Genomic DNA, 108,889 nt, shown 5'->3' with positions numbered 1-108,889 from the left:
ACGCCAGGCGAGACCGGAAATGCCGTCGGATCGTCGGCCGGCGCTTTGTCGATGACGGTCAGCCGCGTATCGATGGTCGTGCCGTGCTTGGCGTAGACCGCGCCGTCGATCGTCGCGGTGAAGACGACGCGGCCCTGTTCCTGCAGGCGAGCGAACGCGGTCCGCCATGCGGGCGCATCCGGCGCGAAGTTCGCGCCGGTGATTGTGACCAGCCGTCCGCCGTCCGCCAGTCGCGCCAGCGCCGAGACGACATGGCGATAGGCGGCGTCGGCGATCCGGCCAGTCACGTTCGCCATCACCGAGAACGGCGGATTCATCACGATGACGCTCGGCACAATGCCAGCATCGAGATGATCGTCGATCTGGGCCGCGTCGAAGCGCGTCACGGGAATGGTCGGAAAGAGGGATCCGAGAAGATCCGCGCGGGTGTCGGCCAGTTCGTTGAGAGCGAGACTGCCTCCGCTGATCTCCGCCAGGATCGCCAACAGGCCGGTGCCGGCCGAAGGTTCGAGCACATGGTCAGTCGGCGCGAGCGAAGCCGCCGTGATCGCGGCGAAGCCAAGCGGGACCGGCGTCGAGAATTGCTGGAGCGACTGGCTCTCTTCGGTGCGGCGCGTGTGGGTCGGAAGAAGGCTCGCGATCTTCTCGAGCGCGGAAAGCCGCGAAGTTGGAGATGCGGCTTTGCGGAAAAGCGCCTTTCCGTATTTGCGGAGAAAGAGGACGGTCGCGGCTTCGCCGGCCTCATAGGCCAGCTTCCAGTCCCATGCGCCGGTGGCGTCGGACGCGCCGAAGGCGTCCTCCATCGCAGCGCGCAGCGTTGCAGCGTCGATCGCACGGCCGCGTTCAAGGTGGGGAAGGATGTGCTCGGCCGCGGCGAGGATGGCAGGGGCGAGCGGAGACGTCGCGGCTGGCGCAGCCGCGCGTGGCGCAGAATGGATCATGGAGGAGACCTCGGAGAGCGGGAGACGGACGAGCCGGCCCGGCGCTCTCTCTCGACCGGACGGGCTCAAACCCGTCCCGGCCGCCCCCTCACTCTGGCGCAGGCGGCGCCCAGTTGATCGCTTCGACTTCCAGCGCCGACATCGCGGCGCTAAAGTTAGGTCCCAACAAGAACTGCGGCGCCTCGCATCCTCCCAGGCCGCCGTTGCGGGCAAGGAAGAGGCAGGCAGACATGAATGGAAGCGCAGTCGGCATCATCGCAGCGGGATGCCTGGTGGTCGGATTCGGATCGGGCTTCGTGCTTCGTCCTGTGATTTCGCCCGTCTCGGCGTCGGCGGCGGCCGTCGCGGGCGTGGCGCAGCCGACCGAGGCGGAGGCGACTGCGGCCGTGCGCCGGCATCGCCTGTTCACCGGCACGTCGCTTGCCAATGCGACGCTCAAGCTCGGCGATTGTTCGCCCGGCGGGGTTGGCCCCGGTGTCACCTGCATGACGCAGCTCGTGATGGATACGACCAAGCCGAACGCCACGCCGCAGAACCGGCCGATCGGCTTCGCGCGGGTCAACGACCAATGGGAGGTCGCGGTCTGGTAATTGCCGAGTCAGATGCCGCATCGCGAGAACTGGCCGAGGCATTCTATGCCAACGGCGAAGGGTTCCTGCGCGGCGCGATGACGGCGTTCGACCGCGACCCCGGGGCAATCTGCTATTCGCTGGCGATCGCCAGCGAGCTCGTACTCAAAGCCTTCCTGCTCGTGCAGGGTTGGACCGACGATCGTTGCCGGCGGGAGATTCGCCATGATCTGGAACGCGGCCTGGGCAGCGCCAAGGAAGCCGGGCTGAACGATGTGCCCGCCGGTTTCGGCGACGCGGTAAGGATCTTGAACGCCTACTATCCGAAGCACGCGTTCATGGACTTTGCCGTTCCCAAAGACGATCCGGAATTTGTCGCCAAGGCGCGATCCGCCGTCGCACAACTCTATGAGACTGTGGGCGGTCACGTCTGGCCGGCTGGCGGCAGATAGGCCTCGTAGGGATTATCGTCCGCCAGGTGGCCGAACGGCGTGAACACATAGTCGCCACCATCGCGCCCGACTGCGCAGATGACATAGCGCGGCTCGCCGGTCGCGGCATCGCTGCACTCCATCAGCGCCAGGTCGCCGCTTTCCGCCGCGCGAAGCATGGTCTGGAAATTGGTGCGTGCGTGATCGGGGATCATCGCACACCCCCTTCGGCAAGCCAGCGGCTGGTGCTCGCCCAGGCGAGGGTGCGGCCGGTGGCGAGATCGAGTAGATGGGCGCCGCCCGAAAACCCGTTCACGACAGGGTTCGAGGCGATGCCGGCCCATTGGAAACCCCAGGTGCCGGTGAGCGCGAAGGTCTCGGCGCAGCGCGTCACGAAGGTGATGAGCAACTGCGGATCGGCGCTGCCGCGGTCCCGCAGCCAGAGGCGTGTCGCGCCATGCTCGGGCGTAAGCGCCAGCAGAAATGGCTCGGCTGGCGGATCCTCCCGTCCGTTCTCGGCCATCAACGCCGTGTAGATGTCGAAGGCCCGCGCGACGTTGGCGGTCGAGCCCACGTCGAGCAAGCAGGAGAAGCGAGTGAGATAGTCGGTCATGTCGGGCTCCTGAAACGAAAAGAGCCCGGCGCGAGGCCGGGCTCGGGAAGGTGGAACAGTGGTTGGGGCTAGTAGCCGAACTGCCAGGACGGCCAGTCCTGGCCGTCGCCGGCGGCCGCGACGGCCGCGGCCAGATGGGCCGACTCGCCCTCGACCACGACGGGATCGCGTACCGGCGTCTCGTCGATGACGGTGACCCGGGCGACGAGGCCGTCCTCGACTTCGACATGGACGGGCACGAGGTACTGGAAGACGACGCGCCGCACGGCTGGGGGGGTGGATTGCACCATCGGAAAGCTCCTTCGATTGGAGGGAGGCGCGGAGCGGCCAAAGCCGCCCCGCGACCCGGTCACTCGGCGGCCACGAGGTGGCGTTCGTCGTCCTCGGCCTCAGCCGAAGCGGCTTCGTCATCGCCGCTCAGGAAGTCGGGCAGCTCGGCGCCGTCCTCTTCGCCCGTCTCGACGTCCGGCGCTGGAACGCCCGCGAGATCAGCAAGCCGCAGCGGCTCGGGCAGCCAGCCGGTGTCGGTCAGCAGCCGCTCGGCCTCCTTGGCCATGTCGCCCTTCTTGAGGTGATCGATGAGCTGCGCCGACGCCTCGCCCTTCGCCTCCCGCACCGCTTCGAGAATGCGGGGCTTCGTGACCCGGCCGAGATAGTTATCGACCGTCGGGCGCCAACCCGCGTCCGCCATGTCGAGACCGACGGCGCGGGCGATGCGATCGGCCTGCTTCAACCGGCGTTCGAGGCCGTGCTGCGAGATGCCGGAGCCGCCATAGCGGTCGACCTTCTCCGAGAGCGCGTTGACACCGTAGGAGACGCAATGCGCCAGCAGCGCCATGCGACTGGTCTCGTCGAGATCGACCAGCCAGTCCCACAGCGCGTCCTCGTCCTGCGGGATGTCGGCCTCCCAGCCTTCCTGCCGATCCGCCACCGACTTCGCGGACGTGCTGTCCTTCAGGTCGGCGGCCTGGACCGAGAAGAAGACGTGCCGGACGGACACCTCCATGCAACCGCCCGAGGACGAGGTGCGGTGGAAGGTGTCGAGGACCAGCTTGTGCAGCAGCGCGGTGATGGCGATGTGCGGATTGCCGGCGAGAGCGTCCCGCAGCGCGAGCGTGCGGTGTGCGGTCAGCTCGCTGACCAGCCGTTCGGGGAGCGGTTTGACCACGTCGTCCTCGTCGTCCTCCGGCTCGGGCTTGCCGCCGATGGTGATGACGGCCCGCATCGGCTGCGCGTTCGGCGCGTCCCCTTCGCGTTCGCCGTCGCCGTCGCCGCCGGTCTGAGGCTCGATCGGGGCCTCGTCCTCGGGACGGACATAACCGCGCTCGACCATCAGGCGGCCCGAACTGTCGATGCTGACGAAGGCGCCAGCCCGCGCGATCTCGGCGGGGTCGTACACGGTCGGGCGGTTTTGGAACGCGGCGATCGCGGTCTCGATCTCCTCGAGCCGCAGATCGACGGCCTCCGGCAGATCCTCCCCGTCGTCATGCTCCGCATAGAGCCGATCCAGCTCCTCGGTCAGGGCCTCGTAAGCGGCCTGCTCGTCGGCGGTGAGTTCGGGCCGTTCGCCCGCGATCCGGCGCAGGCCGGACGTGTGCCCGTAGGGGAAGTCGATGCCGGCGGCGATCCAGCGCCAGCCTTCGGCGGCGATCTCCTCGGCGGCCGCGCCGATCTTCGCGGTGGCCAGGCTGTCGAGCAGAGCCGGGTCCTGCAACCAGCCGCCGTCGTCGTCCTGGAACAGGTCGCGCAGGGTGGAGCCGCCGGCAGCCTCATAGGCGTCGATGCCGACGAACTGCGCGCGGCGATCGGAGGCGCGCACGGCGCCTTCGGTCAGCATGCGCCGGATCTCGTAGGGCTGGCGGCTGTAGGAGCGCTGGATGGTCTCCCAAACCGTCATCTGGCGTGCATGATCATGCGAGACCGTGAAGGCCATGAGCTGGTCCAGCGCGATGCCGTCCTCGGCATAGATGTCGAGCAGCGCAGGGGCGACGGCGGCCAGGCGCAGTCGCTGACGGACCACGGCCGGGGTGACGAAGAAGCGGGCGGCGATATCCTCCTCGCCCATGCCGCGTTCGATCAGAGCGTGGAACGCCTTGAACTGATCGAGCGGGTGCAGCGCCTCGCGGTGGACGTTCTCGGCGAGGCTGTCTTCCTCGGCCGGGATGGGGGAGGCCGCGTCGCGGACGTTGCACGGGATTGGCGCTGTCTTCGTCAGCCGCTTCCCCTTGACCAGCAATTCCAGCGCCCGGAACCGGCGGCCGCCGGCCGGGACCTCGAAGATGCCGGTTTCCGCGCCCTCGCCGTCGAGCACGGCGCGGACATTGAGGTTCTGGAGAAGGCCGCGCCGGCCGATGTCCTCGGCCAGCTCGGGGATCGAGACGCCGGCCTTGGTCTTGCGGACGTTGGCCTGGCTCAGGATGAGCTTGTTGAAGGGGATGTCGCGACGCTCGCCAAGGGACGCGATCTTCTGAACGGCGGTTGCCATGTCGGGATACTCCATGACGGGCGGCCGAGAGACTCTCTCTCAACCTCCAACCCGTCACGAAAACCCGACCCTCCTCTTCCTCTCTGCTTCCGGCGCCGCCACCAGAACGGACGCCGAGCGCACCGCAGGATGTCCAATCGCGAATTCCTGTGTCATAGGGATCGGACGGCTATAATAGTCGTCCTACACGGCAAGGCTGGGTCGGGTCTCAACGCCACGCTCGGCGCGCGATGTGTCGACGAACAACGCTTCGGGACGCGTTGCTCAACTGGATTCACGCAGGTTCACCGTCTCGGCTTGGCCAGCGGCGGTCGGGAACGATTGATGACGACAGCGAACGAAAATCTTTGGCCGCAGGGCGCTGGCTTGCTGGAACGGTTGGGCAAACGATGGGGCCTGTTCTCACGCCCCTATACTGCGCCAAGACCGATGGATCGCGCGTTGATCGCCGCCCACGGAAAGGCGCTGACACTTTTGGCGACGACGCTCCAGGCGCGCGGTGTGCTCGATGTCGAGGATTTTTCCGGCACGCTCGGCGTCTTCAGCGTGGTGGTGGCCGAAGACAACCCGCTCGAGGGCGATATTCTGGCGGTCTGGGCCGGGATCATGAAGGAAAGTCTTTAGCGCCAGGCGCGCTTGGATCGGACCATAAGATCGCAAAGCCGGAAATCCGGCTCTGCACGACCGTGCAAACCCGTAAAGCCGGCTACAGATCGAGATCCTCCTGCAGGAAGCGACCGGGGATGTTCTCTTCGTGACTTTGCCAGACGATCGGGTCGTTCTCCCAGATCGTGACAAAGCCGCCGCCCGGCGAACGTGGCTACGGCGGCGAGGGCGTGAAGTTACGGCAGGCAAACTCGGCGGTGGTCGCCGAGAAGGCCGGCCTATCGCTGTTGCCGAGCAGGACGCGGTCGCAACTCCCGCTCGGTCGCTTCACCCGTCGGCGCGACAGCCCAAGCCGGAAATATTCATAAGCCTGCTGTTCGCTATCCGCCGGGGCATGCCAGTGGACGCAGTGCTTGCATCGGCCGGTGCGGTGATCTGTCGGATCGTCGATCGGCGGCCCGCCATTGTGGCCGGCTGGAGGCGATCGGTCATGATCGACCTCCTGTCCTGGCCGTCCTGGCAAGGGGGACGATGCGGCGTACTACGACGGGACGGGTGTCGGCCGCCTGGGCGAGGCGTTCGATCAGCGCGAGATCCGCATCTGCGCAGTCGCCGCTCACTTCTATGTCGATCCACCGCCCGGCGCGGTCGGCATGAATGTCGCCCATGCGACGAGTCGGTGAGGCGTGGCCGCTCATGCCCGGATCGATCCGCACGACCCGCGAGGTGAGAAAGAGGATGCCGGAGCCGAGGTTGCCGCAGAACAGCAGTTCGTCGTCGGTCCCGGTCTTCGGTCCGCCGCCGACCGGCCTGCGTCCGATCTTGCGAAAGGCCTCGGCGAAGCTGGCGGGATTGGCGGTAATGCGGGCCGTGGTCTTCTGGTGAAAGATCCAGGGTGGGCGATGCGGATCGAGACGGCCGACGGCGATCTGGTGGAGCATGTCGGCGAAACTCGCCGGGTCGGCCGGATACGGGCAGGTTCGCCACAGCGCGCGCGCAGTGTGACGCAGCGCGTCGTCGAGCGCGAACAGGCGCGCCCGAGCCTCCCGCCAGCGGGCGGCGCGCTGATCGCGCCGGTCCCGCTCAAAGTCGTCCCACCACTCGGCGCGACGGGCCATTTCCTCATCGACGCCATGCTGGCGGGCGCCGATCTGGGCGGCGAAGAGCGGCAGAGCCTCACGGTCGAGGCGTTGCTTGCGGAGAAACGCCGCGCGTTTGCGCGACGTCTCCCGATAGGCGGTGGGTCTGGGCCAGCGGCGGAAGCGCATCATCCGTCCTCCCGGCGAGACCGGGCGGCTGCGTGCAGGACGCGTTCAGCGGTCGTGATGCTGCCGGTCTGACGTGCCGCCTCGGCATAGACGGAGATCGGGAACGCACCCTCGAACAGGATGTCGCGCTCGATGCCCATGCCGAACGGTAGGCGCAGGGCCGCCATTTCCGAGAGGCTGAACGATCCCAGCTCGGGCTCGCCGAGGTCGGCAAGGCCGAACAGGGTGTCGCCATCCTCGTCGAGTTCGGTCGCCAGCCAGGTGCCGATGCCGAGCGGGTTGAAAAAGCGGACGACAGGCACATGGTCGCCGTCGCGCACGCGGCCGTTGGCGAGCAGGCGCTCGCGCAGCTCTGGGGTCAGGAGGATCATGCCGCCCTCCGCTCGTCGGAGGTGTCGTCCTCGTCGGCCGCCGGCGCCGCGCCGGGCAGAAAGCCGAGGAGGAAATCAGCCGCCTTGCTGGCCTGGGATGCGGCACGGACGATCGCGCGGTTGTCCTCGCGCAGCACCTCGAGCCAGGATCCGATGTAGTCGGCGTGGCGGACCGTCGGGACGATGCCGAGCGAGGCGCAGCAAAACGCCGCGTTCATCTCGGCCACCAGTTCCTCGAAGGCGTACTTCTTGGTGCCGAAGGCGCCCGTGAGATCCCGGTTCAGCCGGCTGTGATGGCCGCTGGCGTGGCCGAGTTCGTGCAGCGCCGTCCGGTGCCAGTTGATCGGCTCGAAATAGGCCTGCGGTGGCGGGACCATCACATAGTCGAGGCCCGGCGCGTAGAAGGCGCTGCTGCCCCCGATGCGAAAGTCGATACCGGTCGCAGCAATCAGGGCCTCGACCTGCGGTTCGATCAGGCCGGGCAGCGGCGGTGGGGCGACGACGGCGATGCTTTCGGGCAGGTTCTCACACTGGGCCGCGTTGAAGACTGTGAACCGCTTCAGGAACGGGATCGCCTGGGCGTCCCCGCCGGTCTCGCGGGCGCGCTTCTTCTCATCGTCCGGCACGAAGCGGTCGGCGTAGACGACGGTCGTGCCGTGCTCGCCCTTGCGGACATTGCCGCCGAGCGCCAGCGCCTGGCGAAAGGTAAGCCAGCTCTGCCCGGCGAAGCCGTGCTGGATCACGCTCCCCCAGAGGATCAGCACATTGATCCCGGAATATTGCCGGCCCGTCGCGGCGTTTCTCGGCATGGCCAGCGGCGCCTTCGCCCCCGCCGTTCCCCAGGGCTGGACCCAGGGCACGCGGCCTGCCTCCAGCTCGGTGATGATCTTATTGGTGATGTCGTCATAGAGGCTCGTCCGGTCCGAGCCGGCACGAGCGCGAGCGGTAGTTCTGGACATCGCGGTTCTCCGCGACGGGCGCCGGAGGCCTCTCCTCCAACCCTCAACCCGTCACGGCAAAGCCGGTGCGCACTCTCACTCTAAAGGGGGCGTTGCGGGGTCTCCCCGCAGAAGGGGTCGCCTGAGACATCGGGCTCGGGCGCAGGGGAAGGCTTTCCCCCCAATAAGGACGGTTAATTCAAAGTTTATCATTTGCGCACACAGAGCTTTCACCTGCGGCGACTATTATAGTCGCTGAAGCTGACGTCCTCAGGTTGACGCGGTCAGGGATGGGGCGGCCCAGTTGTTTTGCTGCATGTCGAGAACAGAATACTTCGATTAGTCGCCAACGGCGCCTCGCTGGGTGAGGCCATGCGCGAGCTCTGTCTTGCTGTCGAAGAAGAGTTGCCGGGCGTTGTCTGCACCGTGATGAGTGTCGATCGCGCCGGCCTGCTTCACCCACTGGCAGTCGCGAGCCTTTCGCAGAAATACGCCTTAGCTCTCGACGGTGTCATGATCGGCCCCGAAGTCGGCTCATGCGGGACCGCCGGCTATATGCGCATGCCGGTTGGTGTCACCGACATCGCCGGCGACCCGAGATGGGCGAAGTACAAGCACCATCCGCTTTCGGTCGGCCTTAATGCATGCTGGTCCTATCCGATCACTGCGGGGTACGGCGATCCCATCGGCGTCCTGGCGCTCTATTTTCGGGAATGCCGCGCGCCCAATGAGAAAGAGAAGGCAGCTATCGCGATCTGCCTTGACCTGTGCGACGTGGCCTTGCGGCGCCATGAACGTGTGATCGACGAAGAGCGACGGGCGAATATCGACGCACTGACCGGCCTGCCGAACCGGGCCGCGTTCAATGCAGCGCTAGACCGTGTGCCCTGTGACAAACCGGGATCATGGGGGCTGTTCGTTCTCGACCTCGACAATCTGAAGATCGTCAACGACACCTTCGGCCACCTGGCCGGCGACGCCTTGATTCAGACCGCAGCGAGCCGGGTCGCGCGCGTCATGGCGCCCGATGTCACGTTCCGGCTTGGCGGCGATGAGTTCGGCGTGCTTATTCAGGCGCCAGCCGCTCTGTCCGATCTCGACGGGGCGGCGGAACGGATCTTCGGTGCGCTGGAGGTGGCGGCAACGTGCGAGGGACACATGGTGGTCCCGCGGGCGACAATTGGCGGAGCGGTGCTCTGTGAAACCGAGCCGACCGCAGTGGCGGTGAACGAGGCGGCCGATTTCGCGCTGTATCATGCCAAGGAGACCGGCCGCGGCGGCTTCGTGCGCTACTGGCCGGGGATAGGGACGCGGATCACGCGCCGCCGCGACGCCATTCGCGATGTCGCGTTGGCGCTTAAGGACGGCCGGATTGATGCGCATTACCAGCCGGTGGTCCGAGTCGACACCCGCGAGATCGTTGGGGTCGAAGCGCTGTGCCGAATGACGACGGTAACCGGCGAGATCATGCCGGCGGCGGCATTTGTAGAGGCGACGTCGGATGCGCATGTCGCGAGCGCCCTGACGCAGCGCATGTTTTCGATCGTCGCCGATGACGTGCGGCGATGGATCGATCTAGGCCTTCAAATGCCGTTTGTTGCCGTGAACATATCGACCGTGGATCTGCATAGCGGTAAGCTGCTGGCGCATCTGAAGCGAAGTTTCGTCGAGCGCAACGTGCCGCTCGATTGTGTCGTCCTCGAAGTGGACGAGAACGTTTATATGGGGCAGCGCGATCAGGTGGTCGCGCGCGAACTGAAGGCGTTGCGCGCACAGGGGCTGCGTGTAGCGCTCGACGATTTTGGTACGGGCTATGCTTCGCTGACCCACCTCATCACCGTGCCGGTTGACATGATCAAGATCGATCGATCTTTCATCGCGCGGCTGTGGCCGGACGATCCCAGTTTGGTGATCGTCGAGGGGATCATTGACATCGCTCGGAAGCTTGGCATCCGTGTCATAGCGGAAGGGATCGAGACCGATGTCCAAGCCAGCCAGCTCTGGGTGATGGGCTGCCAGTTTGGACAGGGCTATGGGTTTTCGCAGCCCGTCCCGAGAGACGAGATGACGCGCATGCTTCGCCGGCATGCCGAGGGCGACGGCGCTCTACCATTGCCCGAGAGTGGGGCGTTCTCGTCGCCGATCCGTGCTGGCGGCGATCGCGTCCGAGGCACTGGGACGTCGGCCCGGACGGCCTGACGAACGCGATGTCTACCCTGGTCCGATCAGATGACGCTGCCATTGGCGCGACGGACCGGTCCATTCACTCAAGGATTCATCGCCACGCCCGCGGAAGCGGGAAGGCGGCGTCCCGATTGCCGATGAGGCCTAACCGGCCAGTTGCCGCCTTGAAGTCATGCCATCCCATCCTGCCATGGCAAACTCAGCCACCGCCTCAATATCCGCGCGATCTGCTCCATCGCGCGCTCGGATTGCCATGCCGCTTTGCACTGTTTGGACAAACCGTGCGAGCTTAGAGACATCGATAGATGACGGCAGATCGCCTTCGACGACCGCTTTTTCGAAGCGAGCTTTGAGAATTTCGAAAGCTCCGGAGCGGGCCGCCTTCATGAGTTCGCTGAGTTCGACGTGGCCGTCGCTCCCTACAAACCCAAGATTCACCATGCAGCCATGCGGCAGATCGGAATCGGAACCCGTCATTGCACGCGCCGAGTCTTGAAGGAACGCCAGTACTGCCTCGCGCGCCGTCGTGCACTTGCGAAAGCGTCCGAGCACCAACTCTTCGTGGGTCGTCGAGTAAAGATGCAGCGCTTCGGAATACAGCGCGTCCTTCGAGCCGAAAGCGGCATAGAGACTCTTCGTTCCTATACCCATCGTCTCCGTCAGATCGGAGATGGACGTGGCTTCATACCCTCTGACCCAGAATAACCGCATGGCTTTGTGCAGCGCCACGTCGCGGTCGAATTCGCGCGGCCGGCCAAGAACACGTTGCCTCGAATCCGCGCCCTCGCGCACTGGGAAACTCTTTTTCTGCATCGACCGCTGTATAAAGTGGTTGACCGACCCCGGCAACCCAAATATGAGCCTTATGCAGCGATCGATGCATAAAGGAAGAACGATGACAGATTTGAGTGGGAAACGTGCGCTGGTGACTGGTGGATCACGCGGCATCGGCGCCGCCATCGCGCTGGTGCTGGCGGAGAGCGGCGCGGATGTGGCATTCACTTACCAGAACTCGGCCGAACGTGCCGAGGCAGTAGTGGCTTCGATCGAAGCAGTGGGCCGACGCGGGATTGCCATTCAGGCAGACAGCGCCGATCCAGAGGCGATCAAGCATGCGGTCAAAAACGCAGTCGATGCGCTCGGCGGTCTCGATATTCTGATCAACAGTGCAGCCCTCGGCATCGCTGGTCTGATCGCGGACATGGATCTTGCCGACTTTCAGAAGATACTGGACATAAACGTGCGCGGTCCGGTTCTGTTTACGCAAGCCGCAATCCCGCATCTTTCCACCGGTGGCCGCATCATCTCAATCGGCTCGAGTCTGGCGGAGCGCGTCCCGTTTCCCGGCAATACGGCTTACGCGATGTCCAAATCGGCGCTGGTGTCTTTCACGCGCGGTCTCTCCCGCGAACTCGGCCCGCAAGGCATCACCGTGAACTTGCTCTCGCCTGGATCGACTAACACTGAAATGAACCCGGCAGATGGACCCAGCGCAGATTACCAGCGCAGCCTCACGCCGATCGGGCGGTTCGGAGAACCACGTGAAGTCGCCGATGTCGTCGCGTTCCTCGCCAGCCCGGCAGCCGCGCTGATAACCGGCTCCGTCGTGACCGCCGATGGTGGCTTCAACGCCTGAACCGTCCCAACCGCAGGCGTTGCCGTTCGCTCACGCGAATGGCAGCGCATGCAGCAACGGCATATCAAACAAGCGGAAGAGTGTTCATGACCACAGGACAAAGCCCAGCCGGATAGATCCGGGAACGCATTCTTCCAGTCCGACAAAGTCTTCGAGACAAGTTTCGTTTTCATCACTCAGAAGAGTGAAGTCCGCATCAGCCAAGCCCAATTTTATAGCGTGCGAGCAGCGCAGCGAGACCGGCCCGATCAGTCATGATTGGCTCGGAAGCAGCCGCTCCCAACCGGGGACTCGCTCGTTCGAACAAGGCGACGCAAAGTTCGCCGTTGTCGTGATTTGAGCGATAGGCGATCCCGTCGGGCCGCGCGGGGTGGTCGTGAATAGCCTTCGACCATTGACGGGCGGGTGGATGCAGTCCGCTGCTGACCGCACCGGTGGCGCCCAGTTGCGCAAGGCCAGGCCCATGCAGACTCACGAGATGGATCGGCGTCTTGATCTCGATGTCGCAAAAGGAGCGAGCTTCCAGAAAGGACAATTGCACGAAGCGTGTCCCGACAGCGCGAAGGCAGGTCTCGGCGAAAGCTCCTTCCACGCTCGTCGAAAAATAGCAGACGCCGTAGGTCCTTGCTGGATCGTCGAAGCGGTTCCGGGCGCTCGCCCCAAAGAAGATGGGACCTAGGTCGCTCCGGTGGATCCGAACGAGCCGTGTATCGGACGCTATGGTCTCTAGGGGCAGATCGCGGCTGGCGAAGTCGGCGGGGGCAGCGGGACGGATTTAGGCCGCGCCATGTTCGCCGTAAGCCGTCGCAGCCTCGATTACCTCGTCGATCTTGCCCTCGCGGAGAAGGTCGATCGGTCGGCGCCCGCCCAGCCGGAGATCGCCTGTCAGCATGAAATTGACCCGCATCCACGGTTCATCGATCTGGAAGGCGTCCAGCACCTCACGGATGCCACGCAATAGGCCGTTCTTTCCGATCTGGAAGGCGGGATAGACATACCCGTCGCCGACATCGAGCCAGAAGACGTGGTTGCGCTCCCGCTTGCGGCCGAGGCCTTGAGGCGTGATGCCGAGGTGTTCGGCAAGTTGCTGTGCGGAAAGAGCGCCGCCTTCGGCCTTCAGCATGTCGCGCTTCATTTCCGCGCCACGCAGGAGGGCTTCGGTCAGGGGATCGGGCTGATCGGGCGTGATTTCCGCGCCAATGGCAACAGCGTCGCGCAGCGAACGGAAGAGCACATCCGTATCGGTGGAGGCCCCCACGGCTTCAAGAAGCCGTTCCCGCGGCATCCGCTCAGCTATGCGGGCGAGCGCGCGGCCGGTCCGAAGAACGAAAGCCTCGACGAGATCATCGCTCGGGCCTGGCTCACCGCGGCGGGAGCGCACTGGAACCGGTGCGGCAGGCGTCTCGGCAAAATGGCTCGCACGGCTGCGGCGGGGCTGGCTTCCAACAGGGATCGGGGCGGCCATGAGCAGGTTTTCCTTGGAAAGGTTCAGTTGTTCTGCTAAATATAGTCCATGAAAACGGAAAATTCAATTGCTGTTGTCGCGAGGAAAGGCGAACCCGCCGTTTGCGCGATTTTACGCTTCTCTACGATCCGCCACGACGCGCCGTTCCCGCCGATCGGCGCCGGACGCCGCCGATTTGGCGATCGAAGAGCGGCCAATAACTCACTGAAATCAGTGCGGTATAGCTTATTTCGTGCAATTCTTGGTGCATGTCTGTCAAGCCAAAGCCCTCTGCATCAGCAGACATCGTTGATTTCTTCGACTACGCACCGACGCTTGAGCCCCGGCGGCGCGCGAAGCGTCGTCCGGCCGACCCGTGGCAGCTCAAGATCACGGATGATTGGGCGGACCGCATTCCAGTCACCGAAGCCGAACTGGACGTGTTCGAGGTTCAATTCGGACCGCTCCTCGATGAGCTGCTCGGCTCGAAGACTTAACCGTTTGAACGGAGGTATCGCATGAACGCCAAAGCGACCCCCGCCTTGGCGTCGCCAAGGCGTGCCGCGCTCTATCTCAGGGTTTCCACAGGCCGGCAGGCCGAGAATGACCTGTCCATTCCCGACCAGCGCCGTCAGCTTCAGGCTTACTGCCAGGCGAAGGGGATCGCCATCGTTGCGGAGTTCGTCGAGCCGGGCGCATCGGCCACGGACGACCGCCGCCCCGAATTTCAGAAGATGATGGATGCCGGCGCGCAAAAGCCGACGCCGTTCGAGTTCATCATCGTCCATTCGTTCTCGCGATTCTTTCGAGATCAGTTTCAGCTCGAATTCTATGTGCGACGGCTGGCGAAGAACGGCATCCGCTTGACGTCCATCACGCAGGACCTCGGTGATGATCCGATGAGCGTGATGATGCGCCAGATCATGGCGCTATTCGATGAGTATCAGTCGAAGGAAAACGCCAAGCATACGCTTCGAGCCATGCGGGAGAACGCCCGGCAGGGGTATTGGAACGGCTCGCGACCTCCGTTCGGCTATCGGATCGTGGCGGCGGAACTGCGGGGGACCCGCACCAAGAAGAAAATCGAGCCCGACCCGGCTCAAGTCGACACCGTCCGGCTCATGTTCCGCCTCGCGCGGGTAGGAGCCGACGACGGTCCGATGGGGTCGCGCCAGATCGCCGATTACCTGAACATGCGGGGCATTCGAACCCAGACCGGCGGCCGGTGGGGCGTCGGAGCCGTCCATCAGATCCTGACACGGGAGACTTATATCGGCCGCCACCGCTTCAACGTGACGAGTTGGCGCAAAAAGGAACGGAAGCCCGAGGACGAGGTGGTTGAGGTCGAGGTCGAGCCGATCATCAGCGAGGCGGAGTTCGCCGAGGTCCAGGCGGTGATGCGTTCACGCAGTCCGCAATTAAGGGCGCCGCGATTTGTTTCTGCCGGAACGCTCCTAGGCGGTGTGTGCTTCTGCGCCGATTGCGGGGGAGCCATGACGCTCCGGACGTCCGGCAAGGGCAATCAGTACCGCTACTACACCTGCTGCACGACCGCTCGCCAAGGAAAGACCGGTTGCCGGGGGCGCACCATCCCGATGGAAGAGCTGGACACGATCATTGTGTCGCACCTTGAGGATCGGTTGCTGGCGCCCGAACGACTGGAGGAGCTGCTTGCCGGCCTGCTCAAGCGTCGTGAGGAGCATGGCGAGCGCCTCAAGGGTCGGTTGGCGGAGCTGCGAAAGCAGGCGGCGGACTCCGAGGCCAAACTGACCCGGCTCTATGAGGCGATTGAGAATGGTCTCGCCGAGATGGACGATTCCAACCTCAAGGGACGAATCGTCGAGCTGAAGAGAATTCGGGACGCCGCCCGGGCGGACGCCGACAGGGCGGAAAGCCGTAGCGAAGGGGAAGATAACCGCCTGACGCCTGAACTGCTACGCCGATTCGGAATTGAGGCCCGGAAGAAGATCAGGGCGAACGATGGCGGGTTCCGGAGGAATCACCTGCAGGCGCTTGTGCAGCGGGTAGAGGTCGGAGTCGACGAAATTCGGATTAAGGGGTCGAAACCAAGGCTCCTCCAGACGCTCGTGGCGTCTGGAGGAAACTATGGAGTGGAAACGGCGACGCACGGCGTTCGCAGTTTCAATCCGAATTGGCTCCCCGGGCCGGATTCGAACCAGCGACCAACCGGTTAACAGCCGGTTGCTCTACCACTGAGCTACCGGGGAACAGCCTGCTCGTGTGAACGTGGCTGCCTATAGCAAACCCTTTTCGGCTTTGCAAAGCTGCATTTCGCAATTTTTCCAAACTATTCGATATATCTTTTGGCTCGCAATTCGTGAGCGAAGCCATCATATCTCTGTTTCCCGGTCGGCAAAGGGCCGTACCGGGCCGTTTTTGCACTGAATCACGCCCGATATGAAGAATATGAACTTACCAGATCCGCCTGTGGATGAACCGGTTTTGCCCGCCAGAAAGATTTCGATTTTCGGACGCGAGTTCCGGATGCCGCAATCTCGCCGGCTCAGAATCACGCTTGGCGTGGCGTTGGCCTTCCTTGGGTGCCTGGGTTTTTTGCCGATACTCGGCTTCTGGATGATTCCGCTGGGCATCCTGATTCTGTCCTATGAGTTCGCAACAGTGCGGCGCTACAGACGGCGCTCGGTCGTCTGGTGGGAGCGCAGGCGGGCGCGGCGCAAAAAGAATTGAGCGGACGTATATGAAACGACCGTGCGAAAGTTTTTCAAATCCGGCTTCGCGGCTTGACGCAAAAATCCGGGCAACCTATGGAAGCCGTGTAGAACGCCTGAAGCGGCGAGGCCTCGTGGCGGAGTGGTTACGCAGAGGACTGCAAATCCTTGCACCCCGGTTCGATTCCGGGCGAGGCCTCCAAACTTCCATGGCGCGTTCTGCGCGAATGAAATGCGCGATAGTCGCGCCGAAACGGGTCGAATGGGCATGAGCGCTGATTTCGCCGAACGTCGCGTCAAAATGGTCGATGGCCAGGTTCGCACGACCGATGTCACAAATTCATCCTTGATCGCAGCGATGCTGTCGGTTCCGCGCGAGGAGTTCGTCGATACGCAGCGCGTGAGCCTTGCCTATATCGACGAAGACATCCAGATCGCGCCGGCAACAGGCGATTCCGGGCCGCGTTACCTGATGGAGCCATCGCCCTTTGCAAAGCTGGTTCAGCTTGCCGAGATCAAGGCCGACGATTTCGTTCTCGATGTCGGTTGCGGCACAGGATATTCGTCCGCCGTTCTCTCGCGTCTGGCGACCTCCGTCGTCGCGCTGGAAAGCAATCACGAACTCGCCGAGCGGGCCACCAGAACATTGTCCGAACTCGGCTTCGACAATGTCGCGGTGATCGAAGGCGCGCTTCCGCAGGGGCATGCTGCAGAGGCGCCTTATGACGTGATTTTGATCGGCGGCGCAGTGGGCGAAGTTCCTGAAAAACTGCTAGAGCAGCTCAAGGAAGGCGGTCGTCTCGTTGCGGTCGAAGGCTATGGGAATGCTGGCGTTGCGCGGGTTTATACCAAGGCGGACGGCGTCGTGACCGGTCGAAGGGCTTTCAATGCGGCAATAAAGCCACTACCTGGCTTTGAACGTGCGGCGGAGTTCCAATTTTAGTGTGTTCTCGCTTGCAGCGATTGCGCTGACATGATGCGTTAAGCTTTGGGTAATCGTCGCTGATTCCTGAGGCGCATCTTCTTGGGCGAGGCACGGCAATTAAGCTGATCGTGCATAAGCACAGCGGCGGCTTTGCCGAAACGAATGAGGGTTATGTCGTGTCGTTTTTACGCAAAGGTTTTTTTGCAACAATTTTGATTTCCGCAACCGCGCTTTCTCCAGCGACTGTTTCGGCTGAAACCATTCTTGGAGCGTTGGCCAAGGCCTATCAGAACCGCTCCACCATGAATTCGGCTCGTGCCGGTGTTCGTGTGACCGATGAGGGTGTGGCAATCGCCAAGTCCGGTTATCGTCCGAACATCACTGCCAGCGCCGACATCAATCAATCGCAGACGCGCACGAACAGCGATATTGGAAACCGTACGAGCAATCTGACCGCAGGTGGCTTTGGTATCCAGATCAACCAGATGCTATTCGATGGCTTCCAGACCAAGAACACTGTCGCGGCAGCCGAGTCCCGCGTGCTGGCTTCCAATGCAAGTTTGCAGAACCAGGAACAGAATACGCTTTTCGACGCGGCCAGCATCTACATGGACGTTATCCGTGATCGTCAGATCGCGGTTCTGCGTGAGCGGAACCTGCAGTTTTTGAGCGAACAGGTTCGCGCGGCGCGTTCGCGCTTCGAAGTGGGTGAGGGCACACGCACCGACGTTGCCCAGGCTGAAGCGACCCGCTCGCTGGCCGTTGCGCAGTTGAGTTCGGCTCGTGCGCAGGCAAAGTCGAGCGAGGCGATCTACCGCCAGTATATTGGCGATGCGCCGACGAATCTGAAGGCGGCTTCACCGATTTCGAAGCTTCTGCCACGCAGCCTCGAAGCTGCCACCGCGCAGGCTTCTCAGCAGCACCCGGCTATTATTTCGACCGAATATCTCGTCGATGTGGCGGGTTTCAATGTCAAATCCGCCGAAGGTGCTTTGCTGCCGCAGATTTCGGCGACCGCAGGCGTCAACCGCAGCTACCGTGAGGGCTCACCTGATCTGACAGGCCAGAACGGATATTCCGATACCGCAAGCATTGGCGCAACGCTGTCCGTGCCGATCTATCAGGGCGGTCGCGCTTCGGCGCAGGTTCGTCAGAACAAGGAATCGCTCGGTCAGGCACGCATCGAAGTCGATGTCATTCGCGATCAGGTGCTGGCTCAGGCAACGTCTGCCTGGTCGCTCTATGTCGCTGCGCGTGAAGGTGTGGCCGCAAACCGTGAGTCTGTCTCTGCGGCGCAGCTCGCGCTTAATGGTGTTATCGAAGAGCGTAATGTCGGACAGCGCACGACGCTGGACGTCTTGAACGCTCAGGCCGATGTCATCAACGCACAGATCAATCTGGCAAGTTCGGAGCGCGATGTCGTTGTCGCGAGCTATGCGATCCTGCAATCGACCGGCGAACTTTCGGTACGCCGTCTCGGCCTGCAGGTGACGGAATACAAGCCGGAAGAGCATTACAACGCCGTCAAGGACAAGTGGTTCGGTCTGCGTACGCCAGACGGCCGGTAAGCTTCGAGACAATTCGAATGAGCATGACGCCGCCTTCGGGCGGCGTTTTGCGTTTCAGGTGCCGGAATTTTCTATCTTGTTGAAAGGCCCCTGTTTTCAAGAATGGGGATTCTCGCAGCCGCCTATGTCGGATACGCTCTAGCGGATTGATTCGTTAAGACTTTTATCGAGCCTGTCGAATCAAACGCCGAGGCCGGTTTGGGGGACTTCCGGCGTTAAAACAGGGAAAGTGGCGTCAGCACTGGTTTCCAGCGTTGCCGCCTGTCACAAGGGCGGCAAGTGTGACGATGGCACAAGCAAACAGCATACAGCGCGAACCTTCGATGGAGGAGATTCTCGCTTCCATTCGCAGAATCATCGAAGACAGCGACACCGGGCGCAAGCCTGAGGATCTGGCAGAGATTGCGGCTGAAAAAATCGAAGGCTCGGTGATCGAGGTTGATGCTTTCCGTGCGGAATTGCGCGCCGAGCTCGACGATGTTTCCAAGCCGGAGCCTGCGGCAGTAAGCGCTTTCGATGCGCCGCTTCGCCCGGCTTTCGAACCCAGGCAGTCAAACCCGATCAGCGCTGCGGTCGAAGCGCTCCAGCAGCGCGCAGCTCCCGTAGAGCATTTCGAGGAAAAGCCGGAAGCCAATCCTGCACCTCAGGAAGAAGAGGCGCCCGTCGCTTACGAAGACAAAACCATCGAACCGGAGATGGAATTACAGAACAACGATTTTGAAGCCTCGCCGGAACAGACCGTCGAGCAGGAGCCTGCGGTTTCCGAGCCTGTTGCAGCCGAAAAGCCTGAAATTGCGACGCCGCAGCCAGTCGTGACGGAAGTAACCTCCAAGCCGTCGATCGTTTCGGAAACGACGAGCAAGCAGGTCGCGGCGGCTTTTGGCGAACTCTCGGAGGCATTTGCCGCCAGCCGCCGCAAGAGTTTTGATGAGATGGCCGAGGAAATGCTGCGCCCGATGCTGCAGGATTGGCTCGACAACAATCTGCCGACGCTTGTCGAGCGCCTGGTACGCGAAGAAATCGAACGGGTGGCTCGCGGCGCGCAGTAGAAATATCTACATTATGCCGGAACGCGCCGCCTTCGGGCGGCGTTTTCATTTGTACGGCAATTTCGCCGCTGTTGACTCCTTTTAGCCCTTCCGGTTTACAACCGGACACAAGAATTCCCCGAAAATGCGGACAAATCCCATGCTTGAGAAGACTTACGACGCGAAAGCGGTTGAACCGAAAATCGCCAAGTTGTGGGAAGAGGCCGACGCGTTCAAAGCTGGCGCGGGTGCGGCACCTGATGCAGACCCGTTCACGATCGTCATTCCGCCGCCCAATGTCACTGGTTCGCTGCATATGGGACATGCGCTGAACAACACTGTTCAGGACATTCTGGTGCGCTTCGAGCGCATGCGCGGAAAGAACGTGCTTTGGCAGCCGGGCATGGACCATGCCGGTATCGCCACGCAGATGGTTGTCGAACGCCAATTGGCCGAGCGCCAGATTCACCGCCGCGACATCGGGCGCGAGGCGTTCATCGACAAGATCTGGGAATGGAAAGACGAATCCGGCGGGATGATCTTCAACCAGCTCAAGCGGCTGGGCGCGTCCTGCGATTGGTCGCGTGAACGCTTCACCATGGATGAGGGGCTTTCGAAAGCCGTCATCGAGGTGTTCGTGACGCTTCACAAGCAGGGCCTGATCTATAAGGACAAGCGTCTGGTCAACTGGGATCCGAAATTGCTGACGGCGATTTCCGACCTCGAGGTCGAGCAGCATGAGGTGAACGGAAACCTCTGGTATTTCCGTTATCCCATCGAGGGCAAAACCTACGATCCGGAAAACCCAGAGACATTCGTTACAGTTGCAACGACCCGCCCTGAAACGATGCTTGGCGATACCGGCGTCGCGGTTCACCCGGAAGATGAGCGCTTTGCCAAGCTGGTCGGCAAGAATGTCGTGCTGCCCATCGTTGGCCGCAAGGTCCGCATTGTCGCCGATGAATATTCCGACCCGGAAAAGGGTACGGGCGCGGTGAAGATCACGCCTGCGCATGACTTCAATGATTTCGAGGTCGGGCGCCGTCACGATTTGCGCGCGATCAATATTCTCACGGCAGAAGCACACATAAACATCAATGAAAACGAGGACTTCCTCGAAGGACTTGATTCAACGCCGGAACAGCAGGCGCTTTGGAATCAGTTGCATGGCCTTGATCGGTTTGCGGCACGCAAGCTTATCGTCCAGATCATGGAAGAGGGCGGTTTCCTCGAAAAGATCGAACCGCACCGCCATACTGTCCCGCATGGCGATCGCGGCGGTGTGCCGATCGAACCGTTTCTGACCGACCAATGGTATGTGAATGCCGCCGAACTGGCGAAGCCTGCCATTGCCTCGGTCAAGGAAGGCCGCACGAATTTCGTGCCGAAGAATTGGGAAAAGACGTATTTCGACTGGATGGAAAACATCCAGCCCTGGTGCGTTTCGCGCCAGCTTTGGTGGGGCCACCAGATACCGGCATGGTACGGCCCGGATGGTTCGGTGTTCGTCGAGCGCACCGAGGAAGAGGCGCTTGGTGCCGCGATTCAGCATTACATCTCGCATGAAGGGCCGATGAAGGCCTATGTCGAAGACCTTCTGGAGAATTTCCGGCCCGGCGAAATCCTGACGCGCGACGAAGACGTGCTCGATACGTGGTTTTCGTCCGCACTCTGGCCGTTCTCGACGCTCGGCTGGCCGGATAAGACACCGGAACTGAAGACTTATTATCAGACCGACGTTTTGGTCACCGGCTTCGACATCATCTTCTTCTGGGTCGCCAGAATGATGATGATGGGCATGCATTTCATGGAAGAAGAACCCTTCCACACGGTCTACGTGCATGCGCTCGTTCGCGACAAGAACGGGCAGAAAATGTCCAAGTCCAAGGGCAATGTCATCGACCCGCTCGAACTCATCGACGAGTATGGTGCGGATGCGCTGCGCTTCACGCTGGCCAGCATGGCAGCGCAGGGCCGCGACGTTAAGCTCGATCCGGCTCGTATCGCGGGCTATCGCAACTTCGGCACCAAGCTGTGGAACGCCACGCGCTTTGCCGAAATGAACGGTGTCGCGCGCAATGACGAATTCTGGCTTCAGGATGCCAAGCTCACCGTCAACCGCTGGATTTTGACGGAACTGACGCGCGCCACGCGTGCGGTCACGGAAGGCATCACCAGCTATCGCTTCAATGAAGCGGCAGGTGCTGCCTATCGCTTTGTCTGGAATCTGTTCTGCGACTGGTATCTGGAACTGCTGAAGCCCGTCTTTGCCGGAAACGACGAAGCTGCCAAGGCCGAGAGCCAAGCCTGCGTCGCCTTCGTTCTGGACGAGATCTACAAGCTTCTGCATCCGATGATGCCGTTCATGACGGAAGAGCTCTGGGCGCATACGGCGGGCGAAGGCAAGGAGCGTTCGACTCTACTTTGCCACGCTGCATGGCCGAACCCGGAATTCGAAGACGATGATGCCGCTGCCGAAATCAACTGGCTGGTCGATCTGGTGTCCGGCATTCGCTCGGTGCGTTCGGAAATGAACATTCCGCCTGCAGCCATCGCGCCGCTCGTCGTTGTCGGTGCGAATGAAAAGACGCGCGAGCGCCTTCAGCGTCACGAAACGGCGATCAAGCGCCTGTCGCGTGTCAGCGACATATCCTCGGCTGACGCAACGCCGAAGGGCGCTGCCCAGATCGTTGTTGGTGAGGCGACCTTCGGGCTGCCGCTCGGCGGCCTGATCGATCTGGACGCGGAAGCCGCGCGTTTGCAGAAGGAACTTGCAAAGGTGACGGAGGAAGCCGCGCGCCTTCACAAGAAGCTGTCCAACGAGAAATTCATCGCCAATGCAGCGCCGGAAGTCGTTGCTGCAGACCGCGAGAGGCTGGTCGAGTTTCAGGAACAGCAGGAGAAGCTCAATTTTGCGCTTTCGCGGGTTCGCGACGCCGGTTAAGCCTCGCTGAAACAATGATTCTGAAACGTAAAGACCGGATGTTTCGGTCTTTACGTAACGTTCCGCTACGTAAGCTTTAAGGCGTAGCGGACGTTTTTGGCCGTATTGTTGCCGTAATGTTACAAACGGCCCTTTTTGGGCGATTTTAGCCCTATTTTCCATAAAATCACGCAGTTTTGCGCATGTTTTTCGCTTCGAACTCTCTCAAAGCAGGCAATTTCGTGATGAAAATCCGGCCGCGCAAGCAGCGGGCGCGGGCATAACAACAATTGCGAAAGCTTTGCTCGCATAATCCTTGTTGCAAGCGTTCGGCGAAGCAGTTCTAGCTGTCGTTGAGGATTTTTTGGGAGAGGGAACTAATGAAAAACACGATTGTAAAATCGGTTCTGGGGATCGGAGTTCTATCGCTGGCGCTCAGCGGTGCAGCCTATGCTGGCGGCTTAGAGCGCAGTTCGCAGGATTTCGACATTCTTTTTGAAGAAGGACATGCTTTCGAAGCTGGCGTTACCTTCGTCGCGCCGCAGCGCAAGTACAAAAATATCCGTGGTTCGTTTATCGGCGGTGCGACGGGTGGCATCAACCCGAACAATGGCCAGCCCTATTCGACGAGCGTCGAAGAGAGCAAGGACTACTTTGTCCCGAAAGTTTCGGCAAAATTCGCGTTCCATGAAGATGCCGCGTGCGCCGGTCAGTTCCGTACGCCTTTCGGTGCACACACGGATGTTGGCATGGACACGGTCGCCATGTACGGCAGCATCGAGCAGGAAATCAAATCCCGCGATTACGGCCTGAACTGCTCCTATCGTTTCAATATGGGCAAAGGTTACCTGCGTCTTCTTGGTGGCGTGAGCTATCAGGAAGTCGAAGGCCAGCAGACCAAGTTCCTGCTCGCAGGAACCCCAGGGTCGTTCCCGGTTCCGTTGAATCGCATTGGTAAGCTGGACGTTGACGACAGCGGCATCGGCTGGCGTGCGGGTGTCGCATATGAGATTCCCGAAATCGCACTGCGCACATCGCTGACCTACCAGTCGAAAATCGATTATCGCCTCGAAGGCACCATCGAAAATCTCGCGCCATTCACCATACCTGTTTATGGCGATGCGACTGTGCCTCAGTCGGTTGAATGGAAAGTTCAGTCCGGTATCGCGCCTGGCTGGCTCGCATTCGGTTCGATCAAATGGACTGATTGGTCGGTTATTCAGAGCATCGGCTTCCGCAACAAGGATCAACTCGGTCCGGTTACGCCGGGCGGCGTCGAGATCACCAGCCTCGATCTTTATTATCGTGACGGCTGGACGATTTCGGGCGGTGTCGGCCACAAGATCAACGATCAGTTCTCGGTTGCCGGTTCGGTGGCGTGGGATCGCGGTACGACAACCGGCCTGAACTCGCAGACGGATACGTGGACCTTCGGCCTTGGCGGTTCCTATACCCCGACCAAGAATTTCGAAATCCGTGCCGGTGGCGCACTCGGAATTCTGACATCCGGTACGAAGGACGATCGCGTCATTGATGGTGACCCGAACCTTACCGGCTTCGTTGCCGATTTCGGAAACGACCTTGTTTCGGCGTTGTCGATCTCGGCCAAGCTGAAGTTCTGATCTTCAACTCGACAAATCCAGAAAAGCCCGGCCTCAACGCCGGGCTTTTTTATTGCCGGCAAAGAGTTCGTCTTGAGAAATGGTTGAATTGTCCGCGCGTATTTGTGCTGAATCGGCAACACTATTTCAATAAGCCATAGGCTATAGATCGGGCGGGGTCCTTTTGCCTACTTCCCGCCATAAACCCAACGCACCCGTAGTCAGGTCAAGGGCGGGCAAGGCTTAATGACAAAGCCGCGATCAACGCGGCAGGGATAAGAATGGGCACGTATCTAGTATCCGAACTCGGATGTTCAAGGTCCGGGAAAACAAAGAAACCAGGCGGCATCGCTGCTTTGGCGTCTCATTTGAATCCACTCCGATTTTTACCGTCCGACAGGCGCTTTCCCGTCGCTGTGGCGCACCGCCCCACTTCGGTCGAAAACCCCTCGCATAATTCTCTTCATCAAGCCGGTGGCGATGCAATCGCTGCCGGTTTCAATGTCAGAGCGGCTGCCGCAACCGCGGTTAGCCCTTCAAGGGAAGCGTTCAGCGCACCGTTCACCATGGCCGGCATGATTGTGCAGAAAGAGACTGGAAAGCGCGGCGCGAAAGCGTTTCCGCGCCAGCTCAACTCTGCGAGAATCGCGCTGTTTTCCCTTGTCGCGGTGACCTGCGCCGCCGTCAGCAGCGCACATGCGTTCGACGACAAGATATTCGACGACAATACAGGCGGCGTTCGTGCCGAATCCAGCCCTTGGGCGGTCTTCCAGTTCGGCTTCTCGGCCTACAAGAGCGGCCACAAGGATCAGGCAGTCGAAGCCTATCGCTATGCTGCCGAAAACGGTCAGATCGGTGCTACGTGGAAGCTGGCGCGCATGTATGCCGAAGGCGACGGCGTGGATCGCAATGACTACGAAGCCTACAAGTTCTTCCGTGAGATAGCCGATCAGGATGTCGAGCCCGGCAGCCCCGAGGAAAGCTATGTGTCGGATGCGCTGGTCGCGCTCGGCGCATATTCCAAAAAAGGCATACCCGGTTCTCCGATTACTGCCGATCCGGCCGCCGCGCAGGAATATTATATGCGCGCCGCCGCAAACTATCGTAACCCGGCCGCCCAGTACGAAATGGGCAAGATGTTCCTGCGAGGCGATGGCGGCGTAAAGACCAGCGTTCGTCAGGCCGGACGCTGGCTGCAGCTCGCGGCGGAAAAAGGCCATACAGGCGCGCAGGCGACGCTCGGCAATCTGCTGTTCCAGAGCGGCAAGGTCGTTCGCGGACTGGCCATGATGACAGCAGCCCTCGAGCGCGCATCGCCCACCGACCGCGTCTGGATCCGCGGCATGCAGGAAGAGGCGTTTTCCTTGGCGGCAGAAGCCGACCGCCGCACGGCGATCTCGCTCGCCGAGGACATTCTTACCAAGGGTCAGTGATTGGTTGACGTTTATTCAAAACGTTAGATCGCCTTGTTTCAATATGACGGGGTGATCTAATGAGTTGTGGTAACGCTTTGTCGCGCCCCCCTCTGGCCTGCCGGCCATCTCCCCCACGGGTGGGGAGATTGGCAGTTTCGAGGCCCTGCCAAACGTTCACCGTTCAACATTAGCGAAATCATAAATGAAGGCCAATCTCCCCACTCGTGGGGGAGATGTCCGGCAGGACAGAGGGGGGCGCGGTCCCGCTAGCGTTTGAGACTAACCTCAATAACTCAGGCCGCTTCCAACTTCAGATCCACCGCCACCGGCACATGATCCGAAGGTTTTTCCCACGCTCTCACATGCTTCTCGATGCTCGCCGAGCCAAGACGATTGGCCGCTTCCGGCGACAGCATCAGATGGTCGATGCGGATGCCATTGTCCTTCTGCCACGCGCCCGCCTGATAATCCCAGAACGTGTAGACACCGGCGGCATCGGTCGTGGCACGCACGGCTTCGGTAAAGCCCAGATTTCCGAGCCGCCGGAACAACTGTCGTGTTTCCGGCTGGAAAAGCGCGTCGTTCACCCAAACTTCGGGGTGCTTTGCGTCTTTAGGTTCAGCAATCACATTGTAATCGCCAGCCAATACGAGCGGTTCTTCAAGTGAAAGCCGATCCTCCGCCCAGCGCTCAAGGCGCTCCATCCAGCCAAGCTTGTAGGGAAACTTGGGCGTATCGATCGGATTTCCGTTCGGCAGATAAAGCGAAACGACCCGCAAAACGCCGCTGGTGGTCGAAAATACGCCTTCGATGAAACGTGCCTGTTCATCCGTGTCGTCGCCGGGAAGACCGCGATTGACCTCATCGAATGGCAGCTTGGAAAGGATCGCGACGCCGTTGAAACCTTTCTGGCCATGCGTTTCGACATTGTAGCCAAGCGCCTCGATTTCGGCGCGCGGAAACTGCTCGTCTACGGATTTGATTTCCTGCAGGCAAACGATGTCGGGATTGCTCTCGCCCAGCCAGTGAAGGAGGTTTCCGATCCTGGCCTTGATGCCATTGACGTTCCAGGTAACAATTTTCATGAAATCACGCGACTGTTTCGGTGCTCACTTGATGGCAGAATTCCATCTGCAAGTCGACGTCGCATAAAAAAAGGCCGCTCGAAGCGGCCTTTTATTTTGAATTCGTGCCGTTCAGATCGAAAAACTTGTCCCGCAGCCGCAGGAAGCAACCGCGTTCGGATTTCTGATCTGGAAGGACTGGCCCATCAGATCGTCGACGAAGTCGATGACCGAACCGCCCATATAAATCAGCGACATTTCATCGATCAGAACGGTCGCGCCATCCTTTTCGATTGCGATGTCATCGTCGTTTTTCGAATCGACCAGATCGAATTTGTAGGAAAAACCGGAGCATCCGCCGCCTTCGACGGACACGCGCAAACCTATCTTGCCGGGTTCTCCGGCAACGATCTTTGCGACGCGCTTTGCGGCCGCATCGGAAACTTCTACATTTTTCATCGAAATCTTGGCGTCAGCGCCCATGGGCGTCACCTTGCAATTGCGTTCTTACCATAGGTATGAAGCGCGTGGGGGCAAGTCAACCGGCGGCGGTCAATGAAAGATTCAAGCAAGCTCGATGGTATCGGCTTCGGCTATCGTCCGAGGGCCGCCTATGCATGCGATCCGGCAACATCGCGGGGCAGGCTGTTCGATGAAGTCGAGAGCCCGACGCGAACGCCTTTCCAGCGCGACCGCGACCGCATCATCCATTCTACCGCCTTTCGCCGCCTGAAGCACAAGACTCAAGTGTTCATCGCTCATGAAGGCGACCATTACCGCACGCGGCTGACCCATACGATCGAGGTCGCGCAGATTGCGCGGGCGTTGGCGCGCGCTCTTCGTTGCGACGAGGATCTCGCCGAGGCCATCGCGCTCGTCCATGATTTCGGCCACACGCCGTTCGGCCATACTGGCGAAGAAGCGCTGGATGAGAAGATGAAGCGCTGGGGCGGCTTCGACCACAATGCGCAATCCTTGCGTATTGTGACGCGGCTGGAACGCCGCTACGCCGAGTTCGACGGCCTGAACCTGACTTGGGAAACGCTGGAAGGTCTGGTCAAGCACAATGGCCCGCTGACCGATGCGTCAGGGCAGGGCCTCAAAGGTCCGGTTCCGAAGACCATAGTGGACTACAATACGCTCCAGGATCTCGAACTGGACCGTTTCGCGGGGCTTGAGGCGCAATGCGCGGCCATTGCCGATGACATTGCCTACAACACGCACGACATCGACGATGGCTTGCGGGCAGGGCTGCTCGATCTGGAAATGCTGGATTCGGTGGCGCTTCCGGCTGGTATCCTGCGCAACGTGCGCGAAAAATACCCCGCGCTGGATGCGGTGCGCACCGGCCACGAACTCATGCGGCGCCAGATCACCATGATGGTCGAGGATGTGATCTCGACTGCGAGTGCTAATCTCGTGCGCTTGAAACCGCAAAGCGCCGAGGATGTACGCCTTGCCGGTGAAACGATCGTGAGTTTTTCGGCAGAAATGGCCGAGGACGAACGCACGCTGAAAGCGTTTCTCTACAAGAATCTCTACCGCCACCACGATGTCATGACGGTGAGGGCGGATGCCGAGCGCATGGTCCATCAATTGTTCGACGTCTATTTCGCCAATCCGCGGGAGATGCCGGAAGGCTGGCGCGAAGGACTGGACCGCGCGGAAGACCGCATAAAGGCGCGTGATGTGGCCGATTTTCTGGCGGGCATGACCGACACCTATGCGATCAAGGAACACAGGCGCTTGTTTGACCAAACGCCCGATTTAAGCTAGGCGAGAGCCAGTTTTCCGGTGTTTTCCGGTCAGAATTCTCGATTTCCCAGAGTTTGCACATGAATATCTTCGCCGATTTTAGCGAGCGGATCACAAAGATCGTTCAAGCCCTTGATTTGAAAGACAAGGATGGCGCTGCACTCGATCTGTCGCGCATCACTGTCGAGCCGCCGCGCGACGCGACCCATGGCGATCTGGCAACGAATGCCGCGATGGTGCTGGCAAAGCCGGTCGGGCAGAACCCGCGTGCGCTTGCCGAGCGCATCGTTGCAGCGCTTGGTGAAGATTCCGATGTTGCAAAGGCGGAAATCGCCGGGCCGGGCTTCGTCAATCTGAAGCTGCATGACAGCTACTGGCAGACACATCTCGCAACGATTCTGGACAAGGGCGCCGATTATGGCCGCTCAAAGGTCGGCAAAGGCCGCAAGGTCAATGTCGAATATGTTTCGGCAAACCCGACCGGTCCGATGCATGTCGGCCATTGCCGTGGCGCGGTCGTCGGCGACACGCTGGCAAACCTGCTGGGCTTTGCCGGATACGACGTCACCAAGGAATATTACATCAACGATGCCGGTGCGCAGATCGACGTTCTGGGGCGTTCGGCCTTTTTGCGCTACCGCGAGGCGCTGGGCGACGACATCGGCGAAATCCCGGCTGGCCTCTATCCGGGCGATTATCTCGTGCCGGTGGGTGAGGCGCTGGCGAAGGAATTCGGGCGCAATCTTCTGCAGATGCCGGAAGAGGAATCCCTGGCGCTGGTCAAGGATCGCACCATCGACGCCATGATGGATATGATCCGCGACGATCTCGCTCTCTTGAATGTGCGCCACGAATTGTTCTTCTCGGAGCGCAAGCTGCATGCAGATGGCGGCAGCGCCATTCGCTCGGCGATCACCGATCTGAAGCTCAAGGGCCATGTCTACAAGGGCACGCTTCCGCCGCCCAAGGGGCAACTGCCAGACGATTGGGAAGACCGCGAGCAGACGCTGTTTCGCTCGACCGAGATCGGCGACGACATGGATCGTCCGCTGGTGAAGTCCGACGGCGCCTATACCTATTTCGCTGCCGACGTTGCCTACATGAAGGACAAGATCGCGCGCGGATTCGAAGAGCTGATCTTCGTTCTGGGTGCCGACCATGGCGGTTACGTCAAGCGTATGCAGGCGCTGGCGAACGCGCTTTCGGACGGCAAGGTCAAGCTCGACATCCTGCTTTGCAACCTCGTAAAACTCTATCGCGATGGCGAACCGGTGCGCATGTCGAAGCGGTCGGGCGACTTCGTGACGCTGCGCGAAGCGGTCGAAGAAGTCGGTCGCGACCCGATTCGCTTCATGATGCTCTACAGAAAGAGCGATGCGCCGCTCGATTTCGACTTTGCGAAGGTGACGGAGCAGTCGAAGGACAATCCGGTCTTTTACGTGCAGTATGCGTCTGCCCGCAGTCACTCCGTTTTCCGGCAGGCTGCGGAGCAGTTGCAGGCTACCGATTTCAGCCGCGAAGGCTTGAAGAGCGGGGTTTCCAAGCTGTCCGACGAGGCTGAGCTGGGTATGATCCGCAAGCTTGCCGAGTATCCGCGACTGGTTGAATCGGCTGCCCAATCCATGGAGCCGCACAAGCTCGCATTCTACCTGTTTGATGTCGCCAGCAGCTTCCATGCTTTGTGGAATCGCGGCTCAGATAACCCGGACTTACGGTTTGTTAAGGTTAACGATCCAGTATTGACCCATGCCAGACTCGGGCTGGTGCAGGCTGTTTCGGACGTTTTGTCGTCAGGCCTGGCGCTTATTGGGGCGGAAGCACCCAAGGAAATGCGCTAGGTTACCGGAAGAACCTGTCACCTTTTGCCCACAATGCGCTGGTATGGCCCAACCCTGCGCGACGTCCGTGGCGTCCGATTGAGTGCGAGTTCGGAAAAAGAACATGGCAGAGAGAAACAATCTGAGGATTGCTGATCGCGGCGAGGTTTCCAACGAAGACCCGTTTGCAGAACTCACCAGAATAATGGGATTTGACCCGCGTCAGCCGGTCGGTTCTGAAAATGAGGTGGCCGCACAGTCGGCCTCCGCAGATCATCTGGGCGAGGACGATTTCAGCATCGATCTCGAAAAGGAGCTTCTCGGCGAGTTCTCCCTTGAGGATGATGCGAGCGAGCAGCCTTATGAGGCGGCGGCCTACGAGCCGGTCGCTCCTGAACCGGCCAGCACGGTGACGGACCAGCCTTTCGAGCAGGATTACGCGCCCGTCGCTCACGAATATTCCGAAGATGAGCTTGCCGCTTCCTTCGAGCAGGAATTCGCGGTCGATACGTCCTGGCAGCCGCAGCCTGCGGATGCGCAGCCTTACGCGGAAAGCGCTGAGGTCGAGGCCGTCTCCTACGGTCAGGAAGGCGAGGATTTCTCCTCCGATTTCGATTCTGCGCTCGCGGAAGTCGATATGGATTTCGGTTCGTCGCTGCCTCCGTTCGAGAGCAGTGCAGAGCTTGAGCCTGCAGAAATCGAAACTGAAGATCATTATCAGGTAGAGGCTCCAGCACCTGTCGCTGCCGCGCCTGCAGCCGAACTGAGCCTTGAAGACGAGCTGAATGCGCTTTTGGGCAATATGGACCCGGCCAGCAGCCCGCAGCCTGCGTCCGTTGAATATAACGCACCGGAAGCAGTCGCGCCGGAGCCAGTTCAGGCCTTCGATCCGGCAGAGATGAATTTCTCGGAAGACGATCTGGCCTTTGACGAGCCTTCGCTCGAGGTCAGCCATTTCGAGGCTCCGCAGGAACAGCCGGTTTACGCGTCATCGCATTATGAAGACGATGCTGTTGCCGAGCAGGAGCAGGATTTCGCATATGAAGCCGAAGACCAGCCGGTTGTAGAAGAAGCGGCGAATTTCGAGCATGCGAACTACGTGGATTATTCGGCTTCCACTCAGCCGGAGCCTGCCTTCGACGCTCAGGAGGCCGTAGAGGCTTCCGAGGTCGATCCGCTCGAAGAACTCGCGGCGCTGACCAATTACACGCCGCAGGACACGCATGTCTGGAGCAGGCAGACGCCGACCCAGTATTACAATGAGCCGCAGGCTGAAGAACCCGTTGCTGAAGCGGCTGTTGCGGAAACCGCGCACTATGTCGATGAGCAGGATGATGTTGCGCCGGTCGCAGCGACGTCCGACGCAGGCATTCCCGACATCGAAACCATCGATGTGCCGGAACAGGCAATCGCGCTTGCGGACGATCTCGATCTTCCGGAATTGGCTCATGAGGAAGATGTTCCGTCTGCCGCAGCCTATGACGATCTCGACGCAGAGTTCGCCAATCTGCTGAACGACATGAATCCGAGCGAGCCGGAAGCACCGGCAGCGACTGCTGCTGCGGAAACCGATGCGCTGGACGATTTCGGGTCCGATTTCGATCTGACGCTGGATGACGATGCGCAGGCGGCCCCTGCTTCCCAATATGGTTACGCTGCAGCCGGTGTTGCCGCTGGCGTCGGAGCCTATGCTGCAGGCAATGCCTACGCCCGTGCCAATCAGACTGCACCGGCCGCCGGCACTCCTGCCGATCCTTATGCGAATTTCGCGACCGATGACTTTTTCGGTGGCAATTCGAGCAATGGCTACCAGCAGGGTGCAGCCGACGATCTCGGCTATGATCCGTCTCTCGACGAGGAAATGGCGCTTCCCGAATATCAGGAGGTCCGCCAGGAACCCAAGCGCCGTGGTCTGATGATCGCTGCCCTAGTTGGTGGTGTGGCCATTCTCGGTGGCGTCGGTGCGCTGGCATTCTCCTTCGGTGGCGGCAGCGGCTCCGATGCGCCTGCAATCGTCCGCGCGGACGATTCGCCAATCAAGGTCCGGCCGGAAAATCCGGGCGGAACGACGATCCCGAATCAGGACAGCAAGGTTTACGAAAGCGTGGCCCGTTCCGGCCCGCCGTCTGAAACGCCTGCAAACACCGGCCCTGCACAGGAACAGCTTGTCACAACGGCTGAAGAGCCTGTCGACATCACCGCCCGTGCAAACGAAGAAGCCAATGACGCTATGCCTCTTGGCGACGACGAAAATCTGCCGGGTGTCGCCATGAAGTCGGAAGATCGTCTGCAGCCTACGCAAGCGGGTGCCGACAATACGGCGGCAAATGAAGTCGCAGCCGTTGCACCGCGCAAGGTTCGTACCATGGTCGTGCGTCCGGACGGTTCGCTTGTTCCTCGTGAGGAACCGGCGGCAGCACCAGCACAGACCGCCGATACCGCTTCGGAAGGCGTTCTGGCACCTGTTGCCTCGACCGGTGAGACGACCGCATCGACTGGCCCGGCACTTGCGCCGCAGCCTTCCAACAATGCGCCATCCGCTATGCCATCGACCATGGAAGCCGCACCGTCGCGTCCGGCAAACCAGCCGGTCAATGTTGTCGGCGAAGTTCAGCCGCAGCAGGTTGCAGCAGCCGCACCTGCGGCAGGAGCAGCAGCAGGCGCCTGGGCAATGCAGATCGCATCGCAGCCAAGCGAAGCCGCCGCACAGTCGAGCTATCAGGATCTGTCGCGTCGCTACAGCAGCGTTCTCAACGGACGTCAGCCGAGCATCGTGAAGGCCGAGATCGCCGGCAAGGGAACATTCTGGCGGGTTCGCATCCCGGCCCAGACCCGCAATGAAGCGGTCACGCTTTGCGAAAGCTACAAGGCTGCTGGCGGAAACTGCTTCGTTTCCCGCTAAACGACACAGTCGCAATTCGAAAAGCCGGCGCGAAAATCTCGCGCCGGCTTTTTCCGTTCTGGATGGCCGGGCTTATTCCCGGTAGTTCCAAATGTTGCTGTCCGGTCCTAATATCGATCGCATGAGCGAATCAAAATCCATGATTCTCGGCTGTGCCGGGACCAGCCTCACCGAAGACGAAATCCGCTTTTACAGCGACGAGCGTCCGTGGGGCTTCATACTGTTTGCAAGAAACATTGTAGAGCCGGCGCAGGTACGTGATCTGGTTGCGAGCATGCGAGACAGTGTCGGCAGGCCTGAGGCTCCGGTATTCATCGATCAGGAAGGCGGACGCGTTCAGCGGCTTCGACCGCCGATTGCGCCGAACTATCCTGCCGCGGCAGCGCTTGGCGCGATCTACAAGCAGGATCGTGAAGCGGGCCTGCGTGCAACATGGCTGCTGTCTCGCCTTCACGCGCTCGATCTTTCGCGACTTGGTATTACGTCAGATTGCCTGCCGGTGCTCGATGTTCCGATTGAGGGCGCCAGCGATGTCATCGGCGCGCGTGCCTATGGCAAGGATCCGAAGATCGTCGCGGAACTGGGCAGGGCGGCATGCGACGGTTTGCTGGCAGGCGGCGTATTGCCCGTCATGAAGCATATTCCGGGGCATGGCCGCGCATTCGCGGATACGCATTTCGAACTGCCGACCGTAGATACGCCGCTCGATGAGCTGCGCCGCCATGATTTCGCGCCTTTCAAAGCGCTGAATAACATTCCGATGGCGATGACCGCACATGTCGTCTACTCGGCAATAGACCCTGAAAATCCGGCAACGACTTCGGCAAAGGTAATCCAGAGCATCATTCGCGAGGAAATCGGCTTTGACGGTCTTTTGATGAGCGACGATACCTCGATGAAGGCACTTTCTGGGGATTTCCCGTCAAAAGCGGCGGCAATCCTTGCGGCAGGTTGCGATCTGGTCCTTCACTGCAATGGAATTATGGAAGAAATGGCGGGCATCGCCTCGCGCACCGATGCGTTGACGGGTATGTCTTTGGAGCGTGCGCAGCGTGCACTTCAAATGCTGAACGAAGGCGACGGGCTCACCGAGACGGATTTGCGCGCAGAATTCGCATCCTATTTCGAGGCAGTCGCCTAGGGAGATCGAGAAAACCGTGGCCAATGCATTGGAAAGTAAGGTCGGCAAGGCCACTCCGATGGATCGGCTGTGGACGGACAATGACGAGAATCGCGGTGTCAGCGAACCCTCGCTCGTCGTTGATGTCGCTGGTTTCGAAGGCCCGCTCGACCTGCTCCTTCATCTGGCTCGCACGCAAAAGGTCGATCTGGCGCGTATCTCGATTGTGGCGCTCGTCGAGCAATATTTGAAGTTCATCGACGGCGCGCGCGCCATGCGGCTTGAACTGGCCGCAGATTATCTCGTCATGGCTGCATGGCTGGCCTATCTGAAATCCAAGCTGCTCATTCCCAAATTGCCTGGCGACGAGGGCGAAAGCGGCGAAGAACTGGCCGCAACGCTCCAGTTTCGCCTGAAGCGTCTCGAAGCGATGCGCGATGCGGCAGCCCGCCTCGTCAACCGCAACAGGCTCGGCCGCGATGTGTTCGCGCGTGGCATGCCTGAAATGGTGATCATCGAAAAGCGCAACGAATACTCGGCCACGCTCTACGATCTGCTCAAGGCCTACGCGATCCAGCGCCAGCGCCTCATCGTCAACAATGTGCATATCGCCAAGCGCGGTGTGTGGTCGCTCAAACAGGCAAGGGACATTCTCACCCGCCTCGTCGGCGGTCTGGACGATTGGACGGCGCTCGACCGGTTTCTTATCGAATACATGACCACGCCGCAGGAGCGTTCCACGGCAATTGCCAGTTCTTTCGCGGCCAGCCTCGAAATGGTGCGGGAGGGGCAAATCGAAATGCGCCAGCAGGAAGCCTTTGCACCGCTTTATCTGCGCAATCGCATCCGACCCTCCGAAACTCCGGACACGGCCTCATGAGCGGCTCGAACGTCATTCCGCTGCTTTCCGGCGAAGACGATGACGCGGTGGAACACGGCACGCGGCCGGAAATCTCCGAGATCATGCGCATGGCCGAAGCGATTGTCTTCGCAAGTGCTGAGCCGGTCAGTGAGCGCGCGCTTACTGAGCGCCTTCCCGAAGGTGCCGATATCGCGCTCGTCATGACGCAGCTTCAGCGGCTTTATGCGGGCAGGGGCGTCAATCTCGTTCGCGTCGCCAATTGCTGGGCCTTCAGGACCGCTGGCGATCTGGCTTTCCTTATGAGCCGCGATGCGGTTCAGCAGCGCAAGCTTTCGCGTGCCGCTTTGGAAGTTCTGGCGATCATCGCCTATCACCAGCCGGCTACGCGCGCCGAAATTGAGGATATTCGGGGCGTCGAAACATCCAAAGGCACACTCGACACGCTTCTGGAGACCGAATGGATGCGCATGCGCGGCAGGCGCAAGACGCCGGGCCGACCTGTGACCTATGGCACGACCGATTTGTTTCTCGATCATTTCTCGCTGGAAGAGCTTCGCGATCTGCCCGGTGTCGAGGAATTGAAGGGAGCGGGTCTGCTTTCGGCGCGCATGCCTTCGAATTTCAGCATGCCGCTGCCACCGAGCGAGCCGGACCTTTTGACCGAAGACGAAGACCCGCTTACAGACATAGACTTGGAAGAACTGGGGCTTTTGACGCCCCGGGTCACCGATGATTGAGCGCATCGGAACTATGTGTGGTGAGTAGGGTGGCATCAGGTAAAAAGGCGGAAGCTTCTTCCCGCGTCACGGCAGGCGTGACCTTTGCCGCGCGCCTTTCGTTCGAAAACATCACGCATTCCTTCGGCCCCGATGCGGAAACGCTGCGCGACGTATCGCTGGCCGCGGAACCGGGTGAGGTGCTTTGCCTTCTGGGGCCATCCGGTTCAGGCAAGACGACGCTGCTACGTATCGCCGCCGGTATCGAGAGCCAGAAAACCGGAAAAGTCATGCTCAATGAGCGTGAAATTGCCGGGCCATCGGTGTTTTTGCCGCCGGAAAAGCGCTCGATCGGGCTGGTTTTTCAGGATTTCGCGCTCTTTCCGCATATGACGATCCTGCAGAATGTCTCTTTCGGGCTGACCGCGCTCTCCAAGGAAGAGGCGCAGCGCGAGGCGCTTATCGCGCTTTCGCGGGTCGGGCTGGAACATTATGCGGGCTCTTATCCGCATGTTCTGTCAGGCGGCGAGCAGCAGCGCGTGGCATTGGCGCGGGCGCTGGCGCCGCGTCCTGCCGTGCTTTTGATGGACGAACCCTTTTCCGGTCTTGATTCGCGCCTGAAGGATTCGGTGCGGGCCGAAACGCTGGCGATTTTGCGCCAAAGCCGCGCGACCGCCATAGTCGTTACCCATGATGCCGAAGAGGCAATGAGGATGGGCGACCGGATCGCCCTTCTGAAAGACGGGAAGCTGATACAGGTCGGACGTGCGGAGGATCTTTATCTTCACCCGAAAAACCTGTTCGTCGCGGGCTTCTTTTCCGAGCTGAATGTATTCAACGGCTCGGTGAAGGGCGGTATGGCGCAAACGCCGCTTGGCCCTGTCGATGCACAAGGCGCGCGGGAAGGCTCGAATGTAAGCGTTGCGGTTCGCTTGACCGGGTTTGACGCGAGCGACATGCAAGGCGATATCGAAGCTCGAATCTTGTCGAGGCGATATCTGGGCGTCGTGGAACTGCTCGAATTTGCCATTCCCGGCACCGACGCTACCGTGCGTGCGCGCATACGCTGCGGCTCATTGTCCCCAGGCATACGCGATGTCTGGCTTTCATTGCGAAAGTCTGACGTACTTGTGTTTGAAACCGAACAAGAAAAAGAATAGATCAAATCTAGGAAACGGTTTGAAAGAGAGTTTGATATGGGTTCGTTCTCAATCTGGCATTGGCTCATCGTCTTGGTGGTCGTTCTGTTGCTCTTCGGGCGCGGCAAGATCCCGGAACTGATGGGCGACATGGCCAAGGGCATCAAGAGCTTCAAAAAAGGCATGTCTGACGAAGACGAGACGGCAGACAATGCAAAAACGGTCGAACATCGCTCGGACGAGACGGTGGACGCGGCTAAGGAAAAGGCCAGCAAGAGCTGATCTGATTCCACAAAGGGCCGGGTTGTAAAACATGTTCGAAATCGGATGGAGCGAGATGCTCGTGATCGCGATCGTAATGATCGTGGTCGTGGGGCCGAAGGACTTGCCGAAAATGCTTCGTACCATCGGCAAGATGACCACGAAGCTGCGCGGCATGGCCGGTGATTTCCAGAAGCAGTTCAACGACGCGCTCAAGGAAGCCGAACTCGACGATGTGAAGAAATCCATCGACGAGCTGCGCGGCCTTAATCCGGCGAACGAGATCAAGAAGCACATCAACCCGTTCGAAAAGGCGGCATCCGACGTGCGCTCCGGCCTCGACGCGGCGTTGAAGCCGAAGCCAGACACTGCAGCTCAGGCTGCCAACCCGGAAGTCCATGCCGCCGAACCGTTAAAGAACGGCAGCGCGGATCTGCCCGGCGCCACGGCTGCGCCGGTTATTGCAAGTGCTGCAAAGCCTAAGCCAAAGGCTGCTTCAGCCGCAAAGGCTTCGAGCGCAAAGCCGAAAGCTGCTGCCAAGCCGGCAGCCACGGCGAAAGCTCCCGCAGCCGCTAAACCTGCCAAAAAGACAGCAGCCAAGGCTCCGGCCAAGGCCAAAGAAAAGTCAGGGCCTGCGAAGTGAGTGCCGATCAGGACGAAATCGACAAGTCATCTGCTCCGCTTATGGAGCATCTTATCGAGCTTCGCAGACGCCTTATCTGGTCGATCGGCGGCTTCTTCATTGCGTTTCTGGTCTGCTTCTTCTTCGCAAAGCAGCTTTTCAACCTGCTGGTCATCCCTTTCAAATGGGCAACCGCATGGGCGGGATTGGCCAGCCACAAGGTTGAGTTGATCTACACGGCCCCGCAGGAATTCTTCTTCACGCAGATCAAGCTCGCAATGTTCGGTGGCATTGTCATCGCATTCCCGCTGATCGCCACGCAGATCTACAAATTCATCGCGCCGGGCCTCTACAAGAACGAGCGCGGAGCGTTTCTGCCGTTCCTGATTGCCTCGCCGCTGCTCTTCCTGCTCGGCGCTGCACTGGTCTATTTCTTCTTCACGCCGATGGTGATGTGGTTCTTCCTCGCCATGCAGCAATCGGGCGCGGATGGCGAAGTCCAGATTTCGCTGCTGCCGAAAGTTTCGGAATATCTCAGCCTCATCATGACGCTGATCTTCTCCTTCGGCCTGGTGTTCCAGCTTCCGGTGGTGACGACGCTGATGGCGCGTGTCGGTCTGGTGTCCGCGCAAGGTCTTGCCGACAAGCGCAAATGGGCGATCGTATCTGCCTTTGTGGTGGCTGCGGTTCTCACCCCGCCGGACCCGATCAGCCAGATCGGCCTTGCCCTTCCGACCATCCTTCTTTACGAGATTTCAATCTGGTCCGCCCGGATGATCGAACGGAAACGCGAACAGGAAAGAGTGGCGCGCGAAAAGGAAGAAGCCGAGGCAGAAAAAGCCGAAAAGACTTCCGAATCGTCTCCTCTCGAAAGCTGAGCTTTGCCTGACTGGCGCCGATAGCGTTTTGCATCCGTAGCGGACATTACGAAACAATGCCCGTCCGGATTTTTTGAAATGCTCGATATAAAATGGATTCGCGAGAACCCGAAAAACCTCGTTGATGCGCTGGTAAAGCGCGGCCAGCCGGAACATGCCGCGCAGGCTTCCGTCGATGATCTGCTGTTGAAGGACGAGGAGCGTCGCGCTCATCTGGGCGAACTCCAGATCAAGCAGGAGCGCCGCAACGCCGCGTCCAAGGAAATCGGAAACGCGATGCGTTCCGGGGATTCGGAACTAGCCAACCGGCTCAAGCTCGAAGTTGCCGACATCAAGAGCTTCATCCAGAATGGCGAGGCGCGCGAGCGTGAACTCGATGAGACGCTGGCGCTGGCGCTGGCAGTTCTTCCCAACATTCCGCTGGACGATGTTCCCGTTGGCGCCGACGAGAGCGACAATGTCGAAGTCCGCAAGGTCGGAAACGCTGCGACGCCGAATTGGGCCAAGGAGCATTTCGAGATCGGTGAAGCACTTGGCCTCATGGATTTCGAGCGTGCCGCAAAGCTTTCCGGCTCGCGCTTCACGATATTGAAAGGGCAACTCGCGCGTCTCGACCGTGCGCTCGGCCAGTTCATGCTCGATCTGCACGCGACAGAGCATGGCTATACCGAAGTTCAGCCGCCGCTGCTGGTTCGCGACGATGCATTGTTCGGCACCGGCCAGCTTCCGAAATTCGAGGAAGATCTGTTCTTCACGCCGCATTCAGGCGGACGGCTTGGCCTTATCCCGACAGCAGAAGTCCCGCTAACCAATCTTGTTCGCGAAGAAATTCTGGATCACGAAAAGCTGCCCCTGCGCTTTACCGCGCTGACGCCGTGCTTCCGCTCGGAGGCGGGGTCTGCCGGTCGCGACACGCGCGGCATGCTGCGCCAGCATCAGTTCTACAAGGTCGAACTCGTGTCGATCACCGATGCCGACTCCTCGATCGAGGAGCATGAGCGCATGACTGCATGCGCCGAAGCGGTGTTGAAGAAGCTCGAACTTCCCTTCCGCACGGTCGCCCTTTGCACGGGCGATATGGGTTTTGGCGCGCGCAAGACATATGACATCGAAGTCTGGCTGCCGGGGCAGAAGGCCTATCGCGAGATTTCGTCCTGCTCGACCTGCGGTGATTTTCAGGCGCGCCGCATGGATGCACGTTACCGCTCGAAGCTCGATCGCTCGACGCGCTTCGTACACACGCTCAACGGTTCGGGCACGGCAGTCGGCCGTGCACTGATCGCAGTTCTCGAAAATTATCAGAACGAGGACGGCAGCGTAACAATTCCTGAAGCCCTTCGCCCTTACATGGGTGGTCTGGAACGAATTGGACGTTGATGAATGCGAATTCTGCTTACCAATGATGACGGTATCCACGCTGAGGGCCTGGCCTCGCTGGAGCGTATCGCAAGAACGATTTCGGACGATGTCTGGGTCGTCGCGCCTGAAACGGATCAATCCGGCTTTGCGCATTCGCTGTCTCTTTCGGAGCCGCTGCGCCTGCGAAAGCTCGATGACCGTCACTTCGCGGTTCGCGGAACGCCCACCGATTGCGTCATCATGGGGGTTCGCAAAGTGCTGCCCGGACCGCCGGATCTCATTCTCTCCGGCGTGAATGCCGGTTCGAATGTCGCCGACGACGTGACCTATTCGGGAACCGTGGCCGGTGCGATGGAAGGCACGCTTCTCGGCATCCGCTCCATCGCGCTCAGCCAGGCTTACAATACAAGCCCGGACGGACGCCTCGTAAACTGGGGCACGGTCGAAGCGTTAGCGCCTGCGATTCTCGGCAGGCTCTTGAAGCTCGATCTGCCGGAAGGTGTTTTCCTGAACGTCAATTTCCCGAATTGCGAACCGCAGGAAGTCACCAAAACGGTCGTCACCAGCCAGGGCAAACTTGCGCATGGCCTGAACCTCGACGAGCGCGTCGATGGTCGCGGCTTTCCATATTTCTGGCTGCGCTTCACGCGCGAAAAGGCCGAATACCGTGAGGGGACCGATCTTTACGCGGTCCGCAACAATTGCGTTTCGGTGACGCCGCTCAAGCTCGATCTCACGGCGCATGAATTGCGCGATCAATTGACCAAGGCGCTTGCATGAATGGCAATGCGGAAGATCGTGAAGGCTTTGCCGCCTTCATGTTGCGGCTGCGCGGACGCGGCATCGTTCCCAAAGATCTGATCGAGGCTTTCGAGGCGACCCCGCGCCGTGCGTTCCTGCCAGCCCAATGGCAGTCGCTGGCGTGGTCGGATCGCATGCTGCCCATCGAATGCGGCGAGGCGATCGAAGGCACGGATTTGCAGGCAGCGATCATTGCAGCACTCGGCATCGAATCGGGCCACCGCGTTCTCGAAATAGGCACCGGCTCTGGCTACACTGCAGCCGTCATGGGGCGCCTCGCAGCCCGCGTTGTCACCATCGAGCGTTTCAAGACACTCACCGATCAGGCCAAACAGCGATTTGAAGCGCTCGGCATCACCAATGTTTTCGCCCGTCAGGCAGACGGTTCGAACGGACTGGCAAGCGAGGGGCCTTTCGACCGTATAGTTGTCTGGGCTTCGTTCGACAGCCTGCCGCGCGGTTTCGTCGATCAGTTATCGAGCGGCGGCGTCATGGTCGCGCCGATCGGCCCGGATGAGGGCGAGCAAGCCGTTGCAAAGCTTACGAAGACCGGCAGCCGATTCGAGCGCGAGGATATCGGCATCGTGCGTTTGCAGCCCATTGCCAAGAGCGTCGCTGCTGCAATTTAAGCGTCGGTTTTCGCGAATTTTAGGCAATTTCCTGCGAAAAGCGTCAGATCCGGCCCGTTCCTTAACCGTGCAGTAAGATTAACGCGATTTAATCATAACTAGTTTGTTATCGAGTACGCGGGTAGTTGCAATGCACTTAAATGATTTGAGGACAACAAAGCGGACTCTGGTGCGTGGTGCAGCAATTTTCCTGCTGGCCGGAACCGCAGCAGGTTGCAGCGGGCAGATGTCTCGCTTCAACAGCTCCGATGACCTTTTCACCGCTTCGACGTCGAGCCAGCCTCCCGCGTCGGTGCAGAGCCAGCCATTCCCCGGCGATGTTGCTGCCGCGCCCGCATCGGGTACGGTTTCTCGCGGAAGCCTTCCGCCGGTCGGCGGTGCGTCCCAGCAGGCGGCTCCATCTCTCGCGCCGCTTAGCAGCAGCCCGCGGTACAGCGCTCCCCAGGGCAATGAGACATTCGGCCAGCAGAACGTCGCTGCCGCACCTGTGCAGGCAGCGCCCGCTCTGGCGCCAGCCCAGAACAATTCGACCAATACCGCGCCGGGACGAGGTGCTCCTGCACAGAATCTCGGTGTGCTGCCAGCCGCGCCCAAGCCGACGGCTCCGAGCAGTCAGGCATCTGCCGGTACCGCAGGCGGTGGTTACAAGGTCCAGCCCGGCGATACGCTTTCGAAGATTTCCCGCAACACGGGTGTCAGCGTCGATACTTTGAAGTCCGCAAACAATATGCAGGACGGCAATATCCGCATCGGCCAGACGCTGGTCGTGCCGGGTGCCGGGTCGCAGGTCGTGGCAAGTGCTGCTCCGGCCGCACCAAAGCCTGCCGCTCAGCCGGTCGTCGCTGCCGCTCCGCAGCCCCAACAGCCGGCTGCACCGCAGCAGCCTGCTCAGGCAGCGCCGACGCAAGGTTACACGCCGCCGAAGCAGTCTGAAAAAGTCATCCAGCAGGCATCCCTGTCTCAGGAAGAAGCACCGGATGCCACCGGCATCGGCAAGATGCGCTGGCCAGTCCGCGGTCGTGTGATTTCGAAATTCGGCGCCGGTGGCGGAAAGACTAGCGATGGCATCGACATCGCCGTTCCTGAAGGCACCTCGGTCCGCTCGGCAGAAAACGGCGTCGTGATCTACGCTGGCGATGGCCTGAAAGAGTTCGGCAACACCGTTCTCGTGCGCCACGAAGATGGCCTCGTGACCGTCTACGGTCATGCAAGCTCGCTCAAGGTTTCGCGTGGCGATACGGTGAAGCGCGGACAGGAAATCGCACTTTCGGGCATGAGCGGTTCGACCGACTCGCCCAAGCTGCACTTCGAAGTCCGCAAGAATTCGTCCCCGGTCGATCCGACCGGTTACCTTCAGTAGTCTGCGCCTCGCCGCTCTCGCTTGGCCTGAAGGCCAACAAGGAACGATTGCGGGCCGCCTGACCTCCAGTCCTGCCCGTCTTCCGTGCCCGTCCCTGAAAAGGGGCGGGCTCTTCAACAAAAAGATCTAGTCCTTGAGCTTTTTGCCAAGGCTGCCTGCCAGTTCCTGAATGAACTGGAAGGCGACGCGGCCAGAGCGGCCGCCGCGCGTCGTTGACCATTCCAGCGCCTGCGCGCGCAGGCTTTCCGGGTCGATCTTCAGATCGTGGTAGCGCACATAACCTTCCACCATGTCGAGATATTCGTCCTGCGAGCATTTGTGGAAACCGAGCCACAGGCCGAAACGGTCGGACAGCGAAACCTTTTCTTCCACCGCTTCCGAAGGATTGATCGCGGTCGAGCGCTCATTGTCGATCATGTCGCGCGGCAGAAGATGCCTGCGGTTCGACGTTGCGTAGAAAATCACGTTGTCAGGGCGACCCTCGACGCCGCCTTCAAGTGCTGCCTTCAGCGATTTATAGGACGTGTCGTCGTGATCGAAGGAAAGATCGTCGCAGAAAAGGATGAAGCGGAATGGCGCTGCCTTCACCAATGACATGAGGCGCGGCAGCGTATCGATGTCCTCGCGGTGGATTTCTATGAGCTTGAGTTTGCTCTCGCGGTCCTTGTCGGCATTGATCGTCGCGTGAACGGCCTTCACCAGCGATGATTTCCCCATGCCGCGCGCGCCCCATAGAAGAACGTTGTTGGCTGGAAGGCCGGAAGCGAAGCGCTGTGTATTGTCCTGAAGAATATCGCGGACATGATCGACGCCGCGGATCAGGCCGATATCCACGCGGTTGACGCGAAGCACCGGATCGAGCGCGAAATTTTCAGCCGACCACACGAAGCAATCCGCCGCATTCAGATCCGTCGCGACCTTCGGTGCAGGTGCGATGCGCTCTATGGATTCGATAAGCCTGTCCAGCTTTTGAGCGAGTATTTCAATGGCGTTGTCGGTCATTCTATGAAGTTCTTTCGCATTAACTCGGCTCGTGGGGCATTAACACGCTCATTAAGGGCGGAAAAGGCGGCACAACAGGGAGAACTGTTGTTGCAATAGGCACTTTAGCGATTATATTCCGGCCAACTTTTACGGGGAGCGCGCTCCTCACGTTTTCAGGAGCTTTAAATGTCCGCAGGCGGCACCCCAGACATCTTCATCAGCATTCTGCCTTTCGTGCTGATTTTCGTCATCATGTACTTCCTCATCATCCGCCCGCAGCGCCAGCAGCTCAAGAAGCGCGGCGAAATGCTTGCTGCGGTTCGTCGCGGCGACACCGTCATCACCGGCGGCGGTTTTATCGGCAAGGTGACGAAGGTTGATGAAAACGAACTCGAAATCGATCTCGGCGGCGGCACCAAGGTTACGGCACTGCGTTCGACGATTTCGGATGTGCGCGTGAAGGGTGAACCGGTCGCGAACCAGAACGCCAAGAGCTAACGGTCTCTAAGACTTTTCCAAAGTCTGAATTTCTTTGATCCCGGAACGCCCTGCGTTTCGGGATCATTTGTTTTTACTGCCTTTTTTCGTCGTTACGCCGCCCATATCGAAGTGCAGGCGTTTCGATAGTAAGATTGCGCGTTGATTCGATGCTGAAGCGGCGCTGAAGGGCAGGGACGGCGGATTGTTCCGCGGTCGTTGATTGCCTTGCCGCTGACAGTGCGTGGAGCCTGAGGGGCACGATGCTTTATTTCTCGCGCTGGAAAACGATCCTGATCTGGCTCGTCGTTGTGGTGGGCGCACTGTTTGCCGCGCCGAACCTGCTTTCGCCATTGGCGCGCCAATCCTTGCCCGACTGGCTGCCGAAAAGCCCCATGGTGCTGGGCCTCGATCTGCTTGGCGGATCGCACATTCTGCTTTCGGTCGAACGCGAAGGCTTGATCGAGCAGCGGCTCGATGCCGAGCGCAATCAGATACGCACACTGCTGCGCGCCGCCAATATTGCCTATTCCGGTCTTTCGAATCAGGATCGAAGCGTTCAGCTCCGTATCAACGATCCGGGGCAGGTCGATGCCGCGAAGGCAGCATTGGCGCCGCTTTTGCAACCGATTGCGACGGGTTTCTTCGGCAACAGCACTGTCGAAGAGTTGCGTCTCGAAACGCCTGAACCGAACCTCTTTCGCTATACGCTGACCAATGACGGCATCGCCTATCGGCGTGAAATCGCCGTCCAGCAATCCGTCGACGTGCTTTCACGCCGTGTGCTGGAACTGGGCAGCGTCAACCCGATCATCGAGCAACGCGGCGATGGCCGGATTCTCGTGCAGGTTCCCGGTCTGCCGGATTCGCAGCGTCTCAAGGATATTCTCGGCCAGACCGGCAATCTGACCTTCCAGATGGTCGATGACAGCATGCCGGTGCAACAGGCGCTGGATACGGCACCGCCTGCCGGTTCGAGCATCGTTTCGACCGCCGACGATCCGCCCACGCTCTATCTGGTCAAGGACCGCGTCTGGGTGTCTGGTGCCAACCTTGTCGATGCACAGCCGACCTATAGCGGCCCATCGCCTGCAGTCGCCTTCCGCTTCGATGCAGAAGGAACGGCGGCATTCGGGCAGATGACGACGGAAAATGTCGGTCGCCAGTTCGTTATGATGCTGGATGGGGCGGTTATTTCCGCACCGAATATCCGCGAACCGATCGTCGCCGGAACCGGGCAGGTGGCTGGCGATCTCGACGCTGAAAGCGCCAACGATCTGGCCGTGCTGCTGCGTGCAGGCGCTTTGCCCGCCGACCTTACGATCGTCGAGGAACGTTCCGTCGCTCCAAGCCTCGGCTCCGCCGCAAAGGATTCCAGCTATCTCGCTGCCTTGATTGCCGGCGCTCTGGTCGTCGCGTTCATGATACTGAGCTACGGTTGGCTCGGCGTCATCGCCAATCTGGCGCTGGTCGCGAATGTCGTGCTTATCATCGCAGCACTTTCGTTCCTGGGCTCGCCGCTCACTCTGCCCGGCATTGCCGGCATCATCCTGACGATGGGCATGGCGGTCGATTCGAACGTCATCATCTATGAGCGTATCAAGGAGGAGCGACGGCTCGGAAAATCGCTCGTCCAATCCATCGATGCGGGCTTTTCGCGCGCTGTTTCGACGGTTTTCGACGCCAACATCACCACCTTCATTGCCGCCGCCATCCTTTTCTATCTCGGCTCAGGCGCAGTGCGCGGTTTTGCCGTCACGGTGGCGCTCGGTATCGTCACGACGCTGTTCACAGCCTTCACTCTGACGCGCTGGCTGGTTTCGGTCTGGTTGCGCAAAACGCGCCCGACGGAAATGCCGCATGGCATCATGAAGCTGGTGCCGGAAGACACCAGAATCCCATTCATGGGATTGCGCAAATATGCCTTCACACTGTCGGCCATTCTTTCCATCGGAACCGCGGTGCTATTCCTGACGAAGGATTTGAATTACGGCATCGATTTTAGCGGCGGCTCGATCATCGAAATGCAGGCCAATGCGGAAAATGCTGATGTGAACGACGTCAGCGAACGCGTGTCGGAGTTGAATCTCGGCGAGGTCGAGCTTCAACCGCTATCGCAGAAGGTTCTACAGGTTCGGATCGCCGCGCAGCAGGGCGGCGACAATGCGGAACAGTCGGCGGTCGACAAGCTGCGTCTGGAATTCGGCCAGGAATACGATTTCCAGCGTGTCGAGATCGTCGGCCCGACGGTTTCGAATGAACTGGCGCGTTCGGCCGCGAGCGGAATTCTGGCAGCACTTGCAGCCATGCTGCTTTATGTCTGGATGCGCTTCAAATGGCAGTTCGGTCTGGGCGCAGTCTTCACGACGCTGCATGACGTGATCGTCATGGTCGGTTTCTATGTGCTGACCGGGATCGAGTTCAATTTGACGAGCATAGCGGCGATCATGGTCATCGTCGGCTACTCCATCAACGATACGATTGTCGTTTATGACCGGGTGCGCGAGAATTTACGCTTGCATCCGCGTATGCCGATAAGGCAGTTGCTCAATATGTCCATGAACCAGACTCTCTCGCGAACGCTGCTTACCGGGATCACGACGCTGCTGGCGCTCGGCGCGCTTTACGTGTTCGGCGGAAGCCTGATCAGCCCGTTCGCCTTCGCCATGATCTTCGGCGTGCTGTTTGCCACCTATTCCTCGATCTTCGTCGCTGGCCCGCTCTTGATCCTGTTCAAGTTGCGGCCAGACGGGACCGATATTGGCAGGGCGGCGCCGAAATTTGCGCCCTCAGTGGGCAGTTAGTTCATGACGAAGGGAATTCTTGTTCGCGACGCCCATTTTCCGGGCCGCGCCCCCATTGAAGCCTATGGCAATGGCGGGTTCCGCTTTGCCGATATGTCGCATCGCGGCTCGATCCTTTGCCTGCCTTCGGGGATACATGGCTGGACGCCTGCCGATCCAGCGCGGCTGAGTGTCGAGGATTTCGCGCTGCTTCTGGCGGAAAGCGCATCCGTCGAGATTCTTCTGGTCGGAACCGGAAATGATCTGCGACCGCTTCCCGCAGCCCTTCGCGAAGCGTTCCGCAATGCGGGCATTTCCGCCGATCCGATGTCCACCGGAGCGGCTGTGCGCACTTACAATGTGCTGCTTGCCGAAGAGCGCGCCGCTGCCGCAGCACTAATCGTTGTGGACTGACGTGAAGAACAACGCCGACATCGTTCTGGAAAACGTACGTTCCACTGATCGCGACCGCTATCTGACGACGCTTTATGCGCCCGAAGGCAAGCGCGGCGCGCTTCTGGCGCTCTATGCCTTCAATGCGGAGATCGCCAGCGTGCGCGATCGCATCCGCGAGGCGCTGCCCGGCGAAGTACGCCTGCAATGGTGGCGCGATGTGATCGAGGCGGGCGCGGATGATGACGCTTCGGGGCATCCCGTTGCCGAGCAGCTTTTATCCGCTATTCGCGAATATGGCCTGCCGAAGCAGGCGTTTCTCGACTATCTCGAAGCGCGCATTTTCGATCTTTACGATGATCCGATGCCGTCTCGAACCGATCTCGAAGGTTATTGTGGCGAAACGGCAGGCGCGATCATCCAGCTAAGCGCGCTTGTGCTCGATCCTGCCGCTGCGGCCGGTTCCGCCGAGGCGGCAGGCCACGCCGGTTGCGCGCAGGCGATGACGGGAATCCTAACGCTTTTGCCAATCCATCGCGCACGCGGGCAATGTTTCATCCCACGCGATCTTCTGGCGGCCGCAGGCACGACGCCCGAGGAGTTTCTGGAGAGCAAGGATTCGCCGTCTGCCTTGGGTGCCGTGTCAGCGATGACGGCGCTTGCCCGCGAGCATCTCGTCGCCTTCGAAAGCCGCGCCAGCCAATTGCCGGAAAGTTTGCGCCCGGCATTTCTGCCGCTGGCGCTGACAAAATCTGTATTGGCAGAGGTGGAAAAACACCCGCGCGACCTGCTGCTAGGAAAGCTCGGGCAGGTTTCGCAATGGCGAAAACAATGGCTGCTTTTTCGCCGCGCAACGCGCGGCTGGGCCGCCTGATTATTCGGCGGCCTGTACTTCTTCAGCGGGAGCCAATCCCAGCCACTCGCGGCAATCTGCCAAGGCACGACCAGTGATAGCCTGGCGCTTTGCGATCGTTTTTTCCTTACCACGAAAGCGTTTGCCTTCGGGTTTTTGAATTTCCACAGGCGGAAACAGGCCGAAATTGACATTCATCGGCTGGAAAGAGCGTTTTCCGGGTTCATCATCCGAAACGATATGCCCGCCGGTGATGTGGTTCAGCAATGCGCCGAAGCCCGTCGTTACCGGCGGCAGTTCAAGCGCATGGCCCAACAGCTCCGCAGCGGCGAAGCGTCCGGCCAGAAGCCCGATTGCAGCGGATTCGACATAGCCTTCGCAGCCAGTGATCTGGCCCGCAAAGCGCAAGCCCGGACGGCTTTTCAGTTGCAGGGTTGGGTCAAGAAGTGTCGGTGAATTGATGTAGGTATTGCGGTGCAGACCGCCGAGACGTGCGAAATCCGCGTTTTCGAGGCCGGGAATCATGCGGAAAATGCGAACCTGCTCGCCATGTTTCAGCTTCGTCTGGAAGCCGACCATGTTGTAGAGCGTGCCGAGCGCATTGTCCTGACGTAGCTGGACGACCGCATAGGCCTTTTCATCGGGCTTGTGCGCGTTGGTCAGGCCCATCGGCTTCATCGGGCCGTGCCGCAGCGTCTCGACGCCGCGCTCGGCCATGATCTCGATCGGCAGGCAGCCATCGAAATAGGGCGTGCCTTCCCATTGCTTGAATTCGGTCTTGCCGCCGTCGATCAGCGCCTGGACGAATGCGAAATACTGCTCCTTGTCCATCGGGCAGTTGATGTAGTCCTTGCCCGTCCCGCCGGGACCGACCTTGTCGTAGCGCGACTGGAACCAGCAAGTGTCCATGTCGATCGTATCGAAATGGATGATCGGAGCAATCGCGTCGAAGAAAGCCAGTGCGTCGGCGCCGGTTTCGGCAGCGATTGCCTCTGCCAAAGCAGGTGCAGTCAAAGGGCCGGTGGCGATGATCGTCTGGTCCCAATCCTGCGGCGGCAGGCCTGCGACTTCCTCGCGGCTGATCTCGATCAACGGATGCGCTTCGATGCGGGCAGTCACGGCTTCTGCGAATCCATCGCGATCCACCGCCAGCGCACCGCCGGCAGGCACCTGATTGGCATCGCCTGCACTCATGATCAACGAGCCTGCAAGGCGCATTTCTGCATGAAGCAGGCCAACGGCGTTGTTTTGAGCATCGTCGGAGCGGAAGGAATTGGAGCAGACGAGCTCGGCAAGACTGTCGGTCTTGTGGGCATCGGTGCCGCGCACCGGGCGCATTTCATGAAGCACGACGGACACGCCTGCCTGCGCTGCCTGCCATGCGGCCTCGGACCCGGCCAAACCGCCGCCGATAATGTGCAAAGTTTTTGTCATGAGGGGGAAATAAGCCGATGTTCGGCACAATGCAATCGGGAGAAAGACGTCCGATTGGTCCTAGCTGGACCCCAGATACAACAACACCCGCCGAGGGAGGAGGTTCGGCGGGTGTCGTTTTGAGCGACCAGCAATCGGGAGGAGGTGAAAGCTGGTCGTATCCATCAAGGCCTGGGAGGAGGTAGGCCTCGACGAAATTCCTTTTTAGACCGACTTGCGAGCGACGAAAGGAATGTCGCTGCGGCTGATGCCGAGATCGGTGAGTTCGCGGTTCGAAAGGCGGCTCAGCTCCGAGACGGTTTCACGGTAGCGGCGCCAGTTGCGGTAGTTGCGGATCAGGTTCATGATTGTTCTCGTTTCTTCACTAGGATCATTTATTCTTGCTTACGAGGCGTAGATAGGCTTGTTCATTTCGCTTTTGAATAGCTATCGTTGCATGGCTGCAATGCAAATTGTGCAATGCAACATGAATGGCATTTCGGGACTCATTAGCCGGATCACCGAAACGAAAAAGCGCCGTAACCTCAGCGGCTTGAAAAACTTCGCTCTTATTTCTAGCGTTTTAGGGAAAATGCATGGCGGGCTACTCCACAAGGGTAAAGCGGGACATCGCGCGGTGGGTCGAAAACGGCTTTATCGACGCTTCGACCGGAACCATTCTGGCAACCGATGTCGAAGCAAACGAACGCCGTTTTTTGAGCTTCGGGAACATTCTGGCGATCATGGCCGCGTTGCTGTTTTCAGCAGCGATCCTGATTTTCGTCGCCGCCAACTGGGAAATGATCCCGCGCCTGGCACGCGTGCTTCTGCTGTTTGCCGTCATCGCCACCGGCTACATCGGCGGCGCGCTATTGAAACTGCGCGACCACGATGCGCTTGCTCAGGCGCTATGGCTCATAGCCGCCGCTGCGTTCGGCGGATCGATAGCGCTGATCGGCCAGATGTATCACCTGTCGGGAGACGAAGCCTCCGCGATCATCGTCTGGCTCTTAGGAACGGCGCTTGCCGCTATCCTGCTGCGCTCAGGCCCATTGACGGTCGCCAGCGCCGGTATAGCCATGGCCTGGCTGTTCGTAAGCGAAATCTCGATCTGGGACTATAACCCGCTCTCGCATCTGTATTTGCTGCTCGCCGCTGGCGTCTGGCTGATTTCCTATTGGACGCAAAGCCGTGCCGCGCGCCATGTCATCCTGCTTTCGCTCATTTTCTATATGGCGTTTCTCGCCGCCGCCCATGACCTGATCCCGATCGCGGCAGCGCTTTCGGTTATTTCGGTGCTGGTTTTCATCGCTTCCGTCTATCTGCCGGAGCAGGTTGAAAAGATCGTGCGCCTCGATGGCGGTTTGCCCATTCATGGGCTGCTCGGCTTTTTGACGGGTATGGCGATCATTCAAATCGATCAGGTGGATGAAACTGCGTCGCTTGTGGTGACGGCCTTGGTCGTCTTTGCCGGAACAGCCGCTGCGGTCGTGCTGGCAGGACGCGAAAGCCGCGCGCTGCGCTGGCTGGCATATCTCGGCTTCAGCCTGGAACTTTGCTTCGTCTATGGAGTGATGATGGGTACCATGCTTGGCACGGCAGGCCTGTTCCTCGCATCCGGGCTTGTGCTTGGACTTGCAGCTTACATCATCATCCGCATCGAAAAGCGCATGAAAACGCCTGCGGCAGCGGGGGGAGCAGCATGATGGCCCGCCACCGCCTTTTGATCTCGGCCATTGTCCTTGCCGCCCTGCAAATCGGTTTCCTGTCATGGATGATTGCCGGACGAGCAGCCATCATCCGCCAGGGGCAGGAGGTTCTGCTGAAAGTCGAGCCTGTCGATCCGCGCGATCTGCTGCGTGGAGATTATGTGCGGCTAGGTTACGATATTTCACGCGTCCCGCTTACGATCATCACGGACAAGCCTTCCGAGACGGAATTGCTCGAGGGCCGAACGATCCATGTTCGCCTCAAATCGGGTGAGGACAATTATTGGCACGCGATCTCAGCGTCGTTCGGCCCGCTGCCATCACCCGCCGAAGGCGAGGTCAACATCAAGGGCACCGTCTCCTCGCGCTGGTTTGCCGAACAGGACGCGACGCTTCTCGTCGATTACGGAATCGAACGCTTCTATCTGCCGGAAGGCGAGGGCAAGGACATCGAACGCGACATGCGCCTGCGCAGCTTCGCGATCCGGGCTGCAGTCTCAAGCGATGGCACCGCCCAGATAAAATCGCTGCTCGACGGCGATGTCGTTCTCTACGATGAGCCTCTTTATTGAGGTTCGTCGCTCAGGCAATGAAGTCTTTGAGATTGTGGTGCGGGTAGAGGGACTCGAACCCCCACGCTTTTGGCGCCAGAACCTAAATCTGGTGCGTCTACCAATTCCGCCATACCCGCGCGGAATGCCAAATCTCACGTGGCCATCATTCTGTCAATGTCCGGCGCGACATGATCTCTGCCGGATATGCGAAGATAGTTGAAAATTAAGCCCGCCTGTGACAAAAGGCGGGGCAAATGTGACGGGATATGACGATCCGCTTTTGACGGATGTAGTAAGAAGCAGGAAAAACAAACACTTACTTGCATTCTTGAAGCGTATCTCCAAGAACATTTGGTTCCACGCGGGTATCGGCCTGCCGTGGTTCCGGTTCTCTCCCTCACCGAAAGCCACCCCGGCAAGAAATTCCGGCAGGCTGAACGGTAGCGCCGTTTATGCAAACGGCATTCGTGAAAACAAAGGTTTGACAATGCAGGTAACCGAAACGCTTAACTCCGGCCTGAAACGCGAAATCAAGGTCACCGTACCCGCCGGAGATTTGGAAGCCAAACTCCTGGCGCGGCTCTCGGATGCCAAGGACAAGGTTCGCATCAACGGCTTCCGCCCCGGCAAGGTGCCGATGCAGCACCTGCGCAAGGTGTACGGCAAGTCCTTCATGGCCGAAGTGGTCAATGAAATTCTCAACAACTCCGCCCGCAACATTATCAGCGAGCGCGGCGAAAAGGCTGCAATGCAGCCTGAGGTCATCATGACCGAAGATGAGAAGGAAGCAGAAAAGATTCTGGCCGGTGGTTCGGATTTCGAATTCCAGCTCGCTTATGAAATTATCCCGGTCATCGAAATCCAGGATTTCTCCAAGATTGCCGTCACCCGTCAGGTTTATGACGTGGCTGAAGAGGAAATCGACGAGCAGGTCCGCCGCGTCGCAGAATCGTCGCGCACCTTCGAGACCAAAAAGGGCAAGGCCGAAGACGGCGACCGCGTGACGATCGACTATGTCGGCAAGATCGACGGCGTTGCATTCGACGGCGGCACCGGTGGCGATCAGCCGCTGGTTCTCGGCTCGAAAGAGTTCATCCCGGGCTTCGAAGAACAGCTCGTCGGCACCAAGGCTGACGACATAAAGCAGATTACCGTAACCTTCCCGGAAAACTACAACGCAGCCCATCTTGCAGGCAAGGAAGCGACCTTCGACGTCACCGTCAAGGAAGTCGCCAAGCCGGGCAAGCTCGAGCTCAACGACGAGACGGCCAAGAATCTCGGCCTCGAATCGCTCGACAAGCTGCGTGAAATCGTTCGCGGCCAGATCGAAAACCAGTTCGGTCAGGTCACGCGCCAGAAGATCAAGCGCCAGCTTCTCGACCAGCTCGACGAAGCCTACAAGTTCGAGGCGCCTTCGAACCTCATCGAAGCCGAGTTCAACAACATCTGGAATCAGGTGTCGCGCGATCTCGAGGCCGCCGGCCGTACCTTCGCTGACGAAGAGACGACAGAAGAAGAGGCACGCACTGAGTATCGCCGTCTGGCCGAGCGCCGCGTGCGCCTTGGCCTGGTTCTTGCCGAAATCGGCGAGAAGGCAGCGGTTCAGGTCACCGACGAAGAACTTCAGCGCGCCCTGTTCGAGACGATCCGCCGCTTCCCTGGCGATCAGCAGCAGGAAGCCTTCGAATTCTATCGCGGCAACCCCGACGCGCTGACCTCCATCCGCGCACCTCTCTTCGAGGAAAAGGTCATCGATCACCTGCTTTCGCAGATTTCCGTGACCGACCAGAAAGTCAGCAAGGACGAGTTGCTTGCTGACGACGAGGAAGGCGAGGAAAAGGCAAAGCCTGCCAAGAAGGCGTCGAAGAAGAAGACCGACGACGACAAGGCAGAAAAGAGCGAAGAGCCTAAGAAGAAGGCCGCTCCGAAGAAGAAAGCCGCCAAGGAAGGCGACGCCGAATAATCTTCGGGTTTTATGAAAAAGAAAAGCCGCCGGGTAAAACCGGCGGCTTTTTTGTTGGAGGAATGAGTTGCTAGAGCTTTTTGGTTTTCATGGAATCGCGAGGCACCCCCCTCTGTCCTGCCGGACATCTCCCCCTCAAGGGGCAGTGTTTACATTGGACTCGTAATGAGATGCCTGTTGAAGAACAGTGCGAGGGTTATGTCGAGCATTTGATGGGTTTTTGAAAAGCGCTTTGATCGCCGGTTGAAGCGGGCGAGGTTGTCGCGGATCGATGAGTTGGACGCCTCGATCAGATGTGTCTGCGCCTTGGTCTGGGTATGAGGCTCGCCGATCCCCATGCGCTCGAAGGCCAGATGATAGCAGGAGTTGGCATCGGTATAGATCGCCTCGATCGTGCCCACGGCCTGTTTGACGAGCCGGTAGATGGTCATGGCGCTCGTCACGCCTGATAGGCAACGACCCGGTTCTGACGGCGGCTGAAGGCGGTCCAGATCACCGCCCGCTGCTGTTTTTTTGAACGAAAGTATAGATCTCGTCCATCTCGATAATGTCGGCCTCAGCCACACAGGCTGGGCCAGACTTGGCCAGCCGCGCCTGAACGGCCTCATGCTCCTTGCGTATCCAGCGCAACACGCCGGCCGGCGAGGCGCCGACAAAGCGCGCGATTTTGCGGATGCCGACATTGTTGAGATACATGTCCACAGCCTGCGCTTTGGTTTGCGGGCTGAACCGGCGAGGCCTATCCGTACAGTAGCGTCCGCACGACCGGCAGCAATAGCGTTGCGCCCCGTCCTTGCGACCGGTCTTGCGCAAATCCTGGCTCTGGCAATTTGGACAGTCCATCCTTTTTCTCCCCACCAAATCACATGATAGGCAGCAGAAGAATCCAAAAACAGTCGGATGTAAACAATGCCCCCTCAAGGGGGGAGATTACTTCGTCATGAACGCGCGGTGCCAATTCGCTAAGGGGACAGAACGATGATGGAGGGTTGTGTCAGCCAATCTCCCCCCTTGAGGGGGAGATGCCCGGCAGGGCAGAGGGGGGTGATGTCCCGCCAGCGTTTCTATTTAAAAATGAAGGACTTCTAAATCAGTAGAAGACCCTTCATGCTGGCATGGCCCTTCTTTCCGATGATGATGTGGTCGTGCACGGAAATGCCGAGGGGCTTCGCGACATCGATGATGGTCTTGGTCATGTCGATATCGGCCTTGGATGGGGTCGGATCGCCAGAGGGGTGGTTGTGGACGAGAATGATGGCGCTGGCCGACAGTTCCAGCGCGCGCTTCACCACTTCGCGCGGATAGACCGGCGTGTGATCGACCGTTCCCGTCTGTTGCACCTCATCGGCGAGCAATGCGTTCTTCTTGTCGAGAAACAGGATGCGGAATTGTTCGCGCGCCTCGAAGGCCATCGCGGCGCGGCAATAATCGAGCACCTTGTCCCATGACGACAGGATCTCAGAGCCCTTGATTTCACCGCGCGCCATGCGCTTTGCCGAAGCCGCGATCACCTTCAGATCGAGCGCGACGGCAGGCCCGATGCCTTTGACTTCCTGAAGGAGATTGACCGGCGCGCCCAAAACCTCCGCGAATGTGCCAAAGCGGGTAAGCAGCGCTTTCGCGACCGGCTTGGTGTCGGAACGCGGGATGAGACGAAACAGGAGGAGTTCGAGAAGCTCATACTCGGCAAGCGCATCTGCGCCCGCAGTTGCGAAGCGCTCGCGCAGGCGGTCTCTGTGGCCAAGATAGTGAGGTTTTTGCTCTGCGGCCTGCACCGTCAAGCCGAGCAATGGCTGTTCGCCCAGAAAGCCGTGCTCGTCGGCGTCTTTTTTACGCATGATAGTTCCCCGAAAGCCCGGAGGAACTTTAGACCGGATTGAGTTGAAACCGGAACTGCTTTTGCAGCGAATTCTGTGGGATCAGGCAGGCAGGCCGGGACGATCAAGACCGCCGGGCGACAGCGTGAAGATTTCGCAGCCCGTTGCGGTCACGCCGACCGTATGCTCGTACTGTGCCGACAATGAACGATCGCGCGTTACGGCTGTCCAGCCGTCCGAGAGAACCTTCACATGCGGGCGGCCGAGATTGATCATCGGCTCGATGGTGAAGATCATGCCTTCGCGCATTTCGACGCCTTCGTTCGAATTGCCGTAATGAAGGATGTTCGGTGCATCGTGGAAAAGCTGGCCGACGCCGTGGCCGCAGAAGTCGCGAACGACCGAGCAGCGCTCAGCTTCGGCAAATGTCTGGATCGCTGCACCGATCGCGCCCGTGCGTATACCGGGTTTGACGGCGGCAATGCCGCGCATCAGGCATTCATGTGTCACTTCCAGCAGGCGTTCTGCCGCGCGCTTGATGGTGCCGACGGGGTACATGCGGCTGGAATCGCCGTGCCAGCCATCCAGAATATATGTCACGTCGATATTGACGATGTCGCCGTCGCGCAGCGGCTTGGCGTCCGGAATGCCGTGGCAGACGACGTGATTGATCGAGGTACAGGTCGATTTCGTATAACCGCGATAATTCAGCGTGGCGGGCAGGGCACCATGATCCATGCCGAAATCGAATACGAAACGGTCGATCCTGTCGGTTGGAATACCCGGCGCAACCATCGGCGCAAGCTCATCGAGGCAGCGCGCCGTCAGATTGCACGCCTTGCGCATGCCTTCGAACGCTTCCGCATCATAAAGACGGATTTGTCCCGTGTTGCGAAGCGGAGCAGTTGCAGCGTCTAGATAGGTGACCATCGGCGAGCCTGGAATTCTTCTATTTTTCGGACTTGTCCGTGATTTGGCATCTGAATGCCGCCTCTTCAAGTCAAAACGACGTCAGAGATAGCGCACGATCGATGCGATGACGAAAAGAACCGCGACGACGATCAATGCACGGTAGAGGCCGGGCTTGTAGAAAAGAACAGCCGGTGCGCAGAGCCATGCCGACACGGCGGCGAGCAGCGCGAAGATGAACCCCATCTTGTTGCCGACCGAAATATTGGCGGCCATAAGACCGCCGATGATAAGCGCACTGAATACAACCGTTATCGCGCCGGCGTATCTCTCATAGTTTTCCATTGGACAACCTCATTGGGCCGAGATTCCCGGCGGCTGGATCACACTCTGTTTTCAACCACATATCGCACGCCATAGGCAAGGACAGTCGTTCAAAAGACACGAAGGGTGATCGGGCTGTTCATTCTTTGACAGCAGGTCAGCGGTTGTTGCGCGGGGTGAACGTACCGATATCGACGGTGACACTGCCCGAGATACGCACCTGCGTATTGCCGATCATGAAATTTTTCGGATCGACTGGCGGTTCGTTCGGCTCAGGCTCTGGTGCGGATACGATCGGCGCGGGTTGCTCGACGCCGGGAAGGGCGGTGTCCTTGTCGTTAGCCATGGCGCTGGTCGCCAGGATCGCGATACATCCACCGATGAAAAGGCTTTGCGTGTTCATTTTCATAACCCGGAAATAGGCCAATTCGTCGTTTTTGACAAATCACGAAGCGTGTTAGATTTGCAGAATGCGCTTGCGGCTTGGCAGGCGTGACTAAGTGAAAAATTTTGCTTGGCGAAAATATTTATGTAAATAAGCTATTCAAGATATATTAGAGTGGGCGCAAGATAATCTGAATAGGTAAAGTAGATTGTCATATTTATTAGAAAGTTCAATGTAACGATAAATATTTAATAAAATACAAGTGTGGATATTTAGACTTGGGTAAGGGAATTGTAACACCAATACGCCATGGCTGAAGATGATCGCTACGATTGTGTCATGGACCCTATGGACACATGGACCGTATGGGACCTGATGAAGGATGAACCCGCCTTTTTTGGTGATCGGGTTCTTGCCGGCCTGTCCAAGCTGGAGGCCGAGGCCGCTTGCGAGGTCATGAACGACGCTTGGCGGAAACTCAAGAAAAAGTCCGATGTCGCATAAGGGCTCACGCCTCTTGCGAACCACTGACGAGCAACGCGACGAGTTGGTCCGTTCGATAGCGCGTATCATATGCGAGCGCGCCTTCGGCTACACCGAGCCGATGGAATCCGATCTGGCGCTGGCGGAAGACGCCGCTGCCAGGATTCTCGATCTGTTGAAGTCTCCGACGGAAGAGATGATGCAGGCCGGTCTTCAAAGCATTTTGGAAGATCACGGAAAGCCGAAACTCAACAATCTGTTTTCGGCCATGGTGTCAGCGAGCCCGCTCGCGCGATCCCGTCCTAGGCCGGAATAAAGCATGTCGCGCAAAACATGAAAAAAAGCTGATTACGATCGGAGCGCGCTGTTGAACTCGGAATCGAGCGTTTCGGGGCGCAGGATAACCGCAAATTCGATCGCAAGGCCATCTTCAAAGTGACGAACGACCTGTCCGCGCATCGTGCCCAGCGTCACCTGCACGCCGAGTGCGGGTTTGACATTGATCTCGATCGCGGCGCCGGACAGCGAAAGATCGATGATGCGGCAAGGATATTGCCGTCCATCCGTCAGATGCAGCACGCTTTTCGGATTGCGCGGCGCGACGCGCTCATGGCGGCGATCCTCCGGCAGGTCGAGCTCGTGCTTGTTCGCGAGCCAGGTGAGCTGGGCTGCCAGCTTGTCCTTCTTGCGGTCGGATGCAACGAGCGTGATGACGAAGCCGTCGTCGAGGATGCGGGTGATGACGCCTTCGACACGTCCGATGTGGTCGATATAGGCGATAACCTTTTCGCCCGGCTGGCCGGCGCGCGTGGCGCTGAGAGACATATCGCCGGGCGACATGTCGATGACCTGGCAGGGATGTTCCGAGCGATCTTCAAGCATGTAGCGGCCATAGATATTGACGCGGACGCGCTGGAAACCGCGCCTTTCGGCTGCGGCCGCCGCATTCTGGATCGCCGCTGCTCTCATCAATTCCAGGCCCCGTTTCATCCCGTCGCTATACGCGATAAATTCAGCCGTTAATCTAACGCCTAAAAGGTTAATAACGGGTGGAATTGGTCCTGGCATCGGCCCGAAAATCTTAACCGATTTTCGGAAAGCACGATGCGCAAAAAACAGAGCGTCCTTTGTGTGTCCGACAGGACGCACGGCGCTCTGGAAAGCCGTCTATTCGTTGCGTCCGCCATCAAGAACGAGCAAGTGCCGAACGCGGCGCGCAGACGGCTTCGATCGGGTCTCCTTGACGAATGCGTCTTCGCCGGGAACGAGGGGCGGAACGGTCACGGCAGGCCGGTTCGTCAACGGTTCGCGGTCCGGATCGATAACGCGCACGGATTCGACCATCGTCTCGATGATCGGGTCGGCTCCGAGCCAATAGGGCTTTTCGCAAGCCGACACGATGCCGAGCAGGCGAGGGCTCTCCAGGCCACCATCCAGAGGCAGGAGAACAAGCTCGAGCGGGACAGTGCGACCGGCCTGGCTGCGCGCATTATAGGCGATCACCACGACCGCTTTTTCCTCGAATACGGATTCGGTGAGCCGCGCGACGAGCTTGCGGTCTTTTTCGTGCCAAAGGGACGGGAAGACGAACCCTTTCAGCTCCCGGCCATAAGTTGCGCAGACACGCGTGCCTGCCAGGCGAAAAACGGCGTCGCCACGCAAATCCTTTTCGAGAATGAACGTGTCGGCGAGCAGCGTCTTGATGTCGATGGGCTCGATCTCCGTCCGGCCGGGCGCAGCGCGTCCTGCCCTCAGACGGTTCCAGTACTGGAACAGATCGATTGAACCTTGTTGTCTCATACTGCTCCGCTTTGCCCGATTTGAGAGCCCCCGATTGGGCACCAATGTCCCATCGATGGACAGAAAGGCAGTCAACGCTCACCTACATGCGGGGCGAAGCACGTTCTATGCCAGCAGCTTCATGCTTTGTTAACGGATCGGGGTCATTAAGGTTAATGAAGGGTTTACGTTGCGCCTGCGAATCACTTGTGCGAGAGTGGTGAAACTCCAAGTCGAGCGCTTTCTTGCGCTCAGGGCACACAGTCAAAAGCTTTTTAGGGCCGTTCAAGGGAAACCTGAGCGGCTTTTTTCTTTTGAATGATTCGTTTCGGCAACCGCGCGCAATGCAGTTCTATTCGCATGACGGATGGGTTAAGCCTTCGGCGACTTGTTAAGGAAAAGGCCCTCCGATGACCGTACCTGTGCGGGAAGACAGACCCGCTGATTTGCCGCCTGTTCGCCGCGAGCCGGTTTTCAATCTTCCGATGATCGTCATTGTGCTCATCGTAATCTGCGTCGGCGTGCACCTGGTGCGGACTTTTATCCTCACCGTGCCGCAGGATTTGATCGTGCTGGTGACAGGCGCGTTCATCCCGTTGCGCTATTCGGGCGCCTTCTCGCTGGACGTCTTCGCCTTTACCACCCCGTTCACCTACGCGTTCCTGCATGGAAGCTTTACGCATCTGGCGGTCAACATGGTCTGGCTGGCGGCATTCGGTTCGCCTCTGGCCAACCGTCTGGGCGTCGTGCGCTTCGCGTTGTTCTGGGCTGTAACTGGCGTGGCGGCTGCAGCGCTTCATTATGTGTTGCATCCGCTTGATCAATCGCCGCTGATTGGCGCTTCCGGCGCGATTTCGGGCATGATGGGTGCGGCAGCCCGTTTCGGCTTTCGCATAGACAGATCCACCGGCAAGGCTGGTTTTGCAGGCGATCCGTGGCCGATCTCGGCGGTTTTCCGCTCGCGCGGCGTCATGGTCTTTCTGGCCATCTGGATGATCGTCAATCTGCTGACTGGTCTTTTCGGGCTCGTGCCGGGCATGGAAGACCGCATTGCATGGGAAGCGCATATCGGCGGCTTCGTCATCGGTTTCCTTGGCGTTCACGCGTTTGACCGTCCACGCGCCAACCGCCGGGCCTGACCTGCCTTAATTGCCGCTTGAAATACGGTCTTTCCCAGCGCACCATGCTGTCGCGTGCGGGGACGTAGTATTTGCTTGAATATGCATGGAGGACGGCATGACGGTGAAGGCAATTCTCGAAAGCAAGGGACATGACGTAACCACGCTTGGTCCGAACGAGAAATTGGCGGAGGCGATCCGGCTTTTGGCGGAGCATCGCATCGGCGCGCTAGTCATCACCAATGGCGACAATAAAATCGTCGGCATCCTTTCCGAGCGCGACATTGTGCGCTGTCTGGCCAAAGAAGGGCCTGCCGCGCTGGACAACACGGTGCGGGCTGCGATGACGCCGAAAGTCAACATTTGCAATGAAAACCACACGGTCAACGAAGTCATGGAAATCATGACGCGTGGCCGCTTCAGGCATTTGCCGGTCGAAAAGAACGGATTGCTCGATGGCATCGTCTCGATCGGCGACGTGGTCAAGCGGCGCATCGAGGATGTCGAGCGCGAGGCCGAGGAAATTAAAGCCTATATCGCGACCGCCTGACGCGTTTGGGCCGTCTAAAACGGGTCTAAGCTTGCAACGCATCTGTGTTTGATCTAGCGAAACGGTTCATATCGTTACGCTGCAACCACATCTGTCCGGAATGCCATGACCCTTATCGATACGCGCACGCCAGATCCGAAACGCCTGATTTCCGGTGCGACCGGCGATTGGGAAATCGTCGTTGGCATTGAGGTTCACGCTCAGGTCACCTCCGAAGCGAAACTTTTCTCCGGTGCATCGACCACGTTTGGTGCTGCACCCAATGCGAATGTCAGTCTTGTCGATGCGGCGATGCCCGGCATGCTTCCCGTCATCAACGAGGAATGCGTCAAGCAGGCGATCCGCACCGGGCTTGGCCTCAAGGCGCAGATCAACAACAAATCGGTTTTCGACCGGAAGAACTATTTTTATCCCGATCTGCCGCAGGGCTACCAGATTTCGCAGTTCAAGCAGCCGATCGTCGGTGAAGGCCAGGTCACTGTCTCGGTCGGCCCGGACCGTCAGGGGAATTTCGAAGACATCGAAATCGGCATCGAGCGCCTGCATCTCGAGCAGGACGCCGGCAAGTCGATCCACGACCAGCATCCGACCCTGTCCTATGTCGATCTCAATCGTTCGGGCGTGGCGCTGATGGAGATCGTCTCCAAGCCGGACATTCGTTCGTCTGACGAGGCAAAGGCCTATCTGACGAAGCTGCGCACGATCCTGCGCTATCTTGGCACTTGCGATGGCAATATGGACGAAGGCTCGATGCGCGCCGACGTCAACGTGTCCGTGCGCCGTCCGGGCGACGAATTCGGCACGCGCTGCGAGATCAAGAACGTCAACTCGATCCGCTTCGTCGGCCAGTCCATCGAATATGAAGCGCGCCGCCAGATCGCCATTCTGGAGGATGGCGGCAAGATCGATCAGGAAACCCGCCTGTTCGACGCGGCCAAGGGTGAGACGCGCTCCATGCGCTCGAAGGAAGAGGCGCATGACTATCGCTACTTCCCCGATCCCGATCTTTTGCCGCTCGAATTCGATCAGGCCTATGTCGATGCACTGGCGAAGGATTTGCCGGAACTGCCGGACGACAAGAAGGCGCGTCTGGTCGATAGTCTCGGCCTGTCGGCTTATGACGCGTCCATTCTGGTCTCGGAAAAGGCGATTGCGGATTATTTCGAGAAGGTAGCTGCCGGTCGTGATGGCAAGGCAGCAGCCAACTGGGTCATCAACGATCTGCTCGGCGCGCTGAACAAAGCCGGAAAAGACATTGAAAACGCTCCGGTTTCACCCGATCAGCTCGGTTCGGTGATCGACCTTATCAAGGAAGGCACGATTTCCGGCAAGATCGCCAAGGATTTGTTCGAAATCGTCTGGAACGAGGGCGGTGACCCGCGCGAACTGGTCGAGACTCGCGGCCTCAAGCAGGTCACGGATACCGGCGCGATCGAAAAGGCAGTCGATGACGTGATTGCTGCGAACCCTGAGAAAGCCGAGCAGGCTCGTGAGAAGCCGAGCATGGCTGGCTGGTTCGTCGGACAGGTCATGAAGGCAACCGGCGGCAAGGCCAACCCGCAGGCGGTCAACGATCTGGTGAAGTCGAAACTCGGCATCGTCGAGTAAAGCGATGTTCATCCGCACCGCAAGCAGGCGGGATTTGCCGGCCATTCGCGACCTACTGGTCGAGACTTGGCATGCGACCTATGACGCGATCTATGGACCGGAGCGGGTGAGCGAAATCACCGATGAATGGCATTCGGTAAAAGCGCTTGGTGAGCGTCTTGAGCTTCCGAATGGCGAGTTTCTCGTCGCTGACGATGGCAAGGCCATTCACGGTGTTGCTTTTGCCGCTGCCGAGCGTGAGGGCAAAGTCGTTCTGCTCCGCCAGCTTTATGTGCGGCCGGCGTCGCAGGGCAAAGGCATCGGCGGAATGCTGCTGCAAGAGATCGAAGGCAGCTTTTTCGATGCCGATACGATTCGCGTCGAAGTCGCAGCGGCAAATGCGCAAGCCATCGGCTTCTACAGGGCAGAGGGCTTTGTCGAGGCAGGGCAGGCCAGCTCGCCCGATCCCCTGATTTCCATACTCTCGTTTGAGAAGCCGCTGCTTTGAAGATGGTTAGTTCGATTTGCCGCGCCCCTGAAACACTTGCCTTCGTGCCCATTGGGGGCCATAAGGCAAGCAATCCTGCAATTGTTTTTGCCGAAGGAAGTCGATGAAAACTTTCCTCACCCAGTTCTTCACATGGTGGAGCGGCCAGACCCTTGGCACGCGCTTTTTTACGTGGCGCAAGGGCACCGAAGTCGGCCGCGATGAGGTCGGAAACATCTATTACGAAGGCGGGATCAACTCGGATGGCCGCAAGCGCCGCTGGGTGATCTACAATGGTTATTCCGAAGCCTCGGCCATTCCGTCGGGCTGGCACGGCTGGATGCATTATCGCGTCGATACACCGCCCACCAAGGAAAGCTACAAGCCGCGCGATTGGCAGAAGCCGCATCAGGAAAACCTGACCGGAAGCGCTGCCGCATACCGCCCGAAGGGCTCGCTGCTCGGCACCACGCACAGGCCGCAGGTTACGGGCGATTACGACGCCTGGACGCCCGGCAACTGATCGAGCGCCTCTTGCTTTGCTTTCTCGCCACATTTTCAAGTTACCGCGGGAACATCGCAACAACGAGCCTCGGGCAGTCGGCAGACTTCTCTCATGGGCTGCAAGGACCGACGTATCGATGATTTATTCTTGGCGCGGCTTGGCAGGACAGATGGCGAAGAGCTCGATGGCAGCCGCACTTGCGGTCGTCGCTCTGGCAGTGCCGGCAAAGGCCGCGGAAGATCAGCGCGTGACCAATCCGATCGCCGAGTTCACCGGCGTCGACAAGATCACCGGACGAATCACATCCTTCGACGTCTATATCGATGAGACGGTGCAGTTCGGCGCATTGCAGGTCACGCCGCGCGTCTGCTATTCGCGCCCGGAAGCGGAAGCTCCGAAGACCGATTCCTTTGTCGAGGTCGATGAAATCACGCTCGACCGCAAAATTCGCCGCATCTTCACAGGTTGGATGTTTGCTGAAAGCCCCGGCCTGAATGCCGTCGAACACGCCGTCTATGACGTGTGGCTCAAGGCCTGCAAGCAGAAGTCGGACGTCCCGGCACCGGAAACCCCGAAAACCAACTGATTAGGTGAAACTGGCAGGCGTTCCGTTAAGCGCTTCTTCCAGCATGCGCTCGTAGCGCGCGCGGGGCACATCGACCGCGCCGAAGCGTTTCAGATGTTCCGTCGTGAATTGTGTGTCGAGCAGAGCGAAATCCCTACTGCGCAGGCGCTCCACCAGATGCACGAGGCACACTTTCGAGCTGTCGCGCTCGCGCGAGAACATGCTTTCCCCGAAAAAGACCCGTCCGAGCGTCACGCCGTAGAGGCCACCGACCAGTTTGTTGTCCTGCCACGCTTCGACGGAATGGCAGTGGTCCATCGTGTGAAGCTGGATATAGGCTTCTCGGATGGGGCCGTTTATCCATGTGGTCTCGCGCTCGTCGCGTTCTTCCGCGCAGGCGTCGATGACATCTTCGAAAGCGCTGTCATAGCGGATTTCGAACTTGCCCTGGCGAATCGTCTTCGCAAGGCTCTTGGGCAGGTGGAAGCCGTCGAGAGGGATGATGCCGCGCGTTTCGGGTCGAACCCAGAAAACCTCAGGGTCGTCGGCGCTTTCCGCCATGGGAAAGACGCCGGAGGCATACGCCTTGAGCAGAAGGTCTGCTGGAATTCGATAGCCGGGCGCGTAAGGACGTGTCATGCGCCCGGCTTATCAATCCGTCTTCTTGGCCAGATATTTTTCAAGCCAATGAATGTCATAGTCGCCATTGGCGATATCGGGGTTCGTCACGAGGTCGCGAAAAAGCGGAAGCGTGGTATTGACGCCATCGACCACGAATTCGTCCAGCGCACGCTTGAGACGCATCATGCATTCGACGCGGTTGCGGCCATGCACGATCAGCTTTCCGATCAGGCTGTCGTAATAGGGCGGGATGCGGTAGCCGGAATAGACACCGGAATCGACGCGAATGCCGAGACCGCCGGGCGTGTGGAAATGCGTGATCGTGCCGGGCGAAGGCACGAATGTCCGCGGGTGCTCGGCGTTGATACGGCATTCGATGGCATGGCCATGAAAGCGGATGTCTTCCTGGCGAACCGACAGCCCGCCGCCGGATGCGACGCGAATCTGCTCGTGAACGAGATCGATGCCGGTAATCGCTTCCGTCACGGGATGCTCGACCTGAAGACGCGTGTTCATTTCGATGAAATAGAACTCACCGTTTTCGTAGAGGAACTCGATCGTGCCTGCGCCCGAATAGCCCATATTCGCGATCGCGTTGGCGCAGATTTCGCCGATACGCGCGCGTTCCTTCTCGTTAAGAGCGGGCGAGAATGCTTCTTCCCAGACTTTCTGGTGACGGCGCTGCAACGAGCAATCGCGCTCGCCGAGGTGAACGCCGTTTCCGGCGCCATCGCCAAACACCTGCACTTCGATATGGCGGGGCTTTTCGAGATATTTTTCGATGTAGACGGCGTCATCGCCGAATGCGGCGCCGGCTTCGCTGCGTGCCGTGTTCAGCGCTTCAATCAGATCGCTTTCGGTGTGTGCGACCTTCATGCCGCGTCCGCCACCGCCTGCCGATGCCTTGATGATGACCGGATAGCCGATTTCAGCGGCAATGCGCTTTGCGTCGCCTTCTTCGGAAACCGCGCCGTCAGAACCCGGAACGACCGGAATGCCGAGACGCTTTGCGGTGCGCTTGGCCTCGATCTTGTCGCCCATCGTGCGGATATGGTCGCCCGAGGGGCCGATGAAGGTGATGTTGTGCGCTGCCAGAATGTCGGCGAACTTCGCGTTCTCCGACAGGAAGCCGTAACCCGGATGCACCGCATCCGCGCCGGTTATCTCGCAGGCAGCCACGATCTGGTGCACGTTGAGATAGCTGTCGCGCGATGGCGGCGGCCCGATGCACACACTTTCGTCGGCAAGGCGCACATGCATTGCGTCGGCATCCGCAGTCGAATGAACCACGACCGTCTGTATGCCGAGTTCCTTGGCCGCGCGAAGCACCCGCAATGCGATCTCGCCGCGATTGGCTATGAGTATTTTCTGGAACATCGGCTGCTGCTTTCCCAACTCTATTCGATCACGACCAGCGGCATGCCGTATTCGACAGGCTGCGCGTTTTCGAAAAGAATCGCCGTCACCGTGCCGGAGCGCGGTGCGGGAATGTTGTTCATCGTCTTCATCGCTTCGATGATGAGAAGGGTCTGGCCTTCCTTCACCGTCTGGCCGACCTCGACGAAAGGCTTGGCATCGGGCGAGGCCGCCGAATAGGCGGTGCCGACCATGGGCGAGGGCACGGCGTTCTTCGACACATCGGCAACTGCCGGTGCGGCGGCTGCAGCCTGTGCCGCGGGCGCTGCTGCAGCGACAGGCGCCGGTGCAACCGCATGAACGGTCTGGACGTGGCGCGATACACGAAGCTTCAGATCGCCAAGCTCAACTTCGATTTCGGTGAGGTTGGTATCGTTCAGAATACCCGCCAGATCGCGGATGAGTTGCTGATCGACGCCAGTCTTTTTTATCGACATGTTCGAACCTTTTTCCTTGTTCTTATCAGTCAGAGGCGCGCGGCGAGTGCCTGCAGCGCCAGGCTGTAACCTTGTCCGCCGAAACCGCAAATCATGCCTACCGTCGCCGGTGCTATCATCGATTTGTGGCGAAACGCTTCCCGCGCGTGAATGTTCGAAAGATGAACTTCCACGGCAGGCAATGGTGATACGGCGCGAAGTGCGTCGTGCAATGCAATTGAGGTGTGCGTGTAGGCTGCGGCGTTGATGACGATGCCGTGACCCTTTTCGCTCGCCTCGTGAATCCAGTCCACCAGCTCGCCCTCGCGGTTCGACTGGCGAAACTCTATTTTCAGTCCAAGCTTCGTTGCCGTCTCTCTACATGATGTTTCGACGGAAGCCAAAGTCTCCGAACCATAAATCCCCGGTTCACGCTTTCCGAGCGCGTTCAGGTTTGGTCCGTTCAATATGTAAATCGTCTTCACTATTATTACCTTTCAACGCACCAGAGCTTTTGGCGCGCCGCAATCTCTATAATGGGCTTAATCAGCCGCGAAAAGAGCGCAAGAGGCTTCTTGTTCTGTCCACAAGCACGGGCGTTGGTAAACCTGTATTGTTAACAGCCGGTATCGAGGCAGGCGCGCGCCGCTGCCACCTTCTCGCTCAGCACCTCCTGGCCAAGCGCACCGAACACCACTTCATTGCCCACGACATAGGACGGCGTGCCGGTGATCTGAAGCTGGTTGGCAAGCTCGTAGGTTTTCGCGAAGGTCTCCATGATCGATGGATCTTTCATCGCTTCGCGCATCGCGTTTTCATCCGCACCAAGCGAAACCGCAATCGCCATCGCGCTATCTTCGCCGGCGCGACCCTGGCCGCCCAGAAGCTGATCGTGGAATTCGGCGAATTTTTCGGGCATCAATTTGTGAAATGCCATCGATACGAGATGCGCCTTCTGTGAATCGGGGCCGAGAATCGGGAATTCCTTGAGCACGAAGCGTAGATTCGGATCGGCTGCCACCATGGCGCGCTTGTCTTCCAGCGCGCGCTTGCAGTAGCCGCAATTGTAATCGAAGAACTCGACGATGGTGACGTCGCCATCCGGATTGCCGACCACGCCATCGGTCGCAGCGTTGAAAATCGCGTCCTTGTTCTGCGTAATAGCCTCGAGGCCCGCAACCCGCTGTTCTTCCTTCTGGCGGGCTTCAAGCGCGCCCTGCATTTCGAGAAGCATTTCGGGATTGTCGAGCAGATATTCACGCACGATCGTCTCTACCTGCGCCCGGTCGAGCTTGGCATCGGAAGCTTGCGCAACGACAACGGGTGCATCGTTTGCCTGTGCGGTGCGCGTTTCGCCTGCCACATAGCCGAATGCGAGCATGCCGATCGCAACGATCAGGCCTGTGCCACCGAACAGAATTGTCTTTTTCATATGTCTTGTCCTGTCGCTCGAACCGATGAAAAATCTGGGCCTTGGCCTCAGATCATTTTCTCCGGCTGGGCTGCTTGAAGTTGATGATGTCCTGCGCGCGAACCCAGCCCGGCGCACCGGTCTTGAATTTCTGCTGCGCGCGTGCGGCGAAAATCTTCGCGTCCTGATAGGAGCCTGCGTGGAAATGGCCTTCCGCCGTTGCGAGTTCCGCTTCGGGAATGCGGCCCAATTGTCCGTAGGCTTGTGCAAGATAACGATAGCCGATGGAGTTTTCAGGGTCGCGATCGAGCCCCCCGCGAATTTCGGCCACAGCGCTGTTCAGCGCTTCCGGCGTTCCGACCGCCACCAGCGCCTGGCCGCGCCCGATCTTCAGAATGCCGGAGTCCGCCTTATCGAGGCGGATGGCGCGTGAATAGGCTTCGGCGGCTTCGGCAGGCCGGTTGGCCTTGATCAGAATTTCAGCGCGCAATTCCTGGAAATAAGGGTTTCTCGGATTGGCCTTGATCAGCGCATCCGCTTTCGTCAAAGCCGCGCGCGGATTGCCGTAGAGATAGGTGGACATCGCGTCGCCATACTGGACGGCCAGCGGGCTGGCGCCTTTGCGCAACAGGCGCGAGGCAGCAGCTTGGCCCTGCGTATAAACAGCGATCTTGACGCGCATCATGTCGTGACGCGTCTGAAGTTCTGCCGGATCGGTACGGTCGAAATAAGGGCTGGCGCGGGCCAGCGTCTCGAGATTGGCGATGCGTTCGCGCGGCATCGGGTGGCTGACCTGATAGGGATCGACACGAGCGCCCGACAGCGAAAGCGCGCTCTGGAAGCGCTTGAATGTCGTCAGCATGCCCTTGGCGGACTGGCCGGTCGCCTGAAGATAGGTGATCGCCGAGCGGTCGGCGGTTACTTCTTCCGTGCGCTGATAGCCGAGAAGGCCGCGCCTTGCCATTTCGCCACCGCCCATCGCAAGGCCGCTGCCGGCACCTGCAAGCTCTCCCGAGCCTGCCGCCGCACCCGCGACTGCCGCACCAATGCCAAGCAGGCCCGCAACGATTGCCATGGTCTGCGCACGCGCAAGCTGCTCGCGAAGCCGCTCCTGATGGCCGCCTGCGATATGGCCAGCTTCGTGCGCCAGAACGCCGATGATTTCATTCGGCGTCTCTGCCTGCAGCAATGCGCCGGTGTTGATGAACATGCGCCGCCCGGCGACGAATGCGTTGAAACTCGAATCATTGATCAGGATGATGTTGATGCCGGAGCGGGACAGCCCGGCAGCTTTCAGAATCGGTCGTGCATAATCGCGGACCAGCGCTTCGATCTCGGCATCGCGCACCACTGGAAGGCGCGATTGCGCATGGGAATTGATGGATGCTGAAAGCGAGACGACAAGCGCCAGAAACAGCGTCGCAAAGATACGTGCGCTCAATTTCAAATAACCGAATGTCTGTTGCGTTGGCTTCATCACGGAACCACTGGTAAACGAGCGCGACAGGTATGAAAAGCCGCTGATTGGAATCTCATAAGCTTGTGATCCCCATATCATTCGGGCAATTGTGCGGCGCGCAGCCTTATTCGGCTGTGGCGAATACAGGTAGGAATTTATGGTCGTATCGGTTTCGAACCGTGGAAATGTCGAACCCTTCCACGCAATGGATATTCTGGCAGAAGCCAACAGGCTGCGTACAACAGGCGCATCCGTCATTTCGATGGCAGTCGGGCAGCCTTCCGACCCCGCGCCGCAGGCTGTAAGGGATGCGGCGGCAGAGGCGCTACGCGCTGGACGCATCGGCTATACGGACGCGCTCGGAACCATGTCGCTGAGAATAGCCATAGCTGCGCATTATTCCGATCATTACGGCCTCGATGTTTCGCCGTCGCGCATCGTCGTCACGACAGGCTCGTCCGCAGGTTTCAATCTCGCCTTTCTGGCCATGTTCGATCCGGGCGACCGGGTGGCGATCGCCAGGCCCGGCTATCCCGCCTACCGCAACATCATGAAGGCGCTTGGGCTCGAAGTCGTCGAGATCGACCATCAGGGAAAACCCTATCTCGACGCCGCGCATTTGCGCGAAGCCCATGCAATTGCGCCATTGAAGGGCGTGCTGTTTGCCAGTCCTGCCAATCCGACCGGCGCCGTTATTCCCGCTGACGAGCTGAAAGCGCTGGTCGATGCCGCAAACGAGTTGGGTATAGCGGTCATTTCCGACGAGATTTACCACCGCCTTGCTTATGACGCGTCGGATGTCTCGGCTTTGGCCTATGGAGACGACGTCACCGTCATAAACTCGTTCTCCAAATATTATTGCATGACCGGTTGGCGCATCGGCTGGATGGTCGTGCCGGAGCGGCTTGTGCGACCGATCGAGCGGGTGCAGCAAAGCCTCTACATTTCCGCACCCGAACTTTCGCAGGTCGCGGCGGCAGCGGCCTTCGAGGCGACTGAAACGCTGGAGAAGACCAAGGCGCGCTACGCACATAACCGCGATCTTCTAGCCCAGCGCTTGCCCGAACTCGGCTTTCATCTCGCCGCACCTATGGACGGCGCGTTCTACGCATTCTGCGATGTGTCGAAACTGACCAATGACAGCATGGAATTCGCGCAGCGTATGCTTGCCGAAACCCATGTCGCGGCAACGCCCGGTCGCGATTTCGATCCGCAGGACGGCCATCACTTCCTTCGCTTTTCCTATGCAGGAAAGTACGAAGACATGGAAACCGCACTGGATCGCATCGAAAAATGGCTCGCGCGGTAACGCCTGAAAGACTTTTATTTCAAATACTTGCCTAGGACGTTTCCTATTTTGATGGAATCACGAGGCGCCCCCCTCTGTCCTGCCGGACATCTCCCCCACGGGTGGGGAGATTGGCTGACATAATTTTTGGCCTTCATTCTGTAAGGTCGGCGATTGGTGCCGCGCGCTGATGACGGGGTAATCTCCCCACCTGTGGGGGAGATGTCCGGCAGGACAGAGGGGGCGCTGTCCCGCAAGCGTTTCTATCTAAAAATGAAAAGGCTCAAGCTAACCTGACTTAGTTTGAGCTTTGAACTGAAACGAAAAAAGCGGCAGAGCTTTCGCACTGCCGCTTTTTGTTTGGATGTCAAAAGCTATCAGAAGAAGCTTTTGCGCTGCCACCAGCCGCCACGCTTGGGCTTGTCTTCCGCCGGCTCAGTCGCCGGAGCAGGCTCTGCCGGTTCTGCAGCGGGCTTGCTCTTGGCAGGAGCGGGTGTCTCTACAGCTTCCGGCGCTTTTGGTTCGGCTGCTGCTTCTGCAACCGTTTCCTCGGCATTGCCGGATGCCGCCGCCTTTTTGCGAGGCGCGCGTGGCTTGGCAGGCTTCTTCTCTTTCGGAGCCTTCGCAGGCTTTGCCTCGGCCTTTTCAACAGCAACGGTTTCATCCGTAACTGTTTCGTCTGCGACTTTCTTCGCTCGCGAACGGCGCGGTGCCTTTTTCGGCTTTTCTTCCGTTTCCGGCGCTTCCTCGATCACCGGCTCAGGCGCAACGACAGGCTCTTCGACCGCCGGTGCTTCTTCAGCCGGTGCATCGCCGCCATCCTGTTCAGAAGCCGAAGCCTCCGAACCTTCGTCGTCCTTGCGGCTGCGCTTTCCGCCGCGCTTGCCGCGACGGCGCTTCTTGCGCTCGCCGTCTTCGCCCGGAGCAGAGGCTTCGGTCGCGCTGACTGCCTCGTCGCCATTCTCGTCGTCGGCGCTGTCGTCGCCATTTTCAGAGTCGGCAGCAACGCTTTCGCCATTGGTCGTTTCGGAAGCGCCATCGCGGTCACGTCCACCGCGACGGCGACGACGCCTGCGGCGCTTGCGGTCACGCTGGTTGTCGCCATCTTCGGAGCGCTCCGTCGCTGGCTGCTGTTGCGGCTGGGCGGCAACGGTTTCTTCTTCCTCGTCTTCGATGATCTCGACGATGTCGTCTTCCGGCTCCTCAGGCTCGATGTAGAGCGGGACGGAGGTGATCTCGACGAAGCCTGCCGGCTTTTCAGCCACTGCGCCGCGCGTGATCGTATAATGCTGGGAGTCTACGGAATCGTCGGCTTCCAGCGTGATAGTCAGGCCGAAGCGGGTTTCCAGATCGACCAGCGTCGCGCGCTTGTGGTTGAGAATATAGAGCGCGTTGGCGACCGGCGTACGCACGGTGATGTGGTTGCGCGAATCCTTGAGCAGGAATTCCTCGATCGCGCGAACGACCATCAGGGCAACCGACGAATCCGAGCGGACGTGGCCGGTGCCGCCGCAATGCGGGCAGGGCTTCATCGTGCTTTCGAGAACGCTTGCGCGGATGCGCTGGCGCGACATTTCCATCAGGCCGAAATGCGAGATCCGGCCAAGCTGGATGCGCGCGCGGTCGTTCTTCAGATGGTCCTTGAGGCGCTTTTCCACCGCACGATTGTTGCGGTTCTCTTCCATATCGATGAAATCGATGACGATGAGACCGGCAAGATCGCGCAGGCGAAGCTGCCTGGCCACTTCCTCGGCTGCTTCCAGATTGGTGTGGAGCGCCGTTTCCTCGATCGAATGCTCCTTGGTGGAGCGCCCGGAGTTGACGTCGATGGCGACGAGCGCCTCGGTCTGGTTGATGATGATGTAGCCGCCGGACTTCAGTGTCACCTGCGGCTGCAGCATCTTGTCGAGCTGCGCCTCGATGCCGCTTCTGACGAATATCGGCGTCGTGTCGCGGTAAGGCTGAACGACCTTCGCATGGCTTGGCATCAGCATGCGCATGAAGTCTTTCGCCTCGCGATAGCCTTCCTCGCCGGAAACCAGAACCTCGTCGATGTCCTTATTGTAGAGATCGCGCACGGAACGCTTGATCAGGCTGCCTTCCTCATAGACGAGGGCAGGGGCAGTCGCCTGAAGCGTGGTGCTGCGCACGGTTTCCCACATGCGCATCAGATATTCGTAATCGCGCTTGATTTCCGCCTTGGTGCGGCTTTCGCCTGCGGTACGCAGAATAACGCCCATGCCCTGCGGCACGTCGAGATCCTGCACGACTTCCTTCAGGCGCTTGCGATCCTGCGCATTGGTGATCTTGCGCGAAATGCCGCCGCCACGCGCCGTGTTCGGCATAAGAACCGAATAGCGTCCGGCAAGCGACAGATAGGTAGTGAGAGCCGCGCCCTTGTTGCCGCGTTCTTCCTTGACGACCTGAACCAGAAGAATCTGGCGGCGCTTGATGACTTCCTGAATCTTGTACTGGCGGCGCGGCTGCTTGCGGCGGTCGCGCGCTTCCTCGATGGCGTCTTCGGCACCGACGGATTCGACTTCCGAATCCTCGTCGTGGCCGTCCTGCACATCTTCCACATTGTTGCGCGCGTTCTCGTCGGCAACAGGTTCGGAAACCACGTCCGATTCGATGGCCGCTGCGATGGATTTTGGAGCATCGTCGTCGGTGTCGGGCTGATCGTCCTCATCCGGGCTCGACGGCGATTCTTCCGTCTCACTCGTCTCGACCGATTCCTCGATGGTTTCGTCGAAGCTTACCAGCTCTTCGCCGGTCGCGGCTTCATCGTCGCTGCTTTCCGTTTCACCGGAAGCTTCTGCGGCAGAATCTTCGTTGCGATGCTGGCCCTTTTTTCCGGCGCGGCGGCGACGGTTGCGGCCACGGCGTTCTTCACCATCGCCGTCTTCATCGTCGTCATTGGCCGCGTCTTCGGCTTCTGCACGCAGAATGGCCTGACGGTCCGCAAGCGGGATCTGGTAGTAATCGGGATGGATTTCGCTGAAAGCGAGGAAGCCGTGGCGATTGCCGCCATATTCTACGAATGCTGCCTGAAGAGAAGGCTCAACGCGCGTTACGCGTGCAAGGTAGATATTTCCTTTGAGCTGCTTTTTGTCCTGTGACTCGAAATCGAATTCTTCAATGCGGTTACCGCGAACGACGACGACCCGCGTCTCCTCCTGGTGGGAGGCATCTATAAGCATTTTGTTGGGCATTATCTTGTTTCCTTCCGGCAGAAGGGGGCGGCAGAGCGCGGGATGAAATCCGCCTCCGCGAAGCCGCTGAAATTGTGCCGGATAATTTTGTAGCCGCCGACCGCTGGCGAAGCGCAATGGACCATCCGCCCGCTGCCAAGATGGCGCGGTATCCTGCGGAGCTGTCCCTTGAAGCGCTTGAAGCCAAAGCGTTACCTTGCGGACCTTATTTTGAACCAAAGCCCGGAAAAAACCGGACCAGCTGTTTTTTGCTCGTACTGAGCCGGCGCGGAGTTTTGCCCCGGCCGTTTTCCTCACGCTAAGGGCTCCGATTGTCGGAATCACCTTGAAGAAATTCGTTGAGACCAGCTTACGCCTTGCCAGTTTGTCCGGTAGGCCGCTCTTGCAATGTTCGTGAGAGCATCGTGAATGGCATTAGGGAGTCTGCTAGCATTGCAGTGATCCACTCTCGCTTTTATGATTTGCAGCGGTTCAAAGCAACCCCGATTTCAAATGCCGGCAAATTGAGACCCGCATGATGCGGTCTGATTGGCGAAAGGGTCCATTAACCTTGTTTGATTAGCAGTTGTTAACGCAAAGCCGGTCCTGAATGCGCCGGCCCGAATCTGAAAATCAGGTGGAATTGCACGATGTATGCCGCAGAAATGATGGGAAAGCGCGCTGTTCCGAAAGGGCTTCGAGGCATTCGCATTCTGTTTGCTGCGCTCTTTACCTGTTTCATATGTGCGTTGGGTGCACATGCTGCAACCATCGAGGCTGTCGATTACAAGATGGCAGGTGATGCAACGCGCATGCGCGTGGTCATCAATTTCGATCAGGAACCGGACGTGAAATGGTTCCTGCTGCGCGGTCCGCACCGTCTGGTCATCGACATGCCCGAAACCAGGGTGAAGTTCGATTCGAAGGATTTGAAAGCGCGGGGCCTCGTGAAGATGGTCCGCTACGGACGCCTTGAGGGGGCAAGCACACGCCTCATCCTGTCGACCAAGGGGCCGTTCAACGTCGAAAAACTGGACGTCATCCAAAACGAGAATTCGGAAGGCTACCGTTTGGTGGCCGACATTGCTGCCGCATCCGAACGCGAATTCGAGGAGGCGCTCGCTGTTCAGTCGCAAACGACCAGTTCGACCGTTTCGGCCGACAAGCACGACAGGGTCGGGCGTCCGGCAAGCGAAGCCGCGCGGCCATTCACCATCGTCATCGATCCCGGCCATGGCGGCATAGATGGCGGTGCGGAAGGACGGAACGGCACCGTTGAAAAGACGATTACGCTGGCCTTTGGCCTCGAACTTAGGAAAAAGCTGGAGTCGATCGGCAAATACAACGTCCAGATGACGCGCGATGGCGACCAGTTTTTGCGTCTTGACGATCGTGTCCGCATTGCCCGCCAGCACGATGCCGATCTCTTCATCTCCATTCATGCCGATACGATCAATGTGAAGGGCCTGCGGGGCGCAACCGTCTACACCGTGTCCGACAGGGCATCCGACGCAGAAGCTGCCGCAACCGCTATCCGCGAAAACCTGTCCGATCAGCTTGCCGGTATTCAGATCGAAGACGAGAACCACGAGGTCGCCGACATTCTGGTCGATCTCATCCGCCGCGAGACACATGGTTTTTCGATCAGGTTTGCGCGTTCGCTCGTCACGGAATTGGCCCAGTCCATCGGCGTCATCAACAATCCGCACCGTTTTGCCGGTTTCCGGGTGCTGAGGGCGCCGGATGTTCCCTCAGTTCTGGTCGAACTCGGCTATCTGTCGAACCCGGAAGATGAAGAGCTTTTACGCAGTTCCGACTGGCGCGAAAAGGCCGCCGACAGCATCGCCAAAGCCATCGGCTCGTTCGCCGCAGCAAAAAGAGGCACTTCTGGTTGAAATCATGGCGTGTTCAGGCAGCGTTGCGTTCGCACAACACCATGTTATAGAAATAGGAATATTCGGCTTGCATCGACTTTAATGCCGCATTTTGCCCACATCGGCGCTACATGGGTGGGCAATTAAGGTTCTGGAAATGACCAAACGGCTTGCGGTCGGCCCTGTTTTTGCAGAGGAATTCCCGAACCATGTACTGGAGCGGGCATGATTCGTCTTATTGGTTATTTTTTCGGGATCGGAACGGCACTGGCATTGCTGGTTGCTGGCGGCGTTGCGATCTATCTTGCGCAACTGTCGAAGGATTTGCCCGATTATGAGGTGCTCGCCAATTACGAGCCGCCGGTAACGACGCGCATCCACGCTTCGGATGGTGCTTTGATGGCCGAATTCGCGCGTGAAAGACGCCTTTATCTGCCCATTCAGGCCATTCCGGACCGTGTGAAAGCCGCGTTCCTTTCAGCCGAAGACAAGAATTTCTACAATCACCCAGGTATCGACATCACCGGTCTTGGCCGCGCGATCATCGTCAATGCGCGCAATATGGGGTCGGGCAGGCGGCCTGTCGGTGCGTCCACCATCACGCAGCAGGTTGCGAAGAACTTCCTTCTCTCATCCGACCAGACCATCGAGCGTAAGGTGCGCGAGATGGTTCTCGCGTTCCGCATCGAGCAGGCCTATTCCAAGGATCGCATTCTCGAACTCTATCTGAACGAGATTTTCTTCGGCCTCGGCTCATATGGTATCGCCGGTGCCGCGCTCACCTATTTCGACAAATCCGTAAACGAACTGACCGTATCCGAAGTGGCTTATCTCGCAGCCTTGCCGCGCGGTCCTTCCAACTACCATCCGTTCCGTCACACCGACCGCGCCATCGAACGCCGCAACTGGGTCGTCGATCAGATGGTCGAGAACGGCTACGTATCACGCGAAGAAGGCGACAAGGCCAAGGCCGAGCCTCTCGGCGTCACGCCGCGCCGTGGCGGCAGCTATCTGTTCGCCGGCGAGTACTTTACCGAAGAGGTCCGCCGCTCGATCATCTCGCGATATGGCGAGAACGCACTTTACGAGGGTGGCCTGTCCGTTCGCACGACCATCGACCCGAAGATGCAGCGCATCGCCCGCAAGGCCATGCAGAACGGTCTGATGAAATACGATACGCTGCGCGGTTATCGCGGGCCGAAGGAAAGCATCGACGCTTCGGGCGATTGGGGCGTTCCGCTCGGCGAGATCAAGGGTCTCGACGATGTGCCCGAATGGCGTCTCGCCGTCGTTCTCGAAAGCTCGGCGCAGGGCCTTTCCATCGGCTTGCAGCCGAAGCGTGAGGCGTCCGGCAGTCTGGTCGAGGAGCGTGAAAAGGGTTTCATCGCCACCGACGATATGAGCTGGGCCATGCGCCACATGGTCGATGGCAAGCGTGTGCGCGCAAATTCGCCGGGCGACGTCGTCAAGGCTGGCGACGTGATCTATGTCGAGAAAAAAGGCGGCTCGGAAACCGATTATCTGTTGCGTCAGCCACCGGAAGTATCCGGCGGCATGGTCGCTATGGATCCGCATACGGGCCGTGTTCTGGCCATGGTCGGCGGCTTCTCGTTCGCGCAGTCGGAGTTCAACCGCGCGACGCAGGCAATGCGTCAGCCGGGCTCGTCCTTCAAGCCGTTCGTCTACGCAGCAGCGCTCGACAATGGCTATACGCCTGCATCCGTCATTATGGACGGGCCGATCACCATCCATATCGGCACGACGAGCTGGTCGCCGAAGAACTATGACGGCAAGGCCGCAGGTCCATCGACCTTGCGCGCCGGTATCGAGCGCTCGCGTAACCTTATGACCGTTCGCCTTGCCAACGACATGGGAATGCCGCTGGTTGCCGAATATGCAGAGCGTTTCGGCGTCTACGACAAGATGCCGCCGCATATCGCAATGTCGCTCGGTTCCGGCGAAACGACCGTCATGCGCATGGTTTCGGCCTATTCGGTCATGGCCAATGGCGGACGTCAGATCAAGCCATCGCTTATCGACCGCATTCAGGACCGCTACGGCAAGACCGTGTTCAAGCATGATGAGCGCGGTTGCGAGGGCTGTGTCGCTACCGATTGGAGCAATCAGGCCGAACCTGAATTGATCGACAATGCCGAGCAGGTGCTCGATCCGATGACCGCCTACCAGATCACCTCGATGATGGAAGGCGTTGTCATTCGCGGAACGGCCACCACCCTGCAGGAACTCAAGCGTCCGATCGCCGGCAAGACCGGAACGACGAATGACGAGAAGGACGCTTGGTTCATGGGCTACACGCCCAATCTGGTCGTCGGCCTCTATGTCGGCTTCGACAAGCCGCAGTCGCTCGGCAAGGGCACGACCGGCGGCGGTCTTTCGGCTCCGATCTTCAAGCAGTTCATTGCCGAGGCGCTCGAAGGCGTCCCGCCCGTCGAATTCAAGGTGCCGGACGGCATGAAGCAGATCGCCATCAACCGCAAAACCGGCATGCAGGCGCGTGAAGGCGAAGCCGGAACGATCATGGAAGCTTTCAAGCCCGGCACCGGCCCGGCTGACAGCTACTGGGTCATCGGCATGGGTGATGAGGAAAGCGGCGGCGGATATGGCGATACGCTCTCTCCGCAGGCCAACAAAGCCATCATCGAAGGCGGCGGCGGCCTCTACTAGTCGAACGGATCGAAATGGCCCCGGCTTTCTTTGGAAAAGCCGGGGCCATTTCACTTTACAGTGGGCGGCACCATCCCTATGGTCCGCGCCGACCGAGAAAAACCTTTCATAAAAACGGAAAATTCGTCCAGCCATGCGCGCGGAAACCCAGAATATTATCGACGAAATCAGGCAGGCCATTGCCCTGCTGAGGAGGCATCTTTGACTGGGATCAGGCGCTAAAACGTCTTGATTACCTGAACATGCGCTCCGAAGATCCAACCCTTTGGAACGACTCGACCGAAGCGCAGAAGCTGATGCGCGAACGCCAGGGCCTTGAAGACAGCACCACCGCCATCAAGGCGCTTTCCCAGTCGCTTGAAGACAATATCGGCCTGATCGAACTCGGCGAGGAAGAGGGCGACGCCGATGTCGTTTCCGAAGCTGAAACGGCAATCCGTTCGCTCGGCGGCGAGATCAAGGCGCGCCAGATCGAAACGCTGCTGTCGGGCGAAGCCGATTCCAACGACACTTACGTCGAAGTGCATGCCGGTGCCGGCGGCACGGAAAGCCAGGATTGGGCTTCCATGCTTCTGCGCATGTATACGCGCTGGGCCGAGCGTCGCCGCTTCAAGGTCGAACTTCTGGAAATCCATGACGGCGAAGAAGCGGGCATCAAATCCGCAACGCTGCTGGTCAAGGGCCACAATGCCTATGGCTGGCTGAAGACCGAATCCGGCGTTCATCGCCTCGTTCGCATTTCGCCTTACGACAGCAATGCGCGTCGTCACACGTCGTTTGCCAGCGTCTGGGTCTACCCGCAGATCGACGACACGATCGACATCGACGTCAACGAGTCCGATGTGCGCATCGACACATATCGCGCATCGGGCGCAGGCGGTCAGCACGTCAACACGACCGATTCCGCGGTGCGCATCACGCATATCGCGACCGGCATCGTCGTTGCCTGTCAGCAAGAGCGTTCGCAGCACAAGAACCGCGCAACCGCATGGAACATGCTGCGCGCCCGTCTCTATGAGGCCGAACTCAAGAAGCGCGAAGAAAAAACCAACGCGGAAGCGGCCTCCAAGACCGACATCGGCTGGGGCCACCAGATCCGCTCCTACGTGCTGCAGCCGTATCAGCTCGTGAAGGATCTGCGCACCGGCGTTGAAAGCACGAACCCGCAAGGCGTGCTTGATGGCGATCTCGACGACTTCATGGAAGCGTCGCTTTCGCAGCGCATCGAGGGCAATTCGTCCGAACCGATAGCCGACATTGATTGATGTTGCATGGCGGAGCTAGAATAGCTCCGCCGTGACAACAAAAAGCCTGTTGCGGCGTTATGCTTTCCTGAATTTCAAAGGAGGCGACGTTGAGTACAGGCGCAGAGCGCAGCCCGGTCATGTTGGGTCTGGGGCAGGGACGAGGCTATGATTGCGGCACGATGACCGCGATCTTCAAGGCCGATGGTCCCGAAACGCAGGATCGTTATTCCGTTTCCGAATGGTGGCTTGATCCCGGTTCGAAAGGGCCGGGCGCGCATTTGCATGAGGAAAATGACGAACTGTTCTTCGTGGTCGAAGGCACGGCCAGCATTTTGGTCGGTGCGACATGGTATGACGCGCCAACCGGCTCCTTCATCATGATCCCGGCAAACACGCTCCACGATTTCGAGAATCGCAGCGAGGCGCGTGCTGGGCTGTTGAATGTCTTCATTCCCGGCGGTTTCGAAAAGAACATGCCGATGATCGTCGATTGGTTCGCACGCGAAAAGTCCGGCACTCAGACGCCGCCCGCTGCTGTGGAACCCGAAGCTGCGATTCTCGAACCGGAGTATCACGAGATTGTGCCGGACGAACCGAAATTCGACGTGGAGGAAGAACTCGTTCTGCTGCCAGAGGAGGAGCCGAACGAGGATGTCCCCGACGATGAGACGGACACGATCGGCGAAATCGTACCGACCAGAAACTGATCTGCACAAATCCTGACAGGTAGCTGTCAGGACCACTGTCATAGTCTGCGGCTACCCAGAAGGAGATGCCCATGAGACTGCAGGGAAGTTGTCATTGCAAGGCGACGGTGTTCGAAGTCGCCGAGGTGCCGGAGCAGGTCGTTCGATGCACCTGCTCGATCTGCTCCAAGCGCGGCGCCTTATGGGCTTATTATCCGGTTGCGGATTTCCATCTCCAGACGCTGCAGGAAAACGTCGCGACCTATCGCTGGCAGACAAAAGCGGTGAAACACAATTTTTGCGGCATTTGCGGGTGCACGACTTTTACCGAAACCCCCGATTGGTCGACCGGTACTGCGAACTACGACAACCCGCAAATCGCCGTCAATGCGCGCCTGTTCGACGACTTCGATCTCGATGGGGTCGAGGTGACGACGATCGACGGTAAAAACCTCTGGTAAACCTTGCGAAAACGAACCTCTGAAAGCAATCGTGAGGGACTGCGCCTTTCCGTTCCGGTTTTCGCCGTATTTTGTGTTAGAAGCGGCTAAAGGGACCGTTGGGATTCGCTTTTTTCAGTCCTGGAGCGAGTTTTTTAAAGAGGGATGATCGCATGAAGAAACAATTGATCGCCGTTATCGCGGCGACCGCAATGGTAAGCGCCTGCACGACCGATCCATATACGGGCGAGCAGAAGGTATCGAACACGGCTGGTGGTGCTGCACTCGGTGCCGGTCTCGGCGCTCTTGCAGGCCTCGCAGTCGGCGGAAGCAAGAATGCTCAGCGCAATGCCGTTCTCATCGGTGCAGGCGTTGGCGCACTCGCAGGCGGTGCGGTCGGCGGCTATATGGACCAGCAGGAATCCGAACTGCGCCAGCAGCTTCAGGGCACCGGCGTCAGCGTCACACGCGCAGGCGATCAGATCATCCTCAACATGCCGTCCAACATCACCTTCGGCACCGATCAGGATCAGGTCTCGTCAGGCTTCTATCAGACTCTGAATTCGGTCGCCCTGGTGGTGAAGAAGTTCAACCGCACGCTGGTCGATGTCTACGGGCACACCGATTCCACCGGCAGCGAATCCTACAATTTCGATCTGTCGCAGCGCCGCGCGCTTTCGGTGGCGAATTATCTGAACTCGCAGGGCATCGATCCACGCCGCTTCGCCGTCACTGGCTTCGGCCCGTCGCGTCCGGTCGCATCGAATGCCACCGAGGCAGGCAAGGCGCAGAACCGCCGCGTGGAAATCCAGCTTTCCCCGCTCACCTGATCGACAGCTTTTCGCAAAACAAAAAGCCCCGCAATTGCGGGGCTTTTTTGTAGCAACAGGAGTGCGCGCCAGACTCTTCTAAATCGCCGGTGTCACGCGTTGCGCGACAGCGCCGAGGATGCCGAGCAAGCTGATAACGAGGGCGATGTAGTTCAGCTTGGAGGCGGCATAGTTCGCGACCGCCGCTGGCCCGCGCAAGATGCGCACGGCGTAGTAGATCACCGAATGAACGATGTAGAAAAAGACGGCTGGCCCGAAAAACAACCGGCCAACTGCCTCACCCCAATTTCCATCAGTCGCCATCCTGGCGGCGAGTGGCGCGTTAAGCAGAACTGCAACGGTGAGAAGAACGGCAAAGCAGATAGCTTGATGCATGAAATCACCTACTACAAAACCGGGATCTAGCGCTTTGAGGCGCAGCAAGCTTTAGACAGATTGTCCGCCCGATTAAAGCGCTCCAGGAAATTTTGCAAAAAAGAAAACCGCTCACAATGTTGCAAGCGGTTCAAGATCGTTATCTGATCTGATTAGAGGCTGGCCGCAAATGCGGCGCCTTAAACGCGTGCGGCGATCTTCATGAAGGCTGGCACATCGTCGCCGAAACCAACGACATTGTTGTCGTCGTCATGATCGCGGCGATGGCGGTTCGGGCGATTGTCACGGCCGCTATCATGTGCCGGTGCCGGCTTCTTGCGGTCGTTGTTGTCGGCCTGGACAGGCTGCTTGCGCTCGCGCTTGGGCTCGACTTCGACCGGTGCTGCTTCTGCGGCCACCGCTTCGACTGCCGCTTCCGGCTTTTCACGACGTTCGGGTCTACCTGAGCGCTTCTTGTCGCCTTTTCCGCCGCGTGCGCGTTCGCGTCCATGCCTCGGCGCAGACTCTTCCTCGGTAGCGGCGGGCAGGGTGGAGAGGTCGCCATCATGCCACTCGATCGTCTTGCCGATCAGTTTTTCGATAGCGTCCAGATATTTCTGATCCGATTTGGTGACCAGCGTGAACGACTTGCCCGAACGGCCTGCACGACCGGTGCGACCGATGCGGTGGACATAATCTTCGGCGTGGATCGGTATATCGTAATTGAATACGTGGCTGACGTCTGGAATATCCAGTCCGCGCGCCGCGACGTCGGACGCCACCAGCAGCTTCAGCTTTCCTTCGCGGAAACCGGCGAGCATCGCCATGCGGGCGCGCTGGTCCATGTCGCCATGCAATGCACCGGCGTCGAAATCGTGCTTGATCAGCGAGCGGAAAAGCTCCGACACGTCCACCTTGCGGTTGCAGAAGATGATAGCGTTCTTGATTTCGGCGTCTTCGGCATTGATAAGATCGCGGAGAACCGCGCGCTTGTCCCAAGGCTTGGACTTGGCTTTCACGAGCCGCTGCTGGACGGTGATCGCGGTGCTTGCTGCCTTGGCAACTTCAACCCGAACCGGTGCGTGCAGGAACTGCTCCGTCAGTTTGGTGATTTCCGGCGGCATGGTCGCCGAAAAGAAAAGCGTCTGGCGCGTGAACGGGATCAGCTTGCAGATGCGCTCGATGTCGGGAATGAAACCCATGTCGAGCATGCGGTCTGCCTCGTCGATGACGAGGATTTCGACGGCCGACAGCAAAAGCTTTCCGCGCTCGAAATGGTCGAGCAGGCGGCCGGGCGTTGCGATGAGAACGTCTGCGCCGCGTTCCAGCTTCTTTTCCTGTTCGTCGAACGAAACGCCGCCGATCAGAAGCGCCATGTTGAGGCGGTGGTTCTTGCCGTATTTGACGAAGTTTTCTTCGACCTGCGCAGCGAGTTCGCGCGTCGGTTCGAGAATGAGGGTGCGCGGCATGCGGGCACGTGCGCGGCCTTTTTCAAGGCGGGTCAGCATCGGCAGAACGAAGGAGGCTGTCTTGCCGGTGCCTGTCTGGGCTATGCCGAGCACATCCTTGCCCAGCAATGCATGGGGAATTGCGCCTGCCTGAATGGGAGTGGGCACTGTGTAGCCCGCATCCGTTACGGCAGAAAGAACCTTGGGGGAAAGACCAAGATCTGCAAAGGTCAACGCTTCTTGAACGGTGTCGATGTCTGACAAGTGTTTCGGCTGCTTTGGCTGGTTCGTGGGCGCGACGATCAAAATCGTCACGGCAGGCGCCCCGCGCCCGCTGGAATGTTCTTGGCGATAAGGTTCATGGCGCGATTTGTCAACAGAAGCCTAGCGAAACGGCCCGATTCCACCATCAATACTATGTGTGCCAGCCGGTTTTCCAAGTTTTCGATTGCCGGCGAGCAAGTTGAGGCTCGCTTTCTCTAGTACCGGAACTGCTCCGTCAGGATGCGTTCGTTCCATGAATGGCTGGCATCGAAGAGCAGCGTGGCGGTTTCATGCGGAGACTCCCGGATCGTCACCGAAACGATTGATTTCGCTTCTGTAAAGTCGGCCGCGGCATTCACGGGGCGCTTGTTGGCTTCCAATATATCGAATTGCACGACCGCTTTGTTGGGTATCAGCGCGCCGCGCCAGCGCCGCGGCCTGAACGGGCTGACGGGCGTCAACGCAAGCAGGGGGGCATCCAGCGGTATGATCGGGCCATGCGCTGAAAGATTATAAGCGGTCGAGCCCGCAGGCGTCGCCACCATCACGCCGTCGCAGACGAGTTCGTCGAGCCGCACCTTGCCGTCGATGGTGATCCGGAATTTCGCTGTCTGGTACGACTGGCGCCAAAGCGCGACTTCGTTGATCGCCAAAGCATGGACCGTGCCGCCATCGGCATTCGTCGCCGTCATTTCCAAGGGCCGGATGGTCTCGGAGGAAGCGTCGCGCAGCCGCTCAACCAGACCGTTTTCCTTATACTCGTTGAGAAGAAAGCCGATCGTCCCCTTGTTCATGCCATAAACGGGCTTGCCGGTGCCCATCGTTTCGCGCAGCGTCTGAAGCAGAAAACCGTCGCCGCCCAGCGCCACCACGACATCGGCCTCGGCGATCGGCGTGTCGCCATACAATTCCCGCAGCCTGCTTGCCGCCTGCTTGGCGTCGTCCGTGTCGGAACTGGTGAAGGCGAAACTCTTTAGGTCCAGGCTCATGCAGCGTCTCTGTATGGATCGCGGGTCTGTAGTGCGTGCGATGGCGTATCACGCCTACCGAGGGATGCAAAGTTGACCCGGCATCATGACTTATCCACTTTCAACGCGACATTTGGCTTTACTGACGCGGCAAATATGGTAACGGAGGCCAATGCCCTTGTAGCTCAGTTGGTAGAGCACCTGATTTGTAATCAGGGGGTCGGCGGTTCGAGTCCGTCCGGGGGCACCAGCAAAATCAAGCACTTAGCGAAGTTTCTCTCTGATTTCATGTTGCGCCATGTTGCAAATGAAAGTCACGGAAAATCACGGTTTTATGATCATGCGTGGCGACTCGACGCGACATGAACGCAACATAGGAGGGGGGTATCGATAAACTCGCTATAGCAGGGTTTCATGCGGAAACAGCGATCAAGATGATAGCTACTGAGTGCCATCCATTCAGCACTCACATGGTGGTAATGGCTTGTTCCGAACTCACCGGAACTATTGCCAAGCAGCGAGGCGTAGGCTTACCGCTGTCCTTCGACCATCTGATCCGCAAAGACCGCTTAGCTGAATGGCGAAGGGCGACAGTTCAAGCTTACAATTTTTTCAAACACGCTGATCGCGATCCGTCGGCGATTATGACCACTGACGATGTCGAAAGAATCGAGGTCTTGAATGATCTAACGATGCTGGCGAACATTTCACACTTGCATACACTGGGCTGTAATCTGGACCCGGCGTTTTCGACTTTTTCCATGGGCATTACATTGATCTATCCCGACGTGATGGACTGGAAAGGGCTTGATGAAGCCTTTCCAGACATCGCTGCTGCGCGTCTGAACCTTGGAAACCCCTCTCGGAAAACACTTTTGCAAGCCATGCGGTACGCTTTGATTAAACGAGGGTTCCTTCCAGATGATCGCGACTTGCTGGTCTTCAGTTGATCACTTGTGTTCGCCTCAAGGTTGCGCCAATTTAGCATTGGGTTTGGAGGAAATTTCATGAAAATGCTTTTCGTGGCAGTCACAGCGCTGCTTGCAACGCCGGCGGTGGCCGATGCAGTTGATAGCGCCTATGCGCTTTGCCGGGTGGTAGATGCAACGGGGCTGGGCAGCGCTCCGTGCGAGGTATCTGGCTGGAACGGAACAGTCACGGCAACGATGGATATGAACAGCGGCGAGGCTCGGGACGTCTGCCCCAAGATCGCGAACATGATGCGAGAAAAGGGCCAGCGATTTTCAGGCCGCCAATGGACCTTCCAGATCAAGTCTCCGTACAGCGGTGACAACAGCATTGCCTACTGCAATTTGCCCCAGTGATGCATATTCTGCGCCATTTTTACATGAGCGCCGGGACGCCCGACGCGCACCGAGTTGCCTATGAAAGGGCGGCCTCGTTTCACAGCTTTTGGTTCATCATCATCGAAAGCGCGATCATTCTTGGCGCTCTGTCTGCCGCTGCTGACGCGTTATCGTCGGCGACACTTTGGACCGTTTATGCTGTCAGTTATATTGCGCTCGGCTTGTATATTCTCACGGCAGTCCAGTTTGCGTTGAGCTTGGTGGCTGAGCGTTTTGATTGGAATACGGGTGCAATTCATACCCGCATCAGAACAGCGATCGGATGGATTGTTGGTATGTCCATTCCTTATGTTCTGTCCCCGCTAGTGGCAGAGCTGATCCGCGCCGGGATCACCTCACCTTGATTTAGACACCCCCTAATTGGGGTCTATCCAATTGTGGAGCGACCCTAAGCCGCCCTCGCAAAGAGGTAATCGAATACCGGCGCTTGCTCAGCCTATGCTTCTCAACGAGGCGAGTTTCGTGCGCCAATGAATGGCACCGCCAGCGCTACCGACAAAATTCTGGGACGTTATCGGTGACGAGTTTGCGCCGGCTTTCATCTCTGTCTTTTCGAAGGCCGCTCTGACAAACGCGTTCCTGATCACCGACGAAACTCGAAAGACGGGCACATGCTGATACTCCGGGTACGTACGTGCCATGATGCATTATCCTTTCTTTTTGAACATTTTGTGTTTATGTGTAAACCATAACAATTGACTATGATCAACAGTAAATGTTTACAAATAAGCAAAAAATGTTTATGTGATCTTTCTGAATGAGGAAATGCGTTTTGCAAGCGAACCAAATCCGTGCCGCTAGAGCCCTGCTGAACTGGTCTCAAAAAGACTTGGTAGAAAAATCAGCCTTATCACTCACAACCATCAGACGTATGGAAGATGAAGGCATAGGTCCAGACCGCAGCTCTGCAGGTAACGTCACTACCGTCCGCCGGAAGCTGGAAGAGGCTGGTGTGGTGTTTCAGGCAGCGGGCGAGAATGCTGATGGTGGGCCGGGGGTGAGGCTAAAAGGATGATGGAAACTCTCTCCGCTCTTTTGACGCCAACTTTAGCAACTGCCGTTGCTATCATCGCTTTTATGCAGTGGCGTACCGCCCATCATCGCGTGATGCTCGATTTGTTCGATCGGCGAATGGAAATCTACGATCAAACAATGGCCCTGATGCGCGAGGTCCTACATCGTGGTGATCGCATCCCAGGGCACGAAGCATCCGAATTCCATAAAACGCGAAATAAAGCCAAGTTTCTGTTCGGTGACGATGTTAATGGCGAACTGAAGGACTGGCATGAAGCTCTAATCAATATGTCGGTATCCCGCGAGGTGATCGATATGAACGCTGGCGATCGCACGGAGCACCAAGCCAAAATCGCGGAATCTTTGAAAAAGCTCTTACGTTTCAGAGACCGGATTCCGGAAATCTTCGCTCCGTATCTCCGCATGGATCAAAAACGCGTTCTCACGCCGCTGGAGTGGCTCCGAGAACGAAACCGGGTGCGCTTGACATACAGCGACAAACGTTAGCGAGAAGACCATTTATCAATACCAATGGGGGCAATGTATGATGGCGATATTAGTGAAATCCATCAAAGTTGTATTGGTTTTGGCGGCTGCGGTGGTCGCGCTTGGGATCGGTATCCTATTCATTTTTTCGCAGTCGGCTTCAAACGCTAAAGCTACTCACGCCGGGTGCGAGATGCTGATCATCGAAAAGCAGATCGAGGCCAACCGAGAGCGAGATTACCGCCGTGCGTGCATGCGGAGCCGCGGTTACTCGATGTTGCTGAGCTGCCACATTGGCGGCCATACGTCGCCCTCCTGCTTTACGCCGACTTGGATATTTTGGGTAGACAGCCTTTAAGGGGAAGAGCATGTCAGCGCTTACTATCGTTTCCAACGAGCTTCCAGCCATTTCAGACCTGTCCGTTGAGGCTGTTGATTACGGCCGTGCAGCGCTGTCGGAGAACACCATGCGCGCCTATCAGAGTGATTGGGTTGCGTTTCAGACATGGTGTACTGCTCGTGGCCGCCCATCGCTTCCGGCCTCGCCTGCCACTGTTGCCAACTTCGCTTCAATGCTGGCAGACGGCGGCAAGCGCGTCCCAACAATCGCTCGGAAACTTGCTGCGATCCGCTTCTTCCATCGTGGGGCGGGAATGGATAATCCGACTGACAACGCCGGCGTGTCTGCGATCCTCAAAGGCATCCGCCGCACGGTGGGCATAGCGCCTCGTCAGAAGGCACCGGCCACCGCCGACGTTATCCATGCCATTTTGGCACACGTTCCGCGCGACACGATGATAGGCAAGCGGGATCGCGCCCTTCTGTTGCTCGGATTTGCCGGCGCATTCCGTCGTTCCGAACTCGTTGGTATCACGTTCGATGATCTCACCTTCAACGACAACGGCGTCGATGTATTCCTTGGCCGCTCCAAGACGGATCAGGAGGGCAAAGGCCAGTCGGTGGCGATACTCAACGGGAAAGCTCTCATGCCCGTCCAGCGGCTTGAGGAGTGGCTGCAAGCGGCCGCGATTACCGAAGGGCCTATCTTCCGCCGGATCAGCCGTGGCGGTCGGGCGATGGACGATGCGTTGACCGCGCAATCCGTCGCGCTGATCATCAAACGATACGCGAAAGAAGCCGGGCTTGACGGGACAAAGCTCTCTGGCCATTCGTTGCGTGCAGGATTTATCACGTCGGCCGCAGAAAACCGAGCTTCGATCAGTCGCATTATGGAAGTGAGCCGCCATCGCGATCCACGCTCAGTCGAAACATATGTTCGACGCGCCGATCGGTACAACGATCACGCTGGCGATGGGTTTTTGTAGTGTCAAAGCGAACGAGAAATATTCCGGAGTGGAAAGCACTTGCGGTACTGCCGAACGTGAGAGTGATCAATCCAGTCGGAACGGACAGTTTCGCGCTCACAGCATCATCGGATAGCCGAGTTGATCAATGTGTCACTTTCCATCCCAAGCTCGGGAGCTTTTTGAAACGTTTCACGGCCAGTCATGGAGAAAAACTCGAGCCAGGCGTCCTAATATGTAGGCATGACGCGCCAGAGGAAATATTAACGGCAGACGCAGTAGCGGGTTTCCGAGACGCAATCGTCGCTTGCGTTGTGCCGGGTACTCACTCTGATATTATTGTGAACCGAGCTCAATTGCGGATCGCGTATTCTGACACGTTCATGATTTACCCATGGATGCTCGACAAGTTTGGAAAATGGGCCACAGCGCGAACGCCGGCCCTACTCGCCACTCACACCGTGTCCCGTTTCAGGGGAATGTCTGCCCCGGGAATGTCGGTTGGGCGCTTGGCCACGACGGATGTAGATCAACATCTATTTCGAGAACTCTCCAAACGATGGCAAAAACGGTTTTCCGTATCGGAACCGGACTGGGCTGAAATTGCGCTGTTTCGTTCGCTAAATGTCGCCAACGCCGCTGCATCTTTGCCGGGCGGTACAGAAGCAACAATTCACGATTTTGGACGAGGTATCGCTTTGTGGGTTAGTGCGTTTGAAATTCTCGTCCATCCCGGACCCAGCGGTCAAGCAAACAAAGCGAGAGTTCTTGACCTTATCGCACTTGCGCCGTGGCGATACCGAAATCTGACGGAGCTTGTTCACAAGGTCCAGATGAGCCGCAGTAGCAGTCGTATGGTGGCGGCGCCCGGTTTCTTATACGATCAACTTTATCGCGCGCGAAACCGCTTTTTGCACGGTGAGCCGGTCGATTGGACCGATCTTCACTCCTCCACGGGCCATCCTCTGCTGGGCGTCGCGCCAATTCTATTCAGTATGGCGTTGCGAGCATTTCTCGGAATCGGCAGCTCTCCAGAAATTCCAGATGACAAGCGCGAATTTTCTGTCGAGGACCTCGCGGAGGCACTCTGCCAATCAATGGAGATCAACGAAATGCCTAATCTGTTTGGATCGGCAGTGCTCGCTGTGCAGCAGACACCTGATCAGTTGGAAGAAGAGCGTCGCTCTCGCAGACGCCGTCGTCGGTAGCGATAAACGTCATTCTCGTTGATCTCCAACACCTGTTTCGAGGTGCAGAATCCCACGAGCGCGCCGGTTAAAGAATTCCGCACGTTTGGGCACGTCTGGGGATGTGTTGGCTTGTCGGCCTCTGACCCCTCTGATCTAACTGCGTGGAGGCGGCAGGGGAGCAGAAGTGGAATGGAAAGTAATTTCGAGGCGTTCAATCAAGTCGTCGGGCTGATATTCGATCAGCTATATCGGAAGTTTCCTATCGCGGTGGAAATCGACCACGACGAAATCGCTGAAAAACTGGGCATAGCGATCTTGCCCTACGATCCGCCGTCAATGGTGATCACCATTCGAACAAAGATCTACGGTGAAATTGCTCCTTCCACGAACATGGAAGACTTCGTCAACGAGGCTATCGAGTTTCTTGCTGTGGAAGGTTTTCTCCAAAGAGACGGATATTCCATTCGCCTATCGGCCAAAGCCCTCACATTGCTGAATGCACCGCTGCCTGGGCTTGAAAAGCCTGCAGGGGCTCAGATCGTGGAGATATCCAAGAACGTCGGCACAGCGGCCGGCAAGGCCGCTATTGGTGAGATCGTAGGCCAAGTGATCGGCGCTGCCGCTCGAGGTTTCTGGGGCAGTTGAGGCTATGCGCCCTTACTCGACAGGTATCCCGAGCCTGCGGAAATAGCGCACGACGTCAGAGTGCTGTCGATCATCCTGACGCAAGAGGTCTAACGCATTATGGTCGCCATCGAGCACCATGGCTAATCCTGGGGCGCTAATTCGCAACGGCGCTCCGAGCATTGTCTGATTTGCCAGCGCGAATTGCTTCACCAGACGCCTGAGAGTGTCTTCGGACAGCCGGTAGTCTTTTTCGAACACAGCTAGTGCCTGCTTCACGGTCACCGCTTCCGCACGCGGAATCCACAATGGCCGTAGCCGTTCACCTGTAGCCGAACCTGTTTTGGCAGGTCGTTCACTAATTGCGAACGCCTTGGCGGATGTCATGACGCCCTCGCACGAATCAACCAGCTTTCCCGCATAGCCTCGACCGCCTGACCAGCAGTTAGCCCAAACTCTCGCTTGAGATACGGCACCAGCGGCTGCGGCTTCTTCTCGTCTGGTGTGACGGCGAGCCACTTGGCTGCGGTTTGAACATTGTCAGTTTCGCCGGTCATGCTGTCCTCCGCATATCGGTGACGATATTACCGCCCGTCTGCGGGCGTGGAACCTTGTAAATCGTTTCCATCGCTGCTTTGCGAATAAGCGCCGGCATCGCATCAACCACGTTTGAAGGCCGCGTGTCGGCCCAAGCGAACAGATTAAGTTGACCGGTCATGCCGCACCTCGCATTTCCTGAGTTTCACGTTTCCACTCAATTACGTCACAAGGGAACAGCGCTTCTCGCATCAGACGTTGCAGCGCAGTTTCCATGCGATGTCCGGGAACACCGATCTCAATCAGAAACCGTCTGCTTTCCTCTAGGCTCGGACGAGGAGCATACGCTTCTTCTGACGTTTCAAACGAACTCCCAGAGCCAAGTTCTTCTTCCTCAGTGCTAAATTTTCCTGCTTCTGGTCCTAGGTCCTTATCCTGTTCCTTATCCTTCTCCTTGCTTCGAAGGGGCTCCGAAGCCCCTTGCAAGGCCCTTTCGTATTCTTCCAAGATTGGCTGATCTCGCAGATGGAATATCTCGCGGTAGTGTCCGTAAAAACCTAATGTAATCTGACAGATAGGAAGGGCTGCTAGTTGTTTGGAAACAGCTAAGACACGGTTGTCCTTCGGGCTTAAGCGCGGTGCAATCTGGGTAGCTGCCATTTCATGCACCCAGACTATTTCTGCCTCTTCGTCGTAGGTGGCTATGCCGGCTTCGCACACCCTTCGAAGCCCCTTCGAAGCCCCTTCCAAGGGGCTCCCCAATTCGTAGGCGAGATACATGAGCGGCAGCGGATATATCCCGATCATCGTGGAATGAGAGCTGGTCGTTAGGTGGTAATGGACAGCGATTGCATCCACGTCGCCGCGCAGTTTCTTTATATCGGTTTGCCAGACCGAAGGCGGTATAGTCGCAAAACTCCTCATTCAGATTTTCCTTCTGTCCTTAGCCAGTTCGCCCATCGCCCGCGATATCTCGAGGTGAGCGATGGCACGCTGCTGCGCATCATTTGAACGGCGCAGCAGCGTGACGGCGCGGCGCATGAGGATGGATGCCATGACGGCGTGGTACAATCTCACACGACGCCTCCAAGCTCTTTGAATACTTCGATGCCCAACGGATCGCCGCAGTGTGCCTTATGCTCTGCCGCTTCAAATAGAGTGATTCCGGCTGGCACATCCTCAAACAGAGGCATGTAGCGTTCTTTGATCAGGTTATTCTCGTAACTGAACACTATCGCCCGCTCGTCTAGAATGCCCGCGGCGTCCTCAATGGCGGCTTCAACATCATTGCCCGACGCGTCCGGAGCGATGCGCGCCAAGTAGTCGAGGAGTACGAGAAAGCCTTTTCCTCGCAGTTCCTTTGGGGTGTTGAGGATGCCATCAACCAGCATCCGGTGCTGTTCGCCTTTTTTCATGATTGCACATCCTTCCTGTCAGGCCCGGCCACGATCATCACAAACCGAGATTTGTGATCAATCTTAACCCGCCAGATTCCGCCGTGGATTTCCTGCATCTGTCGCTGAAGACTGTTCGTAGTGTGCACAACACGCGCTCTGGCGCGCTCACCAGCTTCGATGGCATCGGTTAGAAGGACCTGAACTGCTGTCGCCTTGCTTTGCGAAGTGGGCCGGCTCATGACGCGATCCTCCGGCCGGGCTTGTCGGCGTCCGCGATCTGCGCCGTCTGGACCTTCTCTACGAGGGTGAGGACTTCACCGACCTGCTCTTTCATCTGCCCCAAAAGCCAAGAGATCGAGCTACAGGTTTTATTGGTCACTTCCCCATCCGATAGGATGATGCCGCAGACGGCCAGCGTCTCGATGATGGTGTACATCTGGTCGATGTGGCGTTCGGTAATTGCGGGCGCGCTCATACTAGCCCCTCCGCGATCCAGCCCTTTTCGCCAAAGAAGTGGGATTCGTAGGCTATCCGCTCGATAGGGATGAACAGGCCGGGACGGACTTCTTCCTGTATCCTGCGCAGCGCTTCGGCGCGAAATCCGTGGGCACCACCGTAAACTTGTATCCGACAATCGGCGGGCGCCATTTCGCGTATGGCTTGGAAGAACTCGCCCCAGTGATGGACGGCTCGTTCCTTCGCGCAGGCTTGAGCAACGGCAGGGACGGCAACGCTCGCCCCGACAGATGCTGCGATTGTCCCGCGCAAAAAGAGCCTGCGGGTGAAGCTTGCCGCCCCGGCAGAAGCCGTGCTATCTACGTGACTGTTCATTTTCTGATCCTTCTCGGGATTTGGAGAACACAAGCTCGGTGAGGTGGCAGCCTCCCGAGCTTTTTCTTTTGCGGAGGTCATGCGGCGTCCTCCATGAAGAACGCGGTCAGCTTTGACCGCGATGCGACCCAGCGATCACCCACCTGCTTTGCCGGAAGCTTCCCTGTCGAGAGCATGTGATGCGCCTGCTGATAGTTGCGCCCGATCAGATTGCCGATCGCTTCCACGCCCCAGATAAGGTCGAGCTGCTCATTGTCATTCCTGTCCATTTTTCTACCTTCGTTAACCAGTTTGAACGATGAGTGTTGAATGTGCGTCATCGGTGTGGCATGACATGTGTGTCATACGTGCGGCATAGCTGTCAACGGTAAAGTGTGTCATTGGTGGGGCATGGCTAGAGAAGATTTACATTTCCGTCTCCGGATCCCGGAGGACCTGAAGAAGCGCATCGAGGCTATCGCCGATTTTAACGGGCGGAGCATGACGGCTGAGATAGTTGCTCGGCTGGAGACGAGCTTGAACGAAGAACGGCGCGATAGAGTTGATGCTGCAATGCGGGAACAACTCAGCTTGGATCTGGCCTACGAACGAGGTCGTTCGGCTTCGCTTGAGAACAGCCTCAACATTTTCATGCGCCGGCTTGTGGGCAGCGAGGCCGACACGTCAGGCCTCCTCGAAAAGATTCTCGAGGACATCCGTAAAGCTTCGCCCCCAAGGGGGGAAGGGTGAGAAATGTCCATCCGCAAGCGCACGTGGACGAACGCCAAGGGCGATGAAAAAACCGCTTGGGTTGTCGATTACGTCGATGGCAAGGGCAAGCGCCGGCTGAAAACCTTTGCGAAAAAGAAGGATGCCGATCAGTTCGCGGCAACCGCAAGCGTCGAGGTCCGCGAGGGAACGCACCTTGCCGACCGGGACACAGCGACGGTCGAGGTTGCGGGCAATCTGTGGATAACCTCGTCCAAGGCGTCGGGCTTGGAGCGGTCCTCGGTCGAGGACTATGAGCGCACCTTGCGCCTGCACATCGTCCCGTTTATCGGACCGGCCAAGCTTAACTCCCTAACGACTGCCAGATTGCGCGCCTACGAAGACGAATTGCGGGAGGCGGGGCGATCGGCCTCGATGATCCGGCGAGTGATGACGACACTGGGAACACTCCTTGCCGACGCGCAGGAACGTGGCCTCGTCGTCAGGAACGCAGCGCGTGAGATGCAGGCAAGGCGAGGGCAGGGCGCAAATCGACAAGAGAAACGCCACAAGGGCCGCTTGAAGGTCGGAGTGGACATTCCGACGCGTGAGGACATCAAGGCGCTGGTAGGCTCTCTGTCTGGCCGCTGGCGTCCCTTGCTGCTGACAGCCATCTTTACCGGCCTTCGTGCCTCAGAGCTTCGCGGCCTGCGCTGGCAGGACGTAGATATTGAGCGGAAGCAGATACGTGTGCATCAGCGCGCAGACCGCTTCAACGACATCGGAAAGCCGAAGTCGATTTCTGGAGAGCGCACGGTGCCGACGCCTCCGCTTGTCATAAATTCTCTGCGGGAATGGAAACTCCAATGTCCGAAGCGCAGCACAGGTAAGCTGGACGCTGATGGCAAACCGATCAAGGTGTTCGATCTGGTGTTTCCAAACGGGACAGGGAACGTTGAAGGCTTGAACAATATCCTTCGTCGTGGCCTACATCCGGCGTGGATCGCTGCTGGACTGAGCACGGACATCGGCGAGATTGATCAAGATGGCAAGCCGATCCTTGCCGCAAAATACACCGGCCTGCATTGCCTACGTCACTGGTTTGCGTCGTGGTGCATCAATCGCCGTGAGGATGGCGGCCTTGGTCTGCCTCCCAAGGTCGTGCAGGAGCGCATGGGTCACTCCACAATCGCAATGACGATGGACACCTACGGACACCTGTTTCCGCGCAATGATGATGGTTCGGAACTGGCTGCCGCTGCCGATCTGGTACTCGCCGACGCGACATAAACGCGACATGGAAAGCGCAACCCCTTGCGTTGCAAGGTGCCGGTCATGATTTGTAATCAGGGGGTCGGCGGTTCGAGTCCGTCCGGGGGCACCAGCCTTGCCGGTCTTAAACCGGCAGTTTGCGATTATTGTCGCTTCTAAGTTCTTCCCAAACCGAAATATCGCGTGGCTCTTGCAACAATTCGGGCAGGGCGTCGTGCCATTCGTTCCGGTAGTCGCGTTTCAACTGCACATTGAGCACATCCTGACGGTTCTGCCATGTTTCATGAAGCAGGTATCCGTGTGCGTCGGCGGGATCGCGATGCAAAGTCGCGCTGATGAAGGATTGCTCATGGCGCATGGCGTCCAGCACGCCGTTGATGAGCCGCAGGAATTTTTCCCGTTTTTCCGGATGGGTTTTGAAACGGATCAGATAGGTAACGCTCACGATAAGTCTCCAGTGCTCAGGCTGCAAAGGCACCGTTTTCACGATGTCGGTCTTGCCCTGCAAACTATCGGGAAGCTGAATTGGCTCAATGACCTCCGAGGTAATAGCGTCCTAGCCCATCGCCCTCTTCGTCAGAAAATTTCGGAACCCGTCATGCGTTTTGACGTTCGGAAAATATCTGATGACTGAAAGGGAGTCCGACTATGGCGACAAGCCGGAAGAATGAAGAACGCGTTTTGAGCGAAAGCGAGCTGGAGCTCGTTGCAAAAACACACCAGCCGCTCCTGCAGGGATTGTCCGACAAGGAAGCCGCGCAACTCGTCAAACATCTTCGCGAACGTCGTGACCGTGCGCGCGGCATCGCGGAAAAGCAGCGCCGCGCTCTTCGCGGAAAATCCGGTTCGAAGCCATCTTTCGATCAGGCTGACGCTGGCAACAAGCAGAAAATGAGTGTGCTTGCGGAAGCCTTGTCGCGCGTCAGCAAGGAGGTCGCGAGGCGCGCGCCATAAACAGTGGTGACGCTGCGAAAGTAAAATTGAACGCGCCACCCGTTACGGAATCGACCCGTCGCCTGTATCGTCCGCAAAGATTGAAGTGGAATTTTCATAGGCTGGAATTTCAAGAATAGTTCGAGGTATATTTTTCGGTGAAACGTTTCGATATTATTGACGGAATGCGTGGTTACTTTCTTGTTTTCATGCTTATCAATCATCTGGTTTTCGTTGGCGGTTACTGGCTGGTCGAAATAAATCATCGGCAATTTGCTTTTGTGGAAGACGCACAGGGCTTCGTGTTTCTGTCCGGTCTGCTGATTGGCATGGTCTACGCCAGCAAAATGATAAAGCGCGGGCGTGATGTCGGCGCGCAGAAAATCTGGAGCAGGGCGTTCGAGCTTTATCGTTATGCGATGGGCGTGTTCATCGCGATACTGCTTGCCGGGCTGCTTCTTCCGGGCGGTTATGAGGCCTGGTGGAACTGGATCGGCGATACGACTTTCACGGACCCCAAGCGCCTGCTTGCGGTGGCGACATTCGTTTTCCAGCCCACTTTCATGGACATCCTGCCGCAATACATCATCTACATGCTCGTTTCACCGGCGCTCATATGGCTCTGCCTGCGCGGAAAATGGGCGCATGTGATGGTCGGCTCGATCATCGTCTGGATGGCCGGGCAGCTTGGCCTTCACCGCCTGTTGACCGAGCCGTTGAACTCGGTCGCGATGGGCAGCGACGAGTTCGGCGTGCGCGCCAGTTTCAACCTGCTCGGCTGGCAGATCGTGTTCTTTTCTGCGCTCGTTCTCGGTGTGCTCACTGCTGACAAGCGCATCGAGTGGAGCCGGATTTTCTCGCCCGAAAACACCTTCATCCCCAAGGCCGCGCTCGCCATCTGCCTGTTCTTCCTGCCGCTGAGGATTTTGACCGCGCATGGATTGATGCCGGATTTCATGATGGCAAAATTCGTGACGATGGAAGTGCGCGCAGATTTTGGCCCGGTCTATCTGGTGAATTTTGCAGCCGCCGCCCTTGGGCTTGCCTGGCTCCTGATCGCCGGTCCGCATCATAAAAGCCCGACCGTCCAAAAGCTCGCGGCAGCCGTCACCTGGGTCTTCACCCTGAAGTTCCTGCAGCTTCTCGGCCGTCATTCGCTGCACGTCTATGTGTGGCATGTCGCGATCGTCTATGCGGTCTATTACATCGACGCCTACACGCCTGATTTTTCGCAGGTGACGAAGACGTTGATCGCCTTTGCCGCAATAGCCCTGCTGGCCATACCGGCACTGTGGCGTGAGCGGGATCGCTTGTTTTCGTCCGGTCAGAAAGTGGCTGCGGAATAGCAATCCCGCGATTTTTACGCGAAACCTCTCGAAATCGATCGGCGCAATTCACATATGTATTGTGCCGATTAACTCTTCACGGGAGAGACGCCGATGATCAGGTTGATCCTGATTGCCCTTATGATCTCTGCGCTTGCTTTCCTTGTCATGAAAATTGCCAGGGAAGTGAAAGGCGCGAATGTCGATTGGACAGGCGTAACCTTCATTATCGGCTTTATCGCGATTGCCTTTTATCTCCGGCACGCGACCGGTCTGGTCTAGATCCAGCGCCCCTGATCATCGCCGCATCCGTAAGGCGGCAGCGCATTCATGAATGTCGCCTGCAGCTTGCCGCAGCCATATTTGCGCAAAGGGTAGGGCATGCGTGAATTGAGCTCGATCCCGACTTCGTCATAGGGGCTCGTGGTGTTGGATATGTAGATGTACCAGCGCCCCAAAGTGACCAGGGCGACCGCAAACATGATGGTAATCAAGATACTCAATAGACGCGACATACGGGCGGCTCCTGTTTGGCGCTCCTTGTAGCCATTATCCGCAAAGCAATTCCAGCAGCGATTGATCTGGCCCACTCAAAACTGGCCGTGCGGGGTTGATCGACCTTCCCGGCGCGCGTAGGGCGGCTCCAAGTAAAACATTGGAGAGTCGCCTTGAAGGCAATAGCATCGTTTTCCGCGTTCGTCGGGCGCACATTCGCAATCTGGGTCATCGCCTTCGCGGCGCTCGGGTTTTTTCTTCCGGGCGTCTTCAGCCAGTTCGCGCCTTACATCGTCACGCTGCTCGGCATCATCATGTTCGGCATGGGCCTCACCCTTTCGCTCGATGATTTCCGCGAAGTCGCGCGCAGGCCGTTCGACGTTGGCGTCGGCGTCGCATCCCAGTTCATCATCATGCCGCTTCTGGCCGTGATCCTGACGATCATCATCCCGATGCCGCCGGAAGTCGCTGCAGGCGTCATCCTCGTTGGCTGCTGCCCCGGTGGCACGGCCAGCAATGTCATGACCTATCTCAGCAAGGGCGATGTGGCATTGAGCGTCGCGTGCACCAGCGTCACCACGCTTGCAGCACCGATCGTCACGCCGTTTCTGGTCTGGCTGTTCGCCAGCCAGTATCTGCCGGTCGATGCGATGAGCATGTTCCTGAGCATCGTCAAGGTGATCCTGGTGCCGCTGGCGCTTGGCTTTGCGGTTCAGAAGCTGGTGCCCGGTCTGGTGAAGGTTTCCCTGCCGATGCTGCCCTTGGTCAGCGTCGCCGGTATCGTTTTGATCGTCGCCGCCGTCGTGGCGGTCAATCAGGCGGCAATCGCGACTTCGGGTCTGATGATTTTCCTCGTTGTCGTCCTGCACAACGGCCTTGGATTGCTCTTCGGCTATTTTGCAGCGCGCGCCACCGGGCTTTCGCTGGCCAAGCGCAAGGCAATCAGCATCGAGGTCGGCATGCAGAACAGCGGTCTGGGTGCCGCACTCGCCAGCGCGCATTTCTCGCCGCTCGCAGCCGTACCGAGCGCGATTTTCAGCGTCTGGCACAATATTTCCGGCGCGCTTATCGCGAACTACTTCTCGAACCTCAAGGATGAGTCCGAGACAGACGAGAAGGCCGAACGCCCGGCCTGATCTTACGATCTCGCGATGCCGCCGATCATTTCGGTTACGCGCAAGGCGGCATCGCGCACCAGCGGACCTATCTCCGAAAGCCTGTCGGGGGTAACGCGCGCTGCCGGTCCCGATACGGATATGCCGCCCAGCGGCTCGCCGAATTCGTTGAATATTGCTGCCGCCACGCACCGCATGCCGGAGAACCTTTCCTCGTCATCGACGGCAAAGCCTTGCACCCGGATTTCCGCGAGGTTTTGAAGAAGTGCGGCTTCATCCGTCAGCGTGGCAGGCGCATAGGCGGCTAAGCCGTTTTTCCGAACCATTGCCGTGACGCGTTCATTCGGCAGATGCGCGAGCACGGCCTTGCCTATGCCTGAAGCGTGGAACGGGCTTCTGGCGCCAGGGCGAAAGAAAGCGCGTATCGCCTGATGCGTTTCTACTTGGCTGACGAAAACCACAGCGTCTTCTTCCGCGACACCGAGATTTGCGGTTTCGCCGGTATTTTCCATCAATTCCTGCATGACGATACGCGCGCGATCCACCAGCTTGCGCCGCCGCAGAAATGCCGAGCCGATGCGGAAAGCACCAACGCCGACCGACCATAGCTGGTCGTTCTGGTCGAACTCGACCATGCCATGCTGCTGCAACGTGCCGAGCATTCGGTAGGCGGTCGCGGCAGGAATGTCGGAGGCGAGCGCGACTTCGCTCAGCGACAGCCCATCCTCCAATGCGACGATTTCCAGAATCCTGAGCGCCCGGTCGAGCGCCTGAACCGGGCTGTCATCTGCCGGTGCATTGAACGCGCGGGGCCGCCCGCGCTGCCGTTTCTCGATGCGATCCATGGCAGACTCCTTTCGAGTAAAATAAAAAACTATTTCATAATTTGCAAAGTGCTGGATTAGTGATTGGCAGCATTGTCGAAGGCGACAAATTTTCCGAAGGTAGCACCATCCCGTGATTGCCTTGCGGGCTGAACGGAGGTGCAATTGCCACGATTTTCCGCAAACCTTTCAATGCTGTTTCCTGAATATGATTTTCTGGAGCGTTTCGAAGCTGCCGCACGCGCAGGCTTTGAAGCCGTGGAGTATATCGGCCCTTATGGATATACTCCAGAAACCATCGACAAGCTATTGAAAGAAAACGAATTAAAGCAAGTCCTGTTTAATCTCCCGCCCGGCAATTGGGACGCGGGCGAACGTGGCATTGCAGTCTTGCCCGACCGCGTCGAGGAGTTCCGCGCCAGCGTCGACAAGGCGATAATTTATGCGAAAGCGCTGAATTGCGAGCAGGTCAATTGCCTTGCAGGAATCGCACCGTCAGGTGTCGCCAGCGAGATTCTCGATCATGTGTTCGTCGAGAATTTGAAGTTTGCAGCAGACCGTTTGGAAAAGGCAGGCATTCGTTTGCTGATAGAGCCGATCAACCGGCACGACATGCCCGGCTTCTATCTAAACCATTCAAGGCAGGCGCTCGACATCATCGACCGGGTCGGTTCCGATAATCTGTTCCTGCAATACGACATCTACCACATGCAGATCATGGAGGGCGATCTCGCCCGCACCATGGAAAACAATCTCGCCCGCATCGCCCACATCCAGATCGCCGACAATCCCGGCCGGCACGAGCCGGGAACAGGCGAGATCAACTACCCATTCCTCTACGCGCATCTCGACCGCATTGGCTATCGCGGTTGGATCGGCGCGGAATACCGGCCGAAAGCCGGAACGGAAGAGGGACTAGGCTGGTTTGCGCAGTTCAAGCGGGTGAGGGCGTCGGGCTGATCGTCATGGGAACAAAGGTGCGCCGCGATGCCACCGCATGTGAACAAAAACCTCCAATTTCATGTTTTTATTCACCCCCTTTCAGCCCCTCCTATCATCTCCCCACTGTCTGAGCGGGAAGCCGGTGCGCACCGGGTATCGGTTCAGACAGCGGTGACCTCCCACTTGCGACTGCGGTAGTCGTGAGACCCGAGGGGTGAGGCATGTCCGACCATAGGTCGGCAAAAAGCCAACGATTTGGCTTTTTGAATGCCGAACGCCCGGAGCCATAGCGGAGGGCCGGGACAGGTCGGCGCGGCGAAGATGCGTTCATCGCGGGAAGTGACAAACCCCGCCGATGAAACATCCCAAAGCGTGCGGAGAAACCGCGATGTTCATCTGCACTATTGAATGCAGAGACATTGTGCCCGACCGACTGGGTAGCAGACACCGGCGGGGTGCAGACGTCGCGCCACATATATCACTTACTAGGAAGGCACGGCCAAGCGCCCCGCTTCCCGGTTCTTTGACAATGGCCAGACGGTGAAAACCGGGCGTGGCGATGGTGAAACTTATCCTGCGTGCTTCGAAGAATGCACTATCTGGAAGCAACCGCAGCCTTGGTGAGCGCGAAAACCGTCAACCCGCCAACATCTTCCTCGACGATTTGCCAGCCAAGCGCCTCGTAAAACCCTGAATTCTCTGGTGTCGCGCATAAATAGACCGGATCGAAACCGCGCGCGAAGGCCTCATTCGCTGCTGCCGAAACGAGCGCCGCGCCCAGACCCTTGCCGCGATGTTCCGGGTCGACCCAGACGGCGGCAACCCATGGAGAAAGCTGCGGGCGCTCTTCCATGTCGCTTTCGATGACCGATGCGGTTCCCATAAACGTCGCACCTTCATGTGCGACGAGGGCGAGGGGAATTTTCTCAGCCGTCAGATTATCGTCCACAAGGCCGCGAATGAACGCCAGCTCATGGCCCTGTTCGCGCCACCATGCATTCCAGATTCGGTCGGCTACTGTTCCCGCGAATGCAGGCTCGTCGCGCAGATTGGAAATCATGCCTTGTTGAGAAAGGAGTGCGCTGCATAGAGCGAGACCGCCGCTGCGTTGGAGACATTCAGCGAGCGGATTGCGCCCGGCATGTCGAGGCGAGCAAGCGTGGTGACCGTTTCGCGGGTCTTCTGGCGCAGGCCTTTGCCTTCGGCTCCGAGCACCAATGCGATTCGTTTGCCTTCGAAGCTTTTTTCCAGCTCGGCCGGGCCTTCCGAATCAAGACCGATGGTGCGGAAGCCCGCATCGTGCAACTGGCCAAGCGCATCGGCCAGATTTCGCACTTCGATCAGATCGATATGCTCCAGTGCGCCGGATGCCGATTTGGCCAATACGCCCGATTCATGCGGGCTATGGCGCGAAGTCGTGACGATCGCACCTGCACCGAATGCGACGGCCGAACGTATGATCGCGCCGACATTATGCGGATCCGTGACCTGATCGAGCACCAGAAGAAGCGGCGTGTCGCCGAGCGCCGAAAGCGCCTTTGGCTTCAAGGGATGCGCTTCTATCAGCACGCCCTGATGCACCGCATCGCTGCCGGTCAAACCGTCGATCTCGCGCGGTTCTACAAGCTTGACAGCGAAGGGCAGCGCCGAAAAATCGTCCAGCGAAAGGCGTTCCGCGGCGTTTCGCGTCACCAGCATTCGGGTGATCTTGCGGCGCGGGTTTTCGAGTGCGGCGCGAACCGTGTGCAGGCCATAAAGTCGCACCAGACCATCAGGCGCCGCTTCGCCGGGCGGCGTGGAAGGGCGCTCGCCCCGGTTTTGAGGGCCACCGGCCTTCTGGTCGCGAAAACTACGCCGAAGATTCGCGTAATGCGTATCCTTGGGCGTCCGGGAGGGATTATCGTTGCTCATCGCGCCTCTATAGACGCGCGAACGGGGTTTGCATACGGGTGCTGTGGAGCGCGACTGTTTTAATGTAGAAATTAGCCCTTATCGCGGTTGACAGCTTTGGGCCTTGCAGCCATAAGGCCCACGCGGTTTCGGACTTCGGTTCGGCTCCGCACGGTGCCTCGTCGCTGGCTTCGACAGCAGTACGGAGGAATGCCCGAGTGGTTAAAGGGGACGGACTGTAAATCCGTTGGCTACGCCTACGTTGGTTCAAATCCAACTTCCTCCACCACTGCTGGACCTTCGAAGCCTGACGGCGCGGGTATAGCTCAATGGTAGAGCAGCAGCCTTCCAAGCTGAATACGCGGGTTCGATTCCCGCTACCCGCTCCAGACTGCTTCGCCCCTTTGATATTCAGCGGCAAACCCCTATATGCAGGCATCACCCAAAACCGGACCGATGTTCGATGCGGGTCGGCTCATGCTTTCACTTAAATAGCGGAAGCGGACGGCGACCTGCCAAAAGATGCTTGTGTTTTTCGGCCTTTGTCGCTAATCGCCCCGCATTCGACCGAACTGAAGTCCACGCGGCCCAAGGAAAGAGACGATGGCAAAAGGTAAATTCGAGCGTAATAAGCCTCATGTGAACATTGGCACGATTGGTCACGTTGACCATGGCAAGACGTCGCTGACGGCTGCGATCACGAAGTATTTTGGTGAGTACAAGGCGTATGATCAGATTGACGCTGCGCCGGAAGAGAAGGCACGCGGCATCACGATCTCGACGGCACACGTCGAGTACGAGACGCCTGCTCGTCACTATGCACACGTCGATTGCCCCGGCCACGCTGACTATGTGAAGAACATGATCACGGGTGCTGCACAGATGGACGGCGCGATCCTGGTTGTTTCGGCAGCCGACGGCCCGATGCCGCAGACCCGCGAGCACATCCTGCTTGCCCGTCAGGTTGGTGTTCCTGCCGTTGTCGTGTTCCTGAACAAGGTTGATCAGGTTGACGACGCCGAGCTTCTGGAACTGGTTGAGCTGGAAGTTCGCGAGCTTCTGTCGAAGTACGAATTCCCCGGCGATGACATTCCGATCGTCAAGGGTTCGGCTTTGGCTGCTCTGGAAGATTCGAACAAGGAAATCGGCGAAGACGCGATCCGCAAGCTGATGGCTGAAGTCGATGCCTACATTCCGACGCCTGAGCGTCCGATCGACCAGCCGTTCCTGATGCCGATCGAAGACGTGTTCTCGATTTCGGGTCGCGGTACGGTTGTGACCGGTCGCGTCGAGCGCGGCATTGTCAAGGTTGGTGAAGAACTCGAGATCGTCGGCATCCGCGCGACGTCGAAGACGACCTGCACGGGCGTCGAGATGTTCCGCAAGCTGCTCGATCAGGGCCAGGCTGGCGACAACATCGGCGCTCTGCTTCGCGGTGTCGACCGTGAAGGCGTCGAGCGCGGTCAGGTTCTTGCCAAGCCGGGTTCGGTGAAGCCGCACAAGAAGTTCAAGGCGGAAGCCTACATCCTGACGAAGGAAGAGGGTGGCCGTCACACGCCATTCTTCACGAACTACCGTCCGCAGTTTTATTTCCGCACGACGGACGTGACGGGCATCGTGTCGCTTCCTGAAGGCACGGAAATGGTTATGCCTGGCGACAACATCACGGTTGATGTTGAGCTGATCGTGCCGATCGCCATGGAAGAGCGCCTGCGCTTCGCTATCCGCGAAGGCGGCCGCACAGTCGGTGCCGGCATCGTCGCCGCTATCATCGAGTAAGTTCTGCTCGTACGAAGAGAAGAAATGAATGGCGGCCCCTCGGGGTCGCTATTTTTTCGTTTGGAAACGTTCAAAACGACTTGAAGCTTTCAAAGCGACCCGTTAGAGGAACGCATGCTGCAAGTGTCGTTCCTTCGAGGCTTGCGCAAAGCGTGACAGGTTCGGTTTCCGGGCGCACGTTTAGGGGTATAGCTCAGTTGGTAGAGCGGCGGTCTCCAAAACCGCAGGTCGCAGGTTCGAGCCCTGCTGCCCCTGCCAGTTTCATCGCAGATGATCGAACTGTTGAAATTAGGCACTTGCAAGCTTACGGAATCAGTTTTATATCGTGACCAATAAACACGCGGCGCGTGGAGCTGAAATCCAGCTTTACGTGCCCGAAATGCATGGGCGAAGTGTTTGCGGTGATTCGCATCCGTTTCGGACCAGGCGGGCAACCCGGCCAGCGGGAACACATAAAAGGTCGGGCATCCGATCTTCTGAAAGCAGAGCGGCACATGGCGTCAAAGACCACCAACCCCATTACCTTTATCCAGCAGGTAAGGTCGGAAACGGCAAAGGTTACGTGGCCCTCGCGTCGGGAAACCGTCATTTCGACGATTATGGTTTTGGCTTTTGCGGCTCTGGCGATGGTGTTTTTCTTCGCTGCCGACCAGTTGATGGCTTTCGGGGTCGAATTGATCCTGGGCATCGGACGCTAACGTCGGCGAATACGGAGAATTTATTGATGACTTCGCGGTGGTACGTCGTCCACGCCTATTCGAACTTCGAGAAGAAGGTCGCAGAGGATATCGAGCACAAGGCGCGTCAGAAGGGTCTGAGCGATCAGATCGAGCAGATCGTCGTGCCGACTGAAAAGGTTGTGGAAGTGCGTCGCGGCCGTAAGGTCGATGCTGAGCGCAAGTTCTTTCCAGGTTACGTGCTTCTCAAGGCGAACCTTACCGATGCGGTGTTCTCGCTTGTGAAGAATACGCCAAAAGTTACTGGTTTCCTTGGCGATTCCAAGCCGGTGCCGATCAGCGAGGCGGAAGCGCAGCGCATCCTGAACCAGGTTCAGGAAGGTGTGGAGCGGCCGAAGCCGTCCGTGACGTTCGAGGTTGGCGAGCAGGTGCGTGTGTCCGATGGGCCTTTCGCATCGTTCAATGGCGTCGTTCAGGAGGTGGACGAAGAGCGCGCACGTCTCAAGGTCGAGGTTTCGATCTTCGGTCGTGCTGTGCCGGTCGATCTGGAATTCGGTCAGGTCGAAAAGGGCTGACCCTGAAATCTTGCTGCCTGTAACGGCAGCGAGTGCGGCGATTTAATTCGCTGCGAGAGTTGGTGGGAGGCGAGGGCGATCTTAGCCGGATGCTCGAACCGAACCACCAAACTGCAACCGCCGGCTTGTCCGGCATGAAAGTAAGGCAGAGAAGAGATGGCTAAGAAAATTGCAGGCCAGCTCAAGCTTCAGGTAGCAGCGGGATCGGCGACGCCGTCGCCCCCGATCGGCCCTGCGCTTGGTCAGCGTGGCATCAACATCATGGAATTCTGCAAGGCGTTCAACGCGCAGACGCAGGAAATGGAAAAGGGTCAGCCGATTCCAGTCGTGATCACCTATTACCAGGACAAGTCCTTCACCTTCGTCATGAAGACGCCTCCGGTGAGCTACTTCCTGAAGAAGGCGGCCAATCTGAAGTCGGGTTCGAAAGAGCCGGGCAAGATCGGTGCCGGCAAGATCAGCCGCGACAAGGTGCGTGAGATCGCCGAAGCCAAGATGAAGGACCTGAACGCAAACGACGTGGAAGCGGCGATGCGTATGGTCGAAGGTTCTGCCCGTTCGATGGGCCTGGAAGTGGTGGGCTGAGACGATGGCAAAGTTTGGAAAGCGTGTAGTCAAGTCGCGTGAAGGCATTGATCCGGACAAGGCTTACGGCCTTGGTGAGGCTATCAAGCTTCTGAAGGACCGTTCGGCCGTCAAGTTCGACGAAACGATCGAAATCTCGATGAATCTCGGCGTTGATCCTCGCCATGCGGACCAGATGGTTCGCGGCGTTGTCAATCTGCCGAACGGCACCGGTCGCTCGGTGCGCGTTGCCGTGTTTGCTCGTGATGCGAAGGCTGACGAAGCCCGCGCAGCCGGTGCAGACATCGTCGGTGCGGAAGATTTGCTCGAAATCGTCCAGAAGGGCGAGATCAACTTCGATCGCTGCATTGCGACGCCTGACATGATGCCGCTCGTCGGTCGTCTTGGTAAGGTTCTCGGCCCGCGCGGCATGATGCCGAACCCGAAAGTCGGCACCGTGACCACGGATATCGCCGGTGCGGTCAAGGCTTCGAAGGGCGGTGCCGTCGAGTTCCGTGTCGAGAAGGCCGGTATCGTTCATGCTGGTGTCGGCAAGGTTTCTTTCGACGTCAAGGCGCTGGAAGAAAACGTCCGTGCTTTCGCTGACGCAGTGAACAAGGCAAAGCCGGCAGGCGCCAAGGGCGTATTCGTCAAGAAGGTGTCCGTCACCTCGACGATGGGTCCGGGTCTGCGCGTCGATCTTTCGACGCTGGCGACTGCGTAAGACTTTTACGAGGCCGGCCAATTCGCCGGTCTGACTAGAATTCCGGGCCTTCGGGCCCGGATGCCGGAAGCGGAAACGCTTCCGGATATCCTGTCCGAGATTGCAGGCGGTTCAAACCACTTGGCCTTAATTCGCATGGGCCTGCATGAGACGGGTGAAGACCGGACAAAGGGGCCAAGCCCCAATGAAAGGTTCGAACCGTGTATGCCTTTTGTCTGCGCATCCGAAAGGATGTGGCGAAAGGGGGCAGGATCCTCGAGCGTCGCTCGGGAGGTCCCTAGGACCGCCCAGGCGGCAAAAGGCAAACCGATGGTCACTAAATCAGTGGTGGCCATCAACTGGAGATAGGCAGTGGACAGAGCGGAAAAACGCGAACTCGTCACGGGCCTGAATGAAGCGTTCTCGAACGCAGGTTCAGTCGTCGTGGCCCACTATGCCGGTATCACAGTTGCGCAGATGAACGATCTTCGTTCGAAAATGCGCGCAGCTGGCGGCACCGTCAAAGTCGCGAAGAACCGTCTCGCCAAAATCGCTCTTCAGGGCACGGATTCCGAAAAGATTCAGAGCCTGTTCCTCGGACAGACCCTGATTGCTTATTCGGAAGATCCGATCACGGCGCCAAAAATCGCGTCCGAGTTTTCCAAGGCTAATGAGAAGCTCATTATCCTTGGCGGCTCAATGGGCTCGACTGCGCTCGACGCCGACGGTGTGAAGGCTTTGGCCACACTCCCGTCGCTCGACGAGCTTCGCGCCAGGATCGTCGGCATGATTTCCACGCCGGCAACCCGGATCGCCCAGGTCGTCAACGCACCAGCAGCTTCGGTTGCTCGCGTGATTGGCGCCTACGCCCGGAAGGACGAGGCGGCATGAGGCCGTTCCTCGCTGTCACCTACACTTGTTCGAACTTTTAAAGGAATAGAAAATGGCTGATCTCTCTAAGATCGTTGACGACCTGTCGAGCCTGACCGTCCTTGAGGCGGCTGAGCTTTCGAAGCTTCTTGAAGAAAAGTGGGGCGTTTCGGCTGCTGCTCCCGTAGCAGCTGCTGCTGCTGGCGGCGGTGCTGCGGCTGCTCCTGTTGAGGAAAAGACCGAATTCGACGTCGTCCTGACGGACGCCGGCGCACAGAAGATCAACGTGATCAAGGAAGTGCGTGCGATTACCGGTCTCGGCCTCAAGGAA

The 108,889-nt window shown here is 58.7% G+C and carries 120 protein-coding genes and 7 tRNA genes (2 of these 127 running past the window's edge); 76 read left to right on the top strand and 51 right to left on the bottom strand.

Translation table 11 applies throughout. From position 1 onward, the window contains the following. Positions 1–941, bottom strand: the start of a protein-coding gene (locus tag ABFT80_RS06585) for a strawberry notch family protein (RefSeq protein ID WP_347971073.1). It extends 3,409 nt beyond the left edge of the window; only the first 941 of its 4,350 coding nucleotides appear in the window; it begins with the start codon at positions 939–941; its stop codon lies beyond the left edge, outside the window. A 230-nt stretch (positions 942–1,171) separates the two neighbouring features. On the opposite strand from ABFT80_RS06585, the gene ABFT80_RS06580 reads away from it, so the two are divergent. Together ABFT80_RS06580 and ABFT80_RS06575 are read left to right on the top strand one after the other, a co-directional pair. After that, a complete protein-coding gene (locus ABFT80_RS06580; RefSeq protein WP_347971072.1) occupies positions 1,172–1,531 on the top strand; it encodes a hypothetical protein in 360 nt (119 codons plus the stop codon). Continuing rightward, complete coding sequence (locus ABFT80_RS06575) at positions 1,510–1,962, top strand: hypothetical protein (RefSeq protein WP_347971071.1); 453 nt, start codon at positions 1,510–1,512, stop codon at positions 1,960–1,962. The genes ABFT80_RS06580 and ABFT80_RS06575 overlap by 22 nt, the downstream gene beginning before the upstream one ends. Here the strand turns inward: ABFT80_RS06575 and ABFT80_RS06570 are convergent. The 4 genes from ABFT80_RS06570 to ABFT80_RS06555 form a co-directional block, all read right to left on the bottom strand. Continuing rightward, positions 1,935–2,156 carry a DUF6117 family protein gene (locus ABFT80_RS06570; RefSeq protein ID WP_347971070.1) on the bottom strand — a complete coding sequence of 74 codons (222 nt, stop codon included), beginning with the start codon at positions 2,154–2,156 and terminating at the stop codon, positions 1,935–1,937. The genes ABFT80_RS06575 and ABFT80_RS06570 overlap by 28 nt on opposite strands. Further along, positions 2,153–2,554 carry a hypothetical protein gene (locus ABFT80_RS06565; protein ID WP_347971069.1) on the bottom strand — a complete coding sequence of 134 codons (402 nt, stop codon included), beginning with the start codon at positions 2,552–2,554 and terminating at the stop codon, positions 2,153–2,155. Before ABFT80_RS06565 ends, ABFT80_RS06570 begins: the two co-directional genes overlap by 4 nt. A gap of 68 nt (positions 2,555–2,622) precedes the next feature. Further along, positions 2,623–2,844, bottom strand: coding sequence for a hypothetical protein (locus tag ABFT80_RS06560; protein ID WP_347971068.1), 222 nt, complete (start codon positions 2,842–2,844; stop codon positions 2,623–2,625). 59 nt (positions 2,845–2,903) lie between these two features. Beyond that, the gene (locus tag ABFT80_RS06555) at positions 2,904–5,039 is read right to left on the bottom strand and encodes a ParB/RepB/Spo0J family partition protein (protein ID WP_347971067.1); all 2,136 of its coding nucleotides are present in this window, start codon (positions 5,037–5,039) and stop codon (positions 2,904–2,906) included. 324 nt (positions 5,040–5,363) lie between these two features. Here ABFT80_RS06555 and ABFT80_RS06550 point away from each other — a divergent pair, with 324 nt between their 5' ends. After that, positions 5,364–5,663, top strand: coding sequence for a hypothetical protein (locus ABFT80_RS06550; protein ID WP_347971066.1), 300 nt, complete (start codon positions 5,364–5,366; stop codon positions 5,661–5,663). A gap of 470 nt (positions 5,664–6,133) precedes the next feature. Here ABFT80_RS06550 and ABFT80_RS06545 read toward each other — a convergent pair whose 3' ends face one another. Genes ABFT80_RS06545 through ABFT80_RS06535 form a run of 3 tightly spaced genes read right to left on the bottom strand, consistent with a single transcriptional unit; the run spans position 6,134 to position 8,243 of the window. Further along, positions 6,134–6,916, bottom strand: coding sequence for a hypothetical protein (locus ABFT80_RS06545; RefSeq protein WP_347971065.1), 783 nt, complete (start codon positions 6,914–6,916; stop codon positions 6,134–6,136). Beyond that, positions 6,913–7,284 (bottom strand): DUF2958 domain-containing protein, encoded by a 372-nt coding sequence (locus ABFT80_RS06540; protein WP_347971064.1) that lies wholly within the window; start codon positions 7,282–7,284, stop codon positions 6,913–6,915. Before ABFT80_RS06540 ends, ABFT80_RS06545 begins: the two co-directional genes overlap by 4 nt. Further along, positions 7,281–8,243 (bottom strand): ArdC family protein, encoded by a 963-nt coding sequence (locus ABFT80_RS06535; RefSeq protein ID WP_347971063.1) that lies wholly within the window; start codon positions 8,241–8,243, stop codon positions 7,281–7,283. The genes ABFT80_RS06540 and ABFT80_RS06535 overlap by 4 nt, the downstream gene beginning before the upstream one ends. 288 nt (positions 8,244–8,531) lie before the next feature. Here ABFT80_RS06535 and ABFT80_RS06530 point away from each other — a divergent pair, with 288 nt between their 5' ends. Beyond that, positions 8,532–10,421: a bifunctional diguanylate cyclase/phosphodiesterase gene (locus ABFT80_RS06530; protein WP_347971062.1), complete on the top strand. Its 1,890-nt coding sequence runs from the start codon at positions 8,532–8,534 to the stop codon at positions 10,419–10,421. A gap of 129 nt (positions 10,422–10,550) precedes the next feature. Here ABFT80_RS06530 and ABFT80_RS06525 read toward each other — a convergent pair whose 3' ends face one another. Continuing rightward, the gene (locus ABFT80_RS06525) at positions 10,551–11,219 is read right to left on the bottom strand and encodes a TetR/AcrR family transcriptional regulator (RefSeq protein WP_347971061.1); all 669 of its coding nucleotides are present in this window, start codon (positions 11,217–11,219) and stop codon (positions 10,551–10,553) included. An 82-nt stretch (positions 11,220–11,301) separates the two neighbouring features. Between ABFT80_RS06525 and ABFT80_RS06520 the strand changes: the two genes are divergently transcribed. Then, on the top strand, positions 11,302–12,042 hold the full coding sequence (locus ABFT80_RS06520; protein ID WP_347971060.1) for an SDR family NAD(P)-dependent oxidoreductase: 741 nt from the start codon (positions 11,302–11,304) through the stop codon (positions 12,040–12,042). 196 nt (positions 12,043–12,238) lie between these two features. On the opposite strand, the gene ABFT80_RS06515 is transcribed toward ABFT80_RS06520, so the two are convergent. Together ABFT80_RS06515 and ABFT80_RS06510 are read right to left on the bottom strand one after the other, a co-directional pair. Beyond that, complete coding sequence (locus tag ABFT80_RS06515) at positions 12,239–12,736, bottom strand: RES family NAD+ phosphorylase (protein WP_347971392.1); 498 nt, start codon at positions 12,734–12,736, stop codon at positions 12,239–12,241. An 81-nt stretch (positions 12,737–12,817) separates the two neighbouring features. After that, a complete protein-coding gene (locus ABFT80_RS06510) occupies positions 12,818–13,507 on the bottom strand; it encodes a hypothetical protein (protein ID WP_347971059.1) in 690 nt (229 codons plus the stop codon). 497 nt (positions 13,508–14,004) lie between these two features. Between ABFT80_RS06510 and ABFT80_RS06505 the strand changes: the two genes are divergently transcribed. After that, on the top strand, positions 14,005–15,681 hold the full coding sequence (locus ABFT80_RS06505; protein ID WP_347971391.1) for a recombinase family protein: 1,677 nt from the start codon (positions 14,005–14,007) through the stop codon (positions 15,679–15,681). Here the strand turns inward: ABFT80_RS06505 and ABFT80_RS06500 are convergent. Next, positions 15,640–15,714 (bottom strand) — tRNA-Asn (locus ABFT80_RS06500). The two genes, ABFT80_RS06505 and ABFT80_RS06500, sit on opposite strands and share 42 nt — an antisense overlap. 190 nt (positions 15,715–15,904) lie before the next feature. On the opposite strand from ABFT80_RS06500, the gene ABFT80_RS06495 reads away from it, so the two are divergent. From ABFT80_RS06495 to ABFT80_RS06460, 8 genes are all read left to right on the top strand, one after another. Continuing rightward, a complete protein-coding gene (locus ABFT80_RS06495; protein ID WP_455189886.1) occupies positions 15,905–16,195 on the top strand; it encodes a hypothetical protein in 291 nt (96 codons plus the stop codon). A gap of 109 nt (positions 16,196–16,304) precedes the next feature. Further along, positions 16,305–16,378, top strand: a tRNA-Cys gene (locus ABFT80_RS06490). A 66-nt stretch (positions 16,379–16,444) separates the two neighbouring features. Continuing rightward, on the top strand, positions 16,445–17,119 hold the full coding sequence (locus tag ABFT80_RS06485; protein WP_347971057.1) for a protein-L-isoaspartate O-methyltransferase family protein: 675 nt from the start codon (positions 16,445–16,447) through the stop codon (positions 17,117–17,119). A 158-nt stretch (positions 17,120–17,277) separates the two neighbouring features. Continuing rightward, on the top strand, positions 17,278–18,669 hold the full coding sequence (locus ABFT80_RS06480; protein WP_347971390.1) for a TolC family outer membrane protein: 1,392 nt from the start codon (positions 17,278–17,280) through the stop codon (positions 18,667–18,669). 287 nt (positions 18,670–18,956) lie between these two features. After that, on the top strand, positions 18,957–19,718 hold the full coding sequence (locus tag ABFT80_RS06475) for a PopZ family protein (RefSeq protein ID WP_347971056.1): 762 nt from the start codon (positions 18,957–18,959) through the stop codon (positions 19,716–19,718). Positions 19,719–19,857: 139 nt separating this feature from the next. After that, positions 19,858–22,641 (top strand): valine--tRNA ligase, encoded by a 2,784-nt coding sequence (locus ABFT80_RS06470; RefSeq protein WP_347971055.1) that lies wholly within the window; start codon positions 19,858–19,860, stop codon positions 22,639–22,641. Between the two features lie 359 nt (positions 22,642–23,000). After that, a complete protein-coding gene (locus tag ABFT80_RS06465; protein WP_347971054.1) occupies positions 23,001–24,242 on the top strand; it encodes an OmpP1/FadL family transporter in 1,242 nt (413 codons plus the stop codon). 554 nt (positions 24,243–24,796) lie between these two features. Beyond that, positions 24,797–25,654, top strand: coding sequence for a tetratricopeptide repeat protein (locus tag ABFT80_RS06460; protein WP_347971389.1), 858 nt, complete (start codon positions 24,797–24,799; stop codon positions 25,652–25,654). A 275-nt stretch (positions 25,655–25,929) separates the two neighbouring features. On the opposite strand, the gene xth is transcribed toward ABFT80_RS06460, so the two are convergent. Both xth and erpA read right to left on the bottom strand, forming a co-directional pair. Further along, the gene (xth, locus tag ABFT80_RS06455) at positions 25,930–26,721 is read right to left on the bottom strand and encodes an exodeoxyribonuclease III (RefSeq protein ID WP_347971053.1); all 792 of its coding nucleotides are present in this window, start codon (positions 26,719–26,721) and stop codon (positions 25,930–25,932) included. A 111-nt stretch (positions 26,722–26,832) separates the two neighbouring features. Continuing rightward, complete coding sequence (erpA, locus tag ABFT80_RS06450) at positions 26,833–27,183, bottom strand: iron-sulfur cluster insertion protein ErpA (RefSeq protein WP_347971052.1); 351 nt, start codon at positions 27,181–27,183, stop codon at positions 26,833–26,835. A gap of 72 nt (positions 27,184–27,255) precedes the next feature. Between erpA and ABFT80_RS06445 the strand changes: the two genes are divergently transcribed. The 14 genes from ABFT80_RS06445 (at position 27,256) to ABFT80_RS06380 (ending at position 42,921) form a co-directional block, all read left to right on the top strand. After that, the gene (locus ABFT80_RS06445) at positions 27,256–28,476 is read left to right on the top strand and encodes a deoxyguanosinetriphosphate triphosphohydrolase (protein WP_347971051.1); all 1,221 of its coding nucleotides are present in this window, start codon (positions 27,256–27,258) and stop codon (positions 28,474–28,476) included. 59 nt (positions 28,477–28,535) lie between these two features. Beyond that, the gene (gene argS / locus ABFT80_RS06440) at positions 28,536–30,293 is read left to right on the top strand and encodes an arginine--tRNA ligase (protein ID WP_347971050.1); all 1,758 of its coding nucleotides are present in this window, start codon (positions 28,536–28,538) and stop codon (positions 30,291–30,293) included. Positions 30,294–30,396: 103 nt separating this feature from the next. After that, a complete protein-coding gene (locus tag ABFT80_RS06435) occupies positions 30,397–33,174 on the top strand; it encodes an SPOR domain-containing protein (RefSeq protein ID WP_347971049.1) in 2,778 nt (925 codons plus the stop codon). Between the two features lie 121 nt (positions 33,175–33,295). Beyond that, positions 33,296–34,315, top strand: coding sequence for a beta-N-acetylhexosaminidase (gene nagZ / locus ABFT80_RS06430; protein ID WP_347971048.1), 1,020 nt, complete (start codon positions 33,296–33,298; stop codon positions 34,313–34,315). A gap of 58 nt (positions 34,316–34,373) precedes the next feature. Further along, positions 34,374–35,174, top strand: coding sequence for a segregation and condensation protein A (locus tag ABFT80_RS06425; protein WP_347971388.1), 801 nt, complete (start codon positions 34,374–34,376; stop codon positions 35,172–35,174). Beyond that, positions 35,171–35,893 carry an SMC-Scp complex subunit ScpB gene (scpB, locus tag ABFT80_RS06420; protein ID WP_347971047.1) on the top strand — a complete coding sequence of 241 codons (723 nt, stop codon included), beginning with the start codon at positions 35,171–35,173 and terminating at the stop codon, positions 35,891–35,893. The genes ABFT80_RS06425 and scpB overlap by 4 nt, the downstream gene beginning before the upstream one ends. Positions 35,894–35,922: 29 nt before the next feature. After that, entirely contained in the window at positions 35,923–37,032 is a 1,110-nt protein-coding gene (locus tag ABFT80_RS06415) for an ABC transporter ATP-binding protein (RefSeq protein WP_347971387.1), read from the top strand. Positions 37,033–37,068: 36 nt separating this feature from the next. Next, a complete protein-coding gene (locus ABFT80_RS06410) occupies positions 37,069–37,293 on the top strand; it encodes a twin-arginine translocase TatA/TatE family subunit (RefSeq protein WP_347971046.1) in 225 nt (74 codons plus the stop codon). A 31-nt stretch (positions 37,294–37,324) separates the two neighbouring features. Then, positions 37,325–37,915, top strand: a complete 591-nt coding sequence (gene tatB / locus ABFT80_RS06405) for a Sec-independent protein translocase protein TatB (protein ID WP_347971045.1) — start codon at positions 37,325–37,327, stop codon at positions 37,913–37,915. 41 nt (positions 37,916–37,956) lie between these two features. Beyond that, positions 37,957–38,772 carry a twin-arginine translocase subunit TatC gene (tatC, locus tag ABFT80_RS06400; protein WP_347971386.1) on the top strand — a complete coding sequence of 272 codons (816 nt, stop codon included), beginning with the start codon at positions 37,957–37,959 and terminating at the stop codon, positions 38,770–38,772. Between the two features lie 78 nt (positions 38,773–38,850). Then, on the top strand, positions 38,851–40,149 hold the full coding sequence (gene serS / locus ABFT80_RS06395; RefSeq protein ID WP_347971044.1) for a serine--tRNA ligase: 1,299 nt from the start codon (positions 38,851–38,853) through the stop codon (positions 40,147–40,149). Between the two features lie 3 nt (positions 40,150–40,152). Further along, positions 40,153–40,911, top strand: a complete 759-nt coding sequence (gene surE, locus ABFT80_RS06390) for a 5'/3'-nucleotidase SurE (RefSeq protein WP_347971043.1) — start codon at positions 40,153–40,155, stop codon at positions 40,909–40,911. Continuing rightward, the gene (locus tag ABFT80_RS06385) at positions 40,908–41,561 is read left to right on the top strand and encodes a protein-L-isoaspartate(D-aspartate) O-methyltransferase (protein WP_347971042.1); all 654 of its coding nucleotides are present in this window, start codon (positions 40,908–40,910) and stop codon (positions 41,559–41,561) included. Before surE ends, ABFT80_RS06385 begins: the two co-directional genes overlap by 4 nt. 226 nt (positions 41,562–41,787) lie before the next feature. Then, on the top strand, positions 41,788–42,921 hold the full coding sequence (locus ABFT80_RS06380; RefSeq protein ID WP_455189896.1) for a peptidoglycan DD-metalloendopeptidase family protein: 1,134 nt from the start codon (positions 41,788–41,790) through the stop codon (positions 42,919–42,921). 126 nt (positions 42,922–43,047) lie between these two features. Here the strand turns inward: ABFT80_RS06380 and ABFT80_RS06375 are convergent, their stop codons facing one another. After that, positions 43,048–43,923, bottom strand: a complete 876-nt coding sequence (locus ABFT80_RS06375; RefSeq protein ID WP_347971040.1) for an ATP-binding protein — start codon at positions 43,921–43,923, stop codon at positions 43,048–43,050. A gap of 168 nt (positions 43,924–44,091) precedes the next feature. Between ABFT80_RS06375 and yajC the strand changes: the two genes are divergently transcribed. The 4 genes from yajC (at position 44,092) to ABFT80_RS06355 (ending at position 48,432) form a co-directional block, all read left to right on the top strand. Beyond that, entirely contained in the window at positions 44,092–44,403 is a 312-nt protein-coding gene (gene yajC / locus ABFT80_RS06370; protein WP_347971039.1) for a preprotein translocase subunit YajC, read from the top strand. A gap of 242 nt (positions 44,404–44,645) precedes the next feature. Then, the gene (gene secD, locus ABFT80_RS06365) at positions 44,646–47,186 is read left to right on the top strand and encodes a protein translocase subunit SecD (RefSeq protein ID WP_347971038.1); all 2,541 of its coding nucleotides are present in this window, start codon (positions 44,646–44,648) and stop codon (positions 47,184–47,186) included. Positions 47,187–47,189: 3 nt separating this feature from the next. Continuing rightward, positions 47,190–47,579, top strand: coding sequence for an Mth938-like domain-containing protein (locus tag ABFT80_RS06360; protein WP_347971037.1), 390 nt, complete (start codon positions 47,190–47,192; stop codon positions 47,577–47,579). 1 nt (position 47,580) lies between these two features. After that, entirely contained in the window at positions 47,581–48,432 is an 852-nt protein-coding gene (locus tag ABFT80_RS06355; protein WP_347971036.1) for a phytoene/squalene synthase family protein, read from the top strand. Here the strand turns inward: ABFT80_RS06355 and trmFO are convergent, their stop codons facing one another. Then, a complete protein-coding gene (trmFO, locus tag ABFT80_RS06350) occupies positions 48,433–49,845 on the bottom strand; it encodes a methylenetetrahydrofolate--tRNA-(uracil(54)-C(5))-methyltransferase (FADH(2)-oxidizing) TrmFO (RefSeq protein ID WP_347971035.1) in 1,413 nt (470 codons plus the stop codon). 204 nt (positions 49,846–50,049) lie between these two features. Next, the gene (locus ABFT80_RS06345) at positions 50,050–50,190 is read right to left on the bottom strand and encodes a DUF1127 domain-containing protein (RefSeq protein ID WP_347971034.1); all 141 of its coding nucleotides are present in this window, start codon (positions 50,188–50,190) and stop codon (positions 50,050–50,052) included. 230 nt (positions 50,191–50,420) lie between these two features. On the opposite strand from ABFT80_RS06345, the gene ABFT80_RS06340 reads away from it, so the two are divergent. Both ABFT80_RS06340 and ABFT80_RS06335 read left to right on the top strand, forming a co-directional pair. Next, positions 50,421–51,530: a DUF2157 domain-containing protein gene (locus ABFT80_RS06340; RefSeq protein WP_347971033.1), complete on the top strand. Its 1,110-nt coding sequence runs from the start codon at positions 50,421–50,423 to the stop codon at positions 51,528–51,530. Beyond that, the gene (locus tag ABFT80_RS06335) at positions 51,527–52,105 is read left to right on the top strand and encodes a GDYXXLXY domain-containing protein (RefSeq protein ID WP_347971032.1); all 579 of its coding nucleotides are present in this window, start codon (positions 51,527–51,529) and stop codon (positions 52,103–52,105) included. The genes ABFT80_RS06340 and ABFT80_RS06335 overlap by 4 nt, the downstream gene beginning before the upstream one ends. 35 nt (positions 52,106–52,140) lie before the next feature. Here the strand turns inward: ABFT80_RS06335 and ABFT80_RS06330 are convergent. Further along, positions 52,141–52,224, bottom strand: a tRNA-Leu gene (locus ABFT80_RS06330). A 350-nt stretch (positions 52,225–52,574) separates the two neighbouring features. Between ABFT80_RS06330 and tig the strand changes: the two genes are divergently transcribed. Beyond that, complete coding sequence (gene tig, locus ABFT80_RS06325; RefSeq protein WP_347971031.1) at positions 52,575–54,050, top strand: trigger factor; 1,476 nt, start codon at positions 52,575–52,577, stop codon at positions 54,048–54,050. 149 nt (positions 54,051–54,199) lie between these two features. Here tig and ABFT80_RS06320 read toward each other — a convergent pair whose 3' ends face one another. From ABFT80_RS06320 to ABFT80_RS06295, 6 genes are all read right to left on the bottom strand, one after another. Then, positions 54,200–54,481 (bottom strand): hypothetical protein, encoded by a 282-nt coding sequence (locus ABFT80_RS06320; protein ID WP_347971030.1) that lies wholly within the window; start codon positions 54,479–54,481, stop codon positions 54,200–54,202. 61 nt (positions 54,482–54,542) lie between these two features. Beyond that, complete coding sequence (locus ABFT80_RS06315) at positions 54,543–54,893, bottom strand: IS1/IS1595 family N-terminal zinc-binding domain-containing protein (protein WP_347971029.1); 351 nt, start codon at positions 54,891–54,893, stop codon at positions 54,543–54,545. 242 nt (positions 54,894–55,135) lie between these two features. Beyond that, a complete protein-coding gene (radC, locus tag ABFT80_RS06310) occupies positions 55,136–55,888 on the bottom strand; it encodes a RadC family protein (RefSeq protein WP_347971028.1) in 753 nt (250 codons plus the stop codon). A gap of 81 nt (positions 55,889–55,969) precedes the next feature. Continuing rightward, complete coding sequence (map, locus tag ABFT80_RS06305) at positions 55,970–56,797, bottom strand: type I methionyl aminopeptidase (RefSeq protein WP_347971027.1); 828 nt, start codon at positions 56,795–56,797, stop codon at positions 55,970–55,972. Between the two features lie 81 nt (positions 56,798–56,878). Continuing rightward, entirely contained in the window at positions 56,879–57,121 is a 243-nt protein-coding gene (locus ABFT80_RS06300; protein WP_347971026.1) for a hypothetical protein, read from the bottom strand. A gap of 136 nt (positions 57,122–57,257) precedes the next feature. Beyond that, positions 57,258–57,503: a hypothetical protein gene (locus ABFT80_RS06295; RefSeq protein WP_347971025.1), complete on the bottom strand. Its 246-nt coding sequence runs from the start codon at positions 57,501–57,503 to the stop codon at positions 57,258–57,260. A gap of 291 nt (positions 57,504–57,794) precedes the next feature. On the opposite strand from ABFT80_RS06295, the gene ABFT80_RS06290 reads away from it, so the two are divergent. Both ABFT80_RS06290 and ABFT80_RS06285 read left to right on the top strand, forming a co-directional pair. Next, positions 57,795–57,989 carry a hypothetical protein gene (locus ABFT80_RS06290; protein ID WP_347971024.1) on the top strand — a complete coding sequence of 65 codons (195 nt, stop codon included), beginning with the start codon at positions 57,795–57,797 and terminating at the stop codon, positions 57,987–57,989. Next, positions 57,979–58,284, top strand: coding sequence for a hypothetical protein (locus ABFT80_RS06285; protein ID WP_347971023.1), 306 nt, complete (start codon positions 57,979–57,981; stop codon positions 58,282–58,284). Before ABFT80_RS06290 ends, ABFT80_RS06285 begins: the two co-directional genes overlap by 11 nt. Before the next feature lie 32 nt (positions 58,285–58,316). Here ABFT80_RS06285 and ABFT80_RS06280 read toward each other — a convergent pair whose 3' ends face one another. Together ABFT80_RS06280 and ABFT80_RS06275 are read right to left on the bottom strand one after the other, a co-directional pair. Then, positions 58,317–58,937: a PilZ domain-containing protein gene (locus ABFT80_RS06280; protein WP_347971022.1), complete on the bottom strand. Its 621-nt coding sequence runs from the start codon at positions 58,935–58,937 to the stop codon at positions 58,317–58,319. A gap of 198 nt (positions 58,938–59,135) precedes the next feature. Then, a complete protein-coding gene (locus tag ABFT80_RS06275; protein ID WP_347971021.1) occupies positions 59,136–59,768 on the bottom strand; it encodes a PAS domain-containing protein in 633 nt (210 codons plus the stop codon). 389 nt (positions 59,769–60,157) lie between these two features. On the opposite strand from ABFT80_RS06275, the gene ABFT80_RS06270 reads away from it, so the two are divergent. The 6 genes from ABFT80_RS06270 (at position 60,158) to ABFT80_RS06245 (ending at position 64,580) form a co-directional block, all read left to right on the top strand. Further along, entirely contained in the window at positions 60,158–60,886 is a 729-nt protein-coding gene (locus ABFT80_RS06270; protein ID WP_347971020.1) for a rhomboid family intramembrane serine protease, read from the top strand. Between the two features lie 97 nt (positions 60,887–60,983). Further along, positions 60,984–61,415, top strand: a complete 432-nt coding sequence (locus tag ABFT80_RS06265; protein ID WP_347971019.1) for a CBS domain-containing protein — start codon at positions 60,984–60,986, stop codon at positions 61,413–61,415. A gap of 105 nt (positions 61,416–61,520) precedes the next feature. Next, positions 61,521–63,023: an Asp-tRNA(Asn)/Glu-tRNA(Gln) amidotransferase subunit GatB gene (gene gatB / locus ABFT80_RS06260; protein ID WP_347971018.1), complete on the top strand. Its 1,503-nt coding sequence runs from the start codon at positions 61,521–61,523 to the stop codon at positions 63,021–63,023. A gap of 4 nt (positions 63,024–63,027) precedes the next feature. Continuing rightward, positions 63,028–63,510 (top strand): GNAT family N-acetyltransferase, encoded by a 483-nt coding sequence (locus ABFT80_RS06255; RefSeq protein WP_347971017.1) that lies wholly within the window; start codon positions 63,028–63,030, stop codon positions 63,508–63,510. Between the two features lie 103 nt (positions 63,511–63,613). After that, positions 63,614–64,012 carry an NADH:ubiquinone oxidoreductase subunit NDUFA12 gene (locus ABFT80_RS06250; protein ID WP_347971016.1) on the top strand — a complete coding sequence of 133 codons (399 nt, stop codon included), beginning with the start codon at positions 63,614–63,616 and terminating at the stop codon, positions 64,010–64,012. A 166-nt stretch (positions 64,013–64,178) separates the two neighbouring features. Further along, positions 64,179–64,580 carry a DUF2155 domain-containing protein gene (locus ABFT80_RS06245; RefSeq protein ID WP_347971385.1) on the top strand — a complete coding sequence of 134 codons (402 nt, stop codon included), beginning with the start codon at positions 64,179–64,181 and terminating at the stop codon, positions 64,578–64,580. Here ABFT80_RS06245 and aat read toward each other — a convergent pair whose 3' ends face one another. From aat to ABFT80_RS06215, 6 genes are all read right to left on the bottom strand, one after another. Continuing rightward, positions 64,581–65,198 (bottom strand): leucyl/phenylalanyl-tRNA--protein transferase, encoded by a 618-nt coding sequence (gene aat, locus ABFT80_RS06240; RefSeq protein WP_347971015.1) that lies wholly within the window; start codon positions 65,196–65,198, stop codon positions 64,581–64,583. 12 nt (positions 65,199–65,210) lie between these two features. Continuing rightward, on the bottom strand, positions 65,211–66,557 hold the full coding sequence (gene accC / locus ABFT80_RS06235; RefSeq protein WP_347971014.1) for an acetyl-CoA carboxylase biotin carboxylase subunit: 1,347 nt from the start codon (positions 66,555–66,557) through the stop codon (positions 65,211–65,213). A gap of 20 nt (positions 66,558–66,577) precedes the next feature. After that, positions 66,578–67,033: an acetyl-CoA carboxylase biotin carboxyl carrier protein gene (gene accB, locus ABFT80_RS06230; protein WP_347971013.1), complete on the bottom strand. Its 456-nt coding sequence runs from the start codon at positions 67,031–67,033 to the stop codon at positions 66,578–66,580. A gap of 29 nt (positions 67,034–67,062) precedes the next feature. Next, positions 67,063–67,497 carry a type II 3-dehydroquinate dehydratase gene (gene aroQ, locus ABFT80_RS06225; protein ID WP_455189885.1) on the bottom strand — a complete coding sequence of 145 codons (435 nt, stop codon included), beginning with the start codon at positions 67,495–67,497 and terminating at the stop codon, positions 67,063–67,065. A gap of 131 nt (positions 67,498–67,628) precedes the next feature. Then, on the bottom strand, positions 67,629–68,444 hold the full coding sequence (locus ABFT80_RS06220; protein ID WP_347971012.1) for a DsbA family protein: 816 nt from the start codon (positions 68,442–68,444) through the stop codon (positions 67,629–67,631). Positions 68,445–68,496: 52 nt separating this feature from the next. Next, on the bottom strand, positions 68,497–69,900 hold the full coding sequence (locus ABFT80_RS06215; protein WP_347971011.1) for a M48 family metalloprotease: 1,404 nt from the start codon (positions 69,898–69,900) through the stop codon (positions 68,497–68,499). A gap of 139 nt (positions 69,901–70,039) precedes the next feature. Between ABFT80_RS06215 and ABFT80_RS06210 the strand changes: the two genes are divergently transcribed. Next, positions 70,040–71,191, top strand: coding sequence for a pyridoxal phosphate-dependent aminotransferase (locus ABFT80_RS06210; protein WP_347971010.1), 1,152 nt, complete (start codon positions 70,040–70,042; stop codon positions 71,189–71,191). A gap of 356 nt (positions 71,192–71,547) precedes the next feature. On the opposite strand, the gene ABFT80_RS06205 is transcribed toward ABFT80_RS06210, so the two are convergent. After that, positions 71,548–74,382: an Rne/Rng family ribonuclease gene (locus ABFT80_RS06205; RefSeq protein ID WP_347971009.1), complete on the bottom strand. Its 2,835-nt coding sequence runs from the start codon at positions 74,380–74,382 to the stop codon at positions 71,548–71,550. 629 nt (positions 74,383–75,011) lie between these two features. Between ABFT80_RS06205 and ABFT80_RS06200 the strand changes: the two genes are divergently transcribed. The 6 genes from ABFT80_RS06200 (at position 75,012) to ABFT80_RS06175 (ending at position 82,123) form a co-directional block, all read left to right on the top strand. Next, positions 75,012–76,256, top strand: a complete 1,245-nt coding sequence (locus ABFT80_RS06200; protein ID WP_347971008.1) for an N-acetylmuramoyl-L-alanine amidase — start codon at positions 75,012–75,014, stop codon at positions 76,254–76,256. 204 nt (positions 76,257–76,460) lie between these two features. Continuing rightward, on the top strand, positions 76,461–78,920 hold the full coding sequence (locus tag ABFT80_RS06195) for a penicillin-binding protein 1A (protein WP_347971007.1): 2,460 nt from the start codon (positions 76,461–76,463) through the stop codon (positions 78,918–78,920). Between the two features lie 133 nt (positions 78,921–79,053). Beyond that, positions 79,054–80,185, top strand: a protein-coding gene (prfB, locus tag ABFT80_RS06190; RefSeq protein WP_347971006.1) for a peptide chain release factor 2 whose coding sequence is annotated in 2 segments (ribosomal slippage) — positions 79,054–79,119 and positions 79,121–80,185 — 1,131 coding nt in all. Because the reading frame shifts where the segments join, the coding sequence is not laid out codon by codon here. Positions 80,186–80,274: 89 nt separating this feature from the next. Next, positions 80,275–80,874, top strand: coding sequence for a cupin domain-containing protein (locus tag ABFT80_RS06185; protein WP_347971005.1), 600 nt, complete (start codon positions 80,275–80,277; stop codon positions 80,872–80,874). 71 nt (positions 80,875–80,945) lie between these two features. Further along, on the top strand, positions 80,946–81,314 hold the full coding sequence (locus tag ABFT80_RS06180; RefSeq protein WP_347971004.1) for a GFA family protein: 369 nt from the start codon (positions 80,946–80,948) through the stop codon (positions 81,312–81,314). Between the two features lie 152 nt (positions 81,315–81,466). Beyond that, positions 81,467–82,123, top strand: coding sequence for an OmpA family protein (locus ABFT80_RS06175; protein WP_347971003.1), 657 nt, complete (start codon positions 81,467–81,469; stop codon positions 82,121–82,123). Positions 82,124–82,201: 78 nt separating this feature from the next. Here the strand turns inward: ABFT80_RS06175 and ABFT80_RS06170 are convergent, their stop codons facing one another. The 3 genes from ABFT80_RS06170 to ABFT80_RS06160 form a co-directional block, all read right to left on the bottom strand. Further along, entirely contained in the window at positions 82,202–82,498 is a 297-nt protein-coding gene (locus ABFT80_RS06170; RefSeq protein WP_347971002.1) for a hypothetical protein, read from the bottom strand. Positions 82,499–82,677: 179 nt separating this feature from the next. Next, entirely contained in the window at positions 82,678–84,159 is a 1,482-nt protein-coding gene (locus tag ABFT80_RS06165) for a DEAD/DEAH box helicase (RefSeq protein WP_347971383.1), read from the bottom strand. Between the two features lie 245 nt (positions 84,160–84,404). Then, positions 84,405–85,178, bottom strand: coding sequence for an NAD kinase (locus ABFT80_RS06160; protein ID WP_347971001.1), 774 nt, complete (start codon positions 85,176–85,178; stop codon positions 84,405–84,407). 153 nt (positions 85,179–85,331) lie between these two features. Between ABFT80_RS06160 and ABFT80_RS06155 the strand changes: the two genes are divergently transcribed. From ABFT80_RS06155 to ABFT80_RS06115, 9 genes are all read left to right on the top strand, one after another. After that, positions 85,332–85,407 (top strand) — tRNA-Thr (locus ABFT80_RS06155). A 184-nt stretch (positions 85,408–85,591) separates the two neighbouring features. Then, the gene (locus ABFT80_RS06150) at positions 85,592–86,107 is read left to right on the top strand and encodes a hypothetical protein (protein WP_347971000.1); all 516 of its coding nucleotides are present in this window, start codon (positions 85,592–85,594) and stop codon (positions 86,105–86,107) included. A 57-nt stretch (positions 86,108–86,164) separates the two neighbouring features. After that, positions 86,165–86,482: a hypothetical protein gene (locus ABFT80_RS06145; protein WP_347970999.1), complete on the top strand. Its 318-nt coding sequence runs from the start codon at positions 86,165–86,167 to the stop codon at positions 86,480–86,482. Beyond that, positions 86,479–86,868, top strand: a complete 390-nt coding sequence (locus tag ABFT80_RS06140; protein ID WP_347970998.1) for a hypothetical protein — start codon at positions 86,479–86,481, stop codon at positions 86,866–86,868. Before ABFT80_RS06145 ends, ABFT80_RS06140 begins: the two co-directional genes overlap by 4 nt. Before the next feature lie 667 nt (positions 86,869–87,535). Next, complete coding sequence (locus tag ABFT80_RS06135; RefSeq protein WP_347970997.1) at positions 87,536–88,045, top strand: hypothetical protein; 510 nt, start codon at positions 87,536–87,538, stop codon at positions 88,043–88,045. 37 nt (positions 88,046–88,082) lie between these two features. Further along, a complete protein-coding gene (locus tag ABFT80_RS06130) occupies positions 88,083–88,382 on the top strand; it encodes a hypothetical protein (protein ID WP_347970996.1) in 300 nt (99 codons plus the stop codon). A gap of 10 nt (positions 88,383–88,392) precedes the next feature. Next, positions 88,393–89,349, top strand: coding sequence for a site-specific integrase (locus ABFT80_RS06125; protein ID WP_347970995.1), 957 nt, complete (start codon positions 88,393–88,395; stop codon positions 89,347–89,349). 488 nt (positions 89,350–89,837) lie between these two features. Next, positions 89,838–90,536 (top strand): hypothetical protein, encoded by a 699-nt coding sequence (locus ABFT80_RS06120; RefSeq protein WP_347970994.1) that lies wholly within the window; start codon positions 89,838–89,840, stop codon positions 90,534–90,536. Positions 90,537–90,707: 171 nt separating this feature from the next. Then, complete coding sequence (locus ABFT80_RS06115; protein ID WP_347970993.1) at positions 90,708–91,163, top strand: hypothetical protein; 456 nt, start codon at positions 90,708–90,710, stop codon at positions 91,161–91,163. Between the two features lie 12 nt (positions 91,164–91,175). Here ABFT80_RS06115 and ABFT80_RS06110 read toward each other — a convergent pair whose 3' ends face one another. From ABFT80_RS06110 to ABFT80_RS06065, 10 genes are read right to left on the bottom strand one after another with little or no spacing between them, the layout of a single operon-like run. After that, entirely contained in the window at positions 91,176–91,529 is a 354-nt protein-coding gene (locus ABFT80_RS06110; protein WP_347970992.1) for a hypothetical protein, read from the bottom strand. Continuing rightward, a complete protein-coding gene (locus ABFT80_RS06105) occupies positions 91,526–91,699 on the bottom strand; it encodes a hypothetical protein (protein WP_347970991.1) in 174 nt (57 codons plus the stop codon). The genes ABFT80_RS06110 and ABFT80_RS06105 overlap by 4 nt, the downstream gene beginning before the upstream one ends. Further along, the gene (locus ABFT80_RS06100) at positions 91,696–91,860 is read right to left on the bottom strand and encodes a hypothetical protein (protein WP_347970990.1); all 165 of its coding nucleotides are present in this window, start codon (positions 91,858–91,860) and stop codon (positions 91,696–91,698) included. The genes ABFT80_RS06105 and ABFT80_RS06100 overlap by 4 nt, the downstream gene beginning before the upstream one ends. Continuing rightward, the gene (locus tag ABFT80_RS06095) at positions 91,857–92,603 is read right to left on the bottom strand and encodes a hypothetical protein (protein WP_347970989.1); all 747 of its coding nucleotides are present in this window, start codon (positions 92,601–92,603) and stop codon (positions 91,857–91,859) included. The genes ABFT80_RS06100 and ABFT80_RS06095 overlap by 4 nt, the downstream gene beginning before the upstream one ends. After that, a complete protein-coding gene (locus tag ABFT80_RS06090; RefSeq protein ID WP_347970988.1) occupies positions 92,604–92,756 on the bottom strand; it encodes a hypothetical protein in 153 nt (50 codons plus the stop codon). It lies immediately after the preceding gene. Further along, positions 92,753–93,094 (bottom strand): hypothetical protein, encoded by a 342-nt coding sequence (locus ABFT80_RS06085; protein ID WP_347970987.1) that lies wholly within the window; start codon positions 93,092–93,094, stop codon positions 92,753–92,755. The genes ABFT80_RS06090 and ABFT80_RS06085 overlap by 4 nt, the downstream gene beginning before the upstream one ends. Then, positions 93,091–93,315 carry a hypothetical protein gene (locus tag ABFT80_RS06080; RefSeq protein ID WP_347970986.1) on the bottom strand — a complete coding sequence of 75 codons (225 nt, stop codon included), beginning with the start codon at positions 93,313–93,315 and terminating at the stop codon, positions 93,091–93,093. The genes ABFT80_RS06085 and ABFT80_RS06080 overlap by 4 nt, the downstream gene beginning before the upstream one ends. Beyond that, positions 93,312–93,551: a hypothetical protein gene (locus ABFT80_RS06075; protein ID WP_347970985.1), complete on the bottom strand. Its 240-nt coding sequence runs from the start codon at positions 93,549–93,551 to the stop codon at positions 93,312–93,314. The genes ABFT80_RS06080 and ABFT80_RS06075 overlap by 4 nt, the downstream gene beginning before the upstream one ends. Then, positions 93,548–93,988: a hypothetical protein gene (locus ABFT80_RS06070; RefSeq protein ID WP_347970984.1), complete on the bottom strand. Its 441-nt coding sequence runs from the start codon at positions 93,986–93,988 to the stop codon at positions 93,548–93,550. Before ABFT80_RS06070 ends, ABFT80_RS06075 begins: the two co-directional genes overlap by 4 nt. Continuing rightward, positions 93,985–94,176, bottom strand: a complete 192-nt coding sequence (locus ABFT80_RS06065; RefSeq protein WP_347970983.1) for a hypothetical protein — start codon at positions 94,174–94,176, stop codon at positions 93,985–93,987. The genes ABFT80_RS06070 and ABFT80_RS06065 overlap by 4 nt, the downstream gene beginning before the upstream one ends. 121 nt (positions 94,177–94,297) lie before the next feature. Between ABFT80_RS06065 and ABFT80_RS06060 the strand changes: the two genes are divergently transcribed. Both ABFT80_RS06060 and ABFT80_RS06055 read left to right on the top strand, forming a co-directional pair. After that, positions 94,298–94,636 carry an Arc family DNA-binding protein gene (locus ABFT80_RS06060; RefSeq protein ID WP_347970982.1) on the top strand — a complete coding sequence of 113 codons (339 nt, stop codon included), beginning with the start codon at positions 94,298–94,300 and terminating at the stop codon, positions 94,634–94,636. A gap of 3 nt (positions 94,637–94,639) precedes the next feature. Continuing rightward, on the top strand, positions 94,640–95,884 hold the full coding sequence (locus tag ABFT80_RS06055) for a tyrosine-type recombinase/integrase (protein WP_347970981.1): 1,245 nt from the start codon (positions 94,640–94,642) through the stop codon (positions 95,882–95,884). Between the two features lie 106 nt (positions 95,885–95,990). On the opposite strand, the gene ABFT80_RS06050 is transcribed toward ABFT80_RS06055, so the two are convergent. Further along, on the bottom strand, positions 95,991–96,374 hold the full coding sequence (locus tag ABFT80_RS06050; RefSeq protein ID WP_455189884.1) for a putative quinol monooxygenase: 384 nt from the start codon (positions 96,372–96,374) through the stop codon (positions 95,991–95,993). A 140-nt stretch (positions 96,375–96,514) separates the two neighbouring features. On the opposite strand from ABFT80_RS06050, the gene ABFT80_RS06045 reads away from it, so the two are divergent. From ABFT80_RS06045 to ABFT80_RS06035, 3 genes are all read left to right on the top strand, one after another. Then, complete coding sequence (locus tag ABFT80_RS06045; RefSeq protein ID WP_347970980.1) at positions 96,515–96,820, top strand: hypothetical protein; 306 nt, start codon at positions 96,515–96,517, stop codon at positions 96,818–96,820. A 137-nt stretch (positions 96,821–96,957) separates the two neighbouring features. Continuing rightward, complete coding sequence (locus tag ABFT80_RS06040) at positions 96,958–98,145, top strand: OpgC family protein (protein ID WP_347970979.1); 1,188 nt, start codon at positions 96,958–96,960, stop codon at positions 98,143–98,145. A gap of 93 nt (positions 98,146–98,238) precedes the next feature. Continuing rightward, entirely contained in the window at positions 98,239–98,406 is a 168-nt protein-coding gene (locus tag ABFT80_RS06035; protein ID WP_347970978.1) for a hypothetical protein, read from the top strand. Here ABFT80_RS06035 and ABFT80_RS06030 read toward each other — a convergent pair. Then, a complete protein-coding gene (locus tag ABFT80_RS06030) occupies positions 98,403–98,639 on the bottom strand; it encodes a hypothetical protein (protein WP_347970977.1) in 237 nt (78 codons plus the stop codon). The genes ABFT80_RS06035 and ABFT80_RS06030 overlap by 4 nt on opposite strands. Before the next feature lie 153 nt (positions 98,640–98,792). Between ABFT80_RS06030 and ABFT80_RS06025 the strand changes: the two genes are divergently transcribed. Next, entirely contained in the window at positions 98,793–99,755 is a 963-nt protein-coding gene (locus ABFT80_RS06025) for a bile acid:sodium symporter family protein (RefSeq protein ID WP_347970976.1), read from the top strand. Positions 99,756–99,757: 2 nt separating this feature from the next. Here the strand turns inward: ABFT80_RS06025 and bhcR are convergent, their stop codons facing one another. Further along, complete coding sequence (gene bhcR / locus ABFT80_RS06020) at positions 99,758–100,579, bottom strand: HTH-type transcriptional regulator BhcR (protein WP_347970975.1); 822 nt, start codon at positions 100,577–100,579, stop codon at positions 99,758–99,760. 144 nt (positions 100,580–100,723) lie between these two features. Here bhcR and otnI point away from each other — a divergent pair, with 144 nt between their 5' ends. Further along, positions 100,724–101,518: a 2-oxo-tetronate isomerase gene (gene otnI, locus ABFT80_RS06015; RefSeq protein ID WP_347970974.1), complete on the top strand. Its 795-nt coding sequence runs from the start codon at positions 100,724–100,726 to the stop codon at positions 101,516–101,518. A gap of 577 nt (positions 101,519–102,095) precedes the next feature. Here the strand turns inward: otnI and ABFT80_RS06010 are convergent. Then, positions 102,096–102,560, bottom strand: a complete 465-nt coding sequence (locus ABFT80_RS06010; protein WP_347970973.1) for a GNAT family N-acetyltransferase — start codon at positions 102,558–102,560, stop codon at positions 102,096–102,098. Continuing rightward, positions 102,557–103,411 carry a TrmH family RNA methyltransferase gene (locus ABFT80_RS06005; protein ID WP_347970972.1) on the bottom strand — a complete coding sequence of 285 codons (855 nt, stop codon included), beginning with the start codon at positions 103,409–103,411 and terminating at the stop codon, positions 102,557–102,559. Before ABFT80_RS06005 ends, ABFT80_RS06010 begins: the two co-directional genes overlap by 4 nt. A 183-nt stretch (positions 103,412–103,594) precedes the next feature. Here ABFT80_RS06005 and ABFT80_RS06000 point away from each other — a divergent pair. From ABFT80_RS06000 to rplL, 10 genes are all read left to right on the top strand, one after another. Continuing rightward, positions 103,595–103,679: transfer RNA gene (locus ABFT80_RS06000), tRNA-Tyr, on the top strand. A 26-nt stretch (positions 103,680–103,705) separates the two neighbouring features. Next, positions 103,706–103,779: transfer RNA gene (locus ABFT80_RS05995), tRNA-Gly, on the top strand. Between the two features lie 214 nt (positions 103,780–103,993). Beyond that, entirely contained in the window at positions 103,994–105,169 is a 1,176-nt protein-coding gene (gene tuf / locus ABFT80_RS05990) for an elongation factor Tu (RefSeq protein ID WP_347970959.1), read from the top strand. A gap of 182 nt (positions 105,170–105,351) precedes the next feature. Further along, positions 105,352–105,427 (top strand) — tRNA-Trp (locus ABFT80_RS05985). A 236-nt stretch (positions 105,428–105,663) separates the two neighbouring features. Then, positions 105,664–105,867 (top strand): preprotein translocase subunit SecE, encoded by a 204-nt coding sequence (gene secE / locus ABFT80_RS05980; RefSeq protein WP_347970971.1) that lies wholly within the window; start codon positions 105,664–105,666, stop codon positions 105,865–105,867. 26 nt (positions 105,868–105,893) lie between these two features. Beyond that, complete coding sequence (gene nusG, locus ABFT80_RS05975) at positions 105,894–106,421, top strand: transcription termination/antitermination protein NusG (protein ID WP_347970970.1); 528 nt, start codon at positions 105,894–105,896, stop codon at positions 106,419–106,421. A gap of 156 nt (positions 106,422–106,577) precedes the next feature. Further along, on the top strand, positions 106,578–107,006 hold the full coding sequence (gene rplK, locus ABFT80_RS05970) for a 50S ribosomal protein L11 (RefSeq protein ID WP_347970969.1): 429 nt from the start codon (positions 106,578–106,580) through the stop codon (positions 107,004–107,006). Positions 107,007–107,010: 4 nt separating this feature from the next. Continuing rightward, the gene (gene rplA, locus ABFT80_RS05965; protein ID WP_347970968.1) at positions 107,011–107,709 is read left to right on the top strand and encodes a 50S ribosomal protein L1; all 699 of its coding nucleotides are present in this window, start codon (positions 107,011–107,013) and stop codon (positions 107,707–107,709) included. 351 nt (positions 107,710–108,060) lie between these two features. After that, complete coding sequence (gene rplJ, locus ABFT80_RS05960) at positions 108,061–108,579, top strand: 50S ribosomal protein L10 (protein ID WP_347970967.1); 519 nt, start codon at positions 108,061–108,063, stop codon at positions 108,577–108,579. A 52-nt stretch (positions 108,580–108,631) separates the two neighbouring features. Further along, positions 108,632–108,889, top strand: the 5' portion of a protein-coding gene (gene rplL, locus ABFT80_RS05955; protein WP_347970966.1) for a 50S ribosomal protein L7/L12. 117 nt of this gene lie beyond the right edge of the window; the window shows 258 of its 375 coding nt (coding positions 1–258); the start codon lies at positions 108,632–108,634; its stop codon lies off the right edge, out of view.

Source organism: Foliimonas ilicis, from assembly GCF_039939195.1.
GTDB classification, from domain to species: domain Bacteria; phylum Pseudomonadota; class Alphaproteobacteria; order Rhizobiales; family Rhizobiaceae; genus Foliimonas; species Foliimonas ilicis.
The sequence above is the reverse complement of the archived record's forward strand: the minus strand, read 5'-3'. Positions and strand labels throughout refer to the sequence as shown.

What these genes read in the sequence shown, in the direction of transcription:
- ABFT80_RS06245 (WP_347971385.1), top strand. Translation starts at nt 64,179, where the DNA reads ATGGCAGCCGCACTTGCGGTCGTCGCTCTGGCAGTGCCGGCAAAGGCC.
- ABFT80_RS06410 (WP_347971046.1), top strand. Translation starts at nt 37,069, where the DNA reads ATGGGTTCGTTCTCAATCTGGCATTGGCTCATCGTCTTGGTGGTCGTT.
- ABFT80_RS06125 (WP_347970995.1), top strand. Translation starts at nt 88,393, where the DNA reads ATGTCAGCGCTTACTATCGTTTCCAACGAGCTTCCAGCCATTTCAGAC.
- ABFT80_RS06545 (WP_347971065.1), bottom strand. Translation starts at nt 6,916, where the DNA reads ATGATGCGCTTCCGCCGCTGGCCCAGACCCACCGCCTATCGGGAGACG.
- ABFT80_RS06520 (WP_347971060.1), top strand. Translation starts at nt 11,302, where the DNA reads ATGACAGATTTGAGTGGGAAACGTGCGCTGGTGACTGGTGGATCACGC.
- ABFT80_RS06100 (WP_347970990.1), bottom strand. Translation starts at nt 91,860, where the DNA reads ATGACCGGTCAACTTAATCTGTTCGCTTGGGCCGACACGCGGCCTTCA.
- ABFT80_RS06510 (WP_347971059.1), bottom strand. Translation starts at nt 13,507, where the DNA reads ATGGCCGCCCCGATCCCTGTTGGAAGCCAGCCCCGCCGCAGCCGTGCG.
- ABFT80_RS06135 (WP_347970997.1), top strand. Translation starts at nt 87,536, where the DNA reads ATGATGGAAACTCTCTCCGCTCTTTTGACGCCAACTTTAGCAACTGCC.
- ABFT80_RS06175 (WP_347971003.1), top strand. Translation starts at nt 81,467, where the DNA reads ATGAAGAAACAATTGATCGCCGTTATCGCGGCGACCGCAATGGTAAGC.
- ABFT80_RS06065 (WP_347970983.1), bottom strand. Translation starts at nt 94,176, where the DNA reads ATGGACAGGAATGACAATGAGCAGCTCGACCTTATCTGGGGCGTGGAA.
- ABFT80_RS06080 (WP_347970986.1), bottom strand. Translation starts at nt 93,315, where the DNA reads ATGAGCCGGCCCACTTCGCAAAGCAAGGCGACAGCAGTTCAGGTCCTT.
- ABFT80_RS06095 (WP_347970989.1), bottom strand. Translation starts at nt 92,603, where the DNA reads ATGAGGAGTTTTGCGACTATACCGCCTTCGGTCTGGCAAACCGATATA.
- accB (WP_347971013.1), bottom strand. Translation starts at nt 67,033, where the DNA reads ATGTCGATAAAAAAGACTGGCGTCGATCAGCAACTCATCCGCGATCTG.
- ABFT80_RS06115 (WP_347970993.1), top strand. Translation starts at nt 90,708, where the DNA reads ATGGAAAGTAATTTCGAGGCGTTCAATCAAGTCGTCGGGCTGATATTC.
- ABFT80_RS06210 (WP_347971010.1), top strand. Translation starts at nt 70,040, where the DNA reads ATGGTCGTATCGGTTTCGAACCGTGGAAATGTCGAACCCTTCCACGCA.
- ABFT80_RS06445 (WP_347971051.1), top strand. Translation starts at nt 27,256, where the DNA reads ATGAAAGATTCAAGCAAGCTCGATGGTATCGGCTTCGGCTATCGTCCG.
- secD (WP_347971038.1), top strand. Translation starts at nt 44,646, where the DNA reads ATGCTTTATTTCTCGCGCTGGAAAACGATCCTGATCTGGCTCGTCGTT.
- ABFT80_RS06380 (WP_455189896.1), top strand. Translation starts at nt 41,788, where the DNA reads ATGTCTCGCTTCAACAGCTCCGATGACCTTTTCACCGCTTCGACGTCG.
- bhcR (WP_347970975.1), bottom strand. Translation starts at nt 100,579, where the DNA reads ATGGATCGCATCGAGAAACGGCAGCGCGGGCGGCCCCGCGCGTTCAAT.
- ABFT80_RS06495 (WP_455189886.1), top strand. Translation starts at nt 15,905, where the DNA reads ATGAAGAATATGAACTTACCAGATCCGCCTGTGGATGAACCGGTTTTG.
- ABFT80_RS06145 (WP_347970999.1), top strand. Translation starts at nt 86,165, where the DNA reads ATGAAAATGCTTTTCGTGGCAGTCACAGCGCTGCTTGCAACGCCGGCG.
- trmFO (WP_347971035.1), bottom strand. Translation starts at nt 49,845, where the DNA reads ATGACAAAAACTTTGCACATTATCGGCGGCGGTTTGGCCGGGTCCGAG.
- ABFT80_RS06320 (WP_347971030.1), bottom strand. Translation starts at nt 54,481, where the DNA reads ATGACCATCTACCGGCTCGTCAAACAGGCCGTGGGCACGATCGAGGCG.
- scpB (WP_347971047.1), top strand. Translation starts at nt 35,171, where the DNA reads ATGAGCGGCTCGAACGTCATTCCGCTGCTTTCCGGCGAAGACGATGAC.
- ABFT80_RS06575 (WP_347971071.1), top strand. Translation starts at nt 1,510, where the DNA reads ATGGGAGGTCGCGGTCTGGTAATTGCCGAGTCAGATGCCGCATCGCGA.
- ABFT80_RS06435 (WP_347971049.1), top strand. Translation starts at nt 30,397, where the DNA reads ATGGCAGAGAGAAACAATCTGAGGATTGCTGATCGCGGCGAGGTTTCC.
- gatB (WP_347971018.1), top strand. Translation starts at nt 61,521, where the DNA reads ATGACCCTTATCGATACGCGCACGCCAGATCCGAAACGCCTGATTTCC.
- ABFT80_RS06360 (WP_347971037.1), top strand. Translation starts at nt 47,190, where the DNA reads ATGACGAAGGGAATTCTTGTTCGCGACGCCCATTTTCCGGGCCGCGCC.
- accC (WP_347971014.1), bottom strand. Translation starts at nt 66,557, where the DNA reads ATGTTCCAGAAAATACTCATAGCCAATCGCGGCGAGATCGCATTGCGG.
- ABFT80_RS06580 (WP_347971072.1), top strand. Translation starts at nt 1,172, where the DNA reads ATGAATGGAAGCGCAGTCGGCATCATCGCAGCGGGATGCCTGGTGGTC.
- ABFT80_RS06045 (WP_347970980.1), top strand. Translation starts at nt 96,515, where the DNA reads ATGGCGACAAGCCGGAAGAATGAAGAACGCGTTTTGAGCGAAAGCGAG.
- erpA (WP_347971052.1), bottom strand. Translation starts at nt 27,183, where the DNA reads ATGGGCGCTGACGCCAAGATTTCGATGAAAAATGTAGAAGTTTCCGAT.
- yajC (WP_347971039.1), top strand. Translation starts at nt 44,092, where the DNA reads ATGTCCGCAGGCGGCACCCCAGACATCTTCATCAGCATTCTGCCTTTC.
- tuf (WP_347970959.1), top strand. Translation starts at nt 103,994, where the DNA reads ATGGCAAAAGGTAAATTCGAGCGTAATAAGCCTCATGTGAACATTGGC.
- ABFT80_RS06250 (WP_347971016.1), top strand. Translation starts at nt 63,614, where the DNA reads ATGAAAACTTTCCTCACCCAGTTCTTCACATGGTGGAGCGGCCAGACC.
- secE (WP_347970971.1), top strand. Translation starts at nt 105,664, where the DNA reads ATGGCGTCAAAGACCACCAACCCCATTACCTTTATCCAGCAGGTAAGG.
- ABFT80_RS06205 (WP_347971009.1), bottom strand. Translation starts at nt 74,382, where the DNA reads ATGCCCAACAAAATGCTTATAGATGCCTCCCACCAGGAGGAGACGCGG.
- ABFT80_RS06075 (WP_347970985.1), bottom strand. Translation starts at nt 93,551, where the DNA reads ATGAGCGCGCCCGCAATTACCGAACGCCACATCGACCAGATGTACACC.
- ABFT80_RS06475 (WP_347971056.1), top strand. Translation starts at nt 18,957, where the DNA reads ATGGCACAAGCAAACAGCATACAGCGCGAACCTTCGATGGAGGAGATT.
- ABFT80_RS06215 (WP_347971011.1), bottom strand. Translation starts at nt 69,900, where the DNA reads ATGAAGCCAACGCAACAGACATTCGGTTATTTGAAATTGAGCGCACGT.
- ABFT80_RS06030 (WP_347970977.1), bottom strand. Translation starts at nt 98,639, where the DNA reads ATGTCGCGTCTATTGAGTATCTTGATTACCATCATGTTTGCGGTCGCC.
- map (WP_347971027.1), bottom strand. Translation starts at nt 56,797, where the DNA reads ATGGTCACCTATCTAGACGCTGCAACTGCTCCGCTTCGCAACACGGGA.
- ABFT80_RS06085 (WP_347970987.1), bottom strand. Translation starts at nt 93,094, where the DNA reads ATGAAAAAAGGCGAACAGCACCGGATGCTGGTTGATGGCATCCTCAAC.
- ABFT80_RS06460 (WP_347971389.1), top strand. Translation starts at nt 24,797, where the DNA reads ATGATTGTGCAGAAAGAGACTGGAAAGCGCGGCGCGAAAGCGTTTCCG.
- nagZ (WP_347971048.1), top strand. Translation starts at nt 33,296, where the DNA reads ATGAGCGAATCAAAATCCATGATTCTCGGCTGTGCCGGGACCAGCCTC.
- surE (WP_347971043.1), top strand. Translation starts at nt 40,153, where the DNA reads ATGCGAATTCTGCTTACCAATGATGACGGTATCCACGCTGAGGGCCTG.
- ABFT80_RS06535 (WP_347971063.1), bottom strand. Translation starts at nt 8,243, where the DNA reads ATGTCCAGAACTACCGCTCGCGCTCGTGCCGGCTCGGACCGGACGAGC.
- nusG (WP_347970970.1), top strand. Translation starts at nt 105,894, where the DNA reads ATGACTTCGCGGTGGTACGTCGTCCACGCCTATTCGAACTTCGAGAAG.
- ABFT80_RS06150 (WP_347971000.1), top strand. Translation starts at nt 85,592, where the DNA reads ATGATAGCTACTGAGTGCCATCCATTCAGCACTCACATGGTGGTAATG.
- ABFT80_RS06285 (WP_347971023.1), top strand. Translation starts at nt 57,979, where the DNA reads ATGTCGCATAAGGGCTCACGCCTCTTGCGAACCACTGACGAGCAACGC.
- ABFT80_RS06570 (WP_347971070.1), bottom strand. Translation starts at nt 2,156, where the DNA reads ATGATCCCCGATCACGCACGCACCAATTTCCAGACCATGCTTCGCGCG.
- ABFT80_RS06300 (WP_347971026.1), bottom strand. Translation starts at nt 57,121, where the DNA reads ATGGAAAACTATGAGAGATACGCCGGCGCGATAACGGTTGTATTCAGT.
- ABFT80_RS06060 (WP_347970982.1), top strand. Translation starts at nt 94,298, where the DNA reads ATGGCTAGAGAAGATTTACATTTCCGTCTCCGGATCCCGGAGGACCTG.
- ABFT80_RS06540 (WP_347971064.1), bottom strand. Translation starts at nt 7,284, where the DNA reads ATGATCCTCCTGACCCCAGAGCTGCGCGAGCGCCTGCTCGCCAACGGC.
- ABFT80_RS06385 (WP_347971042.1), top strand. Translation starts at nt 40,908, where the DNA reads ATGAATGGCAATGCGGAAGATCGTGAAGGCTTTGCCGCCTTCATGTTG.
- tatB (WP_347971045.1), top strand. Translation starts at nt 37,325, where the DNA reads ATGTTCGAAATCGGATGGAGCGAGATGCTCGTGATCGCGATCGTAATG.
- ABFT80_RS06130 (WP_347970996.1), top strand. Translation starts at nt 88,083, where the DNA reads ATGATGGCGATATTAGTGAAATCCATCAAAGTTGTATTGGTTTTGGCG.
- ABFT80_RS06555 (WP_347971067.1), bottom strand. Translation starts at nt 5,039, where the DNA reads ATGGCAACCGCCGTTCAGAAGATCGCGTCCCTTGGCGAGCGTCGCGAC.
- ABFT80_RS06315 (WP_347971029.1), bottom strand. Translation starts at nt 54,893, where the DNA reads ATGGACTGTCCAAATTGCCAGAGCCAGGATTTGCGCAAGACCGGTCGC.
- ABFT80_RS06505 (WP_347971391.1), top strand. Translation starts at nt 14,005, where the DNA reads ATGAACGCCAAAGCGACCCCCGCCTTGGCGTCGCCAAGGCGTGCCGCG.
- xth (WP_347971053.1), bottom strand. Translation starts at nt 26,721, where the DNA reads ATGAAAATTGTTACCTGGAACGTCAATGGCATCAAGGCCAGGATCGGA.
- rplK (WP_347970969.1), top strand. Translation starts at nt 106,578, where the DNA reads ATGGCTAAGAAAATTGCAGGCCAGCTCAAGCTTCAGGTAGCAGCGGGA.
- ABFT80_RS06170 (WP_347971002.1), bottom strand. Translation starts at nt 82,498, where the DNA reads ATGCATCAAGCTATCTGCTTTGCCGTTCTTCTCACCGTTGCAGTTCTG.
- ABFT80_RS06335 (WP_347971032.1), top strand. Translation starts at nt 51,527, where the DNA reads ATGATGGCCCGCCACCGCCTTTTGATCTCGGCCATTGTCCTTGCCGCC.
- ABFT80_RS06200 (WP_347971008.1), top strand. Translation starts at nt 75,012, where the DNA reads ATGTATGCCGCAGAAATGATGGGAAAGCGCGCTGTTCCGAAAGGGCTT.
- ABFT80_RS06485 (WP_347971057.1), top strand. Translation starts at nt 16,445, where the DNA reads ATGAGCGCTGATTTCGCCGAACGTCGCGTCAAAATGGTCGATGGCCAG.
- argS (WP_347971050.1), top strand. Translation starts at nt 28,536, where the DNA reads ATGAATATCTTCGCCGATTTTAGCGAGCGGATCACAAAGATCGTTCAA.
- ABFT80_RS06265 (WP_347971019.1), top strand. Translation starts at nt 60,984, where the DNA reads ATGACGGTGAAGGCAATTCTCGAAAGCAAGGGACATGACGTAACCACG.
- ABFT80_RS06180 (WP_347971004.1), top strand. Translation starts at nt 80,946, where the DNA reads ATGAGACTGCAGGGAAGTTGTCATTGCAAGGCGACGGTGTTCGAAGTC.
- ABFT80_RS06070 (WP_347970984.1), bottom strand. Translation starts at nt 93,988, where the DNA reads ATGACCTCCGCAAAAGAAAAAGCTCGGGAGGCTGCCACCTCACCGAGC.
- ABFT80_RS06105 (WP_347970991.1), bottom strand. Translation starts at nt 91,699, where the DNA reads ATGACCGGCGAAACTGACAATGTTCAAACCGCAGCCAAGTGGCTCGCC.
- ABFT80_RS06425 (WP_347971388.1), top strand. Translation starts at nt 34,374, where the DNA reads ATGGATCGGCTGTGGACGGACAATGACGAGAATCGCGGTGTCAGCGAA.
- ABFT80_RS06465 (WP_347971054.1), top strand. Translation starts at nt 23,001, where the DNA reads ATGAAAAACACGATTGTAAAATCGGTTCTGGGGATCGGAGTTCTATCG.
- ABFT80_RS06525 (WP_347971061.1), bottom strand. Translation starts at nt 11,219, where the DNA reads ATGCAGAAAAAGAGTTTCCCAGTGCGCGAGGGCGCGGATTCGAGGCAA.
- tatC (WP_347971386.1), top strand. Translation starts at nt 37,957, where the DNA reads ATGGAGCATCTTATCGAGCTTCGCAGACGCCTTATCTGGTCGATCGGC.
- ABFT80_RS06290 (WP_347971024.1), top strand. Translation starts at nt 57,795, where the DNA reads ATGGCTGAAGATGATCGCTACGATTGTGTCATGGACCCTATGGACACA.
- ABFT80_RS06220 (WP_347971012.1), bottom strand. Translation starts at nt 68,444, where the DNA reads ATGAAAAAGACAATTCTGTTCGGTGGCACAGGCCTGATCGTTGCGATC.
- ABFT80_RS06195 (WP_347971007.1), top strand. Translation starts at nt 76,461, where the DNA reads ATGATTCGTCTTATTGGTTATTTTTTCGGGATCGGAACGGCACTGGCA.
- ABFT80_RS06160 (WP_347971001.1), bottom strand. Translation starts at nt 85,178, where the DNA reads ATGAGCCTGGACCTAAAGAGTTTCGCCTTCACCAGTTCCGACACGGAC.
- ABFT80_RS06010 (WP_347970973.1), bottom strand. Translation starts at nt 102,560, where the DNA reads ATGATTTCCAATCTGCGCGACGAGCCTGCATTCGCGGGAACAGTAGCC.
- ABFT80_RS06055 (WP_347970981.1), top strand. Translation starts at nt 94,640, where the DNA reads ATGTCCATCCGCAAGCGCACGTGGACGAACGCCAAGGGCGATGAAAAA.
- serS (WP_347971044.1), top strand. Translation starts at nt 38,851, where the DNA reads ATGCTCGATATAAAATGGATTCGCGAGAACCCGAAAAACCTCGTTGAT.
- ABFT80_RS06270 (WP_347971020.1), top strand. Translation starts at nt 60,158, where the DNA reads ATGACCGTACCTGTGCGGGAAGACAGACCCGCTGATTTGCCGCCTGTT.
- ABFT80_RS06560 (WP_347971068.1), bottom strand. Translation starts at nt 2,844, where the DNA reads ATGGTGCAATCCACCCCCCCAGCCGTGCGGCGCGTCGTCTTCCAGTAC.
- ABFT80_RS06035 (WP_347970978.1), top strand. Translation starts at nt 98,239, where the DNA reads ATGATCAGGTTGATCCTGATTGCCCTTATGATCTCTGCGCTTGCTTTC.
- ABFT80_RS06110 (WP_347970992.1), bottom strand. Translation starts at nt 91,529, where the DNA reads ATGACATCCGCCAAGGCGTTCGCAATTAGTGAACGACCTGCCAAAACA.
- ABFT80_RS06375 (WP_347971040.1), bottom strand. Translation starts at nt 43,923, where the DNA reads ATGACCGACAACGCCATTGAAATACTCGCTCAAAAGCTGGACAGGCTT.
- ABFT80_RS06470 (WP_347971055.1), top strand. Translation starts at nt 19,858, where the DNA reads ATGCTTGAGAAGACTTACGACGCGAAAGCGGTTGAACCGAAAATCGCC.
- ABFT80_RS06005 (WP_347970972.1), bottom strand. Translation starts at nt 103,411, where the DNA reads ATGAGCAACGATAATCCCTCCCGGACGCCCAAGGATACGCATTACGCG.
- rplA (WP_347970968.1), top strand. Translation starts at nt 107,011, where the DNA reads ATGGCAAAGTTTGGAAAGCGTGTAGTCAAGTCGCGTGAAGGCATTGAT.
- ABFT80_RS06275 (WP_347971021.1), bottom strand. Translation starts at nt 59,768, where the DNA reads ATGAGACAACAAGGTTCAATCGATCTGTTCCAGTACTGGAACCGTCTG.
- ABFT80_RS06550 (WP_347971066.1), top strand. Translation starts at nt 5,364, where the DNA reads ATGACGACAGCGAACGAAAATCTTTGGCCGCAGGGCGCTGGCTTGCTG.
- aat (WP_347971015.1), bottom strand. Translation starts at nt 65,198, where the DNA reads ATGACACGTCCTTACGCGCCCGGCTATCGAATTCCAGCAGACCTTCTG.
- radC (WP_347971028.1), bottom strand. Translation starts at nt 55,888, where the DNA reads ATGCGTAAAAAAGACGCCGACGAGCACGGCTTTCTGGGCGAACAGCCA.
- ABFT80_RS06340 (WP_347971033.1), top strand. Translation starts at nt 50,421, where the DNA reads ATGGCGGGCTACTCCACAAGGGTAAAGCGGGACATCGCGCGGTGGGTC.
- ABFT80_RS06565 (WP_347971069.1), bottom strand. Translation starts at nt 2,554, where the DNA reads ATGACCGACTATCTCACTCGCTTCTCCTGCTTGCTCGACGTGGGCTCG.
- tig (WP_347971031.1), top strand. Translation starts at nt 52,575, where the DNA reads ATGCAGGTAACCGAAACGCTTAACTCCGGCCTGAAACGCGAAATCAAG.
- ABFT80_RS06280 (WP_347971022.1), bottom strand. Translation starts at nt 58,937, where the DNA reads ATGAGAGCAGCGGCGATCCAGAATGCGGCGGCCGCAGCCGAAAGGCGC.
- ABFT80_RS06255 (WP_347971017.1), top strand. Translation starts at nt 63,028, where the DNA reads ATGTTCATCCGCACCGCAAGCAGGCGGGATTTGCCGGCCATTCGCGAC.
- ABFT80_RS06345 (WP_347971034.1), bottom strand. Translation starts at nt 50,190, where the DNA reads ATGAACCTGATCCGCAACTACCGCAACTGGCGCCGCTACCGTGAAACC.
- ABFT80_RS06295 (WP_347971025.1), bottom strand. Translation starts at nt 57,503, where the DNA reads ATGAACACGCAAAGCCTTTTCATCGGTGGATGTATCGCGATCCTGGCG.